Genomic DNA, 113,455 nt, shown 5'->3' on the forward strand with positions numbered 1-113,455 from the left:
TGGACGGCAGTTCTGCCGCGGCAACGCGTGCGATCCGTTGGTGTACACGCCGTCCGCGATCGTGTCCTCCATGATCGAGCGGTGATCGGTGGGCCGGGCCCACTGGTAACACAGGTGCTGGGCGAAGTACCCACCCGGCGCTTCGATGGTGTCGAAGTGGCAGACACCGTCGGTTTCGATGCAGTAGCGGATGTACGGGATACCACCGAAGTCGGTGCGGCCGGGACCGAACGACACGTAGCCGCCGAACGGCGACGGCGCCCCGGTACCCGGCGGGAGCACCGCGCTGATCCCGCGTCCCGGCGGGCCGGCGGGCTGCATCGGGTCGGCGAAGATCTTCGCCCTGAACCGCGATTTGTCCACGGCCAGCTTCCCGTCGGCGATGTCGTTGAGCACAAGGTTCGCGACCAGCGCGCCCTGCGAGTAGCCGACGACGATGAATTCCGCGCCGGGGTTCTCGTCGAAGGAGCTTTGGGCGACACGACGGGCTTCTTCGTGCCCGCGCGCGACACTCTGGTCCATCGGCGTCTGGTCGCAGTTCGGTGCTCCGGCGGCCCCTGCCGGGTAGTGGACCACCTTCTTGATCCCGCCCCGCAACCAGGCGTCGTTGTAGACGGTCGCGGCCCCGTCGCAGGTGCCCCCGATGAGGATGTAGTAACGCGACTGGTCGGCCTGTGCCGTCGGGGCGACGGCGCCGATCAGGCCGGCGGCCAGCGCGGCCGCCGCCAGGACCCCCCTGAATTTCTTCACATTCATGCCCCTTTCGTTCGACTACGGTGTGTGTTCGAACGCTAGGGACGAGTCATGAAATTCTGATGAAACCTCCTCAGCGGTGCGCGAGCACGTTGACCACGTGACCACCGGGATCGCGGACGAAGAACCGCCGGACGCCCCACGGTTCGTCGGTCAGTTCGTGCACGATCTCGGCGCCGGACGCCTTCGCTTCCTCGTACGCCGCGTCGACGTCGTCCACCTGGATCGAGACGGCCGGGACGACGGGCGCCGTCTCGTCGTGGGTCATGAGACTCAGCTGCACCTCCGGCCGGTCCGGATCGGCCAGGGTCACGATCCAGCCGTGGTCCATCACCACTTCGAAACCGAGCACCCGCTCGTAAAAGGCTTTCGTCTGCTCAAGTGACTTGGTCTCGAGGTCGGCTACCACTCTCTTGATCGGCATGCGTGGATACTCGCACAGGGGTCCGACGGTTTCGGGGGAGCAGGAGCGGGGTGGCGAGCATGAGCGCTCCGGCGATGCCGACCGCCGCCCGCGGTCCGGTGAACGCCGCGAGCAGGCCCCAGAGCGCGGTCAGCGAGGCGGTGGTGAGTTTTCCGGCGATCGACCAAGCCGACAGCGTTCGCGCCGCGCGGTCGAGGGGGACCTGTTCGAGCCTGCTGGTGGCGAGCACCGGGTTGAACACGCCGATGCAGGTGATCAGGCAGAATTCGACGACGATGACGAGGATCAGCCCGGGAACACCGGGCTGGACGAAGACCAGCCCGACAGGCCAGCAGACCCGCAGCCAACCGGCGACGAAGAGGACCCTGTCGCGGCCGTACCGGTCGACCACGGTCCGGGAGAGCCTCGCCCCGATCAGCCCACCGAGGCAGGGCACGGCGAAGGCGACCGCGTACTCCCACGGAGCGAAGCCGAGTTGCCCGAGCATCAGGACGGCCATCAGCGGCGCGGTCGCCATGATCAGGCCGTTGACCACGATCGTGTTGACGAACAGCGGCCGCAGCAACGGGTGAGTGAGGATGAACCGCCAGCCTTCCCGCAGGTCGCGGCCGGTCAGCCGAGGACCTTCCGGTTTCGCGGGTGGTGGCGGTTCCGAACCACCGACCGCGCGGATCCCGATCGCCGAGAGCAGATAACTGACCGCGTCGGCGGCGATCGTGATCACCGGCCCGAAGAGGCCGACGGCGAAACCGCCCAGCGGCGGACCGAGCACGGTCGCCGTCCAGGTCGTCGATTCGAATCGGGCGTTCGCGACCAGCAGATCTTCAGGTGGCAGCAGGGTTTTCAGGAACGCCCCACTGGCGGCAAGGAACGTGATGTCGGCCGCGGCGACGACGACGGACACGGCGAGGAGTTGACCGAAGCCGAGCAACCCGAACGCATAAGCCACCGGGACGGTCAGCAGTGCCGCGCACCGGATCAGATCCGTCGCGATCATCACCGGCCGTTTGCGGCGGAACTCGACCCAGGGGCCGAGCGGCAGCGCGACCACGGCGCCCACGACCAGACCGGCGGCCGCCAGCAGCGAGACCTCCGTGGTGCCCGCGCCCAGTGCCACGATGGCGATCAGGCTGAACGCGTCGAACGCGAACCTCGTTCCGAACGCGCTCGCCGCGTATGCCGCCCACAGCCAGCCGAACCGTCTCCCCAGCGATCTCCCACCCACTCGCGAGATCAAAGCAAGCCGGGGCTCGCAAGTCGAACAACGGGTCGTTGGCGGGTCACAACCGCGGGTTGTGCGACCCGCTCAGAGCTCCCCGAGCGCGGTGACCGGCGACTCGACGCAGTCGGCGACGAACCGCAGGAATCCGCCGGCGGTCCCGCCGTCGCACACCCGGTGGTCGAACGCCAGGGTCAGCTCGCAGATCTTGCGCGCCACGAGCGCGCCGTCGACCACCCAGGCACGGTCGATGATCCGGCCGATGCCGAGAATCGCCGCTTCCGGGTGGTTGATGATCGCGGCCGAGCCGTCGACCCCGAACACGCCGTAGTTGTTGACCGTGAAGGTCCCGCCGGTGAGGCCCGCCGGACCGAGTTTCCCTTCCCTGGCCTGGGCGGTGCGGTCTCCGATCGCGGCCGAAAGCTCCCTTGTGGACAGCGAGCCCGCGTCGCGGACCACCGGCACGACGAGACCGCGGTCGGTCTGCGCGGCGAAACCGAGGTTGATGTCCCGCAGCTGGACGATTTCGTCGCCCTCGACGCGCGAGTTCAGTTCCGGGTACTTCCGCAGGCCCGCCACGGCGAACCGGGCGACGAGGCCCAAAAGGCTCACCGGGCGATCCGGCGCCGAGGCGTTGAGCGACTTGCGCGCCGCGACGAGTCCGGTCGCGTCGACGTCGACCCAGACCGTCGCTTCGGGGATCTGACGGCGCGAAGTCGTCAGTTTGTCGGCGACCGCCTTGCGAACGCCGGTCAGCGGGATCCGCGTTTCGCCGTCCCTCTGCTCGGGGACGGTGAGCGCCGCTTCGACGTCGGCGCGCCGGATGACGCCGCCCGGACCGCTGCCGGTCAGCTTCGTCAGGTCGATCTTGTTGTCGGCGGCCATCTTGCGGACGAACGGCGAGATCACACCGGGTGCTTTCGACGGCTTTTCGGGAGTCGCGACGACAGTGCGTGTCCGGCGGCGCCTCGTCGTGGTGGTCGTGCCGTAGCCGATGAGGACGTTGCCGCTGCCTTCGCTCGCGGTCGTCACGCCGGGTTCGGTGAAACCGGGCCCGATGGTGAGCAGGGGAGCACCGACCGGCAGTGACTGACCGGGCTCGCCGTGGAGACGGGTGACGACGCCGGCGAACGGCACCGGCACCTCGACCGCGGCCTTCGCGGTCTCCACTTCGACGACGGGCTGGTCGATACCGACGGTGTCGCCCTCCGCGACGAGCCAGGTGACGATGGTGCCTTCGGTCAGCCCCTCGCCGAGGTCCGGGAGCAGGAAGTCAGGCACCGGCCACCACCGGTTCGTCGTTCCACTGCAGCCGGGCGACGGTGTCCAGGATCCGGTCGACGTCCGGAAGCTGATGGCGCTCCAGTTTCGGTGGCGGGTAAGGGATGTCGAGGCCGGTGACCCGCAGGACCGGCGCGTGCAGCTGGTGGAAGCACTGCTCGGTGACCCGGGCGACCACCTCGGCGCCGTAGCCGCCGAACCCGGCGGCCTCGTGGACGACGACGGCGCGTCCGGTGCGGCGCACCGAAGCGGTCACGGTCTCGTCGTCGAACGGGCTGAGCGACCGGAGATCGACGACCTCGACGTCCCAGCCTTCGGCGGTTGCGGCCTCCGCGGTCTCCAGCGCGGTGGCGACCATCGGGCCGTACGCGATCAGCGTGACGTCCTTGCCCTCGCGGCGGACGACCGCGCGGTCCATGGCCGCGCCGTCCCGGGTGAAGGACACGGGTTCCTTCGACCAGTAGCGGCATTTGGGTTCGAGGAAGATCACCGGATCCGGTGAGTCGATCGCGTCGCGCAGGAGGTCGTAGGCGTCCTGGGGAGTGCCGGGCGTGACGACGCGCAGGCCGGGCGTGTGGGTGTAGTAGGCCTCGCTCGAATCGCAGTGGTGCTCGACGCCGCCGATCCCGCCCGCGTAGGGGATGCGGATGACCATCGGCAGCGACAGCGCGCCTCGGGTGCGGTTGCGCAGTTTCGCGACGTGCGAGGTGATCTGCTCGAAGGCAGGGTAGGCGAAGGCGTCGAACTGCATCTCGACCACCGGGCGGAACCCGCCCATCGCCATCCCGACCGCGAAACCGACGATGCCGGATTCGGCCAGCGGCGTGTCGAAACAGCGCTCCTCGCCGAAGTCGGCGGTGATGCCGTCGGTCACCCGGAACACGCCGCCGAGCGGGCCGACGTCCTCGCCGAAGATGAGCACGCGGTCGTCGTCCTTGATCGCGTCCCGCAAAGCGGCGTTGAGGGCTTGTGCCATCGAAATCTCGGTCATCAGGCCTCCAATTCGGCCGCGACCAGCGCCCGCTGGGCGGCCAGCTGGCGGGTCGGAACGGCGTATACGTGCTCGAACAGCGACATCGGATCGGGCTCGACGTCGGCGTTGAGGGTGTCGCGCACCCCGGCGGCGAACGTCTCCGCCTCGGCCCGAAATCGCTCGATATCGTTGCCGGACAACAGGTTCTCGCTGGTCAGGTACGTTTCGAGACGACGCACCGGGTCGGCGGCGCGCCATTTCTCGACCTCGGCCTGATCGCGGTAGCGGGTGGCGTCGTCGGCGTTCGTGTGCGCGTCGATCCGGTAGGTGTGCGCCTCGACCAGCACCGGCCCGAGGCCGGCCCGCGCGTGCGCGACGGCGTCGTCCAGCACCGAAAGGACCGCGACGGCGTCGTTGCCGTCGACCTGCTCGGAGCGGACGCCGTAGCCGACACCCTTGTACGCCAGAGCGGGAGCGGCGCTCTGCTTTTCGAACGGCACCGAGATCGCGAACCCGTTGTTCTGCACGAAGAACACCACGGGAGCCTTGAACACGGCCGCGAAGTTGAGCGCCTCGTGGAAGTCGCCTTCGCTGGTGGCGCCGTCACCGATGAGTGCGAACGCGACGGAGTCCTCGCCTCGTCGCTGCATCGCGTGGGCGAGCCCGGCCGCGTGGAGAGTCTGCGTCGCCAGCGGGGTGCACTGGGGAGCGACACGGGTCTTGGCGGGGTCGTAGCCACAGTGCGCGTCGCCGCGAAGGAGCGTCAGGATCTCGCCCGGTTCGAGCCCGCGGGCGACCAGCGCGACCGAGTCACGGTAGGTGGGGAAGAGCCAATCGGCGTCGGTGAGGGCAAGCGCGCTCGCGACCTGGCAGGCCTCCTGGCCCGCACTCGACGGATAGACCGCGAGACGGCCCTGCTTGGTCAGCGCGGTCGCCTGCGCGTCGAACCGGCGGCCGAGCACCATCAGCCGATAGGCCTCGACGAGCCGCTCGGACGGCGGCTCGGAATAGTGACCGTGCTCGTCGACGCGTGTGCCGTCCTCGGCGAGGAACCGCACCGGGATCCCGGACGGCAGCAACGCGGCGGCAGGGGTCTCCCGCGACATGGCGCAGCACCACCTTTCACAGACATATGATGCTGAGATGGTGGTTTCCGGAGTCCCAGTGTTCAAGAGGTACGGGAAATGAGCGACAAAATGTCCTCCGAATCGGTTCAGCCGGGCAAACCGTCCAGTAGTGGCATGGCTCACGGCCGGGATCCGGGACGAACGGTCCTTGCCCTCGACGACATCGACCGCGCGATCCTCGCCGAGCTGACGGCCGACGGCAGACTCGCCGTCCGCGCGCTGGCGGAGCGCCTGCATATCTCGCGCACCAACGCCTACGCGAGATTGGATCGGCTGATGTCCGAAGGCGTCATCACCGGCTTCGGCGCCAGGATCGACCCGCGGCGCGCCGGACTCGGGACGAGCGCGTACATCCTGATCACCGTCGAGCAGACGTCATGGCGGACGATGTCAGCCGAGCTGCGGCAGATCCCGTTCGTCGAGCACGTTTCGCTCGTCGGCGGCGACTTCGACATCCTGCTGCTGGTACGGACGCCGGACAACGCTTCGCTGCGGGACGTCGTCCTGGAACGCTTGCAGGCGCTGGACGGCGTGCGGTCGACGCGGACGTGGCTGATCTTCGAAGAACAGCCGGGCGTCGCCCCTCGTGAGTGGTGAGGCCCGTCCGCGCGAGTGTCGTCGTGCGCGACCAGGCACTTTCGGCCGATGCGGTCCGTGAAGGACTCCTTGAGGGACCCTGGGTCCCCTGAAGTTCCCCTCACGTGACTTCACTGGCCCCACCAGTCACGACGACGGCGTGTGAAAGCCGCCCTTTGCTGCGTCTAACGCGGTAGAGAGGCGACCTTCACGTACTTCAGGCGTCCTGAGTGGCGTTGGAGCCGGCATGCTTCCTCGGAAGCCGCGGTCGGCAAGGTCCGTAAAGGTCTCCTGCCCTGCCCTGAGGTCAGGGGCCCGGCAAAGTCGCATAGCTGCTGGTCTGCGCCGCTGCCATGTGGGCAGCGGCAGTCGTGGCGGGTTTCGCAGGAGCGGCTCAGCCCGCAGAGCTGGATCTTGACTGTCCACAAGGGACTCGAATCGAAGCCGACGTGCCCGATTTGGGCGGTTTGCGTGTCTTTGCGAGGGCGTCGTGAGTGTCTTTGGTCGCTTTAACCCTCTTTATCACTCACGACCCCTGCACAGAACCGTACATAAGTGCATCAATGGGACATTCAGCCGCCAGAAGTGTCCCTTGTGGACACTGAGGCATTGCCCGCCCTGTCAGCGTTCAGAACCAGGCCTGCGCAATCTCGACTCTGACCCTGAGAGCAGGGAAGGAGGCCTTCACGGACGCGCGTATTCGGCGCACGGGCGATCACCGCCACCACCGGTTGTTCCTGCCTCTGTAACGCTCTCCATCCGTCCGCCGAATACAGGCGGGTTCGATGGCGGAGGGAACGTGGCGGGTGTCCTGCTCTTGTTGGCGGTCGTCGTGCCTTGCGCGAGGCCGGTTCCTTCGGCCACGAGCAAGGCGCCCAGGCGGCTGCGTCGAAGCCGCACGTGGGATGACCCAGCGCGACGTCGAGAGGCAGCACCACGAGCACCGGGTTGGCGTCCCGCGGGCGAGACCAGCCCGTGGCTCTTGACCGAAACGCACCGCCGAACACCCCATTCGGGTGATAACGGTTCGGCATTCGACGTATCTGGCCTACTCCCCATTGACACCTTCCTACGATCGCGGCGACTGGGTGGAGGAATGCGGTGACGGTGGAGGGCGCGGGTCAGGACTACCTGACGCGGCAGATCGGGGCGCTGCTCGAAGCGATTCGCGAGGAGGGGCCGGTCGGCGAGGGCAGACGCAGTTTTCGCCTCGCGGGCCATCTCGCGGCGGAGGGCGGGTTCCATCTCGGCGACATCCTCGCCGCGACGGCGCAGCTGCTGGCGGTCCACGCGTGGAACAACGGCTACCTCGCCGCGGCGGAGCTGTTGACGCGCCGGATGCGGGAGTTCGGTGCCGAGTCGGTGGAACTGGTGCAGTACCTCGTGCGGTTGGAGACCGGGAGTGAGCAGGGCTGGCTTCTCCAGGACGACCGGGACGCCCTCATCGATTACGCGCGGCGGGCCCGGCGGCCCGACATCGAACGCCGGGCGCAGGCGATCGAGCCGTTGCTGCCCGGGGTCAGTGGCCCTGAGCGTCCTGATCGGATGGCCAGTGAGTCGTGAGATAGTGCTCGGGGTCCGCGAGGATGCCGCGGATCACCGAGCCGGCGGCCCCGCGGACGGCGGCTCCCGTGCCGAGCGCCGAGCGGACGACCCGCACCGGCGACCACGCCGTGCTGGGCACGCGGCGTTCCAGCTGGGCGAGGAGTGGCTCACGCAACCACGGCTCCAGTCGCGCGTAGGTTCCGCCTAGCACCACCGCCGGAACATCCATCAGATTGACCACAGTGGACAGTCCGACGCCCAGATGTCCCGCGGCGGTGGTCACCGCGGAAACCGCCGCGTCGTCGCCGGATTCCAGCGCGGAGACCAGATCGTCCACCGTTTCCGCGCCCGCGAGCCGCAGGATCTCCTCCTGGCCCGCCATCCGTTCCAGGCAACCGTTCGCACCGCAGGAACACGGCGGGCCGTCGGGCGCCACCGGCAGGTGGCCGATCTCGCCGCCCGCGCCGCGGACGCCTTCGAACAGGGCGCGGTCCAGCACGATCCCCGCACCGATCCCGATCTCGCCGGACACGTGGACGAAATCCGGCAACGCCGTGCCGTGCCAGAGTTCGGCGAGTGCCGCGAAATTCGCTTCGTTGGCGACGGTGAACGTCTCGCCGAGCCGGTCGGCGAGGTCGACGTCGCGCCAGCCCAGGTTGGGCGCGAGCCGCACGAGCCCGGATTCGACCAGGCCCGGGACCGCGATACCGACGCCGCCGACGGGTACGCCCAGCGTGTCCGCCTGCTTCCGTGCTTTGCGAAGGAACGCCGAGACTCGCTGGAAGACACGCGGGGTCCGGTTGTCCGCGTACCGGACCTCCTGGGCGCGGACGGTGCCGGTCAGGTCGACGAGACAGGACGCCAGGTAGTCGACGCCGATCTCGATCCCAAGCCCGTGCGGGCCGGTGGGGGAGAGCGACACGACGGTGCCACGCCGTCCGGGGCCGACACGCTGTTCCGGTTCGCCTTCGGCCACGAGATCCGCCGCGATCAGGCGGTCGACCACGGTCGACACCGTGGCCTTCGTGAGTCCGGTGGCGGCGGCGAGGCCTGCCCGCGAAGCGCCCGGCCCGTCCGCGATCGCGCCGAGGACGAGGGTCGCGTTGTGCTGCCGCACGGTGTGCTGTCCCGCCGGACGCGTGCCGATCATCGGGCGATTCTATTCGTTCGATGCCTGAACGAAAGCCTTGACCCGCCGGAGCGGCGTCGATAAGTTCAGGCATCAAACTAATTGGGAGGCGAGATGGCTCAGGCACCGACGCGTGAGGACAAGTTCAGCTTCGGACTGTGGACCGTGGGCTGGCAGGCGAACGACATGTTCGGCCCGGCGAGCCGTCCTCCGCTCGACCCGGTCGAAGCCGTGCGCCGTCTCTCGGATCTCGGCGCCTGGGGGATCACCTTCCACGACGACGACCTCGTCCCGTTCGGTTCGGCCGACGCGGAGCGCGCACGGCACCTCAAGCGCTTCCAGGGCGCGCTCACCGACACCGGTCTCGTCGTCCCGATGGTCACCACGAATCTGTTCAGCCACCCCGTTTTCAAGGACGGCGGTCTGACCAGCAACGATCGCGACGTCCGCCGCTACGCGCTGCGGAAGGTGCTCCGGAACCTCGACCTCGCTGCCGAGCTCGGCGCGTCGACGTTCGTGCTCTGGGGCGGCAGGGAAGGCAGTGAGACCGACGCCGCGAAGGACATCCGCGCGGCGATGGACCGCTACCGCGAGGGCATCGATTTCCTCGCTCAGTACGTCCTCGACCAGGGCTACGGCCTCCGGCTCGCGCTCGAGCCGAAGCCGAACGAACCACGCGGCGACATCCTGCTGCCGACGATCGGGCACGCGCTCGCGTTCATCTCCACGCTGGACAACCACGAGATCGTCGGCGTGAACCCGGAGGTCGGGCACGAGCAGATGGCCGGGCTCAACATCGTCCACGGCATCGGACAGGCCCTGTGGCAGGGCAAGCTGTTCCACATCGACCTCAACGGCCAGCGCGGCCCGCGGTTCGACCAGGACCTCGTTTTCGGGCACGGCGACGTGCTGTCGTCGTTCTTCCTGGTCGATCTGCTGGAACACGGCGGCTACGACGGGCCGCGGCATTTCGACTACAAGCCGCTGCGCACGGAGAACATGGACGGCGTCTGGGCCAGTGCCGAGGCCAACATGGCCAGCTACCTCCTGTTCGCGGAACGCGCCCGCGCGTTCCGCGCCGACTCCGAGGTGCGTGCCGCGCTGGACGCCGCGCTCGTCCCGGAACTGGCGACGCCGACCCTGAACGAGGGCGAGACGGCGGCGGATCTGCTGGCGGACCGATCGGCGTTCGAGGACTTCGACCCGGACGAGGCCGCGGAACGCGGTTACGGCTTCATCCGCCTGTCGCAGCTGGCCCTCGAACACCTCACCGGGGCACGTTAGAACCGGTCGACGTCGAGGACGGCCTTGGCGAACTCCTCCGGTGCCTCCTGCGGGACGTTATGGCCGATCCCGTTCAGGACGCGGTGCTCGTACTTGCCGGAGAACTTCGACCGGTACGCCTTGCCGTCGGTGTTCGGGCCGTCGAAATCGCTGCCGATCGTGATGGTGGGCACCGAGACCGCCGGTCCCTGCGCGAGTTTCGCTTCCAGCGCGTCGAGTTCCGGGTCGCCGTCGGCGAGGCTCAGCCGCCATCGGTAGTTGTGGATCACGATGGCGACGTGGTCCGGGTTGTCGAAGCAGGCCGCGGAACGTTCGTAGGTCGCGTCGTCGAAGGCCCACTTCGGCGACGCGATCTTCCAGATCAGCTTGTTGAAGTCGTGGCGGTTCCCCGTGTAGCCGAGGATGCCGCGCTCGGTGGCGAAGTAGTACTGGTACCACCAACCCAATTCGGCGACGGGGGAGAGCGGCTGCTTGTTCGTCTCCCGATTGGTCACCAGATAGCCGCTCACCGAGACGAGTGCTTTGCACCGTTCGGGCCACAGCGCGGCGATGATGACGGCCGTGCGGGCGCCCCAGTCGAAGCCGCCGAAGACGGCCTTTTCGATCTTGAGGGCGTCCAGCAGCGCGACGATGTCGGCGGCGATCGCGGTCTGCTGGCCGTTGCGGAACGTGTCCTTCGACAGGAACCGGGTCGGCCCGTAGCCGCGCAGGAACGGCACGATCACCCGGTACCCGGCCGCGACCAGGCGCGGGGTGACGTCGACGTAGCTGTGGATGTCGTAGGGCCAGCCGTGCAGGAGGACCACCACCGGACCGCCGGCGGGACCGGCTTCGGCGTAACCGATGCTCAGTTCCCCGGCGTCGATCTGCTTGAGCGGACCGAATGAGGCGTTCCCGCCGGTCGTGGCGGGCGCCGCCGCGGGCTGCGCCGAGCAGCTCGCCACGGTGGCTCCCGCTGTCGCGGCGACGACGGCCCGCGCGAACCTTCTCCTGCTGAGCATCCTGATTCCTTCCACGAAACGCCTGGTACGGGAGGAAATTAGGCGGATGGCTCCTGGCGCGGCGACCGTCGGGCGACGTCACCGGTGTACGTCACGTACCAGGCCGTGTCTCGAAGGCATAGCCACTCGTTGTGCACCGAATACCCTGGCTGCGTAGATACTCACGGTGGGCGAGGGGCCTGAGCGACCCGGACGCGGAGTGAACAGGAGCGGGTATGACCGACGATGTGGCCGGCCAAGTGATCAAGGCCGAGCAGGAGCGGATCCAATGTCTCCTCGACGTGGATCGCGGCACCTACGACCGCTTGCACGCCGCGGAGTACCGGTTGTGCAACCCGACCGGCACCGTGTGGACGAAGGCCGAATACCTGGATCTCCTCACCACCGGGCGGGTCGCCTACCGGGAACTGGCGCTGACCGGCGACGTGGACGCCATCGTCGGCACCGACGTCGTCGTCCTGCGCTACCGGTGCGCTATCGAACTCACCGTCGACGGCGCGGACATCCCGCGGCACGAGGCCTGGCACACCGACGTCTACACCGATGCCGGTGGCACGTGGCGTTGTGTCTGGTCGCAGGCCACCGGCATCATGGACCTTCCGCCGGCCGCACCCTGACCCTCGGCGCATGAGGGGCGGCTATCAGCGGTGACCGAACCGCCGCCCACGAAGTCCATCGAACGGGCTTACCGGACACGCCTGGAGAATGTCTCCTGCACTGGAGTCGGCAGGTCGGGCGAGGGCACGCGTGCCTCGGATTTGCGGAGGGGCCGCTGACACGGCTTTTCCCTCACCCTGAGTCCTCGTCTGCCGATCCCCGCGGCTTTTCCAGAGCCGGCGGGGAAACGCTGCCGGGCGCGGTAGGCGCGACGTCCGGATCATCGTCGGAGGTGCTGTCTGGGCGGTAGCCGCCACGTGCGGACGACCCCGCGGCCAGCAGGGCCTCCTCGTCAGGGTTGAGCCTCATCCTGGTTTTCCTTTCGCTCGGGCCGGTCGACGAACTCGAGCAGTTCGACGTTGTCTCCGCGCAGATAGAGCCCGCTGCTTTGTTCGGTCTTCGCTACGAAGACACCGTCGGCGGTCATCTGCCATGGCCGCTGGAGGAACAGTTCTGGTTCGCGGGGATAGGCGCTCGCGAACGACTGGCCGCCGTACCAGCCGCCGACCCAATGCCCGTCCTTGAGCCGCGCTCGGACGAAACCGGCTTCGCGGTCACGGAATGCGTGGTCCCACGCGGTCGGCGTACGTAGCAGCGTCGTCTTCAACCGGCGCCGTTGCAGGTAGGAGACCACCGCGGCCGCGGAAGCGGGGATGGCCACCAGCAGTGCGGCCGCGACCATGGCGATCGCCCGTGGCCGCTCGGCCAGCCCATCCCAACGCCAGCCCTGCCCCGCCTGGCCGCCGCGAACCAGGTTCAGCAGTTCCGGCCCGGCGACGATCAAATAGAGCGAATCCAGCACCAGCGAAGCGACGATGGCCCGGAGGATCCGTTCACCCAGATTCTGCTCGCCGGGTACCGCCCCTCGCCAGCGTTCCCTGATGAACTGATAGGTGATTCCGGGCAGCACCACCAGAACGAGCAGGATCAGCTGCGGCGCGCTCGAAGGGGTTGGTCCCACAGGCTCGATCTCCTATCAGTTCAGGGGCCGACGTGCAGGTGCCCCGCCCACACCGAAGGAATGTTGGGGTAACGCTCCCGCAGCCCGCTGACGGCCGAGTGCAAAGCGAGACCGAACGGCACCGCGCGGGCTACCTCTCGGTAGAAGCGGTCGGACACCTGCGTAGCGGTTGAGTCGATACAAGGCCACAAAGTCGCGATGACATGCCGATACCCGGCGAGCTGAAAGGCCGACGCGAGGTGGATCGACTCGTCGGCGAGTTCTTGCGCGCCACGCGCGGTGGAGCACGCCGACAGGAAGGCCAGCTCCGCGTCAGCCAGATTCAGCGTACTGATCTCGGCGACGGTCAGCGGACCGTCCCAGAGTTGCAACCCGCTCGCCGACGGTTCAGCCGGGCGCGTTTCGGCGTGGCACGCGAAGTGCACCCAGGACGCCCAGGGAAGCGCGGCCCGAACGCTTTCGCGACTTGAGTCGTACAGCACGTTTCCATGCTCACCGGTCAGTGTGATCGCTCGCCGAGCCTCTGCCCCCGCTTCCGGGAGCGCGGGCCGGCCCGGTACGTGCGACACCCCGACCCCCAACAGGCGACGCCCGGCTCCGGGCGCGGCAGGGCGTCGCGTGTAGGCGAGTGACCGGATGCTGGGGGTGAATGAGGAGACCACCCGATCGAGCGCTGACGGGCCGGAATCCGGGTGTCCTGCGGCGTGCAGAGGAAGGAAGTTCATGGGTCCGGTCGGCAGCCACCACAACCTCGGCCACGGCCGGCCGGGCTGATGTGAGGCGGTGTGCCCCAACGCGGTCAGCACCGGCTCCACCGTGGTGTCCCACAACCACGCCAGTGTGTCGGCGATCGTGCCTTCCGCGGAGAGCCGTATTTTCCCGACCGCACCGTCGCCGATCACCTTGGTGGCGTCCAGGAACTCGTCGAGCCGCTTGGCCGATTCCGTTTCGGTCAGCCCAGGCAGCGGCACCACCTCGACACCGGTGGTGGTGAGCACGAGCGCGTCACACCGGAACTTGCTGACGTTCAGGCAAACCACGGGCCCTTCGGTAGCGGTCTCGGCCAGTTGTGCGGCGGACGGTGGCCGCAGGAACTTTTCCTGGCCGGGAAGCCGCCGGATCCGGCCGAGCAGGTCAGCCGACGCGGCTGCGAGCCGGATCCGCAGATCGGGATGAAGACCGAAGCTGATCCCGCCGTCGAGTTGGTCACGCAGGCGTTCCCACTCGTCGGCCAGCACGTTGTCGACCGCGCGCAGTTCCGCGATGTCCTGCCGGGCATCCATCACGTAGGAGAGCAGCGTCGCCCTGCCCAGTTCGAGATTCTCCAGCGCCGCCGGCGGATCTCCGGCATGCAGGGCGACCGCGGCGGCGTCACACGAGACGTGGCCGAGCGCGCCCAGCCGGTGTTCGAGATCGGCGCGGGTGAGGTTTCGCGGAGCCACCAGCGGCAGCAGCCGGACCGCGCGCCCGAACGCTTCGGCCGCGGCCTGCCAGTCGCGCCGGGCCGCCTCGATCTTGCCGAGGGTTGACGCCGCCCTCAACCGGATGGTGGGCGCCGCGTCTTCCACCGCGGCCGCCATTTCCGCGACCCGGTGGGCCTCCTCGGTGGTCTCGGTGGTCTCGGCGAGCACGGTGGCGAGTTCGACCGCCCGGTCCGCGAGCCGGGGGTCTCCGGCCGGGGTGAGGCTGACCGCTTCACGTAGCGCGCCCGCTGCCTCGTCCGGCGCGCCTGCTCGGTGCCAGGCCTTCCCCGCCAGGCTCAGTGCCTGCGCCCGCTCCGAGTGCCCCGCTGGGGTCGCGTCCAAGGCGGCTTCGGCGGCGTCGACCGCCGTGGCGAGGTTCTGGTCGCCAGGTTCGTCGTCGTAGCGCGACAACAGGGCTGACGCCAGCGTGCACAGCCGCCCGGCCAAGTGCACGTGCCCGGGTGGAGTCGCCGCAGTCGCCGACTCGCCAAGTGCGATAGCGGCGATCAGATCTTCCCGTGACTTGGTGCGCCGGAATCGCAGCAGGAGACTGCTCGCGAGGCCGGCTTGTGCGCGAGGACGCTGCGTATGCCCCGGCCGCAGCTCTGCCACCGCTTCCTCGCCCAGCGAGATCGCCTCGTCCAACGCCGCCGATGCGCCGGACTGCTCGTACTGGGATCTCTGTGCCTCGGCCAGGCTGAGCACCGCCTCCATCTACGCTCCCCTGGCGATCCGCAACAACTTCGTCGCCTCCGCCAGGTCTTCCGGCTTGCCGAACCGCTGGTGGCGCTTGAACAGCGCGTCCGCCAGCGCGGTCAACACCGTCGGTCGTTCCGGATGGTCCTCGGGACAGTCTCGATATGCCTCACGGCCGACCCGTACGGCCTCCTCGATACGGCCGGTGCCGTTGCGATGGTCCAGCAACAGCAGGGAAACCAGGTTGCCGGTCCCCTCGAAATCCTTGATCCGGCCATAGCGATTGGAGTCGGTGATCCCATCGTCGACGTAGTAGCGCAGCGATCGGTCCTCCCGGGCCAGGGCGAGCGCCTCTTCCAGCACCTCTTCATCATTCGTGGACTGGTACCGCATCCCTAGCGCGCGACTCAGTCTGCGGCAGGCCTCCGCCCGGTAACCTCCTTGGCATCCGGGCTCGGCCAATGCCTCGCGACCACGTTCGACGGCTTCGGTCCAGTACGGCGCCTCACTGGTCTGTTCGGCCAGCCACACCAGTGCCGTCGTGAGATCGACCAGCGCCTCGACTCGCTTCCGCCGGCCCAGGCCACCCGCGACGAGAGCGGCGCGGAAGTGGTCCGCGCTGGCCTCCAACGCGGTCCGGTCGTTGGAGGCCCGGTACCGGACCTGTTCCCAATGCCCCTTTTCTACCAGCTCGGGCCCGCTCCGCAGCCGCGGCTCCGGCTGCTCGGCCGCTACCCTGTTCTTGTACCGGATCAGCATCATCAGTCCGCCGGCCGCCTGCAGCGCGTTTCGCAGGGCTGCCCGGCCAGGATGGGCTTCCGGCATCAGCGTGTCGGCCTTGGTGAGCACCTCGACGGCCTCGGCCAATGCCTGTCGCTCCGTCGGCGTCGCGCCTTGCCGGGCCTTCTGCCGCAGCGTGATCCCGAGCAGGGACAGGTAATTCACCAGCCGGGGATCGCTGTCCTCTGTCGCCGCGACGGCCGCGCGAAAGGCGTCTGCCGCGCGGTCGACGGTGGCCGAGTCGTGCACGCGTTGATGCTGCCGGACGTAGGCGATCCCGAGCTGAGCCAGTGCGTCCGGGTGCCGGGCGTGCTTGGGGCCGAGGACGTGGGCCAGCTTGGTCAGCAACGACACAAGGAGGCTCAACGTGGGATCGTCGAGCGGTTCGGCGACCTCGGCCGCCAGCAGTCCGGTGATGTCGTCCAGAGTGGACAGACGGACCCGCTCGTTCTGGCTGAACTCCATCGCCTCGGTGAGTGCGCGGACCGCCAACCGCGCGTCGGCCGCCTTCCCTGCCGAGCTGTAGCGCCTGATGAGGGAGCCTGCCTTATCGAGCAACTGAAGGACCCGCTCTTCGGCGTGCGGAGGACGATCTGGGCGACGGTGCGTGCTCGCCTGCTCGCTCAGTTCCGCCGCCCTGGCTGCCAGTCCTGGGCGTCCAGTGCCCTCGGCGACGATCCGCAGGACCTGAGCCGCCTTTCGCAGCACGTCGGCGTAGACGCCGTCCTCGTGCTGTGCCGCGACGAGTGCCTTGTCCGTCAACGAAACTGCAGCGGCTGACAGCCTCTCCCCACTCCGCGGATCGAGCATTGCGTTGACGGCGTTGGCCAGCGCCAGCTCGACCAGCAGAACCGGCCGCCCTGGGTCATCGGGAGGTGCGGCGATGACCGCCTCCTCGAGCGCTGCCAACGCCTTTGCCTCGTCCGACCTGCGCCCCTCGAAATCAAGGTCTTTCCTGTTTCCGGACCGGAGCTGCAGCGCTTGTGCCAGTGCGCGTAAGTACCCCGCCCGTGCCGGGCCTCCCGCCAGGGGGATCACGTGGTCGTGGGTCATCGGGCTGTCGAAGACGTACCCGTGGTCGGGCGAAATCGGGCCTCCGGCCACAGGCAGCGGGCGGTCGTGTTTCTCCGGGTGGGCGCAACCGTGCAAGGTGTCGACGATCCAGGTGATCAGTTCTGGCCGGTGAAGTTCGACGTAGACCGGGACCATCGCCTCCGCCAGGTCCGCCAGCCGCCCCGCCGGGCCCGTCCAGTCCGGACGCCGGAGCCGCTCGGCCGAGCCGGTCTGCCGCAGCTCGTCGACGAATTCCGGCGGCAGACGGTCCGGCTCGGCGACGAAGACCGGAGCGAGAAAGACATACGCCAGTTCAGCTGACTTGAGTGCCTCTCGCGGGTCGTCACGGCTCAGCACGTACCTGCGGCACAGGTGAAACTTTCCCACCACGCGCAGAACTCGCAGCCGAGGCCCCGCAGGGCCCATGACTTCACTCAATGCCGCGGCGGCTTCCTGCAGCGCTTCAGGCGACCGGACTCCCGCCGTATCCCCCCGAGCCGCTTGCACGATTCTGACCTGCAAGGACTTCAGCATATTCGTCGACATCGACCGTCCCCCTCGACGAGTGATGTGATCAATCGATCGCGTTGCGTGACGTAACTCTATCGGTCGGCCACTGCGTGTGTCGTGTCCCCCTGCTGCGACCTGAGCCCGGTAGCCGGATAGCCCGAATCTTTTCGGGAAAGTTATTCCCATACGGCTTAGGTGTGTCTCTTGGTTTCTTGCTGCGGGTGCGAAGGATGAATGTGGCGAGCAGGAACCACTACGCCTCACCGCCAGATCATCACCCCATCAAACCCGCACGATTGACAGATACGACTTAGGCGAATTCCGGTTCGACGGCCACGAAGGCCGCCTCCAGTCTGCGGATCCGGCCCCAGAACTCGGCCTCCCTGCCCGGGTCGAGAACGCCGAGATACCCACCGGGTACGACACGCCCCACGAACGGACCGGACGTCCACACCCGCCAGCCGCCGGTGGCGTCGTCGCCCGAAGCGGACGCGGGATCGTCGGTGCCGCGGATCGCCGCGATCGGGCAGGGGAACCGGGACCTGGCGGGCCCGCCGTAGGCGTTCAGCAGCTGGAGGTCGCCGAGCAGCAGATCCAGGGCGTACTCCCAGCTTTCGGGCGAGTCACGGTAGCCCGCGACGGGGGTGAGCCCGGTGCGGCCGAAGACCCGCCCCATCGCCGACGCGCCGGCCTTGGCGTTCTTGTCCGGTGAGCGCCGTTGCGGCGCGCACGCGTCCACGACGACCAGCGCACCGGGCGCGACACCGAGTCGCTGCGCGGTTTCCAAGGCGACGAAGGCGCCCATGCCGAATCCGATCGTCACGGAGCGGGAGAACCAGGCCTTCGGTGTCGCGGCGGCCAACCGCGTGGCGAGTTCTTCGAGAGAGGACGCCGGTGATTCCGCGAGCCGTTCCCCGTGGCCGGGATATTCGAAGGCTCGGATGTCCGCATCGGCCGCGCCCGCGAGCGCGCCGAACGCCCGGCTGGTGCCGCCGGCGGGCGGAAACAGCAGGTAGCCGGGTTCTCGACTGTCTGATGTGGACAGTGGAACGAGTGCGGCCGTCATGATCCGAAAGATACGCGCGATTAACCCGAATGGGTAACGGTTCGGATTCGACCAAGATCAATTCACCCGGCTGAGGGAGGTTTCGGCGATAAGGCTGCCCGGCCGTGTCGTATCTGGCGCTCCCCGTTCGACGTCCTGATAAGAGCCGGAAGGAGAAAGCGATGAACACCACGGCACTGGCCTCGACCACGCGGCTGAACCCGGTGAGCCGCACCCTGCCGGTTCTGCTGGCGAAGGAGGACGACGCGGAGGACATCGGCCGCCTGTCCCCGGACGACCGCCTGACCTGTCACGTGCACGGCCGCTGGATCCACCAGTGCGTGGCCTCCCCGCTGCACGTCAACCCGATCACGCGCCACCGCTGGTGCCGTTCGTGCGCGACCGCGTTGACCGTCTCCGTCGACGAACTGTCCGGCGACGTCACGATGCCCTGTCCTCGGTGCGGCCACGGCGAAAGCGCCGCCTCGGCGCGTCTGATCGCCGCGTGTCGCGCGAGTTTGGCCGCGGCGCGCCGGGGCTTCGGCGCGCGGGCGGCCTGAGCAGCCTGTCGACGATCAGATCGCGATCCCGCGGGCGGAGATAGAGGTAGTGGCCGGCGTCCGGCAGGATTTCGACGTCGGAATGGGGGAGCAGACTCTCGAGTCGTGCGGCGGCAGCGGCTGAATCGTGCACGACGCTGCGCCCGCCGAACAGGGCGCGTGTGGGCAGTTCGATGGACCGCAAGGCCTCCTCGGCCGGGCAGACCTGGAACGGCACCCGGGCGCGGTAGCACCGGATCCCGGCGAGTACGAGCCGGGCGGCGGGCTGGTCGAAGACGTCCTCGCCGGCGGACCACGTCAAGAACCGGCGCCACAGCCGGTCGCTGTCGAGGACGGCGGCGGCCAAGCCGTACCGGAAGACCTTCCGGGTGAACGGCGCCGAGACGGTGGTGGCGTCCAGCAACGCGATGGACTCGAGTCTGCCGGGTGCGTGGATCGCCTGGTTGACCGCGTGCCAGCCACCGGTCGAACCGCCGACGAGACGTACACCGGTCAAGCTCAGGTTCTCGAAGACGTCGTCGAGTGCGCTCGCCCGGTCGCGGATGTCCTTGAACGGCACCTTCTGCACGCTCCGGCCCGCTTCGCCGAGAGTGTCGATCGCGTAGACGGTGTGGTGTTCGGCCAAGGCCGGGATCAGCGCCGCGAAGCAGGCCGAGGTCGCCATGAGTCCCGGCAGCAGGGCGATCGGACTGTCGCCGTCGCCGTAGCGGTAGACCCGCGTGGTGCCGTGGCGCGTTTCGACGTCGAAGACCGCGCCCGGTTCCGGGCAGTCGGCCATGGCGCGGTCATAGGCGGCGAAGTAGCGTTTTTCGGCCGCAGAACTTCTGAAACCCCCGATTTCGTTCATGAGCGGAACGCTAGGCAAGACCGTCTTCCCGGTCTTGAACGAAAGTAAGATGACGGCATGGGTGGGTGGGGGCTGGTGGTGCCGCGGCGGGACATCGTCCGCGCGCCCGGCGAGCGGATTCTCCGGTGGCCGCACCCCGGCCTCGCCGCCCACGTGTCGAGCTACGTCGCGCACGATCTTCCCGACATGGGTGCGAACTCTTGGCAGGTCACCCCGTTGTCCGTGCTCACCTGGGTGATCGACATCGACGCGCCGGCCAGGGGACCGGAGGTCCCCGCTTCGCCGGTGCTGGGCCTGCGGGACCGGCCGTTGCGAGTCGAACAGGCCGGCGCTTCGCGCGGGATCATCGTCACCCTGACCCCGCTCGGTTCGTACGCGTTGTTCGGGATCCCGTTGCGGGGGCTGACGAACTCGGTCGTCGCGGCGTCGGACCTGCTCCCCGCCGGGTCGTTGACCGAACGGCTGGCCGAGGCGGCGGACTGGCCGGAGAGATTCCGGCTGCTGGACGAGTACCTCGCGGCGAGACTCGCTCGCGGCCCAGTGCTGGACGCGCCTGTTCGATATGCCTGGGACCGGCTTTGCGCGGGCCCGGTCCGCATCGACGCCCTCGCGGACGAGATCGGCTGGAGCAGGCAGCACCTCAATGTCCGGTTCCGGGACCAGATCGGGCTGAATCCCCGGACGGCCGGACGGATCGCCCGGCTCAATCGCGTGCTGGCGCTGCTGGGCCGGGCGCCGTCGCTTTCCTGGGCGGAGGTCGCGTACGCGGGTGGCTACAGCGACCAGGCGCATCTCGTCCGCGAGTTCCGGGCGTTGACCGGACACAGCCCGACCGAGGCCGGGAAACCGGCGGGGCTGTTCGTTCCGCCCCGTGAGCCGGTGCGTGCGTAAAAGGCCGTTCGTCTCTCGAAAACGCACGCACGCGGATTCGCCTCCTGGCAACGAGCGTTCACCCGATCGGCGGAGGTAGGTTGCGGGCATGACCCAGGTTTCGACGCCTGCCGAGGCTGCCACGAAGATCACCGGACGCGCCGTCGCCGAGCAGAGGAGCCTGTCGAGCGGGGTGACCGAAGTGGTACTCGACAGCGGCGACACGGTGGTCGTCAAACGTGGCCACGCCCGGAACGCGGCACCGGCCGAGGCCGCGGGCCTGCGGTGGCTGGGTGAGCCCGGCGTGGTGGGAGTGCCCGAGGTTCGCGGCCACGACGGCGAATGGCTGGTCACGGAACTGGTCGGCGGCGGACGGCCGACGCATCACGCGGCGGAGCGGCTGGGGAGGGGCCTCGCGGAGTTGCACGCGTCGGGCGCGCCCGCGTTCGGGGCAGCGCCGCCGGACGGGCCCACTGACGCGTGGATCGGCTTGGCACCTATGGAGAACACGCTGGGTGAGGACTGGCCGGCTTGGTATGCCGAGCATCGGGTCCTGCCCTACCTCCGCCGCGCGGTCGACGAAGGCACTCTGAACGGTGACGAAGCCGCTGTCATCGAGCAGGCTTGCACACGGCTTCCCGAAGTGCCCGAACCTCCCGCCCGCTTGCATGGTGACCTGTGGAACGGCAACGTGTTGTGGGGCGCCGTCGAGGCATCGCTCATCGACCCGGCCGCCCATGGCGGCCATCGCGAAACCGATCTGGCGATGCTGCAGTTGTTCGGCTGCCCGTTGCTCGACCGGGTGCTCGCCGCCTATCAGGAGGTCGCCCCGCTCGCCGACGGCTGGACCGACCGGATCGGCGCGCACCAGTTGTTCCCGCTCCTGGTCCATACTGTCCTTTTCGGACGGTCCTACGCCGGGCAGGCGGTCGCGGCGGCGAAGGCCGTCGGCCGGTAGCTCAGCGCGCGAGGCGGTCGAGCCATTCGGCGAGCATGGCGTGCTCGGCGGGGGTCAGGACATTGCCGGGTTCCTTCTCCAAGGCGGCTTTGAGCGCGATCGCGCGGCTGGGGATGTCCGTAGCCTTGTCCGCGCTGTCGGTGGTGATCGCCGCGATCACGTGTTCGCGCGCGGCGATGATGAGATCCGGATCGCGCTGCTCCCGCGGGCTGGCGAGGATCGAGAGAATCACCCCCATCCCGGTCGCGTGCACCAGTTGCGCGGCTTGTTCGACCGGGACGCGCAACCTGCCCGCCTCGGCGATGCGTTCGATGATCCGGCGGAGCATCGCGTCGGCCTCCTGGCGGGCTTCGCGGACGCGGGGCTCGCCGTACATGAGCATGTAGAAGGCGGGCTGGTGCAGGCCGAAATCGACGTGCAGGTCCCAGCCTCGCCGCAGGTCGTGCACCGGGTCGCCGGTCTGTCCGAGCGCGTGCTTCCCCTCCAGATAGCTCTTGAAGCCGTACGTCGCGACGGCATCGAGAAGGCCGTCCTTGTCGCCGAAGGTCCGGTAGAGCGTCGGTGCCTGCACGCCGGCGGCGGCGCTGACCGCACGCGTCGACAACGCCTCGCGCCCGCCCTCCTCCAAGAGTTCCGCCGCCGCGTGGATCAACCGGTCCTTCGTCGTCAACGTCATGTATCGACGATAACACCTATATGGTAGCGCTGGTTCGATATCACTGATACGGTGATGATGTTATCAACGAAAACACCTGATGGGAGCACTTCCATGGCACGGGTAGCGATCGTCACCCGCGGGTCGCGAGGCATCGGCAGTCAGTCGGCCGAGCGGCTGGCGTCCGACGGGTTCGCGGTCGTCGTCGTATACGGCGGCAATAAGGACGAGGCCCAAGCCGCGGTCGACGCGATCGTCGCCGGTGGAGGCCAGGCGATCGCGGCGCAGGCCGACGTCGGTGACGAGCAGGCCGTCGCGGCAGTGTTCGACACCGCTGAGAAGACCTTCGGTGGAGTCGACGTCGTGGTCCACGCCGCGGGCGCCATGTACCTCGCACCGGTGGCCGAACTGGACCTCGACCGGCTGGACCGGTTGCACCGTACCAACATCCGCGGCACCTTCGTGGTCGACCAGCAGGCCTCGCGCCGCGTCCGCGCCGGTGGCGCGATCATCAACTTCTCCACGTCGGTGCTCGGCCTCGCACTTCCGGGATATGCCGCCTATGCCGCTTCGAAGGGCGCGGTCGAGGCGATCACCCTGGTCCTTGCCCGTGAACTACGCGGTCGCGACATCACCGTGAACGCGGTCGCCCCCGGCCCGACCGCCACGGCGCTCTTCCTCGACGGCAAGGACGAGGCGACCATCGCGAGCATGGCGGCGCAACCCCCGCTCGAACGTCTCGGCACGCCGTCCGACATCGCCGAGGTCGTCTCGTTCCTCGCTGGCCCGGCCCGCTGGGTCAACGGCCAGGTCCTTCGTGCCAACGGCGGCATCGTCTGAGCGGCGATCCGGGTGCTGGGCGGCGTGTTGCGAAAGCCACTTTCGCAACCTTCGGTGAGTGAACTTTCGTGGCATGAGAAGCGGGCGGGCCCGCCGACGAAACACGAGCCCGCCCAAGTCCTTTATGGACGGAAAATCAGACGACGGTGCCCTCGGAGTCGTCGTCCGAGTCGGTCTCTTCGATCTTCCACTTCAGCTGGAACTCGACCTCTTCCTCGCCGTCACCACGCTCGTGCTCGATCGAGAACTGCGCGCGGGCGGGGACGCGGAACCGTTCCCCGGCGATCTGGATGCGGAAAGAGGTCTCGGACTCGAGCGCGTCGGCGAGCCGGCGCAGTTTCGCGACGACGTCGGCGGTGGAGTAGACGCGTTCGACGTCTCGGGGAGCGGTTCCGGTCACGATTTCCTCCAGGGTCCGACACCCTGGCCGGGTGTCCGTGCCGTCATTCAATCGCGTGATCATCATGCCGCGGAGGCGGGGTCACAGTGACCGGGCGAGGCGGAAGCCGACGTCGTCGACACGGAAGGTCGGGTGGCTGCGACGCCTTACCGAAGCTCGGCAGCTCCAGTGCTCGTCATACCAGCCGCCGCCCTTCAGGACCCGGTACTCGCCGTACACCTCGGCGTCGTACACGTCCCAGCACCATTCCCAGACGTTGCCGAGCATGTCGTACAGGCCCCAGGCATTGGGCGCCTTGCCGCCGACTTCGTGCACGGTCTCCGCGGAGATCTCGCGGTACCAGGCGATCTCGTCGAGCGGGCCGTAGCGCGGGCCGGTCGTGCCGGCTCGGCAGGCGTGCTCCCATTCCGCTTCGGAGGGCAGCCGATAGCCGTTCGCGGACCGGTCCCAGGCCAGGGAATCCAGCTGGTAGACGGGAGCCAGGCCTTCGCGTTCGGAGAGGGTGTTGCAGTACCGGAGGGCGTCCTGCCACGAGACGTCGACGAGCGGGAGCCTGCCGGGTTCGCGGGTGACCGGAGCCGAAGCGAGCAGAAAGGACGCGACATCCACGGTCCATTGCCGCTGTGTCCGCCGGTCAGCCAGCGTCACCTCGCCCGCGGGCACAGTGATCATCTCCATGGTGCGGGCGATGGTACCCAGCCGCACGCGGGCGGGTGGCACGGCGGCCACCCGCCCGCGCGATTCAGGAGGGCATCGGCACCTTCCTTCGCAGGACGAGCGGAAGCGCGAGGATGGTGATCGCCGCGCTGATCCAGATGGCGTAGCGGTAGTCACCGGTCGACTCCGTGACGAAACCGGCGAGCACCGGGCCCAGGAACGCACCCGCGTTCAGCGCGACCGTCGCGAAAGAGCCGGCCAGCGTCGGAGCTCCCGGGGCCACGTGCATGACCCGGGCCACGAGTGCGGAACCGCAGCCGAACGACAGTCCACCTTGGACGGCCGTCACGACGAACAGGGCGATCGGCTGCGTCCCGGCCATCGCCAACACCGTCCAGCCCACCGGGAGGGCGCACAACCCGAACACCAGTCCGCGACGGAGTTCGCCGTCTCCCGTGCGGCCCGCCACCGTGACACCGAGGAACGCGCCGACGCCGAAGGCCGCCAGCAGTCCCGAAACCGCTCCGGCGGGGAGGTGGGCGACATCGGTCGCGATGACCGCGAGGAAGGCGAACGTCGCGAAGGTGGCGCCGTTCACCAAGGCGCCGAGGAGCATCGCCTGCCGCACGGGAGGCGCCTTCAGTTCACGTGCTTCGCGCCTGATCGAGACCGCGTGTGGATCCGCCGCGTCGGCGGGCGCGGAACGGAACACCAGCACCAGGGCGGGAAGGCACAACGCGGCGACGGCCCAGAACGCGGAGCGCCAGCCCGCGAGGTCGCCCAGTACGGCGCCCGCCGGCACTCCGGCTACACACGACAGCGTGATACCCGCCAGCAGGACCGCGGTCGCCCGCGTTTGCTTTCCCCGCGGTGCCATGGCGACCGCCACGGGCATGGCCACCGCGAGGAATCCGGCGTTGACGATCGCCGCGATGACCCGGGTGCCGAACAACAGCGGGAAACTCGTCGTCACAGCGCCGATGACGTGCACGACGACGAAGGCGGTCAGAAATCCGGCCAGGGCCCGGCGGCGAGGCCAGCGCGCGCTGAGTACGGCCATGGCGGGTGCGCCGACGATCATTCCGACGGCGTAGGCCGACGTCAGCGCCGCGGCCGCGCCCACCGGGACGGACAGGTCACCGGCGATGCCCGGCACGAGACCGGACACCATGAATTCGGAGGTGCCTTGCGCGAAGACGGCAAGGCCGAGGACATAGACGAACAGGGGCAACGGACGACTCCCAAGGAAAAAGTGAGCAGAGGAAGCCGTGCGCGGGGCAGGAGGAAACCCGGCCGGACGCACGGAACAGCGCTCCGGTCACCGGGAAGCCAGAGGGCCGGCGCCTAACGGCCGGACACGACGACTCGCCGCCGGATGACCGGCGGCGGGGTTCTGTCCGACTCGGGGCTCGTCACGGGACGCACACTACACATGTCCGCCGTCGCGTCTCAACCCGATTGGAACAGCATCCGTTCCGCGTACCGGAACGCTTTCGTTGCCCGCCGGAATGAACCCGAGTAATGCGCGCTGACCTGCGGTTTTCATAATTGTTTCGGTACTGGGATTCGGTTAACCTCGACCTCATGATTCCCACGGTTGTCTGGGGTACAGGCAACATCGGCCGCGCCTCCATCCGGGCCGTCGACGCGCATCCGGCGCTGGAACTCACCGGTGTGCTCGTGCACGATTCCGCGAAGGTCGGCCGTGACGCGGCCGCGCTCGCGGGAATCGACGGCGAACTGGGTGTGGCGGCGACCGATGATGTCGAAGCGGTTCTGGCGGCGGGTCCGCGAGCGGTGGTGTACGCGGCGTCCGGCGACATCCGGCCCGCCGAGGCGCGGGCCGACATCGTCCGCGCGATTCGGGCCGGGGCGGTGGTGGTGACGCCCGCGCTCTACGCGTTGTACGACCAGCGGAACGCGCCCGAAGAACTGCGCGAGCCGGTCCTCGCGGCGATCGCGGAGGGCTGCGGATCACTCTTCGTCTCCGGGGTCGATCCGGGGTGGGGCAACGACATCCTGCCGTTGCTGATCAGCGGTCTCGGCACCACCGTGGACGTGGTCCGCTGCCAGGAGATCTTCGACTACTCCACCTACGATCAGCCGGACTCCGTCCGCTACCTCGTCGGGATGGGCCAGCCGATGGACTACGGGCCGCCGATGCTGGCCCCGTCGGTGCCCACGATGGTGTGGGGCGGTCAGGTGCGGCTGATCGCCCGTGGCCTCGGGGTGGACCTGGACGAAATCCGGGAGACGCTCGACCGCCGTCCGCTCGAGAAGACCGTGACCACGCGGGCGATGGGCGAATTCGAAGCGGGCACGCAGGGCGCGGTTCGCTTCGAGGTACAGGGGATCGTGGATGGCGAGCCCCGGATCGTCATCGAGCACGTCACGCGGATCCACTCGTCGTGCGCGCCGGACTGGCCGATGCCGCCCAGCGGCGACGGGGCGCACAAGGTGATCATCGAGGGCCGTCCCAGGATCGAAGTCTCGGTCGAGGCCACCGACGAGGGCGAGAACCGGTCCGCCGGCGGCAACGCGACCGCGGTCGGCAGGCTGGTCGGTGCCATCGACTGGCTCGTGGACGCCGAACCGGGCCTTTACGACGCACTCGACGTCCCCCTGCGACCGGCGACCGGCAAGCTCGGAAGGAGCGCGCGATGAACATCGACATTCCCGAAGGCAAGGACCCGATCGGCTACGTATGGGGCGAGATGGTGCCCGGGATCGGTGTCGCCGCGTCGCAACTCTCGCTCGCGGTGTACTCGCACACCACGCTGGGGCTCCGCGAGTTCGAGGCGGCCCGGTTGCGGATCGCGCAGATCAACGGCTGCGTCTTCTGCCTGGACTGGCGGACCGAGCGTGACGGGGTGAAGGTCGAGGAGGAGTTCGCCGACGCGGTGACCGAGTGGCGCACCACCGACGCGTTCGACGAGCGGACCCGGCTGGCCGCCGAGTACGCCGAACGCTACGCGCTCGACCACCACGGCATCGACGACGAATTCTGGAAGCGGATGGCCGAGCACTACAGCCAGAAGGAAATCGTCGAACTGAGTATGAGCATCGGCTCCTGGCTCGCCTTCGGACGGCTGAACCACGTTTTAGGGATCGACACGGTCTGCGTTCTGCCGAAGATATGACAGTGCTTGTTTAAAGAATAGGCCGGGGGCGGCGCCCCCGGCCTATTGTGGATCGTCGTCACAGATCGGTGGCGACGATCTTCTCGATGTTCCTTTCCGCCAGCGCGGTAATGGTGACGAACGGGTTCACCGAGGTGTTTCCCGGAATCAGCGCACCGTCGATCACGTAAAGGCCCGGATGGCCGTGGAGCCTGCCGTAATTGTCGGTCGCCTTGCCGAGCACCGCGCCGCCGAGCGGGTGGTACGTGAGGTGGTCGCCCCAGATCTTGTACGTGCCGAAGAGGTCGGTCCGGTAGATCGTGCCCTCCTTGGAATTGATCTTGTCGAAGATCGTCTTCGCCATCGCGATCGACGGCTGTTTCCACGCGGTCTGCCAGTCGAGGTCGACCTTGTTCGCGCTCGGGTTCCAGGAGAACGTCGCGCGGTGGGTGTTCTTGGTGATCGACAGGTAGAACGAGGCATAGGTCTCGATACCGGTCGGCAGGGGTGCGACCTCGGCGAACGCGCCGCCCGCGGCCCAGTTGTCGATACCCGCGGTGGGAATGGACGACTGCAGCGCCCCGGTGGCGTCCCACATGTGGTTGGCCCGTCCGCACATGACGTTCCCGTTGTCACCCCAGCCCTTGCCGACCTCGTTGCTGAGGTTCGGCAGCGCACCGGTGGCCTTGAGCTTGACCAGTAGTTTGCTCGTGCCGACGCTGCCGGCGGCGAAGAACACCTTGTCCGCGGTGACGGACTTCGTCGCCGTCACGGTGCCGCCGGTGTCGAGCTGCTCCATCACCACGGTGTACCCGCCGCCGGACGCGGGCGTCACCGACGTGACACGGTGCAGCGCCGAGATCGTCACCCGCCCCGTCGCCTTGATCCGCGGGAGATAGGTCTGCTGCAACGACTTCTTGCCGGCGTTGTTGCCGTAGAGGATCTCCCCGGCCAGCGCGGACCGCGGAACCGTGCCCGCCTGCTCCTTCTTCATGTACTCCCAGTCGTACACGTCCGGGACGAACAGGAACGGGAACCCGGACCGCTGCGCGTGTTTCCGGCCGACTCGCGCGTACTGGTAGCACTCGGCGGTCTCGAACCAGTTCTGGTCGATGGTGGCGACGCCGAGACCAGTGTTGGCGCGCGGGTAGTAGACGCCGTACATCTCGTCGGCGTTGACCGTGGGCAGGACGGCACCGAAGTTCTCCCGTTTCGGTGTGACGGCCATGCCGCCGTTCACCAGCGAGCCGCCACCGACGCCGCGGCCCTGGTAGACGGTGATGCCACTGAACTCCTCGGCGTCGAGGATCCCGGTGTGGCGTGGGACGTCCTTGTCCAGCGGGAAGCCGAGGAAGTTGCTCAACGGCTGCTTGGTCCGCGTCCTCAGCCAGAAGGAACGGTAGTCGGGTTTGGTGGTGTTGGCGAAGATCTTGCCGTCCGTGCCCGGGGTGTCCCAGGCCATGCCGAGTTCGACGAGATGGACGTCGACGCCGGCCTCGGCGAGCCGGAGCGCGGCGACGCAGCCACCGTATCCGGAGCCGATGACGAGTGCCGGGATTCGGGCGGCGTCGGCGATGGAACTTTTCGCGGAAGCGGTCCCGCCGAGGGCGGCCGCTCCCAAGATAGAACCAGTTCCAGCGATAAAGAGGCGGCGGGATAACTGTCCGGAAGCGCTTCTCCGCATGGTTTCGTCGCTCACGTGATCTTCCTCACCGTTGAGGGATTTAGAACAAGTTATACCTGCGGCTATGCCGGGTGGCAATAAAGCCGGCCGATAGGCCACTATGTACAGCTGTGGAGTCCACTCGAGTTGATCGCTGGCTGTGGGCCGTCCGGCTGACCAAAACGCGTCCGGACGCCGCGGCGGCATGCCGTGGCGGCCATGTCCGCGTGAACGGCAAACCGGCCAAACCCGCGACCACGGTCGTGGCGGGCGACGAAGTGCGCGCGCGGGTGCACGACACCACGCGGATCCTGGAAGTGACGCGCGTGATCCAGAAACGGGTCGGTGCCGCCGATGCCGCGACCTGCTTCATCGACCGGACTCCCGCGCCGCCGCCGGAGGCCGCCGTTCCGGTCGCGCGGCGGGAACGGGGCGCGGGGCGTCCGACGAAGCGGGAGCGCCGCGTGCTCGACCGGTTCCGGTCGGGCGAGGGCTGACCTGCCCACCCGTTGGCGCGCAAGGCGTTCAAGAGTGACCTTCGTGCACGACGCCTCCGTTCACATACATGGACATGATTCACATCCGTTGACGACCGACAGGGACGTGAATTATAAAGACGGGGTCCGGGTGTACACGCCGCAACACCTTCCGTCAGTCCGTCACGGAGGTTTCGGGTGTCCCGAAAAAGTCCTCTTCGTCGTGCCGTCCTCCCGGCGGTCGCCGCCGTGGTCGCCACCGCCGCACTCCTGCAGGTACCGCCCCAGCCGGCGGACGCGGCGCCGGGCCCCGGCGCGCTGCCCGGCCTCGACCTCGGTGCGGCCAACCGCCGCGCTCCGGTCGCGGGGCTCTACGACTGGTCCAAGGCCGGGTATCGCGGTGGTGCCGCGCTGCCCGGCTCCGGTGAGGTGAATCCGGACGCCACCTGCCAGGTCACCGCTGCCGAGCTGGCGAGCCAGTACAACGTCAAACCCGACGACGGCGCAGACGACACGAACGGGATCCAGGCGGCGATCGACGGTATCAAGAGCGCGTGCTCGCCGTCCGGGAGCTACACCAAGCTCAGCACGATCACCTTCCCGGCGGGCCGGTTCGACGTCACGCACGAGATCCACGTCGACGCCGACTACCTGATCCTGCGCGGCGCGGGCAAGGACGCGACGAAGTTCGTCTACAAACCCGACGCGAACACCCTCTACGACACCCTCACCCCGGACGGTTCCGACTGGGACGAGGACGGGATGACCTCGGGCGCGGGCAAGGGCGGCTGGTTGTGGCCCGGTCGCGGGCTCTTCCGTGTCCAGCCCAGGGGCGTGCACGCGTCCTACTCGAGCGACTACGCCTCGGCGCCCGCGAACCGCAAGGACATCTTCGAGGGAACGATCAACGTCCACTGGAAGTCCGGGGTGAAACTGCGGGGCAAGCCGGGCGACACCGCGTTCGCCGCGCGAACGGGGGACAAGGTCGTCCACCTGGCGAGCAGCGGCGCGCTGACCTCGCTCGCCGCCGGGAACCTGGTCAACATCAGGGCGGCCAACTCGCGGAAGTTCTACGAGCTGCAGCAGGCGACGCCGACCACGTTCCCATTGCTGAACATGCACATGCGCCAGCAGATCTTCACGATCGCCGCGCTCGACACGTCCGCGCGCACGATCACCCTCGACAAACCGCTCGAGTACGACGTTCCGGTGAACTCCACTTCGGACGGTTCGGCCCCGATCGACGGCGCCACCTACGACTCGAAGGCGGCGCCGCTGGTCGACCCGGTGCTCGGCGTCGGATTCGAGAACCTCGGCTTCACCCAGGACATGCCGGGCCTGAACCCGGCGGAGGCGAACAACAACTACGGGAACATGGCGCCGGCCGCGGAGATGCACGGGATCGTCTTCAAATGGGCGGCGAACTCCTGGGTCCGCGGCATCCGGGCGGAGATGACCGGATCACATCCGATCGTCACCGAGGAGGCCAAGAACCTCCAGATCGTCGACAACGAACTCAACGGATCGTGGAACAAGGGCAAGGGCGGCAACGGCTACTTCCGCGGCTCCCGGGTCTGGGATTCGCTCTATGCCGGCAACACTTCGACCCTGCTGCGGCATTTCACCTTCCAGTGGTCCGCCGCGGGCAACGTGGTGATCGGCAACTCGTTCGACTCCGACCTCAACCTGCACGGAGGCTGGGAACGCAACAATCTGTTCGAACTCAACACGGTCAAGGTCCCGTACGCGCACCGCTCGGGGAACTGCCGCGCCAACTGCGGTGAGGAGGGCGGCGGCGGTCCCGACGATTCGAACTGGTTCCCGATCTGGTGGGGCGCGGGCAAGAAGGCGGTCAAGTGGTCGGGCGCTTCCGGCTACCGCAACGTGTTCTTCAACAACGCCATGACCAAACAGCTCGCGGACAACGGCCCGTATGACGACTTCTACGCCGACCGGCACCGCGTCTACTCCTTCGGCTGGGACGGCGCCGCGTACGAACACCTCGACATCGGCGGCACCCCGATCGCCGACTGGGCGAAGAACGAGCAACGGGACTACACCGGAGGGCACGGTGTCGACGCGAGCAAGACCGATGCCTCGTCGTCGCTCTTCCTGAAGTCCGTCGACGGGACCCCGCCATCTTCGCCGACGAGCCAGAGCCCCACCACTTCGACAACGACGTCCCAGAGTCCCACGGCCTGCCTGAACGCGACGTTCACCCGTAAGTCGGTGTGGGACAGCGGTTACGGTGCCGGCTTCACGGTCACCAACACCTGTTCGGCCGCCGTCGATTCGTGGGCGGTCGAGTTCGACCTGCCTGCCGGGACGACGATCACCGGATCGTGGAGTTCGGTGCTGACCAGGACCGGGCAGCACTACCGGTTCGGGAACGCGGCCCACAACGGGAGCGTCAAACCCGGCGGTACGGCGACGTTCGGCTTCAACGCCGCCGGTCAGGGACTCCCGGTCGCCTGCTCGATCGCCGGAACGAAATGCGGAGGCACGGAATGACGAGGAAACGACTGCTCGCCGCGATCGCGGCCACGGCGTCGGCGGCCGGCCTGTTCGGCGCCGTCGTCACCGCCGAGGCCGCCGCGCCCAGCGTGACCGCGACCTTCGCCCGGAGTTCGGTGTGGGACAGCGGATACGGCGGGAAGTACACGCTGACCAACGTGGGCGACGCGAACAGTACACAGTGGACGATCGAGTTCGATCTCCCCGAGGGCACCATGATCACGACGTCGTGGAGTTCGGTGCTCACCCAGGACCGGCCAGCACTACAAGGTCACCAACGCCGGCTTCAACGGCACGATCAAACCCGGCGGCGCCGCGGCGTTCGGCTTCAACACCAAGGGGCTCGGCCTGCCGACCGGCTGCACCATCAACGGCAGCCCGTGCGGGGGAGGGGGTGAAACGCCGCCCAGCACCACGACCACGAGCAAACCGCCCACGACGACCACCGGTGTTCCTGCGGGAGACGTGATCGACGTGAGCACGGCGGCCGAACTGCGAACCGCGCTCGCCGCGGCGAGCCCCGGCCAGACCATCCGCCTGGCCGCCGGAACCTATCGTGGTTCGTTCGTGGCCACGAAACCCGGCACGGCGGGCGCGCCGATCACGGTGACCGGACCCTCGACGGCGGTCCTGATCAACGACGGCCCGTCCGGTGAGGCGCCGTCCTGCCCGGCGCCGACCGCGGGCTGGGACTCCGGGTACGGGTTCTGGCTCCACGGTGCGCCGTACTGGCACCTCGAGGGCTTCACCGTGCAGGAGTCGAAGAAGGGCATCGTCGCGGACGACTCGCACCACACCGTGATCGAGGGGGTGCGGGTGCACCGGATCGACGAGGAGGCCGTGCACTTCCGCCGTTCCTCGGCGGACAGCGTCATCCGCGATTCGACGATCAGCCACACCGGCCTCGTGCAGGCGGGTTACGGCGAGGGCGTCTACCTCGGCTCGGCGAACTCGAACTGGGCGTGCCACGGGAATTCCGGCGGGGTCGACCGCGGCGACCGGATCCAGGTACTCGACAACCACATCGGGCCGTACGTCGCCGCGGAGGCCATCGATGTCAAGGAGGGCACCGCGGACGGCGTCATCCGGGGCAACACCTTCGACGGCCAAGGGGTTTCCGGGCAGAACTCGGCCGATTCCTGGGTCGACGTCAAGGGATCCGGATACGTGATCGAGGGCAACATCGGGACCTTCGCTTCGCCGGGGACGTTCACGAACGGCTACGAGACGCACAACCCAGGGACCACCCCGGCGTTCCCGAACGGTTGCGGGAACGTGTGGCGGGACAACAAGTCCGATCTCGGCGGGGTCGGCCAGTACGCCATCAAGATCACGTCGACGTCGAAGTGTTCGGAGCGGCCCAACGTCGTGCACGCGTCCAACACCGTGTCGAGGGCGGTGAAGGGGCTGACCAACATCCCCGTCACACCTTGACGGACGCCGGTGACGGGAGCGGCGCGGCTCCCGTCACCGGCGGGTCAGTCCCGGACCGCGGTGATCGCGACGGTGGCGTAGCGCACGGTGAACCGTCCGCCCATCCCGTCGATCACCGCACCGACTTCAGCGAGGATCTCTTGTCGCACTGTGGATTCGACCCACGTGAGCGAACCGAACGTCGGAAGCTGGTCCAGCCATTCGTCCCGGGTGTAGACCCGGTCCCAGTCGTGGCGGCTTCGTTCCGGCTCGCCGAATCCGCCTGCTTCGAGCAGGCCGTCGGCGACCTTCACGATGAGTGGCCCGTACGGGTCAGAGGGTTGTTTCGGCACGCTGCCGAGATCGATCGGGGAATCCGGCACGAGCCGCCGGTAAGCGTCCGCCAAGGCGTTCGCGACCTCTTCCGGCGGTTCGGGTACGTGCCAGAACGCGGCCAAGAGCCCGCCGGGCCGTAGTACTTCGGCGGCCTTGGCGGCGCCCGCCACCGAGTCGACCCAGTGCCAGGCCTGCCCGGAGACGAGCAGATCGAACCGGCGTCCGGCGGGCTCCCAGTCCTCGAACTTCGCGACCTTCACGTCGATGCCGCTCCGGCGGGCGAACGCGGCCATGCGGGGGTCCGGTTCGACACCAACGACGTGACAACCCGCCGCCTGGAACTGGCGTGCTTCGATCCCGGTGCCGGCGCCCACGTCGAGGACGTCGCGGCCGGGGGCGGCGGTGATGAGGTGACCGATGAGTTCCGGGGGATAGGCGGGCCGGGTTCGGTCGTAACGTTCGACGTCCGTACCGAATGATTCCGCGGCCTGTCGATAGCGATGAGGCTCTTGCCCCGAGGGTAGAGTGGGCATGCGCCCACCTTAAGTGGGCACGTGCCCACTCGTCAACGCAAGGGAGTCGTATGCCGACCGGGGTAGCCCTGCGCGCCGTCCGCGCGCAGTTGTTCGACGCGGCGGAGCGTGTCCTGCTGCGGGACGGGCCGAGCGGGCTCACCAGCCGCGCCGTGACCACGGAGGCGGACTGCGCGAAAGGCGTCCTTCACCGGCATTTCGACGACTTCGACGGATTCCTGGCCGAGTTCGTGCTCGACCGGATCGAGAAGCTGGACGAGAAGGGTCTTCGGGAGGCCGTCGGTACCGGAACGGTCGTGGACAACCTCACCACGGCGCTCACCGCGGTGTTCGAGTCGGTCGCGGTCGCGATCGTCCCGCTCGTGATCTTCCGCGACGAGCTGCGTGCCCGGTTGCGTCGCGAGTGGCCCGCCGGGGTTCCGGTCCTGACCCAGGCCGCCGTGATGATCGGCGGCTACCTCGGCGCGGAACGAGCACGGGGCAGGATCGCGGCGGACGCCGACATCGAGACCCTCGCGGCCACGCTCATCGGTGCCACGCATCTGCTCTACGCCGACCGCACGGGTGCCACGCCGGAGGTGGCGCAGGTGCGGAAGGTGGTGGAGACGGTGATCGGGACGTGACACGCGTGATCAGGCGGCGCACTCACGTGATTGAGGGCGTAACTCACGTGATTGAAGGCGTAACTTCGTGTGCGGCCTCATCACGCGGGTGCCATGCCGACGTTGCGAAAGCCACTTTCGCAACATTGAAGGTTGCGAAAGTGGCTTTCGCAACACGCCGCTTTCGTCTCAGGACGCGAAAGGCGGCGAGTCCTCAATGGACTCGCCGCCTTCCGGTGGATCAGGACTGCGCGGCGGTGACGGTGTGCCGCAGCAGCAGCGACGTCGTGACCGGGCCGACGCCGCCGGGAACCGGCGTGATCGAACCCGCGATCTCCTCGACCGCGGCCTGGTCGACGTCGCCGACGAGCCCGCCTTCGGGCGTCGGGTTCGTGCCGACGTCGATCACCACGGCACCGGGCTTGACGTGGTCCGCGCCGACGAAGTGCGCGCGGCCGACGGCCACGACCAGGACGTCCGCGGTCTTGGTGACCGCCGCGAGGTCCTTGGTGCGGGAGTGGCAGACGGTGACCGTCGCGTGCTCGCCGAGCAGCAGCAGCGCGGCGGGCTTGCCGACGATGGTCGAGCGGCCCACGACGGCGACCTGGGCACCGGACAGGGCGACCTGCTCACGCTTCAGGATCTCCAGCACCGCGGCGGCGGTGGCGGGCGCGTAGGTCGGGAGGCCCGCGGTGAGACGGCCGAGGCTGACCGGGTTGGCGCCGTCGACGTCCTTGGCCGGATCGATATGCGCGCCGACGTGGTCGAGCGTGACCCCTTCGGGCAACGGGGTCTGGCAGATGATGCCGTGGACCGACGGGTCCGCGGAGAGCTTGTCGAGTTCGCGGGTGACGTCCTCGCCGGTCGGCTTCTCGAGCTGGACCACGCGGCAGTCGACACCGACCTTCTTCGCGGCACGCTCGATCGAGCGCACGTACCAGGCGGTGGCGTCGTCGTCGGTCGGCACGAGCACGGCGAGCGTCGGGGCGGTGCCCGATTCGCGGAGCTTGGCGGCGGTCTCGGTGACCTCGGCGGTGATGGCGGCGGCGATCGCGCGCCCGTCGATCAGGGTCATCGGGCGAGCCTTTCGCGAACCTGGGCGATGAGGGCGTCGGCGCGCCCGGCGGCGGGGGTGTACTCGGTGAGGCGGGCCTCGGTCTCCTCGCGGAGCTGCTCGTCCGCCATGGACGCGAGGTTGACCTCGACGTTGACCACACCGGATTCGAGCGCGGACTTGGCGGACGAAGCCGCGACCGCGATGTCGGAGATGACGTTGGTGTTGGCGCCTTCGAGGATCGAGGCGGCGACGTCGATGACCTCGGCGGCGAGGGCTGCCGTGCGCAGCGGGACCTCGGCGGCGCCGACCAGCGCGGCCTGGATCGCGGCGCTACGCGCCTGCTTCTCCTCGTCGGTGGCCTTGGGGAGCTTGTACGCGGCGACCACGGCGTCGAACGCGGCGGCGTCGTCGGCGGCGAGGCCGAGCGCCCGCGCACGGAGGTCTTCGGCCTTGGCCAGCGCCTCGGTCATGGTGGCCTCGTGCTCGGCGTACTTCGGCTTGCCGATGGTCAGGTTGCACACCATGGAGACCAGGGCGGCACCGACCGCGGCGTTCATCGCGGCACCCGCGCCACCACCGGGCGTCGAGGCCTTCGATGCCAGCTCGTCGAGCCACTGACCGACCGGTTGAGCCTCCACGCGATGTTCCCTTCCCGCTGGTTTTGCCGTCGCGCCGAAGCCTACCCGGGACTTCCCGGACAGCCCGAAGGCCACCTTCGCGACGATCGACATCGGCGAAAGTGGCCTCCGGCCGGCGGGGTCAGGACCGCTGGTACTCCTCCCAAGTCAGCTTCGGCGTGACGGCGGGGCCGTCGTCGGAACCACGGCCGGCGAGGCCGTTGTAGCCGAGGTAGTAGTCACCGGCCTGGTGCTGCGCACCCGACGAGAGGTCCGGATCGGACAACGCGATGGCGTGGATGTGGTAGGCGAAACCCTGCGCGGGGGTCCGGATCCAAGCCGCGAAGCCCACCTGCCGGAGCTTCCGCGCGACGTCGGTCCGCGTGGTCGAGGACATGCCTTCGACGCCGATATCGAGCGCACCGCCACCGTCGTGCGTCCCGGCCGAAGCGCCGACGCCGCCGGGGTTGTACGAGCCCTGCGTGATGGTGAGCTGCCTGCCGAGCAGGCCCTCGGCCTTCACCAGCATCGCCTTGGTCCGCGTGTTCATCGTCTTGCCGTGGTAGGTCAGGCGGCTACCCGCCGAAACCACCGCGGTCACGGTGTAGCGGCCCTCGCCCAGCTTCTCGAGCGACGTCTTGCCCGGCAGACCGGAGGCGTCGATCCCGGTGTAGCCCAGCGACTTCTGGTAGCTGGAGTACGCCGTGATGGTCGAGGTCCCGAAATGGCCGTCGACGTACTGCTGGTCGAGCAGTCCCTTGGCGGCCAGCGCCTGCTCCACCAGCACCACGCTGTCCTTGGCGCCCGGGGTCAGCGCGCTGTCGGCCCGGCGCGGGTCGATCTGCGCGGCCTTGAGCACCGCTTCCATACTGGCCGCGGGCAACGCGGTCACTTCGGCGCCGGCCGGTGCGGCGGCCACGCCGAGGGAGAGCGCGGTCGCTGTCGCGAGCACGGCTACCTTGGTCAACAATTCCTGCCTCCTGAGCGGATTCGGTTGTCCGGACAGCATGGGCAGCGTGAATACAAGGGCCGTACAAACGAACCTTTCTCAGGTCCTTGTCGCCCGGACGGGTGTCACTCCGGCGAAATCGGAAACGAGCTGATAAGACTTCCGGTGGACGCCGAAAGGTCGAGACCCACATGGTGCTACGGACTCAGCCACCCTCAAGGGCTCATCTCAGACTGCTCTCGGCGGCGGACTCGGCCCCGCCGGCGCGGCGCCGCGACCGGTACGGCGAGATCCCCGACCGGCGGCTCGCCGCGATCCTCGCCGCGGAGGACGTCGCCGAGGAACACGGGCTGAGCGCGCACGTCCGGACGACGTGTTACGTCCACCGCGGCTGGGTGCATCAATGCATCTCCGATCCGATGCACGTCCTGGTCGTCACCGGGCATCGCTGGTGCCGCCGGTGTGATCGCACGGTCGAAGTCCGGGTCGACGAGACCTTCCCGGGCTCGGTCGAGCTCCTCTGCGACGGCTGCGGTGTCCCGCCGGACACCGTCGCGAACCGCGAGGTCCTTCTGGCCTGCCGGGCCAGTCTGAGCGCCATGCACGGCGGGGAAGCGTCGACGCTGTACGTCGTCCCGGACCACTGACCGGCACCCGATCGCATCGCGCGAGAACGCGAACGGCTGTATCGGCTTGCGCTGTCCGGCGCACTCAGTGGTTTGGACCACCACTGTTATCGAAGCGTGATCTGGACATATCGCACGGACGGCTACTTTGTTGTGGCGCGCAACGAATTGCTTCGCCCGTGGATTTCCAACGCCGGAGGTGTCACGACGTGAACCGGATCCTTGTGCGGCCCCCACGGCGGAAAGGGGTCCGTGGCGTGCTCGCCGCGGGCCTTTCCGCGCTCCTGATCGCGACCGGGCTGGGCGGTGCCACCGCCGCGGCCGCCGACTACAGCCAGAATGCCGCCTCCCTGAACGCGAGCCAGGCACAGTTCTCCTTCACCCCGTCGACCCCCGCGCGGTACGTCGACATCCACTACACCGGCGTTCCGGGAGTGGGGCAGCAGAACGTCCGCATGACCGACAACGGCGGCACGTGGCGGCACACCGTCGGTTCGCTCGCCGCGGGCACGGTGCTCGACTACTGGTTCACCTACGAGAAGAGCGGGCCGCAGTACGACACCCCGCACTTCACGTACACCCACGGCGGCAGCGGCACGACCGTCGCCTCGCCGACGTTCGATCCACCGGGTGGCAACTATCCGAGCGCCCGGTCGGTGACGTTGTCGAGCGCGACCGCGGGCGCGATCATCCGGTACACAATGGACGGTTCCACCCCGACAACCTCGTCCACTATGTACGCCGGGCCGATCACGGTCTCCGCCACCTCGACGATCTCCGCGATCGCGCTCAAGTCCGGTTCGGCGAACTCCCCGGTGGCGTCGGCGAGCTACACGATCGGATCGGCACAGGGGACCTGCCCGGCTCAGGCCGAGGTTCCGGACTTCGGCCCGAACGTGCGGATCTTCGACCCGGGAATGCCGGCGTCGGCGATCCAGGCCAAGCTCGACGCGGACTTCAACGCGCAGAAGGACACGCTGACCGCGCAATTCACCGAACGCCGGTACGCGCACCTGTTCAAGCCCGGCGTGTACAACGGCATCCACGACAACGTCGGCTACTACACCTCCGTCGCGGGGCTCGGGCAGAACCCGGGCGACGTCGTGATCAACGGCGACGTGACCGTCGACGCGTTCAACGAGTCGGACAAGGGTGTGGCGCTGCAGAACTTCTGGCGCTCGGCGGAGAACCTGGCCGTGGTCCCGAGCGGCGGATCGACCCGCTGGGCGGTCGCGCAGGCCGCGCCGTTCCGCCGGATGGACATCCGCGGCGGGCTCCAGCTCTACCCGGCCAGCTACGGGTTCGCCAGCGGTGGCTACACCGCCGACAGCAAGGTGTCCGGGCAAACCGCGTCGATCTCGCAGCAGCAGTGGTACACCCGCGACAGCAGCTACGGCAGCTGGGACGGCGGCGTCTGGAATATGGTCTTCTCCGGGACGAGCGGCGCTCCCGCGAACACCTTCCCGAACCCGCCGGAGACGACGCTCGGCACCACGCCGGTCTCCCGTGACGTTCCGTACCTGTACCTCGACGGCTCCGGCAAGTACCGCGTGTTCCTGCCTTCGTTGCGCACCAACGCCTCCGGTCCGAGCTGGGCCAACGGTGGCACCCCGGGCGGCTCGCTGCCGATGAGCCAGTTCTACGTGGTGAAGGCGGGGGACACGGCGGTGTCGATCAACACCGCGCTTTCCCAGGGCTGCAACCTGTTCTTCACGCCGGGTGTCTACCACCTGAACCAGACGCTCAACGTGACGAAGGCGAACACCGTCGTGCTCGGCGTCGGCTACCCGACACTGGTACCGGACAACGGTGTCGACGCGATGAAGGTCGCCGACGTGGACGGCGTCCGGATCAAGGGTCTGCTGTTCGACGCGGGGACGACCAATTCGCAGTCGCTGCTCACGGTCGGCCAGGCGGGCTCGACGGCGAACCACTCCGCGAACCCGACGACCTTGCAGGACGTGTTCTTCCGGATCGGCGGCCAGATCGCGGGGAAGGCGACGAACAGCCTGATCGTCAACAGCCGTGACACGATCATCGACCACATCTGGGCGTGGCGGGCCGACCACGGCAACGTGGGCACCTATGGCTGGACGATCAACACCGGTGACACCGGCGTGGTCGTCAACGGCGACAACGTGCTGGCCACCGGCCTGTTCGTCGAGCACTACCAGAAGTACCAGGTGATCTGGAACGGCCAGAACGGCAGGACGATCTTCTTCCAGAACGAGATCCCGTACGACGTCCCGGATCAGGCAGGCTGGAAGAGTCCCAACGGGCTCAACGGGTACGCGGCGTACAAGGTGGGGGACAACGTGACCTCCCACGAGGCGTGGGGCCTGGGCAGCTACTGCTTCTTCAACGACAACCCGTCGGTGAACCTGTATCACGCGTTCGAGGTGCCGAACCGGGCAGGCGTCCGGTTCCACAACATGGTGACGGTTTCGTTGAACTACAAGGGAACCATCAAGCACGTGATCAACGACGCCGGGGCGGTGACGCCACCGGACACGCGGCCGAGCAATCTGGTGAGCTACCCGTAGTGCTCGTTGCCTGAAGTACGTAAAGGACCCCTTCATTGCGTCTAGCGCGGTGAAGGGGTCCTTCATGTACTTGGGAGGGAAGTGGCCGCTGTCCATAAAGGAACGCCTTCGGGGAGACGGTTGTCATGAGTGGCAATGAGCGTTAGAAAGCAAAGCCGCCTTCTGTATAACGCCCTATACCGAGCGGCGCCAAGCGTTCACGATTAGGCGCAGAACCATGATCAACAAGGATTCCCGAACGGTCGTCGACGAACTGCGTGACCTCTTCTCGACCTGCCATCACGACCGGCCCGCCGCCTTGCTGGGCGACGGAACGGTCGTCGTCGGCGGTCAGGCCGACCGCGACGAGAAGTACATCGCGCCCACCGTGCTCACCGGGGTGTCGCCGGATGCCCCGGTGATGCGGGACGAGATCTTCGGCCCGATCCTGCCGATCGCCGACGTCGCCGACGTCGACGCGGCGCTGGCGTTCGTCAACGAGCGCGACAAGCCACTGGCGCTGTACGCCTTCACCGAATCGGAGGAGACGAAGCGCCGGATCGAGACGGAGACGTCGTCGGGAGGGCTGGTGTTCGGCGCCAAGATCATCCACCTCGCGGCGCCGGAACTGCCGTTCGGCGGTGTGGGGGAGAGCGGGATGAGCCCGCTATCACGGGCGCTACTCGATCGACGACTTCAGCCATGGGAAGGCCGTGCTGGACAAGCCGCTCGCCGGGTGAGTCAGCGACCCTCCCTGCTGCCTTCGTAGGCGCGCTCGCGCAACTCGGTGAGCCAGCCGGGCCGCAGCTCCCAGCCCGGTGGTGGGTTGAGCATCGGATCGAAAGCGGGGCGAGGGGAGTCGTCGTCGACCTCGTGGAGGGTCAGCCTCGCGCAGGGGGTCCGGTGGCCGTTCGCGCGGACGGTTTCGACGAGAAAGGTCACTGGCCCCTCCGCCAGCAGCCGCCGCAAACCGTCCAGCGACGCTTCGGCGTGCCGCGACGTCTCCGCGTAGGCGGACAGCCAGACCAGCTCACCCTTGGTGCGATAGGGCAGCAACGTGCTGTAGCGACCGGCCGTCCAGGCGCGTGACGGCCGCGGCAGCACGCGACCGGCGAGGCCGGTGCCCGACGTGGTCAACGTGAGATCCCACGGATGGCCTCCGACGGCGGGGATCCGCACCGCCAGGCCCAGTGCATCGGGCACGCGCCCCGGGAGACCGGCGCCCTTGGACATCCGCACGGTGACGGCCACCGGCTCTTCGGGCAGTGCCAGGTCATCACGCCTCAAAGCCTGAAGTTCCCCTTTGAGCAGTAGACCGTTCGGGTGGAATGCCCGAGCGCCGCGAAGCGCCGCCAGTGCGCGAAATCCGGCGCGGAAAAGCTTGCCGAACGGCCCGGCCTGGGGTGCTTTCTCCTCGGCCACGATTTCCACCCTCCTTGTGACGTGCGTGCTTCGCAGGGGCTACCCCGAACGCGCCGGATTACACGGGGGTTCCCACGGATTCGAAAACGCCGGTTCCCCCGGTGTGACCGGATCTCCCTCGGGTACCCGCGTGTTGTTCGCCCATCGGGCGTCCGACAGTCCTGTTCCACCTGGATCGGAGGAAATCATGACTGCATCGCCGGCCACGGTTCGGCGGGCACCGCGCCAGCTCCTCGCCCTCGGCGTGGGCGCGGTCTTCCTGCTCGTCGGCATTCTCGGCTTCATCCCCGGCATCACGACGAACTACGAGCAGCTGAGCGGTGCCGGGCACGAGTCCGGCGCGTTGCTGCTGGGTGTGTTCCAGGTGTCGATCCTGCACAACATCGTCCACTTCGCGTTCGGCGTCGCGGGCATTCTGCTGGCCCGGACGGTGACCGGCGCGAAGGCGTTCCTCGTGGGCGGTGGGGTGATCTACCTCGTGCTCTGGCTCTACGGGCTGCTGATCGACCACGGCTCGGCGGCCAATTTCGTGCCCGTCAACACCGCCGACAACTGGCTGCACCTCGGGCTCGCCGTCGGGATGATCGCCCTCGGGCTCATTCCGCTCTCCGGCTCGAAGGCGCCGATCGCCGACTCTCGTTAGTCCGTTCTCACCTGAATTCTCTGGAGGTTGTCAGTGTTCCGTCATACCAAATCGCTCCAATTCGAGGCCAAACCGGAAAAGCCGGACGCGCTGTACGCCCGTAAGCTGCAGGAACTCATCGGCGGCGCCTACGGTGAAATGACCGTCACCATGCAGTACCTGTTCCAGGGCTGGAATTGCCGGATCGAAGGCAAGTACAAGGATTTGATCATGGATACGGCGACCGAGGAGATCGGGCACGTCGAAATGCTCGCGACGATGGTCGCCCGGTTGCTCGAAGGGGCGCCCGCCACCATGGTGGCCGAAGCCGCGAAGGATCCGGCCACGGCGGCGATCCTCGGCGGGATGGATCCCCAGCAGGCGATCATCTCCGGTGGCGGCGCCACGCCGAGCGACAGCCAGGGCTATCCCTGGAACGGCCGCTACATCGTGGCGTCGGGCAATCTGCTCGCCGACTTCCGGGCGAACGTGGCGGCGGAGGCACAGGGCCGCCTGCAGACGGCCCGGTTGTACAACATGACCGACGACCCCGGTGTGAAGGCGATGCTGCAGTTCAACCTCGCGCGGGACACGGTGCACCAGAAGCAGTGGCTCGCCGCGATCGAGGAACTCAAGGCCGACGGCCTGGAAGGCGACATCGCGCCGACGGCGTTGTTCGACGAGGAGAACCAGGACCACAACAACTCGGTCTGGCACCTGTCCGACGGCCCGGACGGTGCGAAGGGCGGCTGGAGCTTCGGCGAAGACGGGATCGAGTACCTGATGGAACCCGAGCCGCTCGGCGGACCGGGCACCGCTCCGAAACCCGATCCGGCGCTTTACGGCACCTACGCCCCGGTGCAGGACGCGGTCGGGACGGTCAAGGGCAAGGTCAAGGACGCCAAGAAGAAGGCCACCAAGTCGAGCAAGAGCTAGCACCCCGATGTGAAGGGCTCCTCCCTGTGGCCGAGGGAGGAGCCCTTCACGGGTGTGTCAGCAGGATCCCGACAAGTCGCGTAACCGCTGGTGAAGTCGGCGGAGGGGTGAAGGCGGGCTTGTCACAGTGGCGCCGGCGCCTCCTCGACTGTCCATAGGGGGACTGTTCCGAGGTAGCGGTGCGCAGGGGTCGTGACTGGCAATGGTCGTTCTAACCCCCTTAATCACTCACGACCCCCTCGGCAACCCGCACAAATCGCCCAACTCGGGCACGGCATCCCGGCCTGACTGTCCCTTATGGACAGTCAGGCCGGGATGCCGCGTTTCCTTGCACTTTCGTCGAAAACCGGACATATAAGCATCAAATCCGGCTGTCGGATAGCCCCGTTGAGTAAGCCGAACCGCCGCTCCGCCTCCTTCGGCAGTCGACGATGTCCAGTTCGTGCGTCAGTCGGCATTCTTCGTTTCGGCTTCGGCGACTGCGGCTGCCTCGTCGTCATCCATCGCCGAGGTGTCACGCGGCGGGAGGAAGGGTTCGTCGTCGGCGGGGGATCCGGAGGCCTGCTCCTTGCTACGCGCGAGTTCGGCGTCCAGTTCGGCGCCGAGAAGGACGGCGATGTTCGAGATCCACAGCCAGATCAGGAACACGATGACGCCGGCGAGCGAGCCGTAGACCTTGTTGTACGACCCGAAGTTGCTGACGTAGAAGGCGAACCCGGCGGTGGCCGCGGCCCAGAGGAGCACGGCCACGAGCCCGCCCGGTGTCAGCCAGCGGAACTTCGGTTGCCGCACGTTGGGGCTCACCCAGTAGAGCATCGCGAACGCGAGCCCCGCCAGCAGCGCGATCACCGGCCATTTCGCGATGTCCCAGACGAGGACACCGGTCGAACCGAGACCGACCAGGTCACCGAGGTAGCGGGCGATCCCGCCGGTCGCCACCACCCCGGCGGCACACAGGGCGAGCACGATCAGCACGGCGATGGTGAGCCCGATCCGCAACGGCACGGTCTTCCAGATCGGGCGGCCCTCGGGCATCGAGTAGATGACGTTGGACGCCCGCATGAACGCGCCGATGTAGCCGGAAGCGGACCACAACGCGCCCGCCGTGCCGATGATCGCCGCCGTTCCGGCCAGCCCGCCGGTCTTGGACAGCTCTTCGATCGCGCCGATCAGGATGTCCCGGCCCTGACCGGGCGCTATCCGGCCGACGTTCTCGACCAGGGCCTGGGTCGCCGACGGGCCGAGGAGCCCGAGGATCGCGGTCAGGACGAGCAAACCGGGGAAGACCGAGAGGACGCCGTAGTAGGTGAGCGCGGCCGCCCAGTCCAGCATGTTGTCGCGGTTGAACCCGGCGATCGTCCGCTTGAGCACCGCCCACCATGATCGCCGGGACAACTCGGTGGGACCGTCCGGGTCTTTCGCTGTGGCAGCCAAGGGAACCTCCTGGTGGGGATTCCTTGGCTTACCCGGTGGCGCCGGAGTGAAACGGGTGGTCAGGCCGGACGGGATCGTGGCGGCGGTGGCGGCGGGACCGTCTTCGCCAGGACGATGTCCGCCAGCCGGATCGTCGCGAGTCCGCGTTTGGTCTCCACCGTGCAGTCCGTGTCGCCACGGGAGCGGAGGTAGCCGAGCGCGTCGGTGAACCCGCCCTCGATCCGGTACCGGACGACGACTCTGGTGCCGAGCGGGACGTCCGGGAGGGTCACCGGTTCAGGTGCGCGGTGAGCTCGTCGTCGCTCGGCTCGACGAGGTGGGTGCCGTCCGGCCAGACGATGGTCGGGATGCGCCGCTCACCGTTCTGCAGCGCCCGCACGGTCTCCTCGGCGCCGGAATCCGCTTCGACGTCGACGTAGGTGTACTCGATGCCCTTCGAGTCCAGAAGGGCACGGCTGCGTTTGACGTCGGGGCACCAGCCGGCGCCGTACACGGTGAGGTCGCTCATGGATCACAGCATGCCAGGTCGCGGTCCGGCGGCTCGTTCGGCGAGGGCCGCACGGTCGGCGAGGCCGGTCTTGGCGAGCAGGCTCGCGACATGTTTCTCGACCGTCCGCGGCGAAATGTGCAGGCGGGTGCCGATGTCCTTGTTGCCCATCCGCTCGGCGAGCAGCACCAGCACCTCGTACTCGCGCACAGTGACGCCGGAAGCCCGCAGGTCACCGGGTACCCGGTCGACCCCGGAGCGGCGCTGCCGGACGGGTGCGCCGAGTTTGCGCAGGAGACTCCGGCAGGCGGCCGCGACCGCCGGGATCTCCCTGCGGTGGAAGTACTCTTCGGCCTCTTTGAGCCAGCCCGCCGGATCACCCCAGCCGTCGGCGGCGGCCGGTTCGGCGATCAGCCGAAGACCGAGATGACGGGCCAGCGGATAGGGAGCCGACGTCTCCAGCGCGGAGGCGACCGCCTGTCCGGCCGCTGCCGCGTCGCCTCGTCTGCCGTGCTCGACCGCGTGCGCGAATTCGACGAACTGCCGGTTCCACCGCATCCCGCTCACGGCGGAGCCGTCCTCCGGGCAGGGCGCGCCGCCGAGGGTGTCGACGAGCGTCCGGAGCCCGTGCTGCCCGGCGAGGTGGAACCGGCTCGGCCGCCGATCCTCCAGTTCGACGACCTGGCCGAGTTCGCGGCGGGCCCGGTCGAAGTCCTCTTCGAGCAGGGAACAGAAGACCCGCGCCAGCCCGATGCTGAGCACCATCTCCTGCGCGTTCTCCCCGCCGCTCTCCCGGAAGTCGTCGAGTGCCTGCTCCATCGCCGGGCGATCCGCCCGGTGCCCGGCGGACATCGCCCTGGTCATATGGGCGTACTGCAGCAACGCGGTCAGCCGGAGCCTGCCCAGCACGGCGAGGTTCTCCGCGAGCAACTCGTGCGCGGTGCCGAATTCGCAGCGGAGGATCGCGTGCATGGTGCGTACCGAATCGACCGCGCAGTGCAGGGTGATCGACCCGGTGCGCTGAGCGTCCGCGCGGGCGAGCAGCAGGGTCTGCTCGTCGCCGTTCATCAGCACCCGATGCCCGCCCAGCCGGACCAGCGCCTGGGTGCGCAGGTGGTGCAGATGGTCGTCCTCGGCGGTCCGCCGCGCGAGCTGCATGTAGTGCTCGGATTCGGTGAGGTCCCGCGACAGCGCGAGCATGCCGAGGACCTGCAACGCCTGGCAGACGACGAACGGCTGCTCGGTCGCCTCGGCCACCTTCCAGGCCTGCCGCGCGAGTCGTTCCGCCGTGCCCGCCCGGCCGGGAACGTCCAGCCAGAGGTTCGCTTCGACGGCGTCGAGCGCGGCCTGCTGAGCCGGCGAGATCGCCGAACCGAGGGGAGCGCGGGCGCGTTCGATCTGGCCGAGGCATTCGTCGTGCCGTCCGGCGATGTAGGCGGCCCAGGCCAGCTGGGTATGCAGTTTGGCGGCCCGTTCGAGCGTGCCGATCTCCCCGAACGCGGCGGAAAGCTCGACGGCGCGGTCGAACTGGCCGGTCTGCCCGAGCGCGTGCACCAGTGTCTCCAGCACTTCGGCCCGATCACCCGCGTCGGCCCCGGCGAGCAGGTCGACGGCCTTGGTGAGCATCGTGACCGCGGAGTCGGCGGCGCCCGCGTCGAGGGCACGGCGACCGGTTTCCGCGAACAGACGGCCTGCCGCCGGTTCGTCCAGCGCGGTCAGCCGGAGCGACGCGACGAGCGCGCACAGGTCGCCCGGCAGCCCCGGGTACAGCTTTTCGACGGCGTCGGCGGCCTGACGGGCGAGCGCCGCCTTCCGTGCGGGTGCCTGGCGAGCCAGCAACGCCTCCGCGGTCAGCGGATGACGGAAGGCGTACCAGCCGGGTGTCGTCTCGTCGGTGGTCACCAAGTTCGCCGAGACCGCGGCGCTCAGATGGTTGTGCAGGGTCCGGTCGTTGGTTCCGGTGACCGTCTGGACCACCGTCAGCGGGAAGCGACGGCCGATGATCGCCGCGACCGACAGCAGTTCGCCCGCCTGCTCGCCGAGTTGCTCCATCCGGACGCCGATACTGGTGACCAGGGCGGCGGGAACGCGGGCGCGGAGTTCGCCGATGACCCGCCAGCCGTCGCGGCCCTCGACCAGCAGTCCGTCGTTCACCATGCCGTGGAGCAGTTCCTCGACGATGAACGGAAGGCCGGCGCTGTTGCGCCACAACAGTTCGGCCGCGGCCGCTGGAAGTCTTTCCGGCTCGGTCTCGAGGCAAGCGGCGGCGAGGGCGCGGGTGTCCGCGAGGCCGAGCCTGCCCAGTTCGACCACGGCGCAGCTCATCCGCTGGGCGCCGGAGGTCGCCAGGCGCAGGGCCTCGGACGGCTCGTTGCGGAGCGTGCCGACGAACAGGGCCTGTGCCGCGGGCAGATTGTCGGCGAGGTATTCGAGAATGAACAGCGTTTCCGCGTCGGCGTCCTGGAGATCGTCGAGGACCAGGAGCGCGCCGCGGTCGCGGCTGGTGACGGCCAGCAGCCGGAACACCGCTTCGGCGAGCACCATCAGGGAACCCGACTCCCGCGGCCGGTCGCCGCGGCCCCAGTCGGGGACGAGCCGGGCGAGCACGGGGATGAACGGGTCCAGTTCGGCCGCCGCGGGCGGGCCGCCGCCGCGGAAATGCGACCACAACGCCTGGGCCAGCGGCCGGAACGGGACGAGCGGGCCGATCGAACTGGCCCGGCCCTGCAACACCGGGATGTCGGCGGCGACCGCTCGTGAGGCGGCCTCGATGGCGAGCCGTGATTTGCCGATGCCGCCTTCGCCCACGAGAAAGATCGCGCCGCCGCGGCCCGCGACGGCGCGATCGAGAGCTCCGGAGAGCTCGGCCAGTTCGGCGTCGCGGCCGATCACCCGCGACGAACGGATTCCCACCGCCGTGACTATAGCGAGCGGATTCCCCCGTCACGGCCGATGAATGATCACGAAGGCGGGTGGCGCGGACCCGCCCGGCCGAAGGCCCCGCTATCGCGGTGGCAGGACGCCTTGTTCGTGATCGTGCCGTTTCCGGCAAGGCGGTGTCCTGCCGACGTCGATCGCGGTCGCGGGTTCACCGACGGCTGCTCAGATCCAGCCGCCGGTGAAGACGCTGACGACGGACGGCGAACCGGGGTCCGTGGACAGGGTGGCGAGCGGGTTGGCGCTCAGCCGCGGCTTGCCGCCCGCCAGCGCGTGGTTGCGCGAGCCGACCTCGAGGGCGCGCGGCAGGTTCACGGCGCCGAGGACGTCTTCGGTGGCGGGCAGATCTCTCTCGTACATGCGGGTTTTCTCCTCATACTCGATTTACCGGCGGAACAACGGTTGCCGCGGGATGCGGCCGGTCGGGGCGGAGCAGGAGCGCGGAGGGGACCCGGTCACCGAATCCCAGCCGCAGCAGGCCGTAGCCGATCCCCGCCAGACCGCTCAGCAGCCCTGGCGACGGGACCGCGCCGGGCGTCCCGCAGCGGGCACCACGCTGGTCGATGGCGGCGAGCAGATGACCGGTCCGGCGGCGTACCGCGGCGGCGGCGCCAGTGTGCCCGTTCTCCGCCAGCACGCACAACACGTCCAGCACTCCGGACTCGCCGTGGCAGACACTGAGATCCTTCAGCGGCGCCCCGTCGGCCAGCCGTTTGATCGTCCGGTCGAGGTCCCTGGCGTGCCCGGGATCGGGCAGGTGAGCGGCAAGGCCGAGCGCGTCGCCTGCGAGACCGTCGCACCAGCCGCCGGTGTTTTCCGCCCGATCGTCCGCCCTTCCGGATGGTTCTTCGCCGGACCGGTCGTGCGCCCGCAGGACCCAGTCGATCCCGGCCGAACCGCGGGCGAACGACTTCTCCCGTGGACGTTCGCGGCCGAGCAATTCCGCGGCGTACCGATCGGCCCTTGCCAGTGCCGCGTCCAGTCCTGTTTGGACATACACCGACCGCATCGACGCGACACCGCCTGCCAGCCCCGTGGTGAACCCGGAGGGAGTTTCGGGAGCCGCGTCCGGCATCAGGTCGACGGCCTGCTCGATGAGATCGCCGGCGGGAAGGCCGACCAGCGTGCTGAGCCGGGCGATCGTGTACGCGACGCCGCCGAGCCCGAGAAGGCCGCCGCAGCCGGCGGTGGCGGCCAGCTCGGGGTCGGCGCGGAGCGTGGCGAAAAGGCCGGGGAGCGGGCTGATCGCGTACGCGGCCAAGTCACGGTATCGCGCGATCCCGGTCAGTTCGGCGAGCTGGGCGAGGAACAACGCGACACCGCAGTAGCCTTCGCCGAGCCCGGCGCCCATCGGCAGCACGGTCCAGTAGCGGTCATCGACGAGTTCGATCCCGAGCCAGTTGGAGCGGTGTTCGTCCGAGAAGGCGTTGGCGACGATCTGGTCGGCGATGCCGCACGCGGTGACCAGCAGTCGTTCCGCGTCGGGCGCCTGGTTCGGCGCCGCCGTTTCCGCGGTCTCGCCGCCGCCGTGCTGGCCCGCGGCCGCCGTGCTGATGGCGAGCGTGGCCGAGATCAGCCACTCCTGGTCGCGTTGGTCGAGCGGGTCCATGTCGGTGAGTTTCGCCAGCACGGTCGACAGCGACGGCCGCTCGACCACCCCGTCGACGCTCTCGCCGCGTGAATCCAGCAGCGATGTCGAGCCGGGGTTCGAGGTGAACATCGGCACGTCGCCCGACCAGAGGTCGTCCCGTTCGTGCGGTACCAGGCGGAGCAGTTTCTCCTCGTCGGCGGAATCCTCTTCGAGCAGGTCGAACGCGCGGTCGCGGTCGGCGGCGTCACGAAGCAGATCGGGATGGGTGGTCTCGTCCAGCAGCCGGAAGTAGAAGTTCGTCGGCCGGATCAGCACCCGGATGGGATCTTCGGCGCAGCGCCGGAGGTGCTCGGCGAGTTCGTCCCGGCCGGTGGAGATCGCGTCGTAGCCGAGCCGGAATCCGGCCAGCAGCGCGGCACTGTGTTCGGCGGGCGTGATGTCGCGGCCGTCGAGACGCGGCAGGTTGTTCCCGCCCGCGAGTTCGCCGGGCACCCGCACCAGCCGCATGCGATCGGTGCCCGGATCGGCCCAATCGACGCGGTCGGTGGGCAGCTTCCCGCCGCGGCCGGCGAGGCCGGAGATGTCGACGGCGCCGTGCTCCCCGGCGAAGAGCTGGGGGAGCAGAAGCGTGCGCTGGACCGATCGCGCCAGCATCGCCGCCGCGGGATCGCCCTCCGGCGGATCGGGGGGCGACGGCTGGAACAGCGTTTCGATGTCGATCAGCACGGGCTGGTCGCCGCAGGCGATGATGTTCTCGTAGTGGACGTCGGTGGCGTCGAGCGCGTACAGGAGCGCGAGAAGGATGCCCTGCCGCCGGTAGAAGCGGTCGACGTCACCGATATCGGCGCACGGCCGGTGCTCGACGAACCGGAGCCAGCCGTAGCCCGCCCGCGGTAGCGCGTCCGCGGTCCGCAGTTCGAACCCGGGCAGCCGTTTGTTCAGCTGCGTGACGACGTCGCTGAACCGTTCGTGCAGGATCAGCGGCCGTGGTTTGTAGATCACCTTGGCACCGCTGGAGAACCGGAGCAATTTGACCGAACGTCCGCGTGCGTGCGAGTCGCCGATCCCGCCCGCGACCTCCACGAGCGTGCCGAGTTCGCCGTCGACGACCGAGCAGGGCAGCAAGGCGGCGTCGGCAGAGAACCTGGCCAGCGTTTCGGCGTGGGCTTCGGCGGCGTGAAGGCACGCCTGGGCCACGAGCCGGGCCAGGACCGGATACTCGCCGAACAACCGGACGAGGCCGGCCGGAGTGGCCTGCCTGCGCACGAAATCGGAGAAGCGCTCTTCGGGCGTTTCGCCCTGGAGGTCTCCGGCCTTGCGGCCGCGGTGGAGTTCGAGGACCAGTGTGCGGACCGCGAGTTTGAGCAGATGCTGGTCGAGCTGGGCCGCGAAACCCCGGCGGAGGGACTCGACCTCGGCGCCGGGGAGGTCGTCCGGGACCGCGGCACGCGAAGCGGCGTGGACGAGCGACCTGAAGACCCCGGCGAACTCGACACGCCAGTCACCGGCTGGGGGTCGCTCCGGCAGAAGCGCGGTGACGGCGTGTTCGGCGAAGTCCGCCCATGCGGGCTTGTCCGCTGTCCGTTCGCGCGGGGTCTGGCCGTGTACCCACCACCTCGGCGGCAGGGACGTCGCCGATGGTGGGGGCGTCACGACGGTCATGGTTTCAGTTCGGCCGGGCACGCACATGGGGGCGACACCCCCACATTCAGCGCACGCACGAAGATGTCCGGAGAGTGACGGCCGTGCACTCTCACACCGGAATATGGGGTCCCGGCCCCCATGCGCGGGGACCGGTCCCGGCCGCACCATGGTCGGGTGGCGCGGAACTCGCGGTGGCCGCAGGGGATCACCGCGGTGTCGGGCGCGGGCCGGTTACTGGGGGTCCGGCCCGCGCCTCCTGGGGCCGGGGCAAAGAATGGACCCGAAATCGGCGGCCACTTTTCTGTGGTGAAAAACCGGAACCCGGTAAAGGGACACGGGCGTGTCCCTTTACCGGGTCGCAAACACGAGGGGCCGACCCGCGCCAACAGATCGGCCCCCGTCGAACCCTGTGCTCAGAGCGTCAGACCAGCCATCCGAGCACGTGGGCCAGGTGCGCGAGCAGACCCGAGATCAGGTCGTGGCCGTGGTGCACGTGCTGGGTGAACATCTGCATTGAGGGGCTCCTTGTATCGGATTTCGTGTTCGGTTGTGCTCTCGCGAGGAGCGATCGAAGATTTTCACCACGTTGGCAGGCTGTCAAAAAACGATTTCCCGGGCCGACGGCGAGCCGTGAATCTTCCCACGATAAACGCGTAAGTCTTTCGTGTTTTGCGCCAGGGGCGGGCTTCGCGCGCGCTGACACTGTGGGTAGCAACCCTGAGCCTGGCCGATGTGGAAGCTGGGCCTCCGCTACGGCAAGTGGGCAGGCACGTGACACGAACCGGTGATCCACATGCCACGAATGGTGAGTCGGCGAGAATCACCGATATGGGTGACGAACCGTGGTTGTCGGTGCCCGATCGCACGGGGGAAGACGCTTCGCGCCGGATGGGACGGGACGGTGGTTTCCCATCCACTCACCGGAAAGGGGTCTTCCTGTGTTCCGTCGAAAGATCGCGGCCGTCGCCATCGCGGTGGCCGCCGGGTTCGGCTTGACCGTGACGGCGGCGGGTACCGCCTCCGCCGGCACCGTGACCCAGTCCTGCCTCCCCTACAGCGGTCCGAGAACCGTGAACGTGACGATCACCGCGCCGGCCACCGTGACGCGCGGAGTGCCCGTGCCGGTCTTCGTCAAGGTCGACGGCGTCGAGCCATGGGCGAATTCGGAGCTGACGGCGGGGTCGGCCCGGTTGGTCGGCTTCCTGCGACAGGGAGGGGCGGGCACCGGCGAGATCAAGATCGACGTGCTGAACAACCCGGCCACGATCCGTACCGGTGGCCACTTCAGCGTCGAGAGCACCCAGCAGGTCGCGTTCTCGACTCCCGGAACCGTCACCCTCGGCCTCCATCGCTTCGGCAAGCCGCTCACCTACTGGTGGTGCTCCCTGCCCGCGGACCAGCAGCCGCCGGTGGCCGCGACCGTGACGGTGAACTGACCGCGCTTCGGTTCGCACCCTGGCTCCGGCGGCGCGGATTCGCGCCGCCGGAACCAGGCTTCGTGGGCTACCGCTTGACGTAGAGGTCCCACGACCAGGTCGACGCGGAGCAGAAGTAGGCCGACCACCGGCCACTCTGCTGGCCCGAGTGGCCGTTGAGCCGGCAATCGCCCTCAGTCGACCAGCTGGACTCGTAGTAGTACCTCGGATCGACACCCGCGCTTGCCGGCTGCGCGAACGCGATCGTCGAGGCCAGCGCGCCCAGGACGGCGGCGGTCGCCGCGATCTTCTTCTTCACTTGTGAAGCCCCAGTTCTGTGCTCGGAACACGTGCTTGCACAAACAATCACGAACCGGACTCGCTTGTCCGCCGAACGCCCGAATTCACCTCCACGCCCGTGTCGGCCGGACACGGGAGGGTGAGGACAGGTGGTCGAGTGGGTGTTCTACGCTCTTGGCCGGGTGGCCGCCTTGTCCCGCGCGGCCGAAGCGATGGGGCTGGGGGGGGTTCGCGATGGCGCTCGCGCAGGTTGAAGCGACGGTTCCGCCGAGAGCGGCGCCGGCCGAGTCACGCGTCCAGCGCCGGGATATCCAGGGGTTACGTGCGCTGGCCGTCGGTTTGGTGATCGTCTACCACCTTCGACCGGAATGGCTGCCTGGCGGCTTCATCGGTGTCGACGTCTTCTTCGTCATCTCCGGATATCTGATCATCGGCACACTCGCCGGCGAACTGCGCCGCACCGGCACCATCCGCCTGCGCGAGTTCTACGCCCGCCGCATCCGGCGCCTTTTGCCCGCCGCGTCGGTCGTCCTGCTGTGCACCGTGCTCGTGACCTGGCTGTTCCTGCCGATCTCCCGCTGGCCCGCCATCATGAGCGACGTCTTCACCTCCGCGCTGAATGTCCAGAACTGGGCGCTGGCCGCCCAGTCCGCCGACTACGCCCACGCCACCGCCGCCGCGTCGCCGGTCCAGCACTTCTGGTCACTCAGCGTCGAAGAGCAGTTCTACCTCGTCATCCCCCTGATCCTGCTCGTCTGCGCTCGCCTGGCCCACCGCGCCGGGCCGAAGGCCGCCCGTCACGCCGTCATCGCCGTCGCGCTCGTCACCGCCGCGTCGTTCGTGTTCTCGGTGGTCTACAGCGAGGTCGACCACGGGCGCGCCTACTTCGTGACACCCACCCGGATGTGGGAACTCGGACTCGGCGGCCTCGCCGCGATGACCGTGCATCGGATCCGGCTCAAGGGTCGGGTCCGGCTGCTTCTCGGCTGGGGCGGGATGGTCGCCGTCGTGGTCAGTTCGTTCGTGCTGACCACCGCGATGGCGTTCCCCGGCTACCTCGCCCTCCTGCCGACGCTGGGCACCATCGGACTGTTGCTGGCCGGGACCGTCGCCGCGGACCAGCGAGTGGCACGCCCGGAAGTCTCGGTCGTGCTGGGCCTGCAGCCGCTGCGCTACCTGGGCGACATCTCCTACAGCCTGTACCTCTGGCACTGGCCGGTGATCGTGGTGGTCCTGCAGCTAGCGGCCAGCACGGAACTGACGCGGCGGCAGGCGGTGGGTGTCTTCGTGCTCAGCCTGGCGCTGGCCATGGTGACCAAACACGTGGTCGAAGACGCCTTCCGCAGCGGGAAGACCGCGCTGCCACCGTTCCGGCGCCGCACACCCCGGCTCCGCAACGCCTACCTGCTCGGAGCGGTCCTGGTCGCGGTGACGACGATCATGGCGGCGGTACCGTGGAAGTACGCCTCGGCGGAACTCGTCCGCCTCGCGTCGGCCACCAGCCTCGATGAAGGTCACCCGGGCGCCCTCGCGCTCGACAGGGACAACCCGATGGCGGCGCCGGACGGCGTCCCGCTGACTCCTGACCCGGCTGTCGCGGCACAGGACTGGCCGCTGAGGGACCTGTCCGTCAACTGCTCCTCGTACGACATCGAGAACTGGCCGCCCACCGGTGACAAATGCACGTACGGCACGGCGACCGCGCCGAAGACGATCGTGCTCGTGGGCGACTCGCACGCGGCGATGTTCAGTACCGTTCTCGCGCGGTTCGTGCGCGAGCATCCCGAGTGGCGGGTGAAGATGATGCTGCGTAACGGCTGCCCCTTCACGGCCATCGCGCCGGCAGGCCTCACCGTCTGCTCCGACCAGAACGAACGTGAACTCGCCGGAATCCTCGCCATGAGGCCGGAACTCGTGGTGACCTCCGCGATGTCTCCCGAGTCCTATGACAAGGACCTGAAATGGCGCTGGGAGTCGCGTGCGCAGACCGTGGAAGGGTACGAGTCCATGCTGCGGCGTATCTCGGACGCCGGTATCCGGACCGGCGTGATCCGCGACGTGCCCCGGCCCGCCAAGAACACCCCGCGGTGCCTGGAAACCAACCCCGGCAGGCACACGGAATGCGACACGGCCCTTGGTGAGGCGTTCGGCCAGGACAAGGACCCGTTGGTGGAGGCCGCCGGACGCGTGCCACGCACGACGGTCGTCGACCTGACCCCGTGGCTCTGCACCGGCGACGTGTGCCCGGCTGTCGTCGGCAACGTCGTGGTGTACCGGGACAATCACCTCACGGACTCGTACGTGCGCACTCTCTACAGGCCCCTGACCGCGGGACTCGGCTTGCTCTGACAGGACGAACGAGGTCCTCGCACGGGCCGGTCTAGCCGCCGATCCGCGACGAAGGGTGGATCGGCGCGCCGGATTCGAACAGCTCCAGGGGAAGCGTGCGGACGGTGTCGGTCTTCGGGTCGAGGTGACGACAGGAGATGCCCGGCACGTGGATCCACTGGCCCACGACCGAGGAACCGGAAGGCCGTCGTTTGGTGGAGCCGAATTCGAAGCGGACGTGCTCGGGCATGTCGCAGGCTTCGTACTCGGTGACGTTCTGGTGCCGTAGCACGATCTCGACCCGGTCGCGGATGATCGGTCCGGCGGTGAGGTCCGCGCGGTAGGAGATGGTGCCCTGTTCGGTACGTCCGTCGGTCAGCCCGGTGCCCTGGAACTTGATGTCGCGCAGGACGTACTCGTAACTTTCGCCGAGGTAGGTGACCGTGCAGGTCGCCGTCTTGGTGCGGCCGGGATCGAAAGCGGGACAGGACGAGCGTGCGCCAGGGTCGACGTGGTTGGCGAAGTCGGTCACCTTCTGCAGTGCTTCCCAGGCGATCCGCTCCCGCACGGGCGCGGAGGCGGCCGGCTTGGGCGGGAGGCCGCTCAGGTCCGGCTCGGGGTAGGCCTTCGGGACGGTGCCGCGGCGCAGGGTCGAAAGGTCGGCCGGCGGCGCCGTGCTCGTGGGCGCGGTGCTCGCCGGAGACGACGGTGGCGTGGTGGGCTGAGGCGCGGGCGGGCTGCCGCAGGCGGAGGCGAACAGGAGCAGCGCCGTTCCCGCCGGGACGAGGACGGTGGCTTTCACCCCAGCACGGATCACGCCGGTCATCTCCGATCTCGCCATTCCGGCGACCAGTTCGCCCGGTCCGTTCGGGAGCGAAGCTAACAGGGGAGCGGTCGTGGGGTCAGCGTGAGAAATGCCGTCATCGGGGACGATCGTCATGGCCGGGCCGCGCGCGGAGTGGGTCTTCACACCCCGTCCACCACGCGGTGGCAGCGGGTCGGTGGGCTCCACCAATGGTAGGAATGCCTGGTGACCGAACCGAATTTGATCGAAGCAGCCGCCGAAGAGGCAGTCACCCTCACCAGTGAACTGATCCGCATCGACACGACCAACACGGGTGACCCCGACACGCTGGTCGGTGAACGTGCCGCGGCGGAGTACGTCGCCGAGAAGCTCACCGACGCGGGCTACGAGATCACCTATGTCGAGTCCGGCGGCAAGAACCGGCACAACGTGATCGTCCGGCTGCCGGGCGCCGACCCGTCGCGGGGCGCGCTCCTGATCCACGGTCATCTCGACGCCGTTCCCGCCGACGCCTCGGAGTGGTCGGTGCACCCGTTCTCCGGCGCGATCCAGGACGACTACGTCTGGGGCCGCGGTGCCGTGGATATGAAAGACATGTGCGCGATGGCGCTCGCGCTGGCCCGCCACTACAAGATCAACGGCATCGTCCCGCCGCGTGACCTCGTCTTCGCGTTCCTCGCCGACGAAGAAGCGGGCGGCAAGTACGGCGCGCAGTGGCTGGTCGAGAACCGGCCCGAGCTGTTCGAGGGTGTCACCGAGGCGATCAGCGAGGTCGGCGGCTTCTCGATCACGCTGAAGGACAACGTCCGCGCGTACCTCATCGAGACGGCCGAAAAGGGCATCCGCTGGATGAAGCTGCGGGTGCGCGGCACCGCCGGTCACGGCTCGATGATCCACCGCGACAACGCAGTCACCAAGCTGTCCGAGGCCGTCGCCAGGCTCGGCAACCATCGCTTCCCGCTGGTCATGACCGACTCCGTCCGCGAGTTCCTGGACGGCGTCACCGAGATCACCGGCTGGGACTTCCCCGAGGACGACATCGAGGGTTCCGTCGCGAAACTCGGCAACATCTCCCGGATGATCGGCGCGACCCTGCGCGACACGGCGAATCCGACGATGCTCACCGCGGGCTACAAGTCGAACGTCATCCCGTCCGTCGCGGAGGCTTCGGTCGACTGCCGGATCCTTCCCGGCAGGCTCGAGGCGTTCAACGCCGAACTGGAGGAGATCCTCGGCCCGGACATCGAGAAGGAGTGGATGGAGCTGCCGCCGGTCGAAACGACCTTCGACGGCGCTCTGGTCGACGCGATGACGAACGCGGTCCTCGCCGAGGACCCGGGCGCCCGCACGCTCCCGTACATGCTCTCCGGCGGCACCGACGCGAAATCGTTCCAGTCGCTCGGGATCCGCAACTTCGGGTTCGCCCCGCTGCAACTGCCCGCGGACCTCGACTTCTCCGCGCTGTTCCACGGCGTCGACGAGCGTGTCCCGGTCGACGCGCTGAAGTTCGGCGTGCGGGTGCTCGACCGCTTCCTCCGCTCTGCCTGATGCCCGGTCTGCTGGCCGCCGACGGGACACCCCTGCACTTCGACCGCTGGGGTGATCCGTCGGCGCCGGTGACCGTGGTGCTCCTCCACGGGTACGCCCTCGACAGGCGAAGCTGGCGTGCCATCGCGCCGGTGCTGTCCGAGGCGTCCTCGGACGAACCGCTGGCCGTGGTGGCCTACGACCAGCGCGGCCACGGCGAATCCGGTGAGGTCCGGGCCTCGTCGGCGACCATGGGGAAGCTCGCCGACGATCTGGCCGAGGTGCTGGACAAGGTGGTCCCCGGCGGGAAGGTGGTGCTGGTCGGCCATGACATGGGCGGACTCGCGATCCTGTCGCTCGCCCAGCGCCATCCGGACGTCTTCGCGGCGAGGGTGGCGGGAATCGGGTTGCTCGCCATGTCGGCCGGCGGCGTCACCCCGGACGCGATCTGGCCGAACGCGCTCGGGAAACTCGGCCGTGATCTGGAGATCGTCTTCGGGACGAAACTGATCGGCCTGGTCCGGGAGCACACGAGCAAGGCGGTGACGGCCGGGCTGCGGTGGTGGCTGTTCGGCGACGACCCGGTGCCCGCCGACGTCGAACTGACCGTGCGGATGATCCGTGGCAACTGGCCGCAGACGGTGTCCGCCTTCCGTCCAGCACTGGACGCCTACACGCGTGAATCGGCGTTGTCGCAGGTCGGGGCGGTTCCGGTGACGGCGATCGTGGGGGAGCGGGACAAGCTCGTTCCGACGGCGGATGTCGAGGAGCTGGCGGGTGCGGTGGAGAACGGGACGGCCGTGGTGCTGCCCGGCGTCGGGCACGTCGTGCCGCTCGAGGCGGCTCCGCAGGTGATTCCCCGCGTTCTGGCGCTGGCGACCACCGCTCGCCGACAAGCCTGACTGTCTTGACAAGAACTATGTTCGGTGACACCGTCTTGCCATGTTCTCCGTTGCGGTGATCGAGGACGCGGAAGCGGCCGAAGTGTCGCTAGATCCGGTCCGGGCCCGGCTGCTCGCCGAACTCGCCGAACCGGCGTCGGCCACGATGCTGGCCGCGCGGGTCGACCTGCCGAGACAGAAGGTGAACTACCACCTTCGCGCGCTGGAGAAGCACGGGCTCGTGGAGCTCGTCGAGGAGCGACGGAAGGGCAACGTCACCGAGCGCATGATGCGCGCGGCGGCGTCGTCGTATGTCATTTCGCCGACAGCGCTCTCGGCCGTGCAGCCCGATCCGGCCCAGTCACCGGACCGCCTGTCCGCACGCTGGTTGCTCGCGGTGGCGGGCAGGCTGGTGCGCGATGTCGGCCTGCTGATCACCGGTTCGGCCAAGGCACGAAAACGGGTCGCGACCTTCGCGATCGACGGCGAGGTGCGGTTCTCCTCCGCCGCGGACCGGGCCGCGTTCGCCGAAGAGCTCACCGTCGCGATCACGAAGCTGGTGAGCAAATACCACGACGAAGGCGCCGAACAGGGCCGCGACCATCGGATCGTCGTCGCCGTCCACCCGAGCGTCCGCACCGAGCCCGAGGAGCGCTGAATGGGCCACGAATTCGAGATCACCGATCGCGTCGAGGTCGACGCGACACCGGAACAGGTCTGGGACGCCATCGCGACCGGGCCGGGGATCACGTCCTGGTTCATGGGGCGCAACGAGGTCGACGGAGGCGTCGGCGGCACCGTGAAGACCGCTTTCGGCGGCTTCGAACCCACCTCGGCGATCACGTCATGGGACCCGTTGGAACGGCTCGTCTACGGTACGGAACCCGCTCCGGACGGACGCTTCGTCGCCTACGAGTTCCTCATCGAGGGCCGGTCCGGCGGCAGTACCGTGCTGCGGACCGTGACGAGCGGTTTCCTGCCCGGCGACGACTGGGAAGACGAGTTCGAGGCGATGACCGCCTGCGGCGAGCTGTTCTTCCGCACCCTCGTCGAGTACCTCAACGGTTTCGCCGGCCGGAAAGCGGTGCCGGTGACCGTGTTCGGGCCGGTGATCGAGGACTGGGACAGCGCGTGGCTGACGCTCGGCCGGGAACTCGGCCTCGCCGGGCGGCCGCAGACGGGGGACCGGGTCCGCCTGTCCACCGGGTCGGTGTCCACTGTGGACGGCGAGGTCTATTTCGCGAACGCGCAGACGGTCGGGATCCGGACCGAGGACGCGCTGCTGAGGTTCGTCCGCGGCTTCGCCGGGCCGATGTGCGCGATGCATCACCTGTTCGGCGACGTCGACTCCGCGGAACAGGAAGCGCTCTGGACCGAGTGGCTCGGCCGGGTGTTCAAGTGATGAGGCCGGGCAGGGGTGTGGCGGTGCGCTTGCGGCGCAACCACACCCTCCGTGTCCCATCGGAGTAGAGCCGGACGGTCGAGAGCTCCCAGCCGGCGAATTCGGCGTGGATCGACAGCTGCGTCGCCGCCGCACGCCGGGAAACACCGGGCGGAAGCTGCAACCGCCGGTACTCCCAATCCCCTTCGACCACCGCCTCGTCCACCACTGTCATGGCGTGATCACCTGGATCCCTTCTCCGATGGCCGAGCCGACGACCACACGGCCGCTCTGCTCGTCGACGGTGACCGAATCTGGCTGCCGCACGGTGGGGAACCGGTGCTTCTCGAGCGGTTCTCCGCCGCGGACGTCGAAACCGACGACCTCGTTGCGTCCGGTGAGCGTGACCCAGGCGAGGCCTCGGGCGCGGTCGTAGGCGATGCCGTACGCGCCGCCAGGAACGGGATAACGCTGGCGCAGCAGCAACGGCGTCGTGGAGAACGCCAGCAACGCGCCCGCCCGCGCGTCGGTGACGAAGACACGGCCGAGGTCGTCGGTGACGGCGTTGGCCGCGCCGTCACCCGCCCGCAGACCCTCGCCGATCTTGCCCTGGTCGAGGTCGACGGCGAACAGGGCGGTGCGGAGCTTGTCGAGCACGACCACGCCGTCACCGGTGTTCAGCACGTCGTCGGCGCTGTAGATCTGGCCGGTGATGGTCTTCGGCCCCGCGTTCTTCGACAGCACCTCGACGGCCTTGCGGTCCCGCACCGAGACCAGCGTCGCGTCTCCGTCGGCGAGACCGGCGGACGGCTGCCCCGCGATCGGGACCGTCTCCAGCGCGCCACCGGGCAAGGAGACCTTCGCCAGCAGGCTTTTGCCCGGAACACTGGCGAGCACCTGGGATCCGGAGACGGTGAGCCGCTCGGGGGGCCCCGGCAAGGCCACGGTCGTCTTCGGAGCGTCCAGGGCGGCGAGATCGTAGATACGCAGCGAGGGCGGCTCCGAAACCGCGACGACCAGCGTCTTGCTCGCCTCGTCGGTCACCAGCGCCTTCACGCCCGGCACCGCGAACACCGACCCCGCGGGCTTGACCGTCACCGCGGGGGAGACCGCCGCGGTCGCCGCGACGGGGTTCTGCACGATCTGCAAGGTGTCGTTCGGTGTGTCGTCCGTACTACAGGACGAGAGCACCAGGACACCGGCGAGCGGGATCGCGATCCGGGAAACGGCGGACAGCCGACCCACCTTGGTGCCTCCACCTGCTACTCGTCGTACGGACCTGTCCAGCATCCTCCAGGAACTCCACCACGTCACGTCCGCGTCACCCAACAGTCACCTGATCCAGTATTCGAGACGGCTCACAGGCCGCGTTCCGGGTACCCGACCTCGATCGCGCTGACGTCGTCGAGCGCCGAACGGATGGCGGGCGGGAGCGTGATCTCCTCGGCCGTGAGCGAACCGGTCAGCTGACCGGTGTCACGGGCTCCGACCACGGGCGCGACCACTCCGGGCCGGTCGCGGACCCACGCCAGCGCGACGGCCAGCGGCGAGGTCCCGAGGCCGTCCGCGGCCGTCGCGACCGCCTGCACGATCCGGGCCGCGCGATCGGTCCGGTGATGTTCGACATAGCCGGCGAAAACACTCGAAGCGCCGCGCGAGTCGGCGGGCGTGCCGGTGCGGTACTTGCCGGTGAGCACGCCCCGGCCGAGCGGTGCCCACGGCAGGAGCCCGATGCCGTGGTGCTCCGCGGCCGGGACGACCTCGCGATCGACGCCGCGCTCCAGCAGCGAGTACTCGACCTGCGTCGAGACCAGCGGAGCGGCGGCGGAGCTGCGGGCGGCGGCGGTCGCGAGCTGCCAGCCCGAGTAGTTGGAGACGCCGACGTAGCGGACCTTGCCGCTGGTCACGGCGTACTCGAGAGCGGCGAGTGTCTCGTCGACCGGCACGGTGGTGTCCCAGGCGTGCAACTGCCACAGGTCGATGTGGTCGGTGCCGAGCCGCCGGAGCGAGCCGTCGAGCGCGCTCAGGAGGGCGCCGCGCGAGGCGCCGCCACCGAACGGGCCGTCGGTGCGGCGAGCCACGGCCTTGGTCGCGAGCACGATGTCGTCCCGGGGGACGAGGTCGCCGAGCAGCGCCCCCAGGACGCGTTCGCTCTCGCCCTCGCCGTAGATGTCGGCGGTGTCGACCAGGGTGCCCCCGGCGTCGACGAACGCGACCAGCTGGCTGGCCGCCTCCTCCGAGTCGGTGTCGCCACCCCACGTCATGGTCCCGAGGGCCGTCCGCGAGACCCGCAGTCCCGACCGGCCGAGCTGTCGCTTTTCCACGACGGGCGAGCCTAGCCGGAAGGCAAGTGCGGGACGCGGAGCAGGTGAGCGTGTCGTGATCGAGTACCACCGTGCGGGTCATCACCGTGTCAACACCCTGAACGGAGGAGTGACGCTCCGATGGATACATTCACGCCGTGCGACTCGGACTGAACTTGGGCTATTGGGGCGCGGGCGGCCCCGCTGCCGACGCGGCCAACCTGGCATTGGCGAAGAAGGCGGACGAACTGGACTACGCGGTCGTCTGGGCCGCGGAGGCCTACGGGTCGGACGCGCCGACAGTGCTTTCGTGGGTGGCGGCGCAGACCTCACGGATCGACGTGGGCAGCGCCGTGCTCCAGATCCCCGCGCGGACACCGGCGATGACCGCGATGACCGCCGCGACCCTGGACACGCTTTCGGGCGGCCGGTTCCGGCTCGGCCTGGGTGTTTCCGGCCCGCAGGTCTCCGAAGGCTGGCACGGCGTGAAGTTCGCGTCGCCGCTGGGCCGCACGCGCGAATACGTCGAGATCGTCCGCAAGGCGCTGAGCCGCGAGCGGGTCCGGTACGACGGCGATCACTTCCAGCTGCCCCTGCCCGGCGGGCCCGGCAAGGCGCTGACCTTGACCGTGCACCCGGTGCGCGACGAGATCCCGGTGTACCTGGCCGCCATCGGCCCGAAGAACCTCGAACTGACCGGTGAGATCGCGGACGGCTGGTTGCCGGTGTTCTACTCGCCCGAACACGCCGGCGAGCAGCTGAAACTGATCCAGGCAGGCGCGGACAAGGCCGGGCGGGCCCTCGACGGCTTCGACGTCGTCCCCACCGTCCCGCTCGTGGTCGGCGACGACTGGAAGTCCTGCGCCGACGCGGTCCGCGGGTACGCGGCGCTGTACATCGGCGGGATGGGCAGCCGCGAGAAGAACTTCTACAACCAGCTCGCCTGCCGGATGGGCTTCGAGCGCGAAGCCGCCGACGTCCAGCAGAAGTACCTGGGCAGGGACTACGAGGGCGCCATGGCGGCCGTGCCGCTGGAGTTCATCGACGCGACGTCGCTGCTGGGCCCGAAGGAGCGCATCGCCGAACGGATGCAGGCCTTCGCCGGGTCCGGCGTCACGACGCTGACCGTCGCGCCCGCCATGCCGGATCCGGAGGGCTCCGCACGCGCCCTCGAAATCGCGGCCGAGGCGATCGAAACGGCCGGTGTCGCCTGATGGGCTGGTTCGAAGCGCTGGTCCTGGGTCTCGTCCAGGGCCTGACGGAGTTCCTGCCGATCTCCTCCAGCGCGCACCTGCGGATCACCGCGGCGCTCGCCGGCTGGGACGACCCGGGCGCGGCGTTCACCGCCGTGACCCAGATCGGCACCGAACTCGCGGTCATCCTGTACTTCTCGACCAAGATCGGGAAGATCCTCCGCGCCTGGTTCTTCTCCATCTACAAGAAGGACTGGCGCCAGGACCCCGACGCCCGGCTGGGCTGGCTGATCATCGTCGGCTCGCTGCCGATCGTGGTGCTGGGCCTGCTGCTGCAGGACGCCATCGACGAAACCTTCCGTGACCTGCGGATCACCGCGACGACACTGATCGTGTTCGGCCTGATCCTCCTGGTGGCCGACCGCATCGGGAAGCAGCAGCGCACCCTCGACCACCTGACCGTGCCCCACGGCCTCGGCTTCGGGTTCGCCCAGGCACTGGCGCTGATCCCGGGTGTCTCGCGCTCCGGCGGCACCACCAGCGCCGGGCTGCTGCTCGGCTACACCCGCGCGGAGGCGGCGGAGTACTCGTTCCTGCTGGCGCTGCCGGCGGTGTTCGGCTCGGGGCTGTACAAGCTGACCGACATCGGCAAGGACGGCGCCCCGGCACAGTGGGGGCCGACGATCCTGGCGACGCTGGTCGCGTTCGGCGTCGGGTACGCCGTCATCGCCTGGCTGATGTCCTACATCAAGACCAAGAGCTTCGTGCCGTTCGTGATCTACCGGCTCGTGCTCGGCGCCCTGCTGTTCGTGCTGATCTTCACCGGCGTCCTGGACCCCGGCGCGGGTCCGCACCTGTAGCTCCCACGCGTTTCGTCCTCTGGACGCGGTCCTTGCACGCGCAAGTGCCGCATCCAGAGGACGAAACGCGGGAGTGGGCAAAGCACGACACGTAGGGTGGGCCACGTGAGTACTGTGATCCTTCTGCGCCACGGCAAGTCCACGGCGAACGGTTCGGGCGTCCTGGCCGGGCGCACGCCCAAGGTCGGCCTGGACGACACCGGCCGGGCGCAGGCGGCCGCGCTCGTCGAGCGCCTGGCGCCGGTCCCGCTCGCCGATCTGGTGGTCTCACCGATGCTCCGCTGCCGCCAGACGGTCGCGAAGCTGGCCGAGGCACGCGGTCTGGACAAGCTCAAAGAGCCCGCTTTGTCCGAAGTGGACTACGGCGAATGGACCGGGCGCGCGCTCAAGGATCTGTTCAAGGAACCACTGTGGCGAGTCGTGCAGGCGCATCCCTCGGCCGCGGTCTTCCCCGGCGGGGAAGGGCTCGCCGAGATGCAGGCGCGGGCGGTCGCCGCCGTTCGCGCGCACGACGCGAGGATCACCGCGAAGCACGGTGAGAACGCGGTGTGGCTCTTATGCAGCCATGGCGATGTGATCAAGGCGATCCTCGCCGACGCGCTCGGCCAGCATCTCGATTCCTTTCAGCGGATCGTGGTCGACCCGGCGTCGGTTTCGGTCGTCCGGTACACCGAGACTCGTCCGTTCGTGTTGCGCGTCAACGACAACGGCGGCGACCTGGCCGGGATCGCCCCACCCGAGCCGAAGGCCAAAGCCAAGCGCGGCAAGGGAAAGCGCAGCTCCGACGCGGTGGTGGGCGGTACCACCGGAGCGTGACCACTCCCCGTCGGTGGTGTCACCGCCACGGACGGCATCCACCGGCCCCTCGCTGCCCGTAAGGTGGCCAGACCAGCAGATTCGACGACCCGGGAGCAACACCGATGATTTCGCAGGACAACCCGTTCGCCGCGCCGAGTGAGCTGCCCTACGCCCTTCCGCCGTTCGACCGGATCGCCGACGAGCACTTCCTTCCCGCCTTCGAAGCGGGCCTGGCCGAGCACGCCGCGGAAATCGAGGAGATCGCCGGTTCGGCCGAGCCGCCGACCTTCGAGAACACCATCGTCGCGCTCGAAAAGTCCGGCAGGTTGCTGTCCCGCGTCGCCAGCGTGTTCTTCAACCTCGCCGGGTCGAACGCGAACGACGAGATCCAGCGCGTGCAGGCCGAGATGGCACCGCGACTGGCCGCGCACGCCGACGCCGTCAACCTGAACCCCGCGCTGTTCGCCAGGATCAATTCCCTGTTCGAGCGCCGGGACGAACTCGGCCTCGACACCGAGTCGCTGCGCCTGCTGGAGCGTCACCACACCGACGTGCGCCGCGCCGGTGCCGGGCTTCCCGAAGCCGACCAGAAGCGCCTGCGTGAGCTGAACGAGCGCATTTCGACGCTGTCGACCCGGTTCCAGCAGAACCTGCTCAAGGACACCAACGAACTGGCCGTGGTCGTCGACGACGTCGCGCAACTCGCGGGCCTCGGCGAGGACGAGATCGCCACGGCCGCCGAAACCGCCGGTGAGGAGGGCAAGTACGTCCTCAAGCTGACCCTGCCGACGGCGCAGGCCGCGCTGGCCTCGCTGGAGGATCGCGCGCTGCGTGAGCGGATCTTCACCGCGTCGGTCTCCCGTGGCAACCGGGGCAACGAGTTCGACAACAACGAGATCGTGGCCCAGCTGGTCCGGTTGCGTGCCGAGCGGGCCGCCGTGCTCGGCTTCCCCGACCACGCCTCGTACGTCATCGAGGACGAGACCGCGAAGACCGCTCAGGCCGCCGTCGGTCTCCTGGAACGACTCGCGCCGGTGGCGGTCGCCAACGCCAAGGCGGAGGCCGAGGAACTGCAGCGTTACCTCGAAGCCGACATCCCCGGCGCGATCCTGCGGCCGTGGGACTGGGCGTTCTACGCCGAACGCGTCCGCAAGGACCGGTTCGACGTCGACACCGCCGCGCTGCGCCCGTACTTCGAGCTGAACCGGGTGCTGACCGACGGCGTCTTCTTCGCCGCGTCCCAGCTGTACGGCCTGAGCTTCATCGAGCGGGAAGACCTGCCGAAGTACCACCCCGAGGTCCGGATCTTCGAGGTCTTCGACGCAGACGGCGCGGAGCTCGGCCTGTTCCTGCTCGACTACTACGCCCGCGACTCGAAGCGCGGCGGTGCCTGGATGAACAACTTCGTCGACCAGACGAAACTGCTGGGCACGAAGACGGTCGTGGTGAACGTGCTCAACGTCGCCAAGCCGCCGGCGGGGGAGCCGACCCTGCTGACCTTCGACGAGGTCGTCACCGCGTTCCACGAGTTCGGGCACGCGCTGCACTCGCTGCTTTCCGATGTCGAGTACCCGATGTTCTCGGGCACCAACGTCCCGCGTGACTTCGTCGAGTACCCCTCGCAGGTCAACGAGATGTGGATGCTCTGGCCCGAGGTGCTGGCCAACTACGCCAAGCACCACGTGACCGGTGAGCCGCTGCCGCAGGAGCAGATCGACAAACTCCTGGCGTCGCAGCAGTACGGCGAAGGCTTCTCGACCACCGAGTACCTCGCGGCGTCGCTTCTCGACCAGGCGTGGCACGCGCTGGGCACCGAAGGAAACGTCGAGGACGTCCAGCGGTTCGAGACCGAGGCGCTGACCAAGGCCGGTGTCGCGCTGGAAGCCGTACCGCCGCGCTACCGCACCACGTACTTCGCGCATATCTTCAGCGGCGGCTACAGCGCGGGGTACTACTCCTACATCTGGAGCGAGGTCCTCGACGCCGACACCGTCCAGTGGTTCCGTGAGAACGGCGGGCTCACCAGGGAGAACGGCGACCACTTCCGCCGTGAACTCCTCGGGCGGGGCGGCAGTGTCGACCCGATGGCGGCGTTTCGCGCGTTCCGTGGCCGCGACCCGGAGATCGAGCCGCTGTTGAAGCGGCGCGGCCTCGCGGGCGCCTGACCTCCTGACGGTTCCCCCGCCCGGACACCCCCAGTGTCCAGGCGGGGGAACCACGCTCAGGCGGCCAGTTCGGCGACGGCCGCGGCCACGTCGTCCACTTCCCGTTCGGTGTTGTAGTAGTGCGGGCTCAGCCGCAGGCACCACTCGACGTCCTTGTCCCCGAAGTCGAACTGCGCGAGCTCCCGGTAGCTGAGCGCCGAGTTGATCCGGCGAGCGTCCATCGCCTCCTTGAAGGGCACCGCTTCCCAGCCCTTGATGGAGAACGTCACCAGCGCGCCCAACTCCGGGCCCCGGTCGAGCACTTCGACGCCCGGGATGGCGCCGAGCCCGCCCCGCAGTCTCGCCGCGAGCGCTGGGGTGCGTTGTGAGATCGCCTCCAGGCCGACCTCTCGGGCGTACCTCGCGGCGGCGGCGCAACCGAGCACGGTGGCATAGGGGAATTCCCATTCTTCGAACCGGGAAGCCGACTTCGCCGGTTCGTACGCGCCGGGCGCGCTCCAGCGGGCTCCGTGCATGTCGATGAACAACGGCTCGTGCCCCGCGTCGAGGAAGCGGTCGGAGACGAACAGGAACCCCGAACCACGCGGACCGCGCAGGAATTTGCGGCACGTCGAGGTGAGCAGGTCGGCGCCGATCTCCTCGACGTCGACTGGGTACTGGCCGATCGACTGGCAGGCGTCGACCAGATAGAGCAGGCCGAGTTCCCGGCAGTGCCGCCCGATCTCGGCGACCGGCTGGACAAGGCCCGAGTTGGTCGGAATATGCGTGGCGGCGACCAGCTTCGCCTTCTTCGTGCGCATCAGGGCCGCCATCGCTTCGACGTCGACACCGCCCTCCCGCGAGTCCGGCGCGTGCACGACCTCGATTCCGAACCGCTTTCGCAGCGACAGGAACGCGATCTGGTTGGAGATGAAGTCGTTGCGGGTGGTGAGCACGACGTCGCCGGGTTCGAACCGGAACGACGACAACGCGGTGGAATAGGCGTGGGTGGCACTCGCCGCGAAGGCGATGTTGCGGGGCCGTGCGTTGATCAAGCCGGCGATCTCGTCGTAGAAGCCGGCGACCTCGGTCGCGCGCGCCGCGGCAGCCTCGTACCCGCCGGTCTCGGCTTCGAGATTCAGGTGATCGAGCATCGCGGCCAGTACCGGCTTCGCGAGGAGGCCGCAGCCCGCGTTGTTGAAGTGGACGACCTTCTCGCTGCCCGGCGTATCGGCTCGCAGGGCCGGGACATCCAGTAGTGATTCCACCGGATTTCCAGTAGCACTATCATGTAGCTTCATGTCAGATAGTAGCACTTCCGAGCTGGTCGCCCAGCTGCGTTCGCTCATCCGCTCGGCGGCCGCGGGGGACCGGTTGCCCAGCAGCCGTGAGCTGATCGAGCGCTATCGGGTGGGTCCTGGAACGGTCTCTCGCGCGATCGCCCTACTGGCCGCCGAGGGCACGGTCGTGACCCGCCCCGGGAGCGGGACGTACGTCGCGACGAAGCCGGCGGCCGCGGGCGAACCGCTCGACACGGCGTGGCAGACGGTCGCGTTGACCGACCGCAGCGTCGACACCAGATCCCTCACCGGGGTCCTCGGCCCGCCGCCGGAGGGCGCGATCCTGCTCGACGGCGGCTATCCGCATCGGTCGTTGCAGGCGACTCGCTTCCTGAGCGCGGCGCTGGCGCGGGCGGGCCGCCGCCCGGACGCCTGGGACCGCGCGCCCGCCGCCGGTCTGTCCGCGCTGCGGTCGGTGTTCGCCGGGCCGGCCGGTGCGTCCCCGGACGACGTCCTGATCACCGCGGGCGGACAGAGCGGGCTCTCCATGGCGTTCCGGGCCATGGCGGCTCCCGGCAGCCCGATCCTCGTCGAATCGCCGACCTACCCGGGGGCGCTCGCCGCCGCGCGGGCGGCGGGACTTCGCCCGGTGCCGGTGCCGCTCGACGACGACGGAGTCCGTCCCGATCTGCTGGCCGAGGCGTTCGCGATGACCGGCGCCCGGCTCTTCTACTGCCAGCCCACTTTCCACAACCCGACCGGCACGGTGCTCGCGGCCGAACGGCGCACGCGAGTGCTGGACGTCGCCCGGGCGGCGGGCGCGTTCGTCCTGGAGGACGACTTCGCCCGGTATCTCTCGCACGGGGTGACCGCGCCGCGTCCACTGATCGCCGACGACCGTGACGGCACGGTCGTCCATCTGACGTCGGTGACCAAGGTCGCCGCGCCGAGTCTTCGGATCGGCGCGCTGATCGCGCGAGGGCCGGTCCTCGACCGGATGAAGGCGATCCGGCGGGTCGACGACTTCTTCGTCTCCCGTCCACTGCAGGAAGCCGCCCTCGAACTGCTCAGCGCGCCGTCCTGGGAACGTCACGTCCGGCGGCTCGGTGCCGAACTGCGGGAACGGTGCGCGAAAGCGGCCGCGGCGCTGGCGGGGAAGTGTCCTGAGTGGACCATCGCGCGACTCCCCGAAGGTGGCCTTCACCTGTGGGTGCGGCTGCCGGCGGGGAGCGGTGCGGACGCGCTCGCTCGCGCGGCGCGAGAGCGCGGGGTCGTGGTCGGGGCGGGGGAGAGGTTCTTCGCCACCGAGCCGTCCGGACCCTTTCTCCGGCTGAGTTTCGCGGCCGCGGCCGACACCGCCGAACTCGTCGAAGGTATCCGACGACTCGACCAGAATGTATAATGACCTATACGGCGTTGCTCAGGCCAGAATCGCTTCAAGGAACAGGTAAACACCGCCACCGACGACGACGCCGGCGACCATGCCGGTCGTGACCTCTGCCCTGGTGTGATCACCGAGTTCGACGCGGGACCAGCAGACCCAGCCGACGGCAAGGAAGAGCAGTGCGAACCAAGGGCCGTAGACGCGGATGAGCATCACGGCCGCGCCCGCGGCCACCATCGCGTGCATCGAGATCTTGAACTTCAGCCCGAAGGTGATCGCGAGCGCGGCGACCAGGCAGACGAGCTCGGCGGCGGCGAGCGCGATCATCTCGTGCGGGGCACCACCGGCGATGAGGATGGCGAATCCGGCGGCCAGTGAGCCGATGCAGACCGCGAACGGGACGAGCCGTCCGGCGCGATCGGTGACGTGGTGACTGTCCCACTTCCCTTTCCGGGCGCCGCGCACGATCACGGCCATCGGGATCAGCGAGCCGGTCACGCCGACGATGAGTCCCCACAGCACGGTCTCGCCGAGGTGGTGGCCGGTGACCTTCCAGGCGACGACCAGCGGGAGGCCGAGCACCCAGACCCAGGGAGCGAGCACCTCGGTCGCGATCCGCGCGAGGTTTCGGCGGGCCCGCGGAGCTTCCGTGGACAGGGTGGACATGGTGGGTGTCTCCTCGGGGATCGTGGCCGGAGCGGCTCCTGCCGGACTCGCGCCCGGCAGGAGCGGTGATCATCGTTCCAGACCGCGGCGCCCCGCTCGCGCGAGGATGTCGGCGCCCGCCGGATCGGCTCGGACGGCTTCGTCGAAACTTTCCTTCGGCAGCACGGTGTTCCCGGCCACGGTCACCGTCTCGGGCGGGGTGTCGTAGCCGTCGGGCAGGACGTCCCAGAAGTTGCCGACAAAGGCGACGTTCTCCATCGGTGGACCCACCTGGAGCACGATCGGGGTGTCGGCCCGGCAGACGACGTTGCCGAGAACGGTGATCCACGCCGCGCCGTAGTCGGCGTACAGCCCGAAGTTGTACGAGGTGAGTACGTCGCGGATCACGTTCCCGCGGACCATCGCCCCACCCGCGAACGACGAGCCCTGCGGGGCCGAGAGGTAGATCCCGCCGCCGTCCATCAGCTTCCCCATACTGCGTTCGACGAGGTTCGACATCGCCTGGGTGCCCTTGGCCCGTTCGCCGCCGGTGATCACGATGCCGTTGTGCGGGACGTCGTGGATCTCGTTGTGGGCCACGGTGGTCTCTTCGGACTCGAAGACGAGCACGGCGGGGGAGCCGGGGTACTCGGTACCGATGTGGTGGACGAGGTTGTCCTCGATGGAGATCCGGGTCCCGGCGTGGACGGCGATCCCGCTGCCCGAGATCTCGTCGAAGACATTTGCCCGGACGTCGATGTCGGTGCCGTCCTCGATCAGGAGTGCTCCCGCGCCGAGCCGGGTGAAGTGGTTGCACTCCAAGGTCACCCGGCCCGCCGATGTGAGAGTGACGTTGGCGGGCAGTTGGACCGGTTCCGCCGGCACATGAACGTAGCCCACGTCGGCTCCGAGGTCGATCTTCTGGAATTCGCCCCGCTCGTAGCGGGCGTTGCCGTGATAGTGCAGGTAGCCGCCGGTGCGGGCGGGGCCGGACCAGGCCGCGTCGGTGAAGGTGAAGCCACGCAACACGAGATCGTGCACGCCCCGCCCGGTGACGAGCGATTCGAGCGTCGGGGCGACGACTGGGGTCTTGCCGATCTCCTCGCCGGGGCGGGGACGGTAGTGCAGGACGTGGCCGTTCCCATCGGAACGGCTGACGGCGAAGGTTCCCGGCTCGGTCAGGAAGGCCACGTTGTTCTCGAGCACCGAAGGCGCGGCGAGACCGTCCCAGGTGCCGTCTCCGCCGGCGCCGTACCACTTGGCGTCGTAGAGGGATTTGGCGTGGTCGAACGCGGGCTGAGCCAGGGTGATGGTGGTGGAGGCGGGGTCGCCGGTGATCGACGTGACCGCGAGCCGGGCTTCGGACCACGGATAGACGCCGGAGTAGACGAACTCCAGACCGGACGGGTCCGGCCACGATTGCGGCTCCGTGCTGTCCGTGACGTAACCGGTCGCTGTTTTCGTCACGTTTCCCGGAAGGCCCTCGGTGCGGGCGGCCCGTGCGGCAGGGCGGTCGTCCACGGTGAGGCGTCGTGGCGCGAGGTCACCGATCGGTGCCGTCCAGACGCCGTCGGTTCCCGCCGTCCAGCCGGTGATTTCGCGGCCACCGCTCAGCTCGACCCTCGCCTGTTCCGGGGTCCCGTAGCCGTCCGCCTGGTAGATCACGCGGAAGCCGTTCGAGCCGGAATCACCCAGTGCGTCATCAAAGGCCAGGGGTTCTTCGAGGTGGTGGATACCTGCGCCGAAGGTGACGATGACGTCGCCGGTCATTTCGGCGGTGACGGCGCGAACTGCCTTCTGTGCGGCTTCCGGGGTGGCGAACGGCCGGTCGGCGGTGCCTGCCCAGTCGTCTCTACCCTCGGGGGATACGAAGAACCTGATTTCAGGCATGCTGAAGCGCTCCTGTGGGGTGGTTTATGGGATATACTGAGGTTTATCAGCTAAACACGAACGAGTGACAAGCGTCAAGGGAGTGACGGGTGGCGGAAGACGACGCGCAGCCGGATCCGGAGCGTGCCATCGAGCTGCTGTGGGGGACACCCGAGCCGGAGCGGCCAGGGTTGAGCCTCGGCCGGATCGTCGCGGCGGCCGTCGAAGTCGCGGACGCGGAAGGGCTGGCGGCCCTGTCGATGCGCAAGGTCGCGGAACGGTTCGGTACCACCACGATGTCGCTCTACCGGTACGTCCCCGGCAAGGCGGAGCTGGTCGAACTGATGCGTGACGCCGTGTACGGCAGGTTTCCGATGGGTCCTTCGGGCGGGCTCGGCTGGCGAGCGGGTCTCGAGCGCTGGGCGCGGCGGGCATGGGAGATCCACCGCTCTCACCCGTGGCTGGTCCACAGTGGCGGGACCCGCCGTCTGCCAGGTCCGAACATCATGGCCGGATACGACCACGCGCTGGACGTGGCTTCCCGGACCGGCCTGGCGCCGGCGCAGGTGATCGCGGTGGTGAACCTCGTGGGCGGATTCGTGGAGTCAGTCGCACGTCAGGCGGGGGAGACGGCGGAACTTCAGCGGCGTACGGGCGTGTCCCATGAACGCTGGTGGAGTGAACGAGAGTCGCTTTTCGAGCGTTTGGACGGCTATCCGGCCCTGGAACGCCTGTGGAGGGGCGGGGGGATGGACACGCCGGTCGATCCGTTCGAGTTCGGGCTGCAGCGCACCCTCGATGGCGTGCAGGCGCTGATCGATAACCAGGAGCGTGAGGTAATTCGTGACGAAACGGGGGGAGAATGCGTCACCTGTGGCAAGCCGCTGGACGGAGGAGGGCGGGGCAGGCCTCGAGACTACTGCTCGAGGGCTTGCCAGCAACGCGCCTATCGCCGTCGTCAGGCCGGGTCCTGATTCCCGGCTGAGGGCCGTGGTCCGCCCCGCGCGGGACGGACCACGAACGGTCAGCTGAGCAGGTGGTCGAACTCGCCGTTCTTCGCACCGAGAACGAAGGCCTTGATCTCGTGCGGTTCGAAAACAAGGACGGGGCTGTTCTCGCCGAGCTTCGAATCACGCACGCCCACGTAGCCCTTTACGGAGTCGTTGACTTCGACGCAGCCGGCCGAACCGGCGCTGTAGCTCGATTTCCACCAGCCGGAAAGGCCGAGCAGGGTGGGCCGAGAAGAATCATTGTTCATTGAGTTCCCTTGCCAAGTTTTGAATGAAAGACCGTGTCCGCCCAGGATGTTCGGCTTGTGCCTGCAATCTTTCGAACGTGTTGCGAAATCGGCGCAGGTCTTCGGGGTCCTCGTAATAGAGGCCTTCGCGTCGGTTCTCGACGTACACGGTTCCGGGATCGCCGCCGAATTCGGACGGGTAGTCCAAAAGGATGAACATGCCGTCCGAGGCGCCGTGGGCGCCCGCGGTGAAGGGAAGCACTTGGATGTCGATGTTCGGCCGTTCCGACAGCTCCATCAAGTGCTCCAGTTGAGCAAGCATGACCGCCGGTCCGCCTACCTGGCGGCGCAGGACGCTCTCGTCCAGGATCGACCAGATATGCGGTGCATCCCCAGGGCGTTCCAAGATCTCTTGGCGCGCCATCCGCAAGTCGACCATGGTATCGAGTTCGGCCTTGTTGTTCCAGCGTCGACCTTCTCTCATGATGGCGAGCGCGTAATCACGAGTCTGGAACAAACCGGGCAGTACGACCAGGTCGACGGTGCTGATACGAGCGGCACCGGTCTCCAGGCCCAAATAGAGGTTGAACCATTCGAATACCCCGTGGTCGAAGTTGATCCACCAGTCGCGGCCGCGTTTCGCTCGTTTGGTCAGGTCGCGGAAGAACGATGCCCTCTCGGGCACTCCGTAGAAATCGAGCAGGATTTCCAGATCGGCCGGTGCGGGCAGATTTCGCGAGGTTTCGATATGTGCGATGACCGTCGTGGCCTTGCCGATGCGTTCGGCCGCGGCGGTCCGGTCGTAGCCCGACGCTTCTCGGAGACGCTTCATCTCGAGTGCGATCCAGCGCTTGATGGCGGTAGGGGTCAGCGTGCCCACGAACTGACCACCTCCTCAGTGTCTCGTCACGGAAAGTGACCCCAGTATCACCCGTATAGCGCAGACAGAGCCAGTAGACGGTAGCGAATGTATAGCTCTACATTTAAGCCCTCTACATCAGGGCACTCTACATTGTAGAGCTGAACCCGCCACCGGGCGGGTCGGAACACGGGAGGGAGGCGGACGCGATGGGTGAGGCCGCGATTGTCCGGCTCGCTTCCGGCTGGTCGGGGGAGAGGGGGTGTCCGGCGATGATCGAGATCGTGATGGTGGAACGTGCTGACGCGATCCGCCACGTTTACAGCGGAGACAACGGTTGACCGAGGAGGGGTTCCGGTGCGTCCACGTATCAAAGACGAGCATCGCCCGGTCCGGTTCGGCGACGGTTGGATCCGGATCGGCGGGGAGGTGTTCGGCATCGCCGCCGAGTTGAGGGACTCGGACGGTGCCGTGTGGGCGTTACTGGAACTCCTCGACGGAACGCGAACAGTGAGCCAGGTCGTCGCCGACCTGGCTCGTCTGATTCCCGATACCCGGCCGGAAGAGGTCGCCGACGCCATCGAAAAGCTCGCCGAACTCGGCTATGTCGAGAATGCCGACGAGCCGACGTGCGTCGCGCTGACCGAGCGGCAACTCGAACGTCACTCGAGAAGCCGGCCGCTGTACCGGTGGATCGATCTGACGCGAAGAACGTCGAGCTGGGATTTCCAGGTCCTCCTGGCCCGGGCGCGGGTCGTGCTGGTCGGCGTGGGCGGCGTCGGGTGCACGGCGGCACTGAGCCTGGTCATGTCAGGAGTCGGGCGACTGCACTGCGTCGAACCGGACGTGGTCGAACTTTCGAATCTGGGCCGCCAAATCCTCTACACCGAACAGCAGCTGGGGCTGCCGAAGGTGGACGTGGCAATGGAAAGGTTGCGTGCCGCCAATTCGGATGTCGAGGTCACCGGGGAGCCGACGCGGATCACGAACGCGGCTTCGCTGCGGAGACTGGCCGTCGACTGCGACGTGTTGATCATGACCGCCGATCATCCCCCGGAGATCCGGACCTGGACGAACCAGGCGTGCGCCGCGACCGGCACACCCTGGGTGTACGGGGGTTACCACGGCCCGCAGGTCAATCTGGGTGTTTACCGCCCGGGCGCGGGGCCGTGCTACGAGTGCGCACGGCTCGCAGAGCGTGATCGTGACGCCGCGAGGCCGCCGCTGGCGACGTGGCGTCCGGCCGCGAGCATCCCGGCGCACGCGGCCAATGCGGTGACGGCCGGTGTCGCGGGCAATCTGGTCGCACACGCGGTGATGCGCCTGATCACGAACGCGCCGAAGCTCGCGCTGAACTGTCAGTACGGTTTCAGTCTCGCCACGATGGACCACAGTTTCGTCACCAGCTTGGAACGGCCGCACGCGGAGTGCCGGACGTGCCTGGCCACCGGGTGATCGAGTCAGGCGTCCTCGGCCAGTCGTCGTGACACGCTCTGGATCAACCGGGCTGCCGCGTCACCGGACAATGCTTCGGCGTGCAGGGTGCCGAACATGTGCTCGTACAAGGCGATCTCCTCCGGATCCCTGACCAAATGCTCGCCTGCGAACAGTTCCACCACGACGAGTTCGGCGTCGTAGATGGAGAAGCCGTGTAGCGGGGCGATCGGCATGGCCTTGCCGAAGGGAAGGATTCGCAGGTCGACGGTGCGCAGGCCGGCGAGTGACTGAAGCCGGTCCAGCTGGCCTAGTTGAGTGTCGAGGTCGCCTGTCCGGATCCACAGGGCGGCCTCACTGATCACCAGCGGCAACGCCTTGTCCGGGTCGTGCAGTTGTGCTTGCCGTTCGATCCGGATCGCCACCATGCGCTCGATGTCGGCCTCCTGGGCGCCGCCCGTGCGAGCCGGGCCGGAGGGGAGTGCGAGCAGTTCCCGCATGAAACCGGGCGTCTGTACCAGGCCGGGAAGCAGCGCCGGTTGAAACGTGGCGACACGGCTCGCGCGTTGCTCGAGTTCGAGGACGGATCGCTGCTTGGTGGCGGCTCCGCCGGGCTTGCTGAACTCGTCGCGGAACGACACCGATTCCACGCGGGCACGTTTGAGCAGCTCGAGAACAGCGTCCTCCTGGTCGCGGGCATCCGCCGCAGTGAGCCAGTCGGCGATGTCGTCTCCGGTCGGGAACTGCACGCCGGTTTCGATCTTGGACACTCGTGATTGGGGCCAGTCCAGGCTTTTGGCGAACTGATTGCCGGACAGGCCGGTGGCCGCCCGGAGCTCACGGAGTTTCGTGGCGAGCCGGGCGCGGTCGGATCCGGGATGAGGCGGCGACGTGGGCATGATCTTCTTTCGCAGGGTCGAGGCGAAGTGGAGATGCTGCTCGTTGCGTGATCATGCTACTCCCACGCTGCGTTCATGCGCGAATAGTACACGAATAGACGCATCGGTAGCGCATAGATCGCGAATAGAATCGAGCGAGACGAAGTGGCCGGATAAGGGGAGGGCCGATGTTCGCCAACTGGATCCAGATCGCCGAACTCGCACTGCTGCCACTGGGCTTGGGCATCGGCTATGCGGCGGGGCGGACCTGCCACCGGGAGGAGCTCACGTCCTTCCGTGACGGCGTCACGATCACCCATCCCGGCTTGGTCGCCGAATATCAGCACCCCGCTCCGGATGCGGGGACCGGCTGGAGATCTGCCCGGTAGGCCCGCTCAGGGGAGGGGGCGCCTCGAATGGGGTCGAGCCTCCGGGTGGGGGAGGGCGGCGGCAGGTTCCGAAACCCGCGCCGGAGCCTGCCGCCGACGCCACCACGCTGTATAACGCCCTATTCGGCTGAGGTTGAGACAAAATTGTTTTAAGGCAACCGAAAAACCCGCAACGACTGTCGAGAGTGCAGGCGCAGGATGTTCGGAGCGTTTCTGGAGAAGGTTGGCTGCGGGCCGGTGTGCGGGTCGTCCCATGTGCGGCAGCGACGTCACGCCTAAGTACATGAAGGCCCCCTTCCTGTACCTGGGCGCAAGGATGGGGCCCTTCATGTACTTGGCCGCGCGTGAAGGCCCCCTTCCCTCGGCTCAGTCGAGGGAAGGGGGCCTTCACGCGCGAACGATCGGTGAGCTGGAGACCACCCGCGCGAACCTCGACACGATCCGGCAAGCAGCGAAAAGGCGGCCGCGTCCCGGGGGACACGGCCGCCTTCGCGAGGTGGTTCAGACTCAGATGAGGCCGAGCTTCTTCACCGCGTCGCGCTCTTCGGCCAGCTCGTTGACCGAAGCGTCGATGCGGGCGCGCGAGAAGTCGTCGATCTCCAGGCCCTGGACGATCTTGTACTCGCCGTTCGCGGCGGTGACCGGGAACGAGGAGATCAGGCCTTCCGGGACACCGTAGGAACCGTCGGACACGACCGCCGCCGAGGTCCAGTCACCCTCGGGGGTGCCGTTGACCCAGGTGTACACGTGGTCGATCGCCGCGGAGGCGGCCGACGCCGCGGAGGACAGGCCGCGGGCCTCGATGATCGCCGCGCCGCGCTTGGCGACGGTCGGGATGAAGTCGTCGGCCAGCCACTGCTGGTCGGTGAGGACCTCGGTCGCGGGCTTGCCGGACACCTCGGCGTGCGCGATCGACGGGTACTGCGTCGCGGAGTGGTTGCCCCAGATCGCGACCTTCTTCAGCTCGGTCACCGGTACGCCCAGCTTCTTCGACAGCTGCGCGAGGGCGCGGTTGTGGTCGAGGCGGGTCATCGCGGTGAAGCGTTCGGCCGGAACGTCGGGCGCGTGCGCCTGCGCGATGAGGGCGTTGGTGTTGGCCGGGTTGCCGACCACGAGGACCTTGATGTCGCTCGCCGCGCCGGCGTTGATGGCCTCACCCTGCGGCTTGAAGATGCCACCGTTGGCCTCGAGCAGGTCACCGCGCTCCATGCCCTTGGCGCGGGGACGGGCGCCGATCAGCAGGGCCACGTTCGCGCCCTCGAAGGCCTGCTTCGGGTCGTCGAAGATGTCGATGCCCGACAGCAGCGGGAACGCGCCGTCTTCGAGTTCCATCGCGGTGCCCTCAGCCGCCTTGACCGCCTGCGGGATCTCCAGGAGCCGCAGCTTCACCGGGGTGTCCGGGCCGAGCAGCTGACCGGACGCGATGCGGAAGAGCAGCGCGTAGCCGATCTGGCCGGCCGCACCGGTGACGGTGACGTTGACAGGGGCTTGGGTCATTGCGGTTCTCCAGCTTGAGGCGACATCGACTTGTACCGCGATGCTAGTCCTGTCCCGAGTCGCCGTTCGGGTGCGTCCAGTCACTGTTTTCTTGATCGATGCGGTCCGCGGCCACGTCACATCGCCCGGTGACCCGGCTCACGCGCCGCCGCGTTGAGCCGCTGGGGGAAACGCGCTGTCTCACCGGAATCGTCAACGGTTGATCCGCGAAAGCACTTTTCATATCGTGCGAAGTGAATGGTGTTTTTCCTTGTCCGCGGTGTTCGCATTGGTTCCGGAAAACGGTTACAGACCATGATTCCATTTCATGAACCGATTGCCGGGACGTTTGCGTCCGATCGGCGGGCGGCATCGTGAAGATCGTTTCGCTAACATGAGTCCGCCCAGTTCCCCGCCCCCCGTGTGGAAGTTTTCGGGAAGGACCTCATGCTCAGCGCAATGGTCGCCGCCGTATCCCTTTTCTCCTCGATAATAACGCCGAACAGTATGTCTCCGCCGCCGGGACCGCCGCCCGACCGCGTCGTCATCGACGTCGTCACCGTCAACGGCTCCGGCTGTCCGCCGGGTTCGTCCGCGGTCGCCGTCGCCAAGGACAACACCGCGTTCACCGTCACCTACAGCGAATACACCGCCCAGGTCGGCGTCGGCGCGAAACCCACCGACTTCAGGAAGAACTGCCAGCTCAACCTCAACATCCACGTGCCGCAGGGATTCACCTACGGCATCGCCAGTGCCGATTACCGCGGTTTCGCCTACCTCGAATCCGGCGCCAAGGCGCTGCAGCGGGCGAATTACTACTTCCAGGGAAATTCGCCGACCGCACACGTCAGTCATCCCGTCAACGGGCCGATTTCGGACAACTGGCAATTCCGTGACGAGGCCGAAGGCGGCGTCATCATCTACAAACCGTGCGGTGAGGACCGGAACCTCAACGTGAACACGGAACTGAGGGTCGGCGCCGGTTCGTCGGATCCGAAGAAGACCACCAGTTTCATCACGATGGACTCGACCGACGGCGCGTTCAAGACCACCTACCACTTCTCGTGGAAGACCTGCCCGACCTCCTGACCTCTGTTCCCGGGTGACGGCCTGCTTCCCGCTCCGGAAGAAGGCCGTCCCACCCATGCCCGGTCAGGGTCTTGGCTGCCCTGAACGAGGGCTTCACCGCTCGCCGCCGCCCGCCCGGCGGCGAGCCTTCTCGACGACCTCATTTTCGGCGGTCACCCCTGTCCGGTGACCGAAACCGTTCCCGTCAGATCGTCTCGCTGACCTCGAATCCGCCCGGTTCCCGCCGTGTGGAAGCTTTGGGAAAGGATCCCATGCTCAACGCGCTGGTTGCTGCCGTAACGCTTTTCTCTTCGGTCGTCGCTCCGAACGCCTGGGTGCCGCCCCCGTTGCCGTCGGACAAAATAGTCATCGACGTCGTGACCGTCAACGGAACCGGATGCAGACCGGGTACGGCGGCCGTTTCCGTCTCGCCGGACAACACCGCGTTCACCGTGACCTACAGCGAATACACCGCCCAGGTCGGCGTCGGCGCGAAACCGACCGATCTGCGCAAGAACTGTCAGCTCAATCTCTACGTCCACGTGCCGCAGGGATTCACCTACGGCATCGCGGGCACCGATTACCGCGGCTTCGCCTCCTTGGCCCCGGGAGCCACCGGGCTGGAACGGGCCAATTACTACTTCCAGGGCAATTCGCCGACGTCCTACGTGAACCATCCCCTCAAAGGCCCGTTCGAGGACAACTGGCAGTTCACCGACGAAATCGAAGTCGGCGCGATCGTCTACAAGCCCTGCGGTGAGGACCGGAACTTCAACATCAACACGGAACTACGGGCCGGGGTCGGCACTTCCGATCCGAAGAAGACGACCAGTTTCGTCACGATGGACTCGACGGACGGTTCCATCAAGACCACGTACCATTTCTCGTGGAAGAACTGTCCCAAACCGAAGAACTGAGTGGCGTCCGAGGTACGTCCGTGAAGGCCTCCTTGAGGGACCCAGAGTCCCTCAAGGAGGCCTTCACGGAGTCTCGTCGTGGAGCCACCCAAGAACGAACCCTCACGGCTTCCCGGACGGCTCCGGATCCGTGGCCTCGACCCCGAACACGCGGCCCAGCGCGATCACCGTCTCGTCGAGGTGCCCGAGGCTGGTGAGCACCGAACGCGCCCGTGGGTCGTCGATCCGGTCCGCCACCGGCGTGCCGTCGTCCCGGATCAGCGTTCCGTGCCCCGAGCCGCCGGGATCGCCGATCGCCTTCCTCAGCACCGCGGTGTTCTCCCGGATCCGCCCGGTGTACAGCAGGAGCCGGTCCGCCTCGTTGAGCAGGAGCCCGGGCTGGGACCGGGCCGCGACGTGGCGGGCGCGGAACGCGATCGTCTCCACCGTCGTGAGCACGTGCCAGCCGTAGTCACGACGGCTGCTGAGGTTCACCGGATGGGTGAGCGGCTCGATCGTCGTGCGGACCTTGTCCACCGCCCTGTCCAGGTCACGCGACTTCTCGATGACGCTGACGTTCTCCGCGCCGGACAGCAGCCCCGCGGCCTTCTCGACGAACTCGTCCAGTTCCTCCAACAACGCCGAGACGTCGTCCAGCATCACCGCTCGCGTACGCACCGGCACGATCACCACCGCCGCCAGCACCCCGGCCGCCGCGCCCACGGCGGTCTCCGCGACCCGGATCCACAGCACCTCGATGCTGAACGTCCCCAGCAGGCTGTACAACAGCCCGAGCATGCTGGTGATGAAGAACGCCATGATCACCTGCGACACCCGCGCCATGTAGACCATGCCGAACACGCACACCAGGATCAGCGCCAGTGTCGCCGGCACGCTGCCCGACACCAGCAGCGTCAGGACCAGCCCGCCCACGATCCCGATCAGCGTGCCGCCGAGCCGCCGGACACCCTTGACGAACGTCGCCCCCGCGGTCGACGAGCCGATGAACACCACGAACACGGTCAGCACCGCCCAGTACCACCGCTGGCTCGACACCAGCTCCCCGCCGAGCACGGCCAGCCCGCCGCCCACCACGGCCTGGATGGCGCTGCGCGTCTGGTTGTCGTAGGCGAACGCCGAGGACTTCTCCTCCTCGGGGTCTTCGGGATCGTCGACGGCATCGGAGACGTCGTGCTCGGCCACCCGCTGCGCGCGGACGTCGGCCAGGGCGAGTTCGGCGAGCGCGCGGCGGACGCCGTCGCCGGGCGCGGCGTGCTCGTCGATCCGGCTGCCTTCCACCAGCATCTTGCTGAACTCTTCGGTTTCGCTGATCAGCGGCAGTTCCCGCGGGTCGCGTTCGATGAGCGACCGGAACCGCCGCATCCGCGCGATCAGATCGTCGCGGACGTCGTCGTCGAGGTCTTCGGCGCAGGTGCGCTGCACCGTGATCGTCAGCCACTGCACCGCCAGCTCGACCTCGATCGCCCGGCGGCGGAGCCGGTTCACCGAGTCCGCGCCGGTCACCTCCGGCGCGGTGTCCTCGATGAGCAGCACGGACTCGTGCATGCGGGCGTTCGTCCGGCGGAGCCGTTTGCGGGTGCGCTCGCTGCCGCCCACGGCGAGATGGTCTTCGGCCGCGCGCACCACCGCGGCGAGCCGCGCCCGGAACGCCCGCCGGATCCGCAGGAACTCCGCGTCGGTGTGCCTGCGCAGCAGGACGAACCGGACCACCGCGTTGGCCGCGATCCCGATGGTCAGCGCCAGCAGCAGCGCCGGGACCTGCTTCAAATGCGTCTGCAGGAACATCGCGAAGAAGAACAGGAAGAACGACAGCGAACCCAGCGCGATCCCGCGCGAGCCGAACCGCTGGGCGTAGACCGCGACGAAGATCAGCAGGACGAACACGACGCTGTCCAGCGGCGGCACCGCCGAGCCCACGCTCGCCGCGGTGAGCGACGCCGCGCCGAGCACCAGCCCCAGTACCAGCGTCACCGCCTGCTTCCCCGGTGTCTCGTCGTTGACGGTGAAGGCGGAGGTCATGGCGGCGATCGCGGCGACGAGGATGACCGTGAGCGGCTGGTGGAACGGCAGGATCGCCAGCACCGCGACGACGATGCTGAGGACGGCCGAGAAACCGAGCCGGAGCCGGACCAGGCCCGGATCGGAGGCGACCAGACGGTCGGTCGTGGCCTGGGTGATACGGGTGATCATCGGGCGAGCAGCTCTCCTTGGGCGAGGGTGACCCGCCGGGCGGTGGACGAGGTGACGCGAAGACGGTATCGGGCGTACCGCGCCGGCCCGGCGAGGGCGAACGGCCGCGTCTGACGGCGCCACCGGAACTCCTCGCCCTCACGCTGGTCCAGCAGTGTCCAGTGTTCGCCGTCGTCGGAGCCCTCCAGCACCCACGAACGCGGGTCGCCTCGGCGGCTGCCCGAGGTCAGCGTGTACATCACGACGTCGCGAGAAGCGTCCTCGACAGGGAAGTCGATGACAGGTTCGCGCTGGCGGAAGGTGACCTCGGTCTTGGTGGTGTCGTCGAACAGGGGACCGTCGGGCACGGTGATGTCCGTGAGTGGTCGCGGCTCGGCGGGCTCGGCGGGGGAGCGGCCCCAGTCCGAGGGCCGCTCGCCCATCGTGAACTGCAGCACGGCGCCCTCGGCGAGGGTCGAATGCGCGAGCGTGCCGCTGTCGTGCGGCCGTCCGTCGATCGTGAGCCCCTGGACGTACACGGTGTCTCCGGTGTTGCCGGGCGCCTCGATGACCAGATCCTTCCCGTTCTCCAGATGGACGATCGCCTTCGTGAACAATGGCGCGCCGATCACGTATTCGGGGCTGCCCATCGCCAGCGGATAGAACCCGAGCGCGGCGAAGACGTACCAAGCGGACATCTCGCCGTTGTCCTCGTCGCCCGGATAGCCCTGGCCGAGGTCGCTGCCGACGTAGAGCCGCCGCAGGACCTCCCGCACGATCCGCTGTGTTTTCGCGGGCGCGCCCGCGTAGTGGTAGATCCAGGGAATGTGGTGGGACGGCTGGTTGGAATGCCCGTACTGCCCCATCCGGACGTCGCGGGCCTCGGTCATCTCGTGGATCAACCCACCGTAGGAACCGGGTTTGCGGCCGGTCTCCGGGGTCGCGAAGAAGGTGTCCAGTTTGGACTCGAGCGCTTCGGTGCCGCCGTGCAGCGCGGCGAGCCCGGCGCCGTCGTGGGGTACCGAGAAAGCCGTGTTCCAGGAGTTCGTCTCGGTGAAGTCGCCTCCCCACGCCTCGGGGTCGTAGCCCTCGGGGGCGAAATGGCGGCTTCCGTCGCGGTTGCGCCCTTGGAAAAATCCGATCAGGTGGTCGAAGTGGTTCGCGTACTGCTGTGAACGTTGCCGGAAGTACGCGGCGTCGTCGTGGTGTCCGAGCGCTTCGGCGAAGTTGGCCAGGCCGAAGTCGTTGACGCAGCCTTCCAGCGCCCAGGACAGCCCTTCGTGGACCGACGTCGGCGTGAACCCGAGGAAGATCGACTCATGCAGGCCCTTGCGGCCGACGCTCGACCCGCGCGGTGTCACCGTCGCGTTCTTCAGCGCCGCCTCGTAGGCGGCCTCGACGTCGAACCCGCGCACCCCTTTGAGGTATGCGTCGGCGAACGCCACATCGGAACTCGTGCCGGTCATGAGATTGGCGTAACCGGGGGACGACCAGCGTGAGATCCAGCCGCCTTCGCGGTACTGCTGGACGAATCCGTCGATCATCCGCCCGCACCGGCCGGGCGTGAGCAGGGCGTACGCGGGCCATGTGGTGCGATAGGTGTCCCAGAATCCGTTGTTGACGTACATCTCGCCGTCCACGACCTTCGCGCCGGTCCTGGTACGTGTGCTGGGCCAGAATCGGCGGACGACCGGGCTCGCGTGACGGACCCCCTTCGGCGTGACTTCGTGCGCGGAGTTCGGGTACAGGAACAGCCGGTAAAGGTTCGAGTAGAACGTGGTGCGCTGGTCCTCGGTCGCGCCCTCGATCTCGACCCGGTCCAGCACCTCGGCCCACCGTGCGCGGGCCTGGTCACGGACCTGTTCGAAGGTCGTGCCCGCCGGGATCTCCTGATCGAGGTTCCGCTTCGCCTGCGCGAGGCTGATCAGCGACGTCGCGATCCGCATCGTCACCTCGCCCGCGGCGAACTCCAGGAAACCGGTCACCGTGCGCCACACCGGGCGCCGGATCCTCCCGCCACGTTCGGCCGGAACGTCGAACTCGGCGTGCACGAACATCCGCCGCGCCCCGGTCGACAACCTGCTGCGCACCCAGGTGTGGCCGGTGACCACGCCGTTCGCCGCGTCGAGGCGCAACCCGCCCCGGTTGCGGGCGTTGTCGAACAGCAGCCAGCCACGATCACCCGGGAAGGTGAAGCGGACCAGCGCCGCGTGATCCGCCGGGGCGATGTCGGTGGTGACGCCGTTGGCGAACCGGACACCGTAGTGATGCGGCCGGTCGATTTCGTCGTCATGGGAGAACGCGAGCGCGCGCTTGGTGCGGTCGGCCTCGACCGGGCCGATTCCCGGCATGACCTGGAAGGTGTGCCGGTCGCCCATCCATGGGCTCGGCTGATGCGACAGAGCGAACGCCTGCAGCGCCGGGCGGTTCGCGGCGTCGTTGTGCCGGTGGTAGCTGTAGATCCAGTTCGTGGCGCCCGCGTCGGTGACCGGGGTCCAGAAGTTGAAGCCGTGCGGGACCGCGGTCGCGGGGAAGTTGTTGCCGCGCGAGAACTTGTCGCTGGAATGCGTGCCGCGGGTGGTGCGGACTTGATCGACCGGTTCGCGGATCTCGATCGCGCGTTCGGTGATCCGGACGTCGTCCACCCAGCCCGCGCTCTCGCCGTCCGGCGGCTCGCTGACCAGGACGATCCGGGCGATCCGCCGCCCGGCGAACTCACCCAGCCTGCGGCGGACGAGGTTCCACTGGTCCACGTACAGCGTCTTGTCCAGGCCTTGCTCCGCGGCACTGAACCCGGCCGACGTCCCGTCGGCGAATTCGACGTCCAGCGTCACGAACGTGCTGCGGTAGTCGGGCACGGACTCGGGAAAGACCACATAGGACAGTTCGGTGTCGCCGGTGACCTCGACGTCCACTTCGAACACGGTCGCGCGCAGCGTGTTCTCGTAGCGAAGGGCGTGCGCGCCGGTGAACCCGACACCGGTCTTCGCGGTCGGCGACGACGCCGGGCCGGTGCCGACGCGCAGGGCCGGATCCACCGGCTGCGGATCACCCGTTTCGAAGGAGGAGAAGAACCCGGTGATCGTCACCAGGCCACCGTAACTCGGACGCGTGTGCGCGGCTCGGTGTGCCGCATCCAGAGGACTAAACGCGTGAGGAAAGGAACTCCTCGAAGGTGCCCGCGCCGGTCGCGTTCTCCGGTGTCAGGTTGCCGCCCGCCCGGAACGCCCGCGCCGCCTTGCCCGGCAGCCACAGTGACACGATCGGCTTCCGGCGCCCCACCGACCGTTGATACGCCTCCGCCAGGTCACGGGCACTCCGCACCTCGGGGCCGCCCATGTCCGGCACCCGCCCCGACGGCTCGCCGGACACCAGTTGGACCAGCCTGTCCGCGACATCGCCGGTGCTGACCGGCTGGAACCGGAACCCCGACGGCATGAACGTCACCGGCAGCCGCCGCTGTGCCGACGACGCCCGCGCGACGAGCTCGTGGAACTGCGTCGCGCGCAGCACCGTCCACGGCAGACCGGACTCCTCGATCACCTTCTCCGAGGCCAGCTTCTCGTCATAGTAGAAGAACCACCGGATCACGTCGATGCCGACGATCGAGATGTACACCAGATGCGGACTGCCCGCCCGCCGCGCCGCCTCGACCAGGTTCCGCGTCACCCGCTCGTCTCCGCGGCCCAGCGTCGACGCGCAATGGATGATCGCCGAAACTCCCGCTGCTCCGCGGTCTCCAGCGGACCGAGCACGTCGTCCGAGGTCAAGACGGGTTCAGGCAGCCAGGGACCGACGTAGCGCTCCCGCTGTGCCCTGGCCGAGGTCAGCCGGTTCAGGCAGAGATTGGTGACCACCTTCGCCAGCCACGCCCGCGGCGAGGCGATCGACTCACGTTCGGCGGCCGCCCACTTCGGATAGGCGTCCTGAACGACGTCTTCCGCCTCCGCCGCCGACCCGAGCAGGCGGTACGCGAGCCCGAACATGACAGGCCGCAACCGCTCGAATTCCGTGGCGCCGTACATCTTCCCCTACGAATCCCTTTTGCTCCACTGTGGACACTCCGGCGCCGGGGGTGCCGCTCACCGGGATTTCCGTACCTGATCGGCGCTGACGTCCACTGTGACTGTATCGGTACGAAGAGAACGTCCGCGTCACCACCGAGAGAGGGGTCTGGAGTGACGTCACGTTCGTCGCGTTCGCGTGCCTCGTTGTGCGCCGCGACCGCCATCACAGTGTTAGCGCTGGTCACAGCGCCCGAAGCCGGTGCGGCACCGGCACCGGGTGCGGTGCACACCACACCGGACAGATCCGGCGACGACGTCGATGTCCGGGACACGGCAAGGACCAGCCCGCGTGTCCTCGCCGCGCGGGACCGGCTCGCGGCGTCCCGCGCGACGTCCGTCACGAAGACGAGAGCGGAACTGGGCAACCAGGCCCTCGTCGACTTCGACGAGCTGACCGGCACACCCCGCGTCCTGGCCCGCACCGACGGATTCCTCACCGGACCGAGTGGCAAGTCACCCCGCGACATCGTGCTGGACTACCTGCGGGAGAAGGAAGAGCTGGTCGGCCTCAGCGCCGATGACACCGCGAAACTGAACCTGCGCAAGGACTACGTCGACGTCGAAGGCACGCACCACCTCTCGTTCACCCAGTCCGTCGGTGGAGTTCCCGTGTTCGGCAACGGGTTGAAGGCGCACGTCACCAAGGACGGCAGGCTGATCCAGCTGGACGGCTCGCCCGTGCGCGATCTTCCCGCCTCGCTGGGCGCGGCCTCGCTGGCCGCCCCCGCCCTGGAGTCCAAGCAGGTCGCTTTCCTGACTGGCGACGGGATCCGCCCCGCCTGGTACACGCTGACCAAACCCGCCGTGGACAAGATGTTCCAGGAGGTGACCGACGCCGGCACCGGCAAGCTGCTCTACCGCAAGAACCTGGTGAACCACGCGAACGACACTAACGACGCTGCCGGTGCCAAAGGCCTCGCCTGGGAAGCGCAACCAGGTCCGCAGAAGCAGGTCGACCTGACCCAGCGGGGCTGGTTGCCCGCCGACGCCAAGACCCTCGACGGCAACGTCGCGCACGTCGCCGCCGACATCAACGGCGACCTGAAGTTCCAGCCACAGGAGGAGATCGGGCCGAACACCGACGGCACCTACCGCTACCGGTTCACCGACTTCAACGCCGCCGTCGGCCCGCCGTGCTCGGCGGCGAGGCCGTGCTCCTGGGACCCGAAGACCCCGGGCTCGTGGGCGAAGAACCGGGAACAGAACGCCGTGCAGGCACTGGCCTACGTCGGGAGCTTCCACGACCACCTCGCCTCCTTCCCGATCGGCTTCACCCGCCAGGCGGGCAACTTCGAGAAGGTCGACGGTGACGCAGTCCAGGTCCATACCCTGCTCGGCGCACAGGAACCGGGCTACTACGACAACGCGTTCATGGGCACCCCGCCGGACGGGCAGCCGCCGACGATGGGGATGTTCCTGTTCCACGACCCCAGAAACCCCGACGACCCGTTCCTTGCCGCGAACTCCGCCGACGACGCCACGATCATCCATCACGAGTACACCCACGGCCTGTCCAACCGGCTCGTCGTCGACGCGCAAGGCAACTCCACACTCACCTCCTTCCAGTCCGGTGCGATGGGCGAGGCCTGGAGTGACTGGTACGCCTTCGATTACCTCGTCGGGCGCAACGCGATCAAGGACACCTCGGCGCCCGGTGAACTCCTCGGCGGCGACTACGTGAGCAACGGCGTCCCCCTGGCCCGCACCCAGCCGCTGGACTGCCCGGTCGGCACCGTCGCGCCGAAGTGCCCCGGCACGCCAGGGGCAGGCCCCGGTGGTTACACCTACGGCGACCTCGGCCGGATCGCCGGCTCCCCGCAGGTCCACGCCGACGGCGAGATCTGGGCGAGCACCCTGTGGGACATCCGCTCGGCGCTCGGTGTGCAGCTGACGCGGGCGCTGGTCACCCGCGCGATGGAGCTTTCGCCCGCGTCGCCGTCCTTTCTGGACATGCGGAACTCGATCCTGCAGGCCGACACCGTGATCAACGGCGGCCGCGCGCACGCCAAACTGTGGAAGGCCTTCGCCGCGCGCGGCATGGGCTACTTCGCCGCGTCGATCAGCGGTGCCGACACCGCACCGGCCGAGGACTTCTCCACCCCGCCGCCCGCGGGCACCCCGACCGGGACCGTGACCGGCAAGGTCACCGACCGCGAAGGCGGAGCGCCGATCGCGGGTGTCGCCGTCCGGTTCAGCGGGCACGACTCCGGTTTCGCCGGGTCGCTGGCCGCGGTAACCGATGCGGCAGGTGCCTACACCATCCCCGGCGTGCTCCCCGGCACCTACCCGAAGGTCTACGCCTCCGGAGGCGGCGCCGACGGCGAGGTCCGTGCGGTCTCGGTGCGGTCGGGGAGCACCAAGGTGGACTGGTCGCTGCGGTTCAACTGGGCCTCCAGCGGCGCCGGGGCCGGCGTCACCGCGTTCAACGGTGAGGACTTCACCCCGTACGGCTGTGGTCCCGGCGATCTCACGACCTCGTCGGTGCTCGGCGGGGGTGGCTGGTCGACCGACCGGGTCGTCCGTCCCGACGGCACGATCGAGACCCGATTCGTCACGATCAAACTCGGCAAACCGGTGAACGTCAGCGCCATCGAGATCGACCCGACCAACATCTGCGGCGACGACCCGCCCGCGGCTGCCAAGGACGTCACCGTCGAGACCTCGGTGGACGGCACGACGTGGGTGAAGGCGGGCAGCGGCGACTTCAAACCCGCCGATCTCGACAAGCTCACCGCGCTCCAGCTCGCGCCGGGCAGCGCGACCGGTGTGCGGTTCGTGCGGCTGACCGTTTCGTCCAACCAGCTGTCGTTCTATCCCGAGAGGACCTGTTCGCCGCAGCCGACGACGGCCGGGTGCCTGTACATGGACGTGCGGAAACTGGCGGTGCGAGGCGCTTCCGCCTGACCCGCCGCGAGACGCTGTGCCTGCTGGCGCTTGGGGCGCATGTGGCGACGCTCGAGTCCGTGAAGGCCTCCTTGAGGGACCCAGAGTCCCTCAAGGAGGCCTTCACGGACTTGGCCATCGCAGCCGGAACCCGATGCAAGGCGTCCTTTGTCTGTGCCGCTCACGAGTGCGTAGAATCGGGATATCGGGGTAGAAACGTGCCCGCCGTACCGGGCACGCGCATACGCGGTATCGAACGAACCGTCACTCCTTCCTCGCGAAGGAGTACGTGATGCGTTCCCCTGTCCAAAGCCCCTCACTGGCCGAGAAATGGCCCGCGCTGGCCGGGCTCTCGGCCGTGTTCCTGGTCGAGATGCTCGACAACTCGATCCTCAACGTCGCGTTGCCGACCATCGGCCGTGAGCTCTCCGCCTCGACGACCACCCTGCAATGGGTGACCGGTGCCTACTCCGTCGTCTTCGGCGGCCTGATGCTGGCGTTCGGCGCGCTGGCCGACCGGGTGGGCAGGCGCAAGATCATGCTCACCGGGCTCGTCCTGCTCGGAGTGGCGAGTCTGGCCACGCTGTTCGTCACCGCCGCGTGGCAGCTCATCGCCGTCCGGGCACTCATGGGTGTCGCGGCCGCGATGACGACCCCGGGATCACTCGCCCTCGCGTTCCGCCTGTTCGACGAAGACGTGCTGCGTGTCCGCGCGACCACCCTGATCTCGACCGTGGGCTTGATCGGTCTCGCCGTCGGCCCCACCGCCGGAGGGCTCGCGCTCGCCGTCGCGCCGTGGCAAGCGCTCTTGCTGGTCAACGTGCCGGTCGCCGCGCTCGCGTTTATCGGCATCCGGGCCGGCATCCCCGCCGACGATCCCGCCGATCTGCACCGCGATCCGATCGACGTCGCCGGCGCGGCGTTGGGAACCGCTACGATCGTCCTCGCACTGCTCGCCCCGACGCTCTTCGTCGAAGCGGGCACCGCCTCGGTTCTGCCCTGGGGTGCCACCGTGGCCGCGCTCGCCGCCGGAACCTGCTTCGTCGTCCGCGAGAAGACCGCCCAGCACCCTTTGCTCGACCTGAACCTCATAGCCCGCCCGCTCGTGTCCAGCGGCCTGGCGCTCAAAGCCGCGGCGGGGCTGGCTACCGCCGGGCTCGGGTACCTCGTGACGCTGCAACTCCAGTTCGGTCTCGGCTGGGCACCCGCCCAGGCGGCGCTGGGAATGCTGCCCCAGGTCGTCGTCCTCATCGCCGGCGGCGCGCTCATCAGCCCGCTGATCACCCGCGTCGGCCTGGGCAAGGCCGCCTGGCTCAGCGCCGCCGCGGTGGTGTGCGGGCTCGCCGTCTACACGGTGTTCGGCGGGCTCGGTTACGTCTGGATCGCCGTCGCACTCGCGCTGGTGGCAGCGGGAATGCGCGTGGTCGGGGTCGTGGCCGGCACCAACGTCATGCGCGGCCTGCCCTCGAACCGGACCACCATCGGCGCCGCGCTCGTCGACACCGCCAGCGAGGTCACCACCGGGATCGGCATCGCCCTGAGCGGCACCATCCTGGCGCTGGTCTTCCCCGGCGCGTTGACGGCGGCTCAGCAGTCGGCCGACTTCCCGAAGGCGATCACCTGCGCCGGTCTCGCGCTCACCCTGCTGTCCGCGGCGCTGGTCGGCTTCGGAATCCTCCGCGGCCGACGTCCCGAATAGACGTGAAGGCCCCCTTCACTGCGTCTAGCGCAGTGAAGGGGGCCTTCACGTACTTACCGGAGGGCTACAGCTTCGCGCATTGCCCGGCGGCCGGGCCGCGGACGGTGTTCTGCAGGTCGTAGTCCGTCGGAGCGGGGGAGTTGGCCGCGCACGCCAGAGGTCCGCCGATCGTGCTGGCAGTCAGCACCGGCCCCTTGTTGCCCGTCAACGCCACCGGTCCGCCGATCTCGGTCAGTTCGATCGAGACCGTCCCGGTCGTCCCGGTGATCGCCACCGGACCGCCCACCTTCGTCCGGTCCAGCACGACCTGCGCCGCACCGGTCGCCGTCAGCGGCCCGGAAATCGAGCCACCGCGAACGATCAGGCTCGCGCCCGCCGACACCGACACCGGACCGGAGATCGTCGCACCGTCCACACAGGTCACCCCGCTCCGCACGGTCAGCGGACCCTTGCGCTCACCGGTGATCGTCTGCGTGCACGCCGCGTCGGGCTTGCCCAGCACCTCGAATTCCGACAGCGACGCCTCCCCACCCGTGGTCGCGGTGACCTCGAGCCGGTAATACGCGTAGTGCGCCGGATTCGCGATCTTGAACGCCCTGGTCTGCTGACGCCACTGGAAGGTCTGGTCGGTCCGCTGATCCGCGACCGCCCACGTCTTACCGTCGTAGGAGCCCTTCAGCACCCAGCTCTTCGCGTCACCCGCGCCCTTGCCCGAAGTCAGCGTGTAGAACGAACCCGCCTCGTTCGTCTTGGGCACCTGGTACTGGATCGGCGCCTTGACCTTCGCCTCGGTCCGCGACGTGTTGTCGAAGAACGCGGCGTCCCCGCCGGAAACCGGCTTGGTCAGGTCGTGCACCGGGGTCGGCGCCGCGTCGCCCTTGGTGATCGACTTCGGCGCGTCATCCGGGCCGGTACCCCACGACGAGGGGTTCGGACCCATGTCGAAGTCGAGCGTCCCGCCGTTTGCGATCGTCGAATGCGCCAGCGACGTAGAGGTCTGCGCCTTGCCGTTCACCTTCAGGCCCTGCACGTAGACGTTCTTCGCGCTGTTCTTCGGCGCGTTGACCACGATCTTCTTGCCGCCAGGCAGGTTCACGGTCGCCTTGGTGAACAGCGGCGAGCCGATCGCGTAGTCCGAGCTGCCGACCTGCAGCGGGTAGAAACCCAGCATGCCGAACAGCCACCATGCCGACTGCTCGCCGTTGTCCTCGTCACCGCCGTAGCCCTGGCCGAGTTCGCTTCCGACGTACAACCTGGCCAGCGCCTCGCGGACCTTCGCCTGCGTCTTCGACGGCTGACCCGCGTAGTCGTACATGTAGAGCGTGTGATGCGCGGCCTGGTTCGAATGCGCGTACATGCCCATCCGTACGTCCCGCGCCTCGGTCATCTCGTGGATGACACCGGGATAGGTGCCGAACTTGAGCCCCTGCTCCGGCTTCGCGAAGAACTCGTCCAATTTGGACGCCAACCCCGCCTTGCCGCCGAAGAGGTTCGCGAGGCCCTGTCCGTCCTGCGGCACCGAGAACCGCATGCCGTACGCGTTGGTCTCGGTGTAGTCGATACCCCAGACCTCCGGGTCGAACTCCTCCTTGCTCCGGGTGAACTTGCCCGCCGCGTCACGGCCCTGGAAGAAGCCGACACTCGGGTCGAACACGTTCACGTACTGCGTGGCCCGCTCGGTGAAGTACCCGTAGTTGTCCAGGTACTCCTGCTTGCGCGGGTCGTTCGCCGGAGCCTCGTCGTAGAGCTTCTTCGACATGTTCGCGATGGCGTTGTCGTTGACGTAGCCCTCGATCGCCCACGAGAACCCGTGGTCCGCGGTGTTCGGCGCGTACCCGAGGAACGTGCCCTCGTCGATGCCCTTGCGGCCGACCGCGCCGTTCGGCGGGGTCACCGTCGCGTTCTTGATCGCCGAGTCGTAGGCCGACTGGACGTCGAAACCCTTGACTCCCTTGAGATAGGCGTCCGCGAACGCGGCATCCGAACTGGTCCCGGTCATCAGGTCCGCGTACCCCGGGGAGGACCAGCGCGAGATCCAGCCGCCGTCACGGTATTGCTGCACGAAACCGTCGACGAGCTTGCCGGTGGTTTCCGGGCTGAGCAGCGAATATGCCGACCATACCGTGCGATAGGTGTCCCAGAACCCGTTGTTGACGTAGAACTCGCCGTCGACCAGTTTCGCCCCGGTCTGCGTCGGCGTGTCCTGGCCGGTCTTGGGTGACACCGGGCTCGCGTACTTCTTGACCGGCTTGTCGACGGTGCCGACGTTTTCGAAACCCGAGTTCGGGTACAGGAACAGGCGGTACAGGTTGGAGTACAGCGTGATCAGCTGGTCCTTCGAGGCGCCTTCGACCTCGATGACCTTGAGCTTCTCGTCCCACGCGTTCTGTGCCGCACCGGCGACGGATTCGAGCGTCGCGTTCGGGGCGAGCTCCTGCTCCATGTTCTTCTTCGCCTGGTCCACGCTGATCAACGACGTCGCGATCCGCATGTTCACCGTCTTGTCCGCGCCCGCGTCGAACTTCAGGTAGCCGAGGACGTTGTCCCGCTTCTGGTCACCCGAACCGGTCGACAGCTTTGAACCGCCGGCCACCGGCTTGTCGAAGGTGGCGTAGACGAACATCCGGGTCGCACCGGCCGAAAGTCCACTGCGGACGTCGCTGTACCCGGCGATGGACCGGCCTGCCGGGTCGAGGGTGAGCCCGCCGTTGTTGTTGACGTTGTCGAAGATCAGATTCGAGTCCGCTCCGGGGAACTTGAAGCGGTACAGCGCCGCGTGATCGGTCGGCGCGACCTCGGTCTTGATCCCGTTCTCGAAGTCGACGCCGTAGTAATGGGCCCGCGCCGTCTCGTTGGAATGCTTGAACGGCAGTTTCCGCGCCTCACGGTCGGGATTCGGCACCCCGGACGCGGTGGAGGGCAGGAACTGGAACGTCTGCCGGTCCGCCATCCACGGACTCGGCGCGTGGCTCGCGGAGAACGCCTGCAGCGCCGGGAGGTTCTGCTCGTTGTTGCGCGAGTGGTACGAGTACATCCAGCTCAACGTGCCCGCGTCGGTCGTCGGGATCCAGAAGTTGAACCCGTGCGGAACCGCGGTCGCGGGCATGTTGTTGCCGCGCGAGAACGACCCGTTGGACAGGGAGCCGCGCGTGGTCAGCACGTTGTCGGAGGGACGAAGGCTCGCCGGCGGCGTCAGCGTCGCCGAGACCTTGATGTCGTCCAGCCAGCCCTGCAGCGACCCCGGGCCGTCGGCGTTGTCGTAGCCGACGAGGACCCGGTCGATCGTCTTGCCCTTGGCGACCACACCGATCTGTGAGCGCACCAGGTTCCACTGGTTGGTGTAGAGCACCTTGCTCGCGCCCTGGCCCTGTGGGGAGAGCCCGAAACCGTACTGGTCGACCGCGCCGAGCTGGCTCAGATAGGTGCCGTCGGTGAACGCCAGGTCCACCGCGACGTTCGTGCTCGGGTACTTGAGGTCGCCGCGGATGAACTCCGGCTGCACCTTGTACGACAGCTCCGAGGTCGCCGCCACCGGGATGTCGACGTCGAAGATCTTGTTGTACGACCAGCCGTGCCCCTGCGCCTTGTGGCTGCCGGAGTAGCGGAACGCGCGCAGGCCGGTGAACCCGACCCGGTTCTTGCTGGTGTAGCCGCTGCCCGGGCCGCTGTCGGTGAAGCTGCGCATGTTCGGCAACGCGGGCGGGGCCGGGTCCTCGTTGGCCAGCAGCAGCTCCGAGAGCTGCAGGATCGGGCCGCCGTTGTTCTTGGTGACCTCGAGCCGGAAGAACTTGTACGCGGCGCTCGCGGCGGCGAGGCGGTATTCCTTCTTCTGAAACGGCTCGCTGAACTTCTGGCCGGTCTGCTTGTCCAGCTCGGTCCAGGACTTTCCGTCGGCGGAACCCTGGAGCGTCCAGTCCTGCGGGTTGCGGTTGTCGAAGTCGTTCGCCGAGGACAACGCGTACCGGGTGATCGACGTCGGCTCGGACAGCGTGATCTGTGCCCAGCCGGTCGGGGTCCAGGCCAGCCACTTGGTGTCGGTCGAGCCGTCGACGAGGTTCGCCACCCCCTCGTTGGGGGTGTTCTCGCTGTTGGCGGAGATCTCGGTGACCTTGCCGCGGATGTCACCGGGGATGGTGGTGGCGTTCGCGCCGTCGACACCGAAGGCCTTCGGCTTGCCGGACGGGTCGACGTCGACCGTGTCGCTCCACGTCGGCTGCGGTTCGCCTTGCTCGAAAGAGGAGTAGAAGTCAGGTGGGGCCTCTTCGGCCGCGGCGGTGGCGGGGAGGGCTACCAGCCCGGACGCCACGACCGTGGCACTCAGAAGGCTGCAGACCCAGGGTCTGACGCTTCGGGGCATCGTTGCACCAATGCTTTCTCGCAGGGGGACCGGTGACGCCAAGAGAGAAAAACTCGGTTGTGACATCGATGTCAAGACACCCGGACAAACCTGGCCCGAACTGGACAACCCGGATGCCCGGAATCCCGGTGGACAACCGACGGGGTCGGGGCCAGGGTGAAGACACGACTGAAGCCGATCCGGGGAACTGGGGTGGAGACATGCGGCGGTTGTCCATGCTCGGCGTGGCAGCGCTCATCACGGCAGGCTCGATACTCACGGCTCCGGCGGCCACCGCCGGCGAAACGACGTTCCGCCCGGTGCGCGCCTGCGCCGACCTGGTGCGGACCTATGACCTCCCCGGCGCGGTCACGCACGTCGAGACCGCGACCGTGGTGCCGGCGACGACGACCGAACCGGAGAACTGCGACGTCCGCGGCTACGTCGAACCCGCGGTGCGGTTCCAGCTGCGGCTGCCGACCAAGACCTACGCGGGGCGGTACCTGCAGTTCGGCTGCGGCGGGTTCTGCGGGGTGGTCAGCACGCCGCCGTTCGCCGACTGCGGCCTTCCGCACGGCGGTGACGTCGCCGTGGCGGCGACCGACGACGGTCACGTCGGCAAGACCCCCGCGGTCGTCGATGACGGTAAGTGGGCCGAGAACGACCAAGCGGCGCGTGACGATTTCGCGTTCCGTGCGCCGCACGTGGTTTCGAAGGCGTCCAAGCGGCTGATCACGCAGTTCTACGGCGCTCCGCCGAAGAAGTCGTACTTCAGCGGATGCTCGGACGGCGGTCGCGAGGCTCTTCTGCTCGCACAGCGCTACCCCCACGACTTCGACGGCATCGTCGTGGGAGCGCCCGCCGGATACTGGGGACCGCTGCTCGGCGTGTATCAGACCTGGCTCGCCAAGGTGAACACCGGCGCCGACGGCAAGCCGATCCTGACCGCCGAGAAACTTCCGGCCCTGCACGCCGCCGCACTGTCCTCTTGCGACAAGTCCGACGGGCTCGGCGACGGCGCCATCGACGATCCGCGCACCTGCCGCTTCGACCCGGCCGCCATCGCCTGCCCGCCGGGCACCGACAACGCGGGCTGCCTCACCACCGCGCAGGTCGAAGCCACCAAGAAGATCTACGCGCCGCCGACCGACGAACGCGGCCGCAAACTGTACCCGGGCGGCCAGACCGTCGGCTCCGAGCTCTCCTGGTACGGCTGGATCATCCCGTCGCCGGAAACCGGCGGGATTCCGTTCGCGCACGCGCTCGCCGACAACTACCTGAAGTACATGGCGTACCCGATCGGGACACCGCATTCGTCGGTCGAGAAGTTCGGGTTCACCGCTCGTGAATTCGACCGGCTGGTCCCGGAAGGCATCCGCTCCAACGCGATGGCGCCGGACCTGCGCGAATTCCGGCGTGCGGGCGGGAAACTCGTGATCTGGCACGGCTGGGCGGACCAGGCGATCCCCGCCGCGGGCAGCATCGACTACTACGAGCGCCTCACCCGCGCCAACGGCGGCCCCGCGGCGACGCGTGACTGGGCGCGGCTGTTCATGGTGCCCGCGTTGTACCACTGCGCGACCGGCGACAAACTGACCGAGTACGACCCGCTGAAGGAACTCGTCTCCTGGGTCGAGCGTGGCACCGCGCCGGACCGGACGATCGCCACCGGCCGCGACGCCGACGGCAAGGTCTTCCGCACGCGGCCGGTGTTCCCGTATCCGCTGCAGGCGAAATACGACGGCACCGGAAGCGTCGACGACGCCACGAACTTCGTGCCTGTTCCGCCTTCGCGGCCTTCACACGATCTTGTGAACTGGGCGGGGAACGGGCTGTACGGGAAGGCGGGACCGGTCGCTCCCTAGAGTGCGACGGTTCGAGCCGGATCGTCTGGACGGGACCAGCGTGATGCGAAAGCCACTTTCGCAACCTTCAACGTTGCGAAAGTGGCTTTCGCAACCTCCGCCGAGCGGCAGCGCGGGAAGGGGTCCTTTACGCCATGTAGTCGCGAGAGTTCCTACCACTCAACGAGTCAGGAAAGGACGCCGTCCAGGAGTCGTACCCGCCGGTCCGCGATCCGGTGCACCTCGTCGTCGTGCGTCGCCACGATGACCGCGGCACCCTCTTCGGCACAGTGCCGCAGCAGCCGAAGTACCCGCGGCGTGCTCCCGGCGTCCAGGTGCGCCGTCGGCTCGTCGGTGAGCAGGACCCTGGGCCGCCCGCTGACCGCCCTGGCGAGCGCGACCCGTTGCTGCTGCCCGAACGAGACCTCGAGCGGGTACCGGTCGCCGAGATCGCCGATCCCGAGTTCCTCCAGCAGATCCGAAACCCGCGTGTGGATGTCTTTCGCGCTGGGTTTGGGGACGTCGGACCGGAGCCGCAGCGGCAGCGCCACGTTCTCCGCGATGGTCAGTTCGTTCGCGAGGCCGAGCGCCTGCGGCAGGACGGCGCAAGTGTGCCACGGCGGCGCGCCTGCTATCGGGACGCCGTCCAGCAGGACACTGCCCGAATCGGGCGAGTCGAAACCGCACAGCAGCGCCAGCAGCGCGCTCTTGCCGGAACCCGACCGGCCGGACACGGTGACCAGTTCGCCCGCGGCCACGCGGAGTTCGAGCCCGCGCAGCACTTCGACGTCCCCGCTGGGATGGGGGAACCGGCGGCGCAACCCGACGGCCTCGAGGGCGGGTTCCGCCATCACGGCACGACCTCCCGTTCTTCGACTTCTTCGAGTCTGCCCTTGTGCATCCGCGCGACGCGGCTGCCGAGTTCGATGAGCCGGTCGTCGTGCGAGGCGACGATGACGGCGAAATCCTGATCCGCCAGGTACTTCAGGGTGTCGAGCACCCGGTCCGCGGAGCCTTCGTCCAATTGGGACGTCGGCTCGTCGGCGAGTATGACGGTCGAGCGGCGGGCCAGGGTGCAGCCGAACGCGAGGCGTTGCTGTTGCCCGCCCGACAGCGCGGAAATCCGCCAGCTGCCGGTCCCGCCGAGTCCCAGCTGCTCGAGGATGTCGTCGGGAAGGCATTCGGTCCCGGCCGATTCCGCCGCCGCGCGCAGATTGTCCGCGACGCTCAGATACGCGAGCAGGTTGTCGGTCGGATTCTGGAACACCAGGCCGAGATGGTTCCGCCGCAGCGCCCGGCGGTCACGATGCCGCAGCTTGCCGGTTTCGCTGCCCTGGAAGGAGATCGTGCCCCGCACGGGCTGCTCGAAGAGGCCGAGCGTCCGCAGCAGGGTGGACTTGCCGGAGCCGGACGGCCCCGCCAGCACGGTGATCCCGCGCGCCGGGATGTCGAAGGTGACATCTTCGACGCCGGTGACCGTGCCCGCCGGCGTCGGGTAGTCGACGCCGATCCCGCGCAGCCGGAAGATCGGTTTCTCAGGCACGGATCAACTCCGCGGTCCGGGCGGTGCGCACCGAGCGCATCGCGATCCAGCCCGCCAGTGCCACGACGAGCACACCGACGGCGAGGACGGTCAGGGCGAGCGGGGTCGGGTCGGGAAGTGCCGACTGCGGCGGGAGGAACGTCGCCGGATCGAACCGCGGCACCGAAAGCCCCGCGACCGAGACACCGCAGACGACGCCGATGACCACGGCGAGCCCGCTCAGGGCGCCCAGCTCCATCAGATGACTCGCCAGCAGGGCACGTGGCCGCATTCCCATCCGCAGGACCAGAGCCCCGGCCAGCGCGTTCTGGCGCCGCCGAACTTCGACCGCGACCAGGAGCGACAGCACGGCCACCACGCCGAGCACGGCCCCGAGCAGGGCCATGAACGAGAACGTCCAAGACACCACGTAAAACGGGAGCGCGTCCAGTGCGGACTCACGGGTGACGCGGTTGACCGCCGTCTTCACCCCCACGGAGGCCAGCGCTTCGGTCACCTGCGTCATCGACGAGCCGGACAGCACGCTCCACTTGGGCACGGTGCGCAACTGCGCCTCGGTGAGCGATTCCCGCGAGATCACGTACCCGGCCTTGGTGCCGACGATCGGGAACATCGGCAGTTCACCGATCGTCTTGGCGTCGGCGAGACCGGCGGGCAGCGTGGTCTTCTGAGCGGCGTCGTGTCCGATCCGGATCGCCGGGACACCGGTGCCCTGGCCCGACAGACCGCTCAGCAGCCGGTCGACCTCGGCGCCGTCGAGTGGGCCGAGCGTGGCGGCCTGCCGGAAGGTCCGCGGGTCCACGACCAGCACGACGTTGCCAGTGCCGGTCAGCTCGCCGACGATCGTGGTGCTGCCGTCCAGCGAGGCGGGCAGCGCGACCTTCCCGGTGCCGACGACGCTTTCGGTGTCGACCCGGGTTTCGGCCCCGACGAAGATGGCGGACTTCGTCTGCAGGGCCTCTTCCTGGCCGCGGGCGATGCCGATCCCGGTGGCCAGGGTCCCGATGGCGAGCGTGCCGATCACGAGCACACCGGTGACCGGTGCGCGGGCGCTGGCGAGCCGCCGGATCGCCAGTTGCAACGCGGGACGGGACCACAGCCGGGCGCGATGCGACGCGTGCAGGGCGAGCCAGGCCAGCCGTGCGGCGACGAGCCCGACCGTCAGCACGACGAACACCGGGTACGTGAGGGCGAGAGGGTCGACCTGGGGGAGCGGATTGCCGATCCGCGATCCCTTGCTGTAGTCGACGAGCCGGTTCCAGCCGAGCAGGGCGACACCGGCGGTGAGCAGTTCCCACGGGAAGAAGGCCAGGAACCTCACCTTCTTGCGCCGTCCGGAGCGGACCCGGCCGAGCTCGAACTCCCGATGGGTCCGAATGGAGATCACCCCGGCGAGCAGCGCGAGCGAGACGAGCAGGATCCCGGCCGCGACGAGCGATCCCCAGAACGTCGCGCCGTCGTCCAGTTCGCCTGGTGGTCCGTAGAGCCCGAGCAACAGCCGCGCGAGTGCCGTGCCCAGCACGCCACCGACGACGATCGGGAGCCCGAGTTCGGCGACCGCGAGCAGCCCCAGCGCCCCGGGGCCGCTGCCTCGGGCCGACAACAACCTCAGCTGCGGGTGCCGCCGCTGGTACCACTGCAACGCGACGGTGCCGATCCCCGCGCAGCCGACGAGAATGCTGATGGCCGCGAGCGGCAGAATCGAGATCAGGACGTTCGATTGCGCCTGGTTGCTGATCTCGACCGAGCGCTCGAACGGCAGCGACCCGACGATCGCGTCACCGAGGCCGCGGGAGCCCAGATCCGCCTTGACCGCGGCGATGAGGGCCTTCGAACGTTCCTCCAGGTCCTCGGCTTCGCTCACTGTCTTGGGCGGGGACTCGTAGAACGACAGGTGCAGCGTCTTGATCGTCGGGACGCCCAGCGCGCGGACCGCGTCGTCGAACGTCTTCCCGTCGTTGGCGAACATGACCGAGTCGAGCGGGTCGTTGGCGAGCCTGCTCACGACGGCGTTCCGCTGCTGCGAGCACCACCAGCGCGGCGCCGGGTCGGGAAGGTCGCGGTACAGCCCGGTCACCGGAGGAATCGGGGTGCCCTGGATGCTCGGAGTGGCCCCGACCTTGATGTTCTCCGCCCCGGCGACGACGGTGCCGAGCAGGAAGCCGGCGCCCGCGGATCCGCTCGCGACGTCGAGATGGCCCTGCGTCGCCTGGTCACGATGGGCGAGAACGACCTTGTAGTTGGGGTCGCCGTTGAACTCGGTGCCGAAGAGGTACGGCGTGTAGCGGGAGGTGACCGGCGCGGAGAAGCCGTGTGCCGGGGCGTTCCGGCGGACCGAGTCGACGACCTGCGGAGCCACCGCGGCAGGCACATTGTCCTTGCTGAAGACCGGCCCGTAGTAGTCCGGGCACACGATGCCGGACTGGTACGTGACGGCCGCGCCACCCGCCGCGGAGGCCTGCAGGATGGCGGCGGTGCCGAGGAAACAGGCCAGCAACGCGGTCACCGCGGCGATGATCAAAGTCAGGGGACTGGTCAGTACCGCTTTCGGAGCCGCTCGCCACGGCATCGTCACCCTGGGCCCGCCGGGAGCCCCCCACCTCACCCGCATGGATACGCACGCTACCGGTCACGGCGCTCTGGCGACAGGAAGAAATCACTGTTTGTTGCTGACGTGAAGTAAGGCCTGGTCCATTGTGGTGACACGGGTGCGTGCTCACTGACTGTCCGTCACCAAATGCTCGATCGGCGTCGTCTCACCTGCCTCAGTCTCCGCCGAGAATGCGGTTTCTCCGAGCGCCGCGACGATCACGCCGGTGATCCGGTCGACGTCGTCGCGTTCGGCTTTTGGCAGGGGAGCGCCCACCGAGCGCCGCGCGGCCGCCGCGGCGCCGAGCAGCCGCGCGGCCGGACGATACGAGCCGGCGGCCGCCTCCGCACCGGCCAGGCCCTCGAGCCCGAGGGCGATCGCACGAGGATCGTCGCTCTGGCGAGCGATCGCGAGACCGTCCAGCTGAAGCCGCTTCGCCGCCACCGCGTCTCCGCGTTGTTCGGCGATGAACCCGAGCTCCGCCAGGATCAGCGTGCTGCCCGCTTCGGACTCCACGCGGCGATGCCAGTCCAGTATGGACAGCAGCCGCTGCTCCGCCTCCTCGAACAGCCCCTGGCGCCGCGCGCCGAGCGCGAGCCCTGTCTCGGCGTACACCTCGCCGGGTTTGAAACTGTGCTCGACCGCGAGCGCCCTCGCCCGCTCGTGGAACTCCTTCGCTCCCTCGAAGTCGCCGGTGAGCAGCGCGGTCCGGCCCAGCCAAGACAATTTGTAGGAGACCTCCGGCCACAGCTCCAGTTCCTCCGCGCGGCGCAGGCTTTCCCGGTGGACCCGGGCGGCGTGGTCGTAGTCGCCGGCGATCGAGGCCAGCATGCCGATGACGAACGAAGCTTGTAGCCAGCCCCAGCGTTCGCCGAGTCCGTCGAAGATGCCGGCGCTCTGTGCGGCGATCCGGCCGCCTCCGGTGAGATCGCCACCGGAGATCAGGTGGGCCGCCCTGTCGCTCAGCGCGGCGGCGGCGCTCCAGTCGTCACCGATGTCGCGTGCGGTTTCCAACGCGCCGAGCGTGAGCTTCTCCGCCCGGCACAGGTCGCCGACCGTGGACCACGCGTAGCCGAGGAACCACAACGTCCGCGCCCGTTGGAGCGGATCGGCGATGCCCCATACGGTCTCCTCCGCCGCTCCCTCCGTGCCGGTGCCGTCGAGCACGGCGATCCCGGTGCGCCAGCCGTGCGCCTGCGCGTACTCGTCTCCGATCTCGTGCTCGGCGCCGAGCACGAGATCCAGCGAGCGCCTGGCCTCAGTAAGTCGTCCGCGGAGGAACCAGAACCACGCCGTCGCGTTCACCAGCCGCAACGCGAGCCGATGGTCTCCTTGCCGTAGCAGCGTTTCCAGCGCGCGCCGGGTGTTGGCTCCTTCGGCGTCCAGCCTGTCGAGCCAGCGCCGCTGCTCCCTCCCGCGCAGGCCCGTGTCCCCGCGTTCGGCCAGTTCTACGTGGAAACGAGCGTGCCGCAAGTACAGGTCGTCGAGTTCGCCTGCCTGCCCGGCCTGGCTCAAGGCGTACGCCGACACGGACTCCAGCAGCCGGAACCGCGGTTCACCGGACCTGCCGGGCCTGCTGACCACCAACGACCTGTCGACGAGCCGGGAAAGGAGATCCAGCACGTCACCGGCGGCGATCTCGCCGCCGGCGCAGACCGACTCGGCCGCGTCGAGCCCGCAGCCCTCGGCGTGGACGGCGAGCCTGCGCAGTACGATCTGCTCGGGCTCGCTCAGCAGGCTCCAGCTCCAGTCGATCATCGCCCGCAGCGTCTGCTGGCGACGCGGCCCGCCTCGCCTGCCCGAAGACAACAGGGCGAACCGGTCGTCGAGACGGGCGAGGAGTTCGTGCACACCCAGGGTCCGGACCCGGGTGGCGGCGAGTTCGAGCGCCAGCGGGATACCGTCGAGGGTGCGGCAGATGCGCGCGACCACGGCCGCGTTCTCCGCGTCGAGCGCGAACCCCGGCGCGGCCGCCGCGGCACGGGCGGCGAACAGCCGGACCGCGCTCGACTCCCGCACGGCGGCGAAATCCGGCAGTTCGGGCAGCTCCAGCGGCGGCACCGCCCAGACGTTCTCTCCCGGTAAACCGAGCGGCTCTTGGCTGGTGGCGAGTACCCGCAGCCGAGGCGCCGCCGCGAGCAGCCTTTCCACCAAGGCGGCGACCGGCTCGACGACCTGTTCACAGTTGTCCAGGACGAGCAGGATCTCCTTGTCCCGCAAGGCATCGGCCAGTGACTGGGAGAGCGTTCCGGTCGAGGTCGCGTCTTCCCGGACATCCAGCACGGCCGCCAGGACGACGGCGACGAGATCCTCGGGCGGGCAAGTCGGGCACTCGACGTTGTCCAGACCCGCCAGCTCGACGAGCCAGGTGCCGTCGCCCATCTGGAGCTTCGACGCGGCCTCGATGGCGAGCCTGGTCTTGCCCACACCACCGGGCCCGGTCAGGGTGACCAGCCGGGCGTCGGTGACGAGCGCACCGACCTCCTTGACCGCTGTCGTGCGGCCGATCAGCTCGGTCATCGCCTCCGGCAGATTCCCGCGCACCGGCCCGGCGGCGCGGACAGGCTCGAGATCCGGACTGCGGGTGAGGACCGCCTGGTGCAACGCCGCGAGCTCCGGCCCCGGTTCGAGACCGGATTCGTCACGGAGACGGGCGCGCAGCTCGGCGTAGGTTTCGAGAGCTTCGCTGTGCCGTCCGGCCGCGTACAACGCCCGCATCAGCAGGCCGCGGAGCCGCTCCCGCAGCGGATGGCGCGAGACCAGTCCGGTCAGCTCCCCGGTGAGGACGCCGTGCTCGCCGAGCGCCAGCCGGGCTTCGGCCCGCTCCTCTTCGGCGAGCAGCCTCTCCTCCTCCAGCCGCTGGGCGGCGGCGACGGCGAACGGCTCGTTCTCGAATCCGGCGTACGCGGGCCCTCGCCACAACGCCAGCGCATCCGCCAGCAAAGCGGCACGGGCGCGCGGGTCGACGGCGTCGCGGGCCCGGGTGGTGAGCGCGCGGAAGCGATGGACGTCCAGGGCACCCGGCTCGACGGCCAGAACGTACCCGGCCGGTTGGTGCGTCACGAGTTCCCGCGCGCCGGGCTCGGCGCGCTCCAGCGCACGGCGCAACTGGGAGACCTTGGTCTGCAGGGTGTTGCCCGGATTGCCCGGCGGATGCTCGCCCCACAGATCGTCGGCCAACGACGACACCGACGCCGCCCTGCCGTCGCGGCTCAGCAGCCCGGCGAGCAGGAGGCGGACCTTCGCCTCGGGCACGACGACGGGCTCGCCCGCGGTCGTCCACACGGCGAGTGGTCCCAGCACTCCGAATCGCACGAAACCGACGTTAGCGCGGACCACCGACAAGATCGTGCGCGAGGCCGTGCGCGGACCCGCAGCGATCCGTGCGCGGCCCCCGTCACGGTGGTCCCATGAGCGAACACGGCAAGACCCCGGTGACGGTACTGGGGCTGGGCGCGATGGGAACCGCGCTCGTAGAGGCACTACTGGCCGCGGGACATCCGGTCACCGCGTGGAACCGGACCGCGAGTCGCGCCGAGGCGGTGGCGGCGAAGGGAGCTTCGGTCGCTTCGACCATCTCGGAGGCTCTCGCGGCGAACGAGATCGTGATCGCCTGCCTGCTCGACTACGACTCGGTGCACGAGGTCCTCGACCCGGTGGCGTCCGAGCTCAAGGGACGGCAGCTGATCAACCTGACCAACGGCACCCCCGGCCAGGCGCGCGAAATGAGTGCCTGGGCCGGGGAACTGGGCGCGGAGTACCTGGACGGCGGGATCATGGCCGTCCCGCCGATGATCGGCACCCCCGAGGCGTTCATCTTCTACAGCGGCTCGGGCACGGTCTTCGGCCGGGCACGCACCGCGCTGGACACCTTCGGCGGCGCCAACTACCTCGGCGCGGACCCCGGACTGGCGCCCCTGCACGACATTGCGCTGCTCAGCGGGATGTACGGGCACTTCATCGGCGTCATCCAGGCATTCGCGCTGGTCGGCTCCGCCGGGGTGAAGGCACGGGAATTCGCGCCGATGCTCCGAACCTGGATGGACGGGATGAGCGGCTTTCTGGAGCGCGCGGCCGAGCAGATCGACGACGCCGACTACGTGACCGGCGTCGTGTCGAACATCGGGATGCAGGCGGCCGCCTACCCGAACCTCGCCAAAGCCGCGGCGGAACAAGGCATCAGCGCCGAACTGCTCATCCCGCTGCAGTCGCTGATGGACAAGCGGGTCGCCGGCGGACACGGCGCCGAAGACCTCATCGGCGTCATCGAACTCCTCAAGAAGTAAAGGAAAACACAATGATCACACTGATCGGGCTCGGCCCGATGGGACAGGCCATGGTCCGGGTACTCCTGGAGAACGGCCACGGAGTGACCGTCTGGAACCGCACCACCGCCCGCGCGGACGACGTCGTCGCGGCGGGTGCCGTGCGCGCCGCGACACCGGCGGAGGCGGTGGCGGCGTCGGAGCTGGTGCTGCTGAGCCTCACCGACTACGCCGCGATGTACGACATCCTCGGCAAGGCCGAAGACGCCCTCGCGGGCAAGGTGATCGTCAACCTCAGCTCGGACACCCCGGAGAAGACCCGCGAAGCCGCGGACTGGGTCGAGGCTCGTGGCGGACAGTTCGTCGCGGGTGGCGTGATGGTGCCTGCCGAGCTGGTGGGCAAGGCCGAGGCGTACGTCTTCTACAGCGGACCGACGGAGGTGTTCGAGAAGCACCGGGAAACCCTGGCGCTGATCGGGCGGCCCGACTTCCTCGGCGAGGACGTCCGGCTGGCTCAGCTGTTCTACCAGGCGCAGCTGGACATCTTCCTGACCTCGCTGTCGGTGTACATGCACGCGAGCGCGCTCGTGCGCTCGGCCGGGGTGCCGGTGGACAAGTTCGTCCCGTACGCCAAGGACAACTTCGCGACGATGAGCTACTACCTGGAAGTCGCGGCCGAGCAGTTCGAGAAGGGCGAGCACCCCGGCGACGACGCCGACGTGACCATGATGGGTGCGACGGCCGACCACATCGTCCAGGCGAGCCGGGACGCGGGGATCGACGTAGTCCTGCCGGAGGCGGTCAAGTCGCACTACGACCGGGCGATCGCCGCCGGACACGGACGCAGCTCGTGGACCAGCCTTTTCGAGATCATCAAGGCGGACCGCAAGTAAGTGCTTTCGAGTTCCTGAGGCGCGTGAAGGCCCCCTTGCCTCGGCTCAGCCGAGGAAAGGGGGCCTTCACGCGCGGCCGCTCGTGCTAATGGGGCCAACGTGGCGATCGTCGAGTCCGTGAAGGCCTCCTTGAGGGACCCAGAGTCCCTCAAGGAGGCCTTCACGGACCGGCGGGCAGGTCAACGCCCAGTACCTCAAGGAAGGCCTTCGCGGCCGGAGTGACGGTGAAGCGGTTCCAGACGAGGTGCTCGATCCGCGCGGGCGCGTCCCGCACCGGCACGGTGACCACGTCGGTCAGGTTCGGCACGAATTTCGACGGCAGCAGCGCCACCCCCAATCCCTGGTGGATGAGGCGCGCCATGAAGTCGGCGGCGGTCACCTCGAAGGCGACTTCCCGGGTCACTCCCGCGGCGGCGAAGGCCTGATCCGTCTGGGCCCGTCCCGCGGATCCGGACGGGAAGTCGACGAACACCTCCGACGAAAGCCCCTTCAAGTCCACTTCGGACTCGACGGCGAGCGGATGCCCAGGAGCCACCACGGCGACCAGATCGTCGCGGCCCAGTTCGCAGGTGGCCACGCCGTCCGGCCGGTCGGTCACCGGGAGGCCGAGGAACGCGACCTCGATCGCACCGTCCTTGATCTGTTCCACCATCTGCCCGCTCGCCCCCACCCGCAGTCCGATGCGGACGTGCGGGTACCGGCCGCGGAAGGTCTGCAGGGCGGCAGGCACGTCGACCGCCGCGACGGTCGGGATGACGCCGACGGTGAGCCGGCCGCGGATCTCGCCGACGGCCGCCGCGACCTCCGACCCCGCTCGCTCGGCGGCCTCGAGACATTGCCGGGCGGCGGGCAGGAACGCCTCGCCGGCGGCCGTGAGCCGCACCCGACGGCTCGTGCGCTCGAACAGGCGCGCGCCGAGTTCCCGTTCCAGTCGCGCGATCTGGTGGCTCAGCGCCGATTGCACGACCAGACACCGTTGCGCGGCACGCGTGAAGCTGTTCGTCTCCGCCACGGCCACGACGTACCGCATCTGCTGAAGCTCCATGGATCCATCTTGAATCACGATGGATCAAGTGACAAACATGTGTTGGACTCATCGATCGTCGGCGTCGAAGCTGGGAAGCGTGAAAACGCTGACGGCCACACCGCTCGCCGCAGGTCTCGCCGGGACCGCGCTGACCGCCTTCGCCCCCATGGTCTGGGGAACGACCTATGTGGTCACCACCGAACTTCTTCCGCCGGGACATCCGCTTTTCGCGGGGCTCATGCGCGCTTTGCCCGCCGGGCTGATCGCGCTCGCCATCACCCGCGCCTTCCCGCGCGGCACGTGGTGGCTGAAGGCCGCCGCGCTCGGCGTCCTCAACATCGGGCTGTTCTTCCCCCTGTTGTTCATCGCCGCCGAACGGCTGCCCGGGGGAGTCGCGGCCACGCTCGGTGCCGCCCAGCCGCTGCTCGTCGCGATCCTCGCCGTGGCGGTGTTGCGCCAGAGCCCGTCCGCGTGGCGGTTCGCCTGGGGGATCGTCGGGATCGTGGGTGTCGGCCTGGTGGTGATCGGGCCCGCGGCGGGCTTCGACCTCGTCGGGGTCGTCGCGGGACTCGGTGGCGCGGGTACCATGGCGCTCGGCGTCACCCTCACCAAACGATGGGGCCGCCCCGCTGACGTCGGGCCGACCGCGTTCGCCTCGTGGCAGCTCACCGCGGGCGGGTTGTTCCTGGTGCCCGTGACCTTCCTGTTCGAAGGCGCACCGCCCGCCATCGACCTGAACGCGGGACTCGGCTACCTCTGGCTCGGCCTGATCGGCGGCCTGCTCGCCTACGTCCTGTGGTTCCGTGGCATCACGTCCTTGCCGGTGACCTCGGTCGCGGTTCTCGGGCTGCTCTCGCCGATGGTCGCCGCGGTGCTCGGCGCCGTGCTGCTCGGTCAGTCGCTCGGGCCGATCCAGCTCGCCGGTTTCGCCCTCGCCCTGGCCTCGATCGTCGCAGGCCAGATCACCCCGAAGAGCAAGCAGGAAGGTGTCGTCCGATGAAGATCGCCGTCGTCGGAGCGTCGGGAATGGCGGGTTCCCGCATCGTCGCCGAGGCCGTTTCCCGCGGACACCAAGTCGCCGCCGTCTTTCGTCGTACCCCACCGGCGTTCCCGCATCCGGACGTGGAAGTCGTGCGCGGCGACGTCATCGATGCCGTCCACATGAGCACGGTATTCGGGGGAGTCGATGCCGTCGTGGGCGCGACGAGACCCGCGCCCGGCGCCGAAGACACGGTCGCGGCCACGGTGACGGCGCTGCTCGACGCCGCGGCGGGCAGGCGGGTCCTGATCGTCGGAGGCGCCGGGCCGTTGCGGTCGCCGTCCGGCGGGCTGGTGATCGACGACCCGGCGTTCGTGCCGCCGGCGTGGCGGACCATCGCTTCCGCCAGCACCGGCCAACTTCAGGCCTGCGAGGCCCACGGGGGCGACTGGGTGTACCTCAGTCCGCCCGCGATGCTCGAGCCTGGTGTCCGGACCGGCGTGTACCGGCGGGGAACGACGACCATCCTCACCGCGGCGGACGGATCGTCGGGGATCTCGGCGGAGGATCTCGCGGTCGCCGTCGTGGACGAACTCGAGAATCCGGGCAAGGACCGGCATTTCACCGTCGGATACTGAGGGCTACAGCCGCCACTTGAGCTCGGGCGGGTCGCCTGGCGAAGGCGTCTCCGGGGTCCGTTCGGCCTCGATCTGGATCTCGATGTTGGTCTTGTGCGATATCGGGTCCCAGATCTCCTCGATCGGCGCCAGCAGCGACTGGCTGACGCCCGCCCGCCGGGCTCGTGCGGCGTACCACGCGAACCCGGCCAAGAAGAGGGGAAGGCTGAGAAACGCGGCCACCGGTGCCAGGAACTCCATGCACCGGACGATACAGTAACATCGTGTATCCAGAAACGTTCTGTTACTGATCGGACGGGCGATGACCAGGCTGACACGGGCCGAACAACAGCGGCGCACCCACGAGCACCTGCTGGAGGCCGGACGTCAGGTCTTCCTGCGGCGCGGCTTCCTGGCGGCGACGGTCGAGGAGATCGCGGCCGACGCCGGGTACACCCGCGGCGCCGTCTACAAGCACTTCGGCGGCAAGGAAGGGCTGTGGCTGGCGATCATCGAAGCCACCGCGGAAGGACACTTGGCGGAGTTGAGGAAGTCCCTCGCGCTCGCCACCGGCCGGGACGACGTGATCGCGGCACTGGCCCCTGTCGACGTGGTGGACAAGGATGCCGCCAAATGGAGCGCGGCGGCCGCGGAAGTGCTCGCCGCGACGGCGCAGCAGCCGGAGACCGCCGCCCTCGTCGCCGCCGTCCAGCGGCGTCACGACGACGAGGTCGTCTCGCTGCTCGCCGAGCATGCGCGGCGGCTCCGGCTCGAACCCGCCTTACCGCTCCATGAGGCCGTCGTGATGCTGGGCGCCCTGGGCATCGGGCTCGCCCTGCGTCAGGCGGTCGCGCCGGCCGCCGACCCCGCGGCCATCCTCACTCATGTGCTGGACTCGGTGTTCCCGCCCGAGGCGACGTGAGAAACTCGCGCGCGTGATCGATTCCTTCACCACCGCCGACCTCGTGGACGAACACGGCGACCGGCTGCGCGTCTGCGACACCCAGTTCCGCCAGTTCGGCGGGCGCCGGAAGTTCTCGGGCCCGATCCGGACCGTCTCCTGTCACGAGGACAACGGCCTGGTCAAGAAGCTCCTGGCCACTCCCGGCGATGGCGCCGTCCTGGTGGTCGACGGTGGCGGCTCGCTGCACAGCGCGCTCACCGGCGACATGATCGCGAAGTCCGCCGTCGACAACGGCTGGGCGGGCATCGTCGTCAACGGCGCGGTACGGGACAGCGCCGAGCTCGCCGGGCTTCCGCTCGGAGTGAAGGCGCTCGGCACCAACCCGCGCAAGAGCTCCAAGGCGGGCGTCGGCGCTGTCGACGTCCCTGTCGGTTTCGGGGGAGTGACGTTCACTCCCGGCGACACGCTCTACGCCGATGACGACGGCGTCGTGATCCTTCCCGCGGCCGGATCCTGAGCCGGCTCAGACGACGATGACCCGGCGGCCGCGGGTGTGCCCGGCGTGGCTGTCGGCATGCGCCGCCGCGGCGTCGGCGAGCGGATAGGCCTTCTCGACCGGGATGTGCAGCTTCCCCCGTGAGATGAGGTCGACGGCCTCGGCCAGCGCGTCCGGCACGCTTCCGGCCACGCCGGAGAAGCGGACACCGAACTCGGGTGCGCCGAGGTCGGCGATGGAAACGACCTTCCCCGGATCCCCGGTGAGCTCGACCAGCTCCGGGATCACGCCGGATCCGGCCAGATCGAGAGCGGCGTCGACGCGGCCGAGCCGCCGCACCCGCTCCACCCAGCCCTCGCCGTAGGTCGTGGCGAGCGCGCCCAGGCCGCGCAGGTAGTCCTGGTTCGCGGCACCCGCCGTGCCGATCACCGCGATGCCGCGTTCCCGCGCGATCTGCAGCACCGCCGACCCGACCCCGCCGGACGCGCCACTGACCAGCAGGTTCTCGCCGGGCCGGACCCCGACTTCGCGGACCAGCCGCAGTGCGGTCTCGACCACGGAGGGGTATCCGGCCGCCTCCTCGAACGTCAACCCTTCGGGCATCACAGCCCACGCCGTCAGCACGGCGAATTCGGCATAGGTGGCGGCACCCTCGCCGAACACGAAGTCGCCGACCTCGACTCCGATGACGCCTTCGCCGACCTCGTCCACCACTCCGGCGGCGTCCAGGCCCACGCCGGACGGCAACACGGTCGGATGCGCGCCGAGGACCTGGCCTTCACGGATCCGCCAGTCGACGGGGTTCACCCCGGCGGCCCGCACCGCGATGCGTACCTGGCCTGGGCCGGCGTGCGGATCTTCGGCGTCGACGAGCTGCAGGACTTCCGGGCCACCGAACTCGGTGAAGATCACTTTCTTCATGGGGCCGACCGTAGCACTAACGGTTAGTGTTTTGGAACTGTTGTCGTTTTGGATCTGATAGCGTCGCCGCATGACCGTGCCGACCGGACGTCGTGAGCGGAAGAAGGCCGCCACCCGTCAGAAGATCGCCGACACCGCACTGCGGCTTTTCCTGGAACGCGGGTACGACGCGGTGGGTATCCGCGAGGTGGCCGCGGAAGCCGACGTAGCCGTCACGACGCTCTTCTCCCACTTCGCCTCGAAAGAGGCTTTGGTGTTCGGACAGGACGCGGAGTTCGAGCGAGGTCTCGCGCGGGCGGTCACCGAACGGGCGCCGCACGAACCGCTCATGCCCGCGCTGCGCCGGGAGGTCCACGCGATGGTGCGTCATTGCGCGGCGGACGGCGCCGCCCCGATCTGGCACATGATCGACGAGTCGCCCGCCCTACGGGAGTACGAGGACTCCATGCGGCTGCGCCACGCGGAGTCCCTGGCGGCGGCCATCGCGGCGGATCCGGAGTTGTCGCGGTCCGCGACCGCCTGCCGGACGATCGCGAGGTTCGTGATCGACGCCTACTCGATCGGCCGGGAGGCGGCCGATCCGGAGGCCGCGGTGAACGAGATCTTCCGGATGATCGAGGCCGCCTGGGAAGCCGGCGGTCCCGGTACGGCACAAGCGGAGGGATCGCCGTGCTGACACAGATCGCGGAGGGCGTGCTGGTCCATCAGAGCGCGTTGCTCGAGAACAACACGGTCGTCGTGGAGGGAAAGGACGGCGTATTGCTCGTCGACCCCGGCCTCACCCGCGACGAAATGACCTGCCTCGCGAACGATCTCTCCGAGTCGGGCCGCCCGGTGGTGGCGGGTTTCGCGACGCATCCCGACTGGGATCACGTGCTCTGGCACATCGAGCTGGGTGACGCACCCCGTTACGGCACCGCCCGTTGCGCGGAGTACCTGCGAGATCTGCGGTCGAACGCGGACTGGAAGACCGGCGTCGCCGAGGGGCTGCCACCCGAGATCGCCGGGGAGATGCCGCTCGACCTGTTCGGGCTGATCACCGGCCTGCCCGCCGGAACCACCTGGATTCCTTGGAACGGCCCGCGAA

Annotated in this window: 100 protein-coding genes and 1 pseudogene (2 of these 101 running past the window's edge); 48 read left to right on the top strand and 53 right to left on the bottom strand. The window is 68.5% G+C overall.

What is annotated here, in order from left to right:
- From ACLJQ7_RS03080 to pdhA, 6 genes are all read right to left on the bottom strand, one after another.
- On the bottom strand, nt 1-756 hold the 5' portion of the coding sequence (locus ACLJQ7_RS03080) for a PE-PPE domain-containing protein (protein ID WP_410646586.1). The gene continues 18 nt to the left of window position 1, outside the view; only the first 756 of its 774 coding nucleotides appear in the window; the start codon lies at nt 754-756; its stop codon lies off the left edge, out of view.
- A 70-nt stretch (nt 757-826) separates the two neighbouring features.
- Nucleotides 827-1,177: a VOC family protein gene (locus tag ACLJQ7_RS03085; protein ID WP_410646587.1), complete on the bottom strand. Its 351-nt coding sequence runs from the start codon at nt 1,175-1,177 to the stop codon at nt 827-829.
- Nucleotides 1,131-2,402 carry an MFS transporter gene (locus tag ACLJQ7_RS03090; protein ID WP_410646588.1) on the bottom strand — a complete coding sequence of 424 codons (1,272 nt, stop codon included), beginning with the start codon at nt 2,400-2,402 and terminating at the stop codon, nt 1,131-1,133. The genes ACLJQ7_RS03085 and ACLJQ7_RS03090 overlap by 47 nt, the downstream gene beginning before the upstream one ends.
- A gap of 81 nt (nt 2,403-2,483) precedes the next feature.
- Nucleotides 2,484-3,677 carry a dihydrolipoamide acetyltransferase family protein gene (locus ACLJQ7_RS03095; protein WP_410646589.1) on the bottom strand — a complete coding sequence of 398 codons (1,194 nt, stop codon included), beginning with the start codon at nt 3,675-3,677 and terminating at the stop codon, nt 2,484-2,486.
- Nucleotides 3,670-4,668: an alpha-ketoacid dehydrogenase subunit beta gene (locus tag ACLJQ7_RS03100; protein WP_410646590.1), complete on the bottom strand. Its 999-nt coding sequence runs from the start codon at nt 4,666-4,668 to the stop codon at nt 3,670-3,672. Before ACLJQ7_RS03100 ends, ACLJQ7_RS03095 begins: the two co-directional genes overlap by 8 nt.
- Nucleotides 4,668-5,756: a pyruvate dehydrogenase (acetyl-transferring) E1 component subunit alpha gene (gene pdhA, locus ACLJQ7_RS03105; protein WP_410646591.1), complete on the bottom strand. Its 1,089-nt coding sequence runs from the start codon at nt 5,754-5,756 to the stop codon at nt 4,668-4,670. The genes ACLJQ7_RS03100 and pdhA overlap by 1 nt, the downstream gene beginning before the upstream one ends.
- A 135-nt stretch (nt 5,757-5,891) precedes the next feature.
- On the opposite strand from pdhA, the gene ACLJQ7_RS03110 reads away from it, so the two are divergent.
- Nucleotides 5,892-6,374, top strand: a complete 483-nt coding sequence (locus ACLJQ7_RS03110; RefSeq protein ID WP_091596826.1) for an Lrp/AsnC family transcriptional regulator — start codon at nt 5,892-5,894, stop codon at nt 6,372-6,374.
- 1,080 nt (nt 6,375-7,454) lie between these two features.
- On the top strand, nt 7,455-7,916 hold the full coding sequence (locus ACLJQ7_RS03115; protein WP_410646592.1) for a hypothetical protein: 462 nt from the start codon (nt 7,455-7,457) through the stop codon (nt 7,914-7,916).
- Here ACLJQ7_RS03115 and ACLJQ7_RS03120 read toward each other — a convergent pair.
- Nucleotides 7,873-9,048: an ROK family protein gene (locus tag ACLJQ7_RS03120; protein ID WP_410646593.1), complete on the bottom strand. Its 1,176-nt coding sequence runs from the start codon at nt 9,046-9,048 to the stop codon at nt 7,873-7,875. The genes ACLJQ7_RS03115 and ACLJQ7_RS03120 overlap by 44 nt on opposite strands.
- A gap of 93 nt (nt 9,049-9,141) precedes the next feature.
- Here ACLJQ7_RS03120 and xylA point away from each other — a divergent pair, with 93 nt between their 5' ends.
- The gene (xylA, locus tag ACLJQ7_RS03125; protein WP_410646594.1) at nt 9,142-10,311 is read left to right on the top strand and encodes a xylose isomerase; all 1,170 of its coding nucleotides are present in this window, start codon (nt 9,142-9,144) and stop codon (nt 10,309-10,311) included.
- Here xylA and ACLJQ7_RS03130 read toward each other — a convergent pair.
- Nucleotides 10,308-11,312, bottom strand: a complete 1,005-nt coding sequence (locus tag ACLJQ7_RS03130) for an alpha/beta fold hydrolase (RefSeq protein WP_410646595.1) — start codon at nt 11,310-11,312, stop codon at nt 10,308-10,310. The two genes, xylA and ACLJQ7_RS03130, sit on opposite strands and share 4 nt — an antisense overlap.
- Nucleotides 11,313-11,527: 215 nt before the next feature.
- On the opposite strand from ACLJQ7_RS03130, the gene ACLJQ7_RS03135 reads away from it, so the two are divergent.
- A complete protein-coding gene (locus ACLJQ7_RS03135) occupies nt 11,528-11,929 on the top strand; it encodes a nuclear transport factor 2 family protein (protein WP_410646596.1) in 402 nt (133 codons plus the stop codon).
- 332 nt (nt 11,930-12,261) lie between these two features.
- Here the strand turns inward: ACLJQ7_RS03135 and ACLJQ7_RS03140 are convergent, their stop codons facing one another.
- From ACLJQ7_RS03140 to ACLJQ7_RS03155, 4 genes are all read right to left on the bottom strand, one after another.
- Nucleotides 12,262-12,930, bottom strand: coding sequence for a DUF6338 family protein (locus tag ACLJQ7_RS03140; protein ID WP_410646597.1), 669 nt, complete (start codon nt 12,928-12,930; stop codon nt 12,262-12,264).
- Between the two features lie 20 nt (nt 12,931-12,950).
- The gene (locus ACLJQ7_RS03145; protein ID WP_410646598.1) at nt 12,951-15,107 is read right to left on the bottom strand and encodes a CHAT domain-containing protein; all 2,157 of its coding nucleotides are present in this window, start codon (nt 15,105-15,107) and stop codon (nt 12,951-12,953) included.
- Nucleotides 15,108-17,312 carry a hypothetical protein gene (locus ACLJQ7_RS03150; protein WP_410646599.1) on the bottom strand — a complete coding sequence of 735 codons (2,205 nt, stop codon included), beginning with the start codon at nt 17,310-17,312 and terminating at the stop codon, nt 15,108-15,110. It abuts the gene before it with no gap.
- Between the two features lie 430 nt (nt 17,313-17,742).
- A complete protein-coding gene (locus ACLJQ7_RS03155; protein ID WP_410646600.1) occupies nt 17,743-18,498 on the bottom strand; it encodes a thioesterase II family protein in 756 nt (251 codons plus the stop codon).
- A gap of 161 nt (nt 18,499-18,659) precedes the next feature.
- Here ACLJQ7_RS03155 and ACLJQ7_RS03160 point away from each other — a divergent pair, with 161 nt between their 5' ends.
- Nucleotides 18,660-19,037, top strand: a complete 378-nt coding sequence (locus tag ACLJQ7_RS03160; RefSeq protein ID WP_410646601.1) for a hypothetical protein — start codon at nt 18,660-18,662, stop codon at nt 19,035-19,037.
- Here the strand turns inward: ACLJQ7_RS03160 and ACLJQ7_RS03165 are convergent.
- Nucleotides 18,919-19,884: an alpha/beta fold hydrolase gene (locus ACLJQ7_RS03165; protein ID WP_410646602.1), complete on the bottom strand. Its 966-nt coding sequence runs from the start codon at nt 19,882-19,884 to the stop codon at nt 18,919-18,921. The two genes, ACLJQ7_RS03160 and ACLJQ7_RS03165, sit on opposite strands and share 119 nt — an antisense overlap.
- A 57-nt stretch (nt 19,885-19,941) precedes the next feature.
- Here ACLJQ7_RS03165 and ACLJQ7_RS03170 point away from each other — a divergent pair, with 57 nt between their 5' ends.
- Nucleotides 19,942-20,775 (top strand): helix-turn-helix domain-containing protein, encoded by an 834-nt coding sequence (locus ACLJQ7_RS03170; protein WP_410646603.1) that lies wholly within the window; start codon nt 19,942-19,944, stop codon nt 20,773-20,775.
- A gap of 88 nt (nt 20,776-20,863) precedes the next feature.
- Nucleotides 20,864-21,712 carry a fructosamine kinase family protein gene (locus ACLJQ7_RS03175; RefSeq protein ID WP_410646604.1) on the top strand — a complete coding sequence of 283 codons (849 nt, stop codon included), beginning with the start codon at nt 20,864-20,866 and terminating at the stop codon, nt 21,710-21,712.
- Nucleotide 21,713: 1 nt separating this feature from the next.
- On the opposite strand, the gene ACLJQ7_RS03180 is transcribed toward ACLJQ7_RS03175, so the two are convergent.
- Nucleotides 21,714-22,388: a TetR/AcrR family transcriptional regulator gene (locus tag ACLJQ7_RS03180; protein ID WP_410646605.1), complete on the bottom strand. Its 675-nt coding sequence runs from the start codon at nt 22,386-22,388 to the stop codon at nt 21,714-21,716.
- Nucleotides 22,389-22,481: 93 nt separating this feature from the next.
- Between ACLJQ7_RS03180 and ACLJQ7_RS03185 the strand changes: the two genes are divergently transcribed.
- A complete protein-coding gene (locus ACLJQ7_RS03185) occupies nt 22,482-23,207 on the top strand; it encodes an SDR family oxidoreductase (protein ID WP_410646606.1) in 726 nt (241 codons plus the stop codon).
- Nucleotides 23,208-23,343: 136 nt separating this feature from the next.
- On the opposite strand, the gene ACLJQ7_RS03190 is transcribed toward ACLJQ7_RS03185, so the two are convergent.
- The 3 genes from ACLJQ7_RS03190 to ACLJQ7_RS03200 form a co-directional block, all read right to left on the bottom strand.
- Complete coding sequence (locus tag ACLJQ7_RS03190; protein WP_125677397.1) at nt 23,344-23,607, bottom strand: amphi-Trp domain-containing protein; 264 nt, start codon at nt 23,605-23,607, stop codon at nt 23,344-23,346.
- A gap of 81 nt (nt 23,608-23,688) precedes the next feature.
- On the bottom strand, nt 23,689-24,285 hold the full coding sequence (locus ACLJQ7_RS03195; RefSeq protein WP_410646997.1) for a formylglycine-generating enzyme family protein: 597 nt from the start codon (nt 24,283-24,285) through the stop codon (nt 23,689-23,691).
- 64 nt (nt 24,286-24,349) lie between these two features.
- On the bottom strand, nt 24,350-25,495 hold the full coding sequence (locus ACLJQ7_RS03200) for a Cmx/CmrA family chloramphenicol efflux MFS transporter (protein WP_410646607.1): 1,146 nt from the start codon (nt 25,493-25,495) through the stop codon (nt 24,350-24,352).
- A gap of 353 nt (nt 25,496-25,848) precedes the next feature.
- On the opposite strand from ACLJQ7_RS03200, the gene ACLJQ7_RS03205 reads away from it, so the two are divergent.
- Both ACLJQ7_RS03205 and ACLJQ7_RS03210 read left to right on the top strand, forming a co-directional pair.
- On the top strand, nt 25,849-26,928 hold the full coding sequence (locus tag ACLJQ7_RS03205; protein WP_410646608.1) for a dihydrodipicolinate reductase: 1,080 nt from the start codon (nt 25,849-25,851) through the stop codon (nt 26,926-26,928).
- Nucleotides 26,925-27,404, top strand: coding sequence for a carboxymuconolactone decarboxylase family protein (locus ACLJQ7_RS03210; RefSeq protein WP_378439269.1), 480 nt, complete (start codon nt 26,925-26,927; stop codon nt 27,402-27,404). Before ACLJQ7_RS03205 ends, ACLJQ7_RS03210 begins: the two co-directional genes overlap by 4 nt.
- A 58-nt stretch (nt 27,405-27,462) precedes the next feature.
- Here ACLJQ7_RS03210 and ACLJQ7_RS03215 read toward each other — a convergent pair whose 3' ends face one another.
- Nucleotides 27,463-29,004: a GMC oxidoreductase gene (locus tag ACLJQ7_RS03215; protein WP_410646609.1), complete on the bottom strand. Its 1,542-nt coding sequence runs from the start codon at nt 29,002-29,004 to the stop codon at nt 27,463-27,465.
- 173 nt (nt 29,005-29,177) lie between these two features.
- Here ACLJQ7_RS03215 and ACLJQ7_RS03220 point away from each other — a divergent pair, with 173 nt between their 5' ends.
- From ACLJQ7_RS03220 to ACLJQ7_RS03235, 4 genes are all read left to right on the top strand, one after another.
- Nucleotides 29,178-29,543 (top strand): RNA-binding S4 domain-containing protein, encoded by a 366-nt coding sequence (locus ACLJQ7_RS03220; protein ID WP_125677409.1) that lies wholly within the window; start codon nt 29,178-29,180, stop codon nt 29,541-29,543.
- 177 nt (nt 29,544-29,720) lie between these two features.
- Nucleotides 29,721-32,033 (top strand): cellulose binding domain-containing protein, encoded by a 2,313-nt coding sequence (locus tag ACLJQ7_RS03225; protein WP_410646610.1) that lies wholly within the window; start codon nt 29,721-29,723, stop codon nt 32,031-32,033.
- Nucleotides 32,030-32,434: a cellulose binding domain-containing protein gene (locus tag ACLJQ7_RS03230; protein ID WP_410646611.1), complete on the top strand. Its 405-nt coding sequence runs from the start codon at nt 32,030-32,032 to the stop codon at nt 32,432-32,434. The genes ACLJQ7_RS03225 and ACLJQ7_RS03230 overlap by 4 nt, the downstream gene beginning before the upstream one ends.
- The gene (locus ACLJQ7_RS03235; protein WP_410646998.1) at nt 32,334-33,470 is read left to right on the top strand and encodes a right-handed parallel beta-helix repeat-containing protein; all 1,137 of its coding nucleotides are present in this window, start codon (nt 32,334-32,336) and stop codon (nt 33,468-33,470) included. Before ACLJQ7_RS03230 ends, ACLJQ7_RS03235 begins: the two co-directional genes overlap by 101 nt.
- A gap of 44 nt (nt 33,471-33,514) precedes the next feature.
- On the opposite strand, the gene ACLJQ7_RS03240 is transcribed toward ACLJQ7_RS03235, so the two are convergent.
- Nucleotides 33,515-34,318: a class I SAM-dependent methyltransferase gene (locus ACLJQ7_RS03240; RefSeq protein WP_410646612.1), complete on the bottom strand. Its 804-nt coding sequence runs from the start codon at nt 34,316-34,318 to the stop codon at nt 33,515-33,517.
- A 50-nt stretch (nt 34,319-34,368) separates the two neighbouring features.
- Here ACLJQ7_RS03240 and ACLJQ7_RS03245 point away from each other — a divergent pair, with 50 nt between their 5' ends.
- Nucleotides 34,369-34,941 (top strand): TetR/AcrR family transcriptional regulator, encoded by a 573-nt coding sequence (locus ACLJQ7_RS03245; protein WP_410646613.1) that lies wholly within the window; start codon nt 34,369-34,371, stop codon nt 34,939-34,941.
- Between the two features lie 220 nt (nt 34,942-35,161).
- Here the strand turns inward: ACLJQ7_RS03245 and ACLJQ7_RS03250 are convergent, their stop codons facing one another.
- From ACLJQ7_RS03250 to ACLJQ7_RS03260, 3 genes are all read right to left on the bottom strand, one after another.
- On the bottom strand, nt 35,162-35,995 hold the full coding sequence (locus ACLJQ7_RS03250) for a bifunctional 5,10-methylenetetrahydrofolate dehydrogenase/5,10-methenyltetrahydrofolate cyclohydrolase (protein ID WP_410646615.1): 834 nt from the start codon (nt 35,993-35,995) through the stop codon (nt 35,162-35,164).
- The gene (locus ACLJQ7_RS03255; RefSeq protein WP_410646616.1) at nt 35,992-36,615 is read right to left on the bottom strand and encodes a cyclodeaminase/cyclohydrolase family protein; all 624 of its coding nucleotides are present in this window, start codon (nt 36,613-36,615) and stop codon (nt 35,992-35,994) included. Before ACLJQ7_RS03255 ends, ACLJQ7_RS03250 begins: the two co-directional genes overlap by 4 nt.
- A gap of 121 nt (nt 36,616-36,736) precedes the next feature.
- Nucleotides 36,737-37,564 carry a peptidoglycan-binding domain-containing protein gene (locus tag ACLJQ7_RS03260; RefSeq protein WP_410646617.1) on the bottom strand — a complete coding sequence of 276 codons (828 nt, stop codon included), beginning with the start codon at nt 37,562-37,564 and terminating at the stop codon, nt 36,737-36,739.
- Between the two features lie 170 nt (nt 37,565-37,734).
- Here ACLJQ7_RS03260 and ACLJQ7_RS03265 point away from each other — a divergent pair, with 170 nt between their 5' ends.
- The 3 genes from ACLJQ7_RS03265 to ACLJQ7_RS03275 all read left to right on the top strand — a co-directional run bounded on the left by ACLJQ7_RS03265 (nt 37,735) and on the right by ACLJQ7_RS03275 (nt 41,460).
- Entirely contained in the window at nt 37,735-38,190 is a 456-nt protein-coding gene (locus tag ACLJQ7_RS03265; protein ID WP_410646618.1) for a hypothetical protein, read from the top strand.
- A gap of 188 nt (nt 38,191-38,378) precedes the next feature.
- A complete protein-coding gene (locus ACLJQ7_RS03270) occupies nt 38,379-40,712 on the top strand; it encodes a chitobiase/beta-hexosaminidase C-terminal domain-containing protein (protein WP_410646619.1) in 2,334 nt (777 codons plus the stop codon).
- 217 nt (nt 40,713-40,929) lie between these two features.
- Nucleotides 40,930-41,460, top strand: a complete 531-nt coding sequence (locus ACLJQ7_RS03275) for an aldehyde dehydrogenase family protein (RefSeq protein WP_410646620.1) — start codon at nt 40,930-40,932, stop codon at nt 41,458-41,460.
- Here the strand turns inward: ACLJQ7_RS03275 and ACLJQ7_RS03280 are convergent.
- Nucleotides 41,433-42,113 carry a hypothetical protein gene (locus tag ACLJQ7_RS03280; RefSeq protein WP_410646621.1) on the bottom strand — a complete coding sequence of 227 codons (681 nt, stop codon included), beginning with the start codon at nt 42,111-42,113 and terminating at the stop codon, nt 41,433-41,435. The genes ACLJQ7_RS03275 and ACLJQ7_RS03280 overlap by 28 nt on opposite strands.
- Nucleotides 42,114-42,300: 187 nt before the next feature.
- On the opposite strand from ACLJQ7_RS03280, the gene ACLJQ7_RS03285 reads away from it, so the two are divergent.
- Nucleotides 42,301-42,756 carry a DUF4383 domain-containing protein gene (locus tag ACLJQ7_RS03285; protein WP_410646622.1) on the top strand — a complete coding sequence of 152 codons (456 nt, stop codon included), beginning with the start codon at nt 42,301-42,303 and terminating at the stop codon, nt 42,754-42,756.
- A 33-nt stretch (nt 42,757-42,789) separates the two neighbouring features.
- Nucleotides 42,790-43,671, top strand: coding sequence for a manganese catalase family protein (locus ACLJQ7_RS03290; RefSeq protein ID WP_410646623.1), 882 nt, complete (start codon nt 42,790-42,792; stop codon nt 43,669-43,671).
- Between the two features lie 447 nt (nt 43,672-44,118).
- Here ACLJQ7_RS03290 and ACLJQ7_RS03295 read toward each other — a convergent pair whose 3' ends face one another.
- The 6 genes from ACLJQ7_RS03295 to ACLJQ7_RS03320 all read right to left on the bottom strand — a co-directional run bounded on the left by ACLJQ7_RS03295 (nt 44,119) and on the right by ACLJQ7_RS03320 (nt 51,782).
- Nucleotides 44,119-45,105 carry a YihY/virulence factor BrkB family protein gene (locus tag ACLJQ7_RS03295; protein ID WP_410646624.1) on the bottom strand — a complete coding sequence of 329 codons (987 nt, stop codon included), beginning with the start codon at nt 45,103-45,105 and terminating at the stop codon, nt 44,119-44,121.
- 59 nt (nt 45,106-45,164) lie between these two features.
- Nucleotides 45,165-45,377 (bottom strand): ferrous iron transport protein A, encoded by a 213-nt coding sequence (locus tag ACLJQ7_RS03300; protein WP_410646625.1) that lies wholly within the window; start codon nt 45,375-45,377, stop codon nt 45,165-45,167.
- Nucleotides 45,374-45,613 carry a glutaredoxin family protein gene (locus tag ACLJQ7_RS03305; RefSeq protein ID WP_410646627.1) on the bottom strand — a complete coding sequence of 80 codons (240 nt, stop codon included), beginning with the start codon at nt 45,611-45,613 and terminating at the stop codon, nt 45,374-45,376. Before ACLJQ7_RS03305 ends, ACLJQ7_RS03300 begins: the two co-directional genes overlap by 4 nt.
- Nucleotides 45,614-45,616: 3 nt before the next feature.
- On the bottom strand, nt 45,617-48,505 hold the full coding sequence (locus ACLJQ7_RS03310) for a helix-turn-helix transcriptional regulator (protein ID WP_410646628.1): 2,889 nt from the start codon (nt 48,503-48,505) through the stop codon (nt 45,617-45,619).
- Nucleotides 48,506-48,694: 189 nt separating this feature from the next.
- Nucleotides 48,695-48,889 carry a hypothetical protein gene (locus ACLJQ7_RS03315; RefSeq protein WP_034318598.1) on the bottom strand — a complete coding sequence of 65 codons (195 nt, stop codon included), beginning with the start codon at nt 48,887-48,889 and terminating at the stop codon, nt 48,695-48,697.
- A 13-nt stretch (nt 48,890-48,902) separates the two neighbouring features.
- Nucleotides 48,903-51,782, bottom strand: a complete 2,880-nt coding sequence (locus tag ACLJQ7_RS03320) for a type 2 lanthipeptide synthetase LanM family protein (protein WP_410646629.1) — start codon at nt 51,780-51,782, stop codon at nt 48,903-48,905.
- A gap of 920 nt (nt 51,783-52,702) precedes the next feature.
- On the opposite strand from ACLJQ7_RS03320, the gene ACLJQ7_RS03325 reads away from it, so the two are divergent.
- Nucleotides 52,703-53,200, top strand: a complete 498-nt coding sequence (locus ACLJQ7_RS03325) for a hypothetical protein (protein ID WP_410646630.1) — start codon at nt 52,703-52,705, stop codon at nt 53,198-53,200.
- 67 nt (nt 53,201-53,267) lie between these two features.
- Here ACLJQ7_RS03325 and ACLJQ7_RS03330 read toward each other — a convergent pair whose 3' ends face one another.
- The gene (locus tag ACLJQ7_RS03330) at nt 53,268-53,498 is read right to left on the bottom strand and encodes a hypothetical protein (protein WP_410646631.1); all 231 of its coding nucleotides are present in this window, start codon (nt 53,496-53,498) and stop codon (nt 53,268-53,270) included.
- Between the two features lie 215 nt (nt 53,499-53,713).
- Here ACLJQ7_RS03330 and ACLJQ7_RS03335 point away from each other — a divergent pair, with 215 nt between their 5' ends.
- Complete coding sequence (locus tag ACLJQ7_RS03335; RefSeq protein ID WP_410646632.1) at nt 53,714-55,828, top strand: acyltransferase family protein; 2,115 nt, start codon at nt 53,714-53,716, stop codon at nt 55,826-55,828.
- A 31-nt stretch (nt 55,829-55,859) separates the two neighbouring features.
- On the opposite strand, the gene ACLJQ7_RS03340 is transcribed toward ACLJQ7_RS03335, so the two are convergent.
- Nucleotides 55,860-56,648, bottom strand: coding sequence for a hypothetical protein (locus tag ACLJQ7_RS03340; RefSeq protein WP_410646633.1), 789 nt, complete (start codon nt 56,646-56,648; stop codon nt 55,860-55,862).
- Nucleotides 56,649-56,837: 189 nt separating this feature from the next.
- Between ACLJQ7_RS03340 and ACLJQ7_RS03345 the strand changes: the two genes are divergently transcribed.
- From ACLJQ7_RS03345 to ACLJQ7_RS03360, 4 genes are read left to right on the top strand one after another with little or no spacing between them, the layout of a single operon-like run.
- Entirely contained in the window at nt 56,838-58,160 is a 1,323-nt protein-coding gene (locus ACLJQ7_RS03345; RefSeq protein WP_410646634.1) for a M20/M25/M40 family metallo-hydrolase, read from the top strand.
- Nucleotides 58,160-59,041, top strand: coding sequence for an alpha/beta fold hydrolase (locus ACLJQ7_RS03350; RefSeq protein ID WP_410646635.1), 882 nt, complete (start codon nt 58,160-58,162; stop codon nt 59,039-59,041). The genes ACLJQ7_RS03345 and ACLJQ7_RS03350 overlap by 1 nt, the downstream gene beginning before the upstream one ends.
- Before the next feature lie 40 nt (nt 59,042-59,081).
- Nucleotides 59,082-59,678 (top strand): winged helix-turn-helix domain-containing protein, encoded by a 597-nt coding sequence (locus tag ACLJQ7_RS03355; protein WP_410646637.1) that lies wholly within the window; start codon nt 59,082-59,084, stop codon nt 59,676-59,678.
- A complete protein-coding gene (locus ACLJQ7_RS03360) occupies nt 59,679-60,422 on the top strand; it encodes an SRPBCC family protein (protein ID WP_410646638.1) in 744 nt (247 codons plus the stop codon).
- Here ACLJQ7_RS03360 and ACLJQ7_RS03365 read toward each other — a convergent pair.
- From ACLJQ7_RS03365 to ACLJQ7_RS03375, 3 genes are all read right to left on the bottom strand, one after another.
- Nucleotides 60,415-60,636: a DUF5703 family protein gene (locus ACLJQ7_RS03365; RefSeq protein ID WP_016334446.1), complete on the bottom strand. Its 222-nt coding sequence runs from the start codon at nt 60,634-60,636 to the stop codon at nt 60,415-60,417. The two genes, ACLJQ7_RS03360 and ACLJQ7_RS03365, sit on opposite strands and share 8 nt — an antisense overlap.
- Nucleotides 60,633-61,646, bottom strand: coding sequence for a YncE family protein (locus ACLJQ7_RS03370; RefSeq protein ID WP_410646640.1), 1,014 nt, complete (start codon nt 61,644-61,646; stop codon nt 60,633-60,635). Before ACLJQ7_RS03370 ends, ACLJQ7_RS03365 begins: the two co-directional genes overlap by 4 nt.
- Nucleotides 61,647-61,759: 113 nt before the next feature.
- Nucleotides 61,760-62,725, bottom strand: coding sequence for an aldo/keto reductase (locus tag ACLJQ7_RS03375; RefSeq protein WP_410646641.1), 966 nt, complete (start codon nt 62,723-62,725; stop codon nt 61,760-61,762).
- A 137-nt stretch (nt 62,726-62,862) separates the two neighbouring features.
- Here ACLJQ7_RS03375 and ACLJQ7_RS03380 point away from each other — a divergent pair, with 137 nt between their 5' ends.
- The 4 genes from ACLJQ7_RS03380 to ACLJQ7_RS03395 all read left to right on the top strand — a co-directional run bounded on the left by ACLJQ7_RS03380 (nt 62,863) and on the right by ACLJQ7_RS03395 (nt 67,720).
- The gene (locus tag ACLJQ7_RS03380) at nt 62,863-63,918 is read left to right on the top strand and encodes an LLM class F420-dependent oxidoreductase (protein ID WP_410646643.1); all 1,056 of its coding nucleotides are present in this window, start codon (nt 62,863-62,865) and stop codon (nt 63,916-63,918) included.
- Nucleotides 63,918-64,757 (top strand): undecaprenyl-diphosphate phosphatase, encoded by an 840-nt coding sequence (locus tag ACLJQ7_RS03385; protein WP_410646645.1) that lies wholly within the window; start codon nt 63,918-63,920, stop codon nt 64,755-64,757. Before ACLJQ7_RS03380 ends, ACLJQ7_RS03385 begins: the two co-directional genes overlap by 1 nt.
- Before the next feature lie 105 nt (nt 64,758-64,862).
- Nucleotides 64,863-65,573 (top strand): histidine phosphatase family protein, encoded by a 711-nt coding sequence (locus ACLJQ7_RS03390; RefSeq protein WP_410646647.1) that lies wholly within the window; start codon nt 64,863-64,865, stop codon nt 65,571-65,573.
- 104 nt (nt 65,574-65,677) lie between these two features.
- Entirely contained in the window at nt 65,678-67,720 is a 2,043-nt protein-coding gene (locus tag ACLJQ7_RS03395; RefSeq protein ID WP_410646649.1) for a M3 family metallopeptidase, read from the top strand.
- Nucleotides 67,721-67,776: 56 nt separating this feature from the next.
- On the opposite strand, the gene ACLJQ7_RS03400 is transcribed toward ACLJQ7_RS03395, so the two are convergent.
- On the bottom strand, nt 67,777-68,967 hold the full coding sequence (locus ACLJQ7_RS03400) for an aminotransferase class V-fold PLP-dependent enzyme (protein WP_410646651.1): 1,191 nt from the start codon (nt 68,965-68,967) through the stop codon (nt 67,777-67,779).
- Nucleotides 68,968-68,998: 31 nt separating this feature from the next.
- Here ACLJQ7_RS03400 and ACLJQ7_RS03405 point away from each other — a divergent pair, with 31 nt between their 5' ends.
- Nucleotides 68,999-70,381 carry a PLP-dependent aminotransferase family protein gene (locus ACLJQ7_RS03405; RefSeq protein ID WP_410646653.1) on the top strand — a complete coding sequence of 461 codons (1,383 nt, stop codon included), beginning with the start codon at nt 68,999-69,001 and terminating at the stop codon, nt 70,379-70,381.
- 18 nt (nt 70,382-70,399) lie between these two features.
- Here the strand turns inward: ACLJQ7_RS03405 and ACLJQ7_RS03410 are convergent, their stop codons facing one another.
- Entirely contained in the window at nt 70,400-71,029 is a 630-nt protein-coding gene (locus tag ACLJQ7_RS03410) for a hypothetical protein (RefSeq protein ID WP_410646655.1), read from the bottom strand.
- A gap of 69 nt (nt 71,030-71,098) precedes the next feature.
- A complete protein-coding gene (locus tag ACLJQ7_RS03415; protein ID WP_410646657.1) occupies nt 71,099-72,898 on the bottom strand; it encodes a right-handed parallel beta-helix repeat-containing protein in 1,800 nt (599 codons plus the stop codon).
- Between the two features lie 89 nt (nt 72,899-72,987).
- Here ACLJQ7_RS03415 and ACLJQ7_RS03420 point away from each other — a divergent pair, with 89 nt between their 5' ends.
- Nucleotides 72,988-73,851 carry a TetR/AcrR family transcriptional regulator gene (locus tag ACLJQ7_RS03420; protein WP_410646659.1) on the top strand — a complete coding sequence of 288 codons (864 nt, stop codon included), beginning with the start codon at nt 72,988-72,990 and terminating at the stop codon, nt 73,849-73,851.
- A 50-nt stretch (nt 73,852-73,901) separates the two neighbouring features.
- On the opposite strand, the gene ACLJQ7_RS03425 is transcribed toward ACLJQ7_RS03420, so the two are convergent.
- Together ACLJQ7_RS03425 and ACLJQ7_RS03430 are read right to left on the bottom strand one after the other, a co-directional pair.
- Complete coding sequence (locus tag ACLJQ7_RS03425; protein ID WP_378445080.1) at nt 73,902-74,135, bottom strand: DUF397 domain-containing protein; 234 nt, start codon at nt 74,133-74,135, stop codon at nt 73,902-73,904.
- Nucleotides 74,125-74,994 (bottom strand): helix-turn-helix domain-containing protein, encoded by an 870-nt coding sequence (locus ACLJQ7_RS03430; RefSeq protein ID WP_410646661.1) that lies wholly within the window; start codon nt 74,992-74,994, stop codon nt 74,125-74,127. Before ACLJQ7_RS03430 ends, ACLJQ7_RS03425 begins: the two co-directional genes overlap by 11 nt.
- Nucleotides 74,995-75,182: 188 nt before the next feature.
- On the opposite strand from ACLJQ7_RS03430, the gene ACLJQ7_RS03435 reads away from it, so the two are divergent.
- Together ACLJQ7_RS03435 and ACLJQ7_RS03440 are read left to right on the top strand one after the other, a co-directional pair.
- The gene (locus ACLJQ7_RS03435; protein WP_410646663.1) at nt 75,183-75,314 is read left to right on the top strand and encodes a hypothetical protein; all 132 of its coding nucleotides are present in this window, start codon (nt 75,183-75,185) and stop codon (nt 75,312-75,314) included.
- 16 nt (nt 75,315-75,330) lie between these two features.
- Nucleotides 75,331-76,428, top strand: a complete 1,098-nt coding sequence (locus ACLJQ7_RS03440) for a ThiF family adenylyltransferase (protein ID WP_410646664.1) — start codon at nt 75,331-75,333, stop codon at nt 76,426-76,428.
- A gap of 5 nt (nt 76,429-76,433) precedes the next feature.
- Here the strand turns inward: ACLJQ7_RS03440 and ACLJQ7_RS03445 are convergent, their stop codons facing one another.
- The gene (locus ACLJQ7_RS03445) at nt 76,434-77,306 is read right to left on the bottom strand and encodes a helix-turn-helix domain-containing protein (protein ID WP_410646665.1); all 873 of its coding nucleotides are present in this window, start codon (nt 77,304-77,306) and stop codon (nt 76,434-76,436) included.
- Between the two features lie 167 nt (nt 77,307-77,473).
- Here ACLJQ7_RS03445 and ACLJQ7_RS03450 point away from each other — a divergent pair, with 167 nt between their 5' ends.
- Complete coding sequence (locus ACLJQ7_RS03450; protein ID WP_410646666.1) at nt 77,474-77,674, top strand: hypothetical protein; 201 nt, start codon at nt 77,474-77,476, stop codon at nt 77,672-77,674.
- Nucleotides 77,675-78,181: 507 nt separating this feature from the next.
- On the opposite strand, the gene ACLJQ7_RS03455 is transcribed toward ACLJQ7_RS03450, so the two are convergent.
- Nucleotides 78,182-79,171 (bottom strand): malate dehydrogenase, encoded by a 990-nt coding sequence (locus tag ACLJQ7_RS03455; protein ID WP_410646667.1) that lies wholly within the window; start codon nt 79,169-79,171, stop codon nt 78,182-78,184.
- 486 nt (nt 79,172-79,657) lie between these two features.
- Here ACLJQ7_RS03455 and ACLJQ7_RS03460 point away from each other — a divergent pair, with 486 nt between their 5' ends.
- The gene (locus ACLJQ7_RS03460) at nt 79,658-80,239 is read left to right on the top strand and encodes a DUF4360 domain-containing protein (RefSeq protein ID WP_410646999.1); all 582 of its coding nucleotides are present in this window, start codon (nt 79,658-79,660) and stop codon (nt 80,237-80,239) included.
- 251 nt (nt 80,240-80,490) lie between these two features.
- Nucleotides 80,491-81,135, top strand: coding sequence for a DUF4360 domain-containing protein (locus tag ACLJQ7_RS03465; RefSeq protein ID WP_410646668.1), 645 nt, complete (start codon nt 80,491-80,493; stop codon nt 81,133-81,135).
- Nucleotides 81,136-81,237: 102 nt separating this feature from the next.
- Here ACLJQ7_RS03465 and ACLJQ7_RS03470 read toward each other — a convergent pair whose 3' ends face one another.
- The 4 genes and pseudogenes from ACLJQ7_RS03470 to ACLJQ7_RS03485 all read right to left on the bottom strand — a co-directional run.
- Nucleotides 81,238-83,325 (bottom strand): FUSC family protein, encoded by a 2,088-nt coding sequence (locus ACLJQ7_RS03470; RefSeq protein WP_410646669.1) that lies wholly within the window; start codon nt 83,323-83,325, stop codon nt 81,238-81,240.
- The gene (locus ACLJQ7_RS03475; protein ID WP_410646670.1) at nt 83,322-86,393 is read right to left on the bottom strand and encodes a GH92 family glycosyl hydrolase; all 3,072 of its coding nucleotides are present in this window, start codon (nt 86,391-86,393) and stop codon (nt 83,322-83,324) included. The genes ACLJQ7_RS03470 and ACLJQ7_RS03475 overlap by 4 nt, the downstream gene beginning before the upstream one ends.
- Before the next feature lie 55 nt (nt 86,394-86,448).
- On the bottom strand, nt 86,449-86,973 hold the full coding sequence (locus tag ACLJQ7_RS03480) for an NAD(P)H-binding protein (RefSeq protein WP_410646671.1): 525 nt from the start codon (nt 86,971-86,973) through the stop codon (nt 86,449-86,451).
- A gap of 50 nt (nt 86,974-87,023) precedes the next feature.
- Nucleotides 87,024-87,329 (bottom strand): annotated as a pseudogene (locus ACLJQ7_RS03485) (sigma factor); the annotation flags it as partial.
- Between the two features lie 264 nt (nt 87,330-87,593).
- On the opposite strand from ACLJQ7_RS03485, the gene ACLJQ7_RS03490 reads away from it, so the two are divergent.
- A complete protein-coding gene (locus tag ACLJQ7_RS03490; protein ID WP_410646672.1) occupies nt 87,594-90,275 on the top strand; it encodes a M36 family metallopeptidase in 2,682 nt (893 codons plus the stop codon).
- 271 nt (nt 90,276-90,546) lie between these two features.
- Complete coding sequence (locus ACLJQ7_RS03495) at nt 90,547-91,953, top strand: MFS transporter (RefSeq protein ID WP_410646673.1); 1,407 nt, start codon at nt 90,547-90,549, stop codon at nt 91,951-91,953.
- A gap of 64 nt (nt 91,954-92,017) precedes the next feature.
- On the opposite strand, the gene ACLJQ7_RS03500 is transcribed toward ACLJQ7_RS03495, so the two are convergent.
- Entirely contained in the window at nt 92,018-96,310 is a 4,293-nt protein-coding gene (locus tag ACLJQ7_RS03500) for a GH92 family glycosyl hydrolase (protein ID WP_410646674.1), read from the bottom strand.
- A gap of 200 nt (nt 96,311-96,510) precedes the next feature.
- Here ACLJQ7_RS03500 and ACLJQ7_RS03505 point away from each other — a divergent pair, with 200 nt between their 5' ends.
- Nucleotides 96,511-98,154 (top strand): tannase/feruloyl esterase family alpha/beta hydrolase, encoded by a 1,644-nt coding sequence (locus ACLJQ7_RS03505; protein ID WP_410646675.1) that lies wholly within the window; start codon nt 96,511-96,513, stop codon nt 98,152-98,154.
- 167 nt (nt 98,155-98,321) lie between these two features.
- On the opposite strand, the gene ACLJQ7_RS03510 is transcribed toward ACLJQ7_RS03505, so the two are convergent.
- From ACLJQ7_RS03510 to ACLJQ7_RS03525, 4 genes are all read right to left on the bottom strand, one after another.
- Nucleotides 98,322-98,984, bottom strand: a complete 663-nt coding sequence (locus ACLJQ7_RS03510; RefSeq protein ID WP_410646676.1) for an ABC transporter ATP-binding protein — start codon at nt 98,982-98,984, stop codon at nt 98,322-98,324.
- Entirely contained in the window at nt 98,984-99,676 is a 693-nt protein-coding gene (locus ACLJQ7_RS03515; RefSeq protein ID WP_410646677.1) for an ABC transporter ATP-binding protein, read from the bottom strand. The genes ACLJQ7_RS03510 and ACLJQ7_RS03515 overlap by 1 nt, the downstream gene beginning before the upstream one ends.
- Nucleotides 99,669-102,245 carry an FtsX-like permease family protein gene (locus tag ACLJQ7_RS03520; protein ID WP_410647000.1) on the bottom strand — a complete coding sequence of 859 codons (2,577 nt, stop codon included), beginning with the start codon at nt 102,243-102,245 and terminating at the stop codon, nt 99,669-99,671. The genes ACLJQ7_RS03515 and ACLJQ7_RS03520 overlap by 8 nt, the downstream gene beginning before the upstream one ends.
- 147 nt (nt 102,246-102,392) lie before the next feature.
- Nucleotides 102,393-105,581, bottom strand: a complete 3,189-nt coding sequence (locus ACLJQ7_RS03525; RefSeq protein ID WP_410646678.1) for a BTAD domain-containing putative transcriptional regulator — start codon at nt 105,579-105,581, stop codon at nt 102,393-102,395.
- Between the two features lie 95 nt (nt 105,582-105,676).
- Here ACLJQ7_RS03525 and ACLJQ7_RS03530 point away from each other — a divergent pair, with 95 nt between their 5' ends.
- Complete coding sequence (locus ACLJQ7_RS03530) at nt 105,677-106,552, top strand: NAD(P)-dependent oxidoreductase (protein ID WP_410646679.1); 876 nt, start codon at nt 105,677-105,679, stop codon at nt 106,550-106,552.
- Nucleotides 106,553-106,563: 11 nt separating this feature from the next.
- Complete coding sequence (locus ACLJQ7_RS03535) at nt 106,564-107,424, top strand: NAD(P)-dependent oxidoreductase (protein WP_410646680.1); 861 nt, start codon at nt 106,564-106,566, stop codon at nt 107,422-107,424.
- A 160-nt stretch (nt 107,425-107,584) separates the two neighbouring features.
- Here the strand turns inward: ACLJQ7_RS03535 and ACLJQ7_RS03540 are convergent, their stop codons facing one another.
- Nucleotides 107,585-108,469 carry a LysR family transcriptional regulator gene (locus ACLJQ7_RS03540; protein ID WP_410646681.1) on the bottom strand — a complete coding sequence of 295 codons (885 nt, stop codon included), beginning with the start codon at nt 108,467-108,469 and terminating at the stop codon, nt 107,585-107,587.
- A 79-nt stretch (nt 108,470-108,548) separates the two neighbouring features.
- On the opposite strand from ACLJQ7_RS03540, the gene ACLJQ7_RS03545 reads away from it, so the two are divergent.
- Both ACLJQ7_RS03545 and ACLJQ7_RS03550 read left to right on the top strand, forming a co-directional pair.
- A complete protein-coding gene (locus tag ACLJQ7_RS03545; RefSeq protein WP_410646682.1) occupies nt 108,549-109,451 on the top strand; it encodes an EamA family transporter in 903 nt (300 codons plus the stop codon).
- Nucleotides 109,448-110,068 carry an NAD(P)-dependent oxidoreductase gene (locus ACLJQ7_RS03550; protein ID WP_410646683.1) on the top strand — a complete coding sequence of 207 codons (621 nt, stop codon included), beginning with the start codon at nt 109,448-109,450 and terminating at the stop codon, nt 110,066-110,068. Before ACLJQ7_RS03545 ends, ACLJQ7_RS03550 begins: the two co-directional genes overlap by 4 nt.
- A 3-nt stretch (nt 110,069-110,071) precedes the next feature.
- Here ACLJQ7_RS03550 and ACLJQ7_RS03555 read toward each other — a convergent pair whose 3' ends face one another.
- Complete coding sequence (locus tag ACLJQ7_RS03555; RefSeq protein WP_410646684.1) at nt 110,072-110,308, bottom strand: hypothetical protein; 237 nt, start codon at nt 110,306-110,308, stop codon at nt 110,072-110,074.
- 61 nt (nt 110,309-110,369) lie between these two features.
- On the opposite strand from ACLJQ7_RS03555, the gene ACLJQ7_RS03560 reads away from it, so the two are divergent.
- Both ACLJQ7_RS03560 and rraA read left to right on the top strand, forming a co-directional pair.
- Nucleotides 110,370-110,969 (top strand): TetR/AcrR family transcriptional regulator, encoded by a 600-nt coding sequence (locus ACLJQ7_RS03560; RefSeq protein ID WP_410646685.1) that lies wholly within the window; start codon nt 110,370-110,372, stop codon nt 110,967-110,969.
- Between the two features lie 13 nt (nt 110,970-110,982).
- Nucleotides 110,983-111,468, top strand: coding sequence for a ribonuclease E activity regulator RraA (rraA, locus tag ACLJQ7_RS03565; protein WP_410646686.1), 486 nt, complete (start codon nt 110,983-110,985; stop codon nt 111,466-111,468).
- Between the two features lie 6 nt (nt 111,469-111,474).
- Here the strand turns inward: rraA and ACLJQ7_RS03570 are convergent, their stop codons facing one another.
- A complete protein-coding gene (locus ACLJQ7_RS03570) occupies nt 111,475-112,368 on the bottom strand; it encodes an NADP-dependent oxidoreductase (protein ID WP_410646687.1) in 894 nt (297 codons plus the stop codon).
- A 70-nt stretch (nt 112,369-112,438) separates the two neighbouring features.
- On the opposite strand from ACLJQ7_RS03570, the gene ACLJQ7_RS03575 reads away from it, so the two are divergent.
- The gene (locus ACLJQ7_RS03575) at nt 112,439-113,044 is read left to right on the top strand and encodes a TetR/AcrR family transcriptional regulator (protein WP_410646688.1); all 606 of its coding nucleotides are present in this window, start codon (nt 112,439-112,441) and stop codon (nt 113,042-113,044) included.
- On the top strand, nt 113,038-113,455 hold the start of the coding sequence (locus ACLJQ7_RS03580) for an MBL fold metallo-hydrolase (protein WP_410646689.1). 422 nt of this gene lie beyond the right edge of the window; 418 of the gene's 840 nt are visible here — the first part of the coding sequence; it begins with the start codon at nt 113,038-113,040; its stop codon lies off the right edge, out of view. Before ACLJQ7_RS03575 ends, ACLJQ7_RS03580 begins: the two co-directional genes overlap by 7 nt.

The sequence above is a fragment of the Amycolatopsis sp. cmx-4-54 genome, from assembly GCF_046548895.1.
Taxonomy (GTDB): Bacteria; Actinomycetota; Actinomycetes; order Mycobacteriales; family Pseudonocardiaceae; genus Amycolatopsis.

What these genes read in the sequence shown, in the direction of transcription:
- ACLJQ7_RS03085 (WP_410646587.1), bottom strand. Translation starts at nt 1,177, where the DNA reads ATGCCGATCAAGAGAGTGGTAGCCGACCTCGAGACCAAGTCACTTGAG.
- ACLJQ7_RS03100 (WP_410646590.1), bottom strand. Translation starts at nt 4,668, where the DNA reads ATGACCGAGATTTCGATGGCACAAGCCCTCAACGCCGCTTTGCGGGAC.
- pdhA (WP_410646591.1), bottom strand. Translation starts at nt 5,756, where the DNA reads ATGTCGCGGGAGACCCCTGCCGCCGCGTTGCTGCCGTCCGGGATCCCG.
- ACLJQ7_RS03110 (WP_091596826.1), top strand. Translation starts at nt 5,892, where the DNA reads ATGGCTCACGGCCGGGATCCGGGACGAACGGTCCTTGCCCTCGACGAC.
- ACLJQ7_RS03120 (WP_410646593.1), bottom strand. Translation starts at nt 9,048, where the DNA reads ATGATCGGCACGCGTCCGGCGGGACAGCACACCGTGCGGCAGCACAAC.
- xylA (WP_410646594.1), top strand. Translation starts at nt 9,142, where the DNA reads ATGGCTCAGGCACCGACGCGTGAGGACAAGTTCAGCTTCGGACTGTGG.
- ACLJQ7_RS03130 (WP_410646595.1), bottom strand. Translation starts at nt 11,312, where the DNA reads ATGCTCAGCAGGAGAAGGTTCGCGCGGGCCGTCGTCGCCGCGACAGCG.
- ACLJQ7_RS03135 (WP_410646596.1), top strand. Translation starts at nt 11,528, where the DNA reads ATGACCGACGATGTGGCCGGCCAAGTGATCAAGGCCGAGCAGGAGCGG.
- ACLJQ7_RS03145 (WP_410646598.1), bottom strand. Translation starts at nt 15,107, where the DNA reads ATGGAGGCGGTGCTCAGCCTGGCCGAGGCACAGAGATCCCAGTACGAG.
- ACLJQ7_RS03155 (WP_410646600.1), bottom strand. Translation starts at nt 18,498, where the DNA reads ATGACGGCCGCACTCGTTCCACTGTCCACATCAGACAGTCGAGAACCC.
- ACLJQ7_RS03160 (WP_410646601.1), top strand. Translation starts at nt 18,660, where the DNA reads ATGAACACCACGGCACTGGCCTCGACCACGCGGCTGAACCCGGTGAGC.
- ACLJQ7_RS03165 (WP_410646602.1), bottom strand. Translation starts at nt 19,884, where the DNA reads ATGAACGAAATCGGGGGTTTCAGAAGTTCTGCGGCCGAAAAACGCTAC.
- ACLJQ7_RS03170 (WP_410646603.1), top strand. Translation starts at nt 19,942, where the DNA reads ATGGGTGGGTGGGGGCTGGTGGTGCCGCGGCGGGACATCGTCCGCGCG.
- ACLJQ7_RS03175 (WP_410646604.1), top strand. Translation starts at nt 20,864, where the DNA reads ATGACCCAGGTTTCGACGCCTGCCGAGGCTGCCACGAAGATCACCGGA.
- ACLJQ7_RS03180 (WP_410646605.1), bottom strand. Translation starts at nt 22,388, where the DNA reads ATGACGTTGACGACGAAGGACCGGTTGATCCACGCGGCGGCGGAACTC.
- ACLJQ7_RS03185 (WP_410646606.1), top strand. Translation starts at nt 22,482, where the DNA reads ATGGCACGGGTAGCGATCGTCACCCGCGGGTCGCGAGGCATCGGCAGT.
- ACLJQ7_RS03195 (WP_410646997.1), bottom strand. Translation starts at nt 24,285, where the DNA reads ATGGAGATGATCACTGTGCCCGCGGGCGAGGTGACGCTGGCTGACCGG.
- ACLJQ7_RS03205 (WP_410646608.1), top strand. Translation starts at nt 25,849, where the DNA reads ATGATTCCCACGGTTGTCTGGGGTACAGGCAACATCGGCCGCGCCTCC.
- ACLJQ7_RS03210 (WP_378439269.1), top strand. Translation starts at nt 26,925, where the DNA reads ATGAACATCGACATTCCCGAAGGCAAGGACCCGATCGGCTACGTATGG.
- ACLJQ7_RS03230 (WP_410646611.1), top strand. Translation starts at nt 32,030, where the DNA reads ATGACGAGGAAACGACTGCTCGCCGCGATCGCGGCCACGGCGTCGGCG.
- ACLJQ7_RS03240 (WP_410646612.1), bottom strand. Translation starts at nt 34,318, where the DNA reads ATGCCCACTCTACCCTCGGGGCAAGAGCCTCATCGCTATCGACAGGCC.
- ACLJQ7_RS03245 (WP_410646613.1), top strand. Translation starts at nt 34,369, where the DNA reads ATGCCGACCGGGGTAGCCCTGCGCGCCGTCCGCGCGCAGTTGTTCGAC.
- ACLJQ7_RS03250 (WP_410646615.1), bottom strand. Translation starts at nt 35,995, where the DNA reads ATGACCCTGATCGACGGGCGCGCGATCGCCGCCGCCATCACCGCCGAG.
- ACLJQ7_RS03265 (WP_410646618.1), top strand. Translation starts at nt 37,735, where the DNA reads ATGGTGCTACGGACTCAGCCACCCTCAAGGGCTCATCTCAGACTGCTC.
- ACLJQ7_RS03275 (WP_410646620.1), top strand. Translation starts at nt 40,930, where the DNA reads ATGATCAACAAGGATTCCCGAACGGTCGTCGACGAACTGCGTGACCTC.
- ACLJQ7_RS03285 (WP_410646622.1), top strand. Translation starts at nt 42,301, where the DNA reads ATGACTGCATCGCCGGCCACGGTTCGGCGGGCACCGCGCCAGCTCCTC.
- ACLJQ7_RS03305 (WP_410646627.1), bottom strand. Translation starts at nt 45,613, where the DNA reads ATGAGCGACCTCACCGTGTACGGCGCCGGCTGGTGCCCCGACGTCAAA.
- ACLJQ7_RS03315 (WP_034318598.1), bottom strand. Translation starts at nt 48,889, where the DNA reads ATGTACGAGAGAGATCTGCCCGCCACCGAAGACGTCCTCGGCGCCGTG.
- ACLJQ7_RS03320 (WP_410646629.1), bottom strand. Translation starts at nt 51,782, where the DNA reads ATGACCGTCGTGACGCCCCCACCATCGGCGACGTCCCTGCCGCCGAGG.
- ACLJQ7_RS03335 (WP_410646632.1), top strand. Translation starts at nt 53,714, where the DNA reads ATGGCGCTCGCGCAGGTTGAAGCGACGGTTCCGCCGAGAGCGGCGCCG.
- ACLJQ7_RS03340 (WP_410646633.1), bottom strand. Translation starts at nt 56,648, where the DNA reads ATGGCGAGATCGGAGATGACCGGCGTGATCCGTGCTGGGGTGAAAGCC.
- ACLJQ7_RS03350 (WP_410646635.1), top strand. Translation starts at nt 58,160, where the DNA reads ATGCCCGGTCTGCTGGCCGCCGACGGGACACCCCTGCACTTCGACCGC.
- ACLJQ7_RS03355 (WP_410646637.1), top strand. Translation starts at nt 59,082, where the DNA reads ATGTTCTCCGTTGCGGTGATCGAGGACGCGGAAGCGGCCGAAGTGTCG.
- ACLJQ7_RS03360 (WP_410646638.1), top strand. Translation starts at nt 59,679, where the DNA reads ATGGGCCACGAATTCGAGATCACCGATCGCGTCGAGGTCGACGCGACA.
- ACLJQ7_RS03365 (WP_016334446.1), bottom strand. Translation starts at nt 60,636, where the DNA reads ATGACAGTGGTGGACGAGGCGGTGGTCGAAGGGGATTGGGAGTACCGG.
- ACLJQ7_RS03385 (WP_410646645.1), top strand. Translation starts at nt 63,918, where the DNA reads ATGGGCTGGTTCGAAGCGCTGGTCCTGGGTCTCGTCCAGGGCCTGACG.
- ACLJQ7_RS03395 (WP_410646649.1), top strand. Translation starts at nt 65,678, where the DNA reads ATGATTTCGCAGGACAACCCGTTCGCCGCGCCGAGTGAGCTGCCCTAC.
- ACLJQ7_RS03405 (WP_410646653.1), top strand. Translation starts at nt 68,999, where the DNA reads ATGTCAGATAGTAGCACTTCCGAGCTGGTCGCCCAGCTGCGTTCGCTC.
- ACLJQ7_RS03410 (WP_410646655.1), bottom strand. Translation starts at nt 71,029, where the DNA reads ATGTCCACCCTGTCCACGGAAGCTCCGCGGGCCCGCCGAAACCTCGCG.
- ACLJQ7_RS03415 (WP_410646657.1), bottom strand. Translation starts at nt 72,898, where the DNA reads ATGCCTGAAATCAGGTTCTTCGTATCCCCCGAGGGTAGAGACGACTGG.
- ACLJQ7_RS03425 (WP_378445080.1), bottom strand. Translation starts at nt 74,135, where the DNA reads ATGAACAATGATTCTTCTCGGCCCACCCTGCTCGGCCTTTCCGGCTGG.
- ACLJQ7_RS03435 (WP_410646663.1), top strand. Translation starts at nt 75,183, where the DNA reads ATGGGTGAGGCCGCGATTGTCCGGCTCGCTTCCGGCTGGTCGGGGGAG.
- ACLJQ7_RS03445 (WP_410646665.1), bottom strand. Translation starts at nt 77,306, where the DNA reads ATGCCCACGTCGCCGCCTCATCCCGGATCCGACCGCGCCCGGCTCGCC.
- ACLJQ7_RS03450 (WP_410646666.1), top strand. Translation starts at nt 77,474, where the DNA reads ATGTTCGCCAACTGGATCCAGATCGCCGAACTCGCACTGCTGCCACTG.
- ACLJQ7_RS03455 (WP_410646667.1), bottom strand. Translation starts at nt 79,171, where the DNA reads ATGACCCAAGCCCCTGTCAACGTCACCGTCACCGGTGCGGCCGGCCAG.
- ACLJQ7_RS03460 (WP_410646999.1), top strand. Translation starts at nt 79,658, where the DNA reads ATGTCTCCGCCGCCGGGACCGCCGCCCGACCGCGTCGTCATCGACGTC.
- ACLJQ7_RS03465 (WP_410646668.1), top strand. Translation starts at nt 80,491, where the DNA reads ATGCTCAACGCGCTGGTTGCTGCCGTAACGCTTTTCTCTTCGGTCGTC.
- ACLJQ7_RS03470 (WP_410646669.1), bottom strand. Translation starts at nt 83,325, where the DNA reads ATGATCACCCGTATCACCCAGGCCACGACCGACCGTCTGGTCGCCTCC.
- ACLJQ7_RS03495 (WP_410646673.1), top strand. Translation starts at nt 90,547, where the DNA reads ATGCGTTCCCCTGTCCAAAGCCCCTCACTGGCCGAGAAATGGCCCGCG.
- ACLJQ7_RS03500 (WP_410646674.1), bottom strand. Translation starts at nt 96,310, where the DNA reads ATGCCCCGAAGCGTCAGACCCTGGGTCTGCAGCCTTCTGAGTGCCACG.
- ACLJQ7_RS03505 (WP_410646675.1), top strand. Translation starts at nt 96,511, where the DNA reads ATGCGGCGGTTGTCCATGCTCGGCGTGGCAGCGCTCATCACGGCAGGC.
- ACLJQ7_RS03510 (WP_410646676.1), bottom strand. Translation starts at nt 98,984, where the DNA reads ATGGCGGAACCCGCCCTCGAGGCCGTCGGGTTGCGCCGCCGGTTCCCC.
- ACLJQ7_RS03520 (WP_410647000.1), bottom strand. Translation starts at nt 102,245, where the DNA reads ATGCCGTGGCGAGCGGCTCCGAAAGCGGTACTGACCAGTCCCCTGACT.
- ACLJQ7_RS03530 (WP_410646679.1), top strand. Translation starts at nt 105,677, where the DNA reads ATGAGCGAACACGGCAAGACCCCGGTGACGGTACTGGGGCTGGGCGCG.
- ACLJQ7_RS03535 (WP_410646680.1), top strand. Translation starts at nt 106,564, where the DNA reads ATGATCACACTGATCGGGCTCGGCCCGATGGGACAGGCCATGGTCCGG.
- ACLJQ7_RS03540 (WP_410646681.1), bottom strand. Translation starts at nt 108,469, where the DNA reads ATGGAGCTTCAGCAGATGCGGTACGTCGTGGCCGTGGCGGAGACGAAC.
- ACLJQ7_RS03550 (WP_410646683.1), top strand. Translation starts at nt 109,448, where the DNA reads ATGAAGATCGCCGTCGTCGGAGCGTCGGGAATGGCGGGTTCCCGCATC.
- ACLJQ7_RS03555 (WP_410646684.1), bottom strand. Translation starts at nt 110,308, where the DNA reads ATGGAGTTCCTGGCACCGGTGGCCGCGTTTCTCAGCCTTCCCCTCTTC.
- ACLJQ7_RS03560 (WP_410646685.1), top strand. Translation starts at nt 110,370, where the DNA reads ATGACCAGGCTGACACGGGCCGAACAACAGCGGCGCACCCACGAGCAC.
- ACLJQ7_RS03570 (WP_410646687.1), bottom strand. Translation starts at nt 112,368, where the DNA reads ATGAAGAAAGTGATCTTCACCGAGTTCGGTGGCCCGGAAGTCCTGCAG.
- ACLJQ7_RS03575 (WP_410646688.1), top strand. Translation starts at nt 112,439, where the DNA reads ATGACCGTGCCGACCGGACGTCGTGAGCGGAAGAAGGCCGCCACCCGT.